Genomic DNA, 115,343 nt, shown 5'->3' on the forward strand with positions numbered 1-115,343 from the left:
AACAGTACGTCGGTCCTGCTGTTTCATCAGCGGCCCGCGTGAACATCCGCATCGAAGTCTGCTGGTAACCGGCTTCCAGCAACTTGTCGCGCCCGGCGCGATAGAGAAGCAAACGCCAGTCGTCCCACTCCTCCAGTCGCGCGAGGCCAGTCAACGGCCGCACGTAGAGCGGATAGAGATAGATTTCTTCAGGCGCGAATGCAACGGCGCGTTCGATTGTCGCCAGCCAGCTGGCCAGCGTCTGCGAACTCGAGCCATAAATCAAATCGAGGTTGGTCACTGGAAAGCGATGCGCCGCGAGGAGCGCTAGGGCTTGTTCCACTTCGGCCCGTTTCTGCGGACGGCCAAGTGTTTGCAAGTCGCGCTCTTCGAAACTTTGAATCCCCAAACTGAAACGCGTGGTGCCGCGTTCGCGCAGCAGCGCGAGTTTTTCCGCCGTGAGGGTGGCGGGCGAACCTTCGCAGCTCAGCGGAACTGCGATCCGCCGCTCGGGCGTGAAGCGCTCGATGATCTGGAACAACCGATCGAGTTCTGCGATCGTCAAAAACGTCGGCGTGCCGCCGCCGATGGCCAGGCGCGAGAACTGCGGCTCGGCGAGCGTTTCTTGATAAGCATCGGCTTCGCGCTCGAGTGCAGCTAGATAACGCGTGGTCAGCGAATCCGCAGGTTGCGACAGCGTGAAGAGATTGCAAAAGCCGCAGCGATATTCGCAAAACGGAATATGCACATACAGGAACAGCGAATCGCTCGGCTCGGCTTGCCACACGCGCTGCAGCGGCAGTGGCTCCGCCAACCGACGATAGGCCGTCTTGTGCGGATAGGCGTACGAGTATCCCACGTACGGTGAGCCCGTCAGCACGTCGGCCAGCTTCGTCGCTCCTGCCATGCTCATCGCTGTTGATCTCACAGGTCGCGGGCCGAGTGGACAAACTCGGCGTACGGAACATTCCACACGCACTCATGGGCCAGGCGATGTCCCCAATAACCAGCCTCGCCATAAGCCGTGCCGTGGTCGCTCGTCAGGATACACAACGACGGTCCGCGCTGCGCGAGTAAATCAAACAGCGGCGGCAGCTGTCTGTCGACATAGGCGAGCGCTGCCGCTTGCGTCGCCGGCGAATCTTCCTGCGCCGGCGGCGCGAAGATGCAGTTCGGCTGATGCAGCGCCGAGATATTAATAAACAAAAAAGCTCGCTGCGAGTTATCGAGCGCTCGCAAACGTTCGCAAGCGAGCGCTACTTGGCGCTCGGTCGAGTGCCGGCTGGTTACTCCTAGTTCTTCGCTCCAATGACTCTCCTGAAATAAATCGGGCAGCACACAACCGAGCGGACTAAGTCGATTAAAGAAACCAACGCCGCCGATGCAAATGGTGTGATAGCCCCGCGCGGCCAAGCCATGCACCAGATTCGCCTCTTCAAAAACAAACGTTTGCTCGCTCGTTGTTTCGCTTCCCGGAAACCGCGCGGCAAAGAGTCGTGCATGCTTGCCAGGTGTTGCTGGCGTCGGCAAAAAACCAGCAAAAAATCCTTGGTGCGCAGCGAAGGTAAAGTTCCCTGGCGAATGCCGTTGTTCCCAATGGCCGCCAGGAAGCAAGCTGGTCAAAAATGGCGTTTTTCCCGCGTTATTTGCCTGTTCGGCAACATCGTAGCGCAGCGTATCGAGCGTGATCAGCACGACATCGTGCGAGGGAATTAATTGACGGACATTGATCATGAAATTTCTCGGCAGCGACATTCTGCCAGCGCGCGATGTACCGAAGCAAGTTCGCCAAAAGTTTTCGCGAAGGAAGTTGAAATGCTAAAAATAGAAGCGATATAATCTCGAACTCTTATCCCTCCTCGCAGGAGTCGTCGCGATGCTTTTTCGGCACGGTGATGTACTGATTCAAAAGGTCAAGGACCTTCCCGAAGAGAAGGAGCGGCTGAAACATCGCACGCTCGCCCACGGCGAACTCACGGGGCACAGCCATCAGATTCGCGAGAAGCACGCGACGATGTGGCAATCAGGCGAGCTCCTCTTTCTGGAGGTCGAAGGACAGCCGGCGACCGTCGTGCATCAGGAACACGGCCCAATCGAACTTCCTCCGGGCTATTACCGAGTCTGGCGGCAGCGCGAATACACGCCCGAACGCATCGTGGTCGTCCGCGATTAAAGAGGAGCAACCTGCGTGGCGACGATGATCGATATCTCACCGGCCGAGGCGGCCAAGTTGATTTTGGCGGGCGAGTCAAAATCGGGGTGGACGCTCGACGGAAAATTGTCGCTGGCTGGCAGCGGCAAAAAACTGAAAAAATTGCCGGCCAAGCTCACTTGCTATGAGCTTGACGCCTCGAACTCCGACCTGGAAACCGTTCCCGCCGATCTGGCCGTCGATTGCGCACTCAATCTGCAAGGCTGTCGCAAACTGAAATCGCTCCCCGCTGACTTGCGCGTCGGCACGTTGAATGTCGCGGAGTGCACCGCGCTCGAGGAATTGCCCGAGGGACTCGACGTTTGGTTTTTGAATATCTCTGGCTGTCCCCAGCTCACTAGCTTTCCGCGCCGCGCGACGATCGCGCGCGGCAACTTGAATATGAACGGCTGCACGGGAATTGCTGAGATTCCGAACTACGTGCAGGATCTGGGCACGCTCGATATCGGTAATTGTCCGCAGATCACCGAGGTGCCTGCCGGGCTGAGCGTTTCGTCGTGGATCGAACTCGCCGGTAGCGGCGTGACGAGTTTGCCAGAGAGACTAAACGGCATCGGTCTTCGTTGGCGCGGCGTGCTCATTGACGAAGTAATTGCCTTTCATCCCGAAAAGCTCACTTCGAAGATCGTTCTCAAAGAACGAAACGCCGAACGACGCCGCGTGATGATCGAGCGGATGGGCTTTGATCGTTTCATTCGCGATGCCGGCGCCGAAAAACTTGATGCCGATCGAGATCCCGGTGGTCCGCGCGAGTTGCTCCGCGTGCCGATGGAGCGCGACGAAGCCATTGTCTGCTTGTCGTGCAATTGTCCTTCCACGGCTCGTCATTATTTGTTGCGAGTTCCGCCAACGATGACGACCTGTCATCAAGCCGCGGCTTGGATGGCCGGTTTTGATGACCCGAAGTTGTATAACCCGCTCCAAGAAACGTAACCAAGACGAAGAGTCAGACTTGAACACTGGGGAGTCCCTGCATGAGCTTTCGTGAGTTTGAGTACGCCGACGGCAAGTCGTTCAAATTTTGGAAGATCGAGCAGCAAGGGAGCGACGTCGTCACTCGCTACGGCCGCATCGGCTCCGACGGCCAGGAAACGAAAAAAGACTTCGGCACGCCTGAGGCCGCCAAGAAGGCGTACGACAAACTCGTCGCCGAAAAGACCGGCAAGGGATATGTCGAGAAGACCGGCGGTGGCGTGGCCAGCAGCGAAGCCGCGCCGGCGGCCAAACCTGCGAAAGGTGCAAAGGGAGCAGCTGCTGCGACCGCTCCAGCAGCCAGCACGCCGATTTCGTCCATGCTGTTTGCGACGACGCGCGATGGCAACTTCGGACATCTGAACAACTTCATCGGCCAGCGTGTAACCGATTACAAGGAAGGAACGCCGCCGAAGGGAAAGACGGTGTTTCGCATCCGTTGCCATTGCGAAGAGGATGAAGAAACCGCCGCGCAATTCAAGGAACGCTTTCACAATTTTTTGAAGAGCGATGCCGCGCTGGAAACGATCGGCTTGGTGACGGGGCTCGAAGAGATGTACCCCGATGAGGACAAGAACATTTCTGTCGCTCTGCTGGCGGAGCACGCTGACCGCTTGCCGAAATTGCAGGCCTTGTTTTTGGGCGACATTTTGCAAGAGGAACAGGAAGTCTCCTGGATCAAACAGACCGATATCTCGCCGGTGCTGGCCGCTTTTCCCCATCTCGAAATGCTGCGCGTGCGCGGCGCCGACGGCCTCGCGATCAGCAAGCCTCAGCATGCGAAACTGCGAGCCCTCGCCATCGAATCGGGCGGCTTGTCGCCCGAGGTGGTCGCGTCGATCTGCCGGGGCAAGTTTCCCGAGCTTGAATACTTGGAACTCTGGTTGGGCACACCCAACTACGGCGGCGAATGCCGGGTCAACGATCTGCAGCCGATTCTCAAAGGCAAGCTCTTTCCGAAATTGAAGTACCTGGGCTTTCGCAATGCCGAAATCGCCGACGACATTGCAGCCGTGATCGTTAAGTCGCCGGTTATCGAGCAGCTGGAGACGCTCGATCTGTCGCTCGGCAATCTCAGCGACGAAGGGGCCAATGCGTTGCTGCAGTTGAAGGATAATACGAGTCTCAAGCGGCTCGACCTGCATCACCACTACATCGGCAAGCCGGTGCAAAAGTCGCTCAAGCAATTGCCTTTCCCGGTGGACCTGGCCGATGCCAAAACGGTTGACGAAAACGACGAATGGGCCGGCCGTTTCATCTCGGTCAGTGAGTAAGCCGGCACGTCGCTGGCTCGTCATCGGCAATCCAGAAAATCGTCGCGTGGGGCTCTTTCAACAAGCGCTCCTCGAACTCGGGCAAAGGCCCGCGGACGTTCTTTCTTATATCGATTTGCTGCAAGATCCCGCGCTGCTGCCGGCAGCGCTCGAGCGTAACGAGTCGAACTTACTGCGCATCGAGTCGCCGGGCGAAAATCCGCTCGTCGAAAAGCTGATAATTGCTCGAGGAGCACGAGCAACCGAGGCCACCGAACTTGTCTCCAAAATCGCTCGGCTGCGCGCGGATCCGGGACGCATTCGCTGGCCGCAACTTTGGTTTGCGGGCTTTTCGGACTTGCTGCAAGATCTCGCTACTGAGCTCGATCGTCATGCTGAATTGCGAGTACAGAATCACCCAACTGCCATTCGCACGCTGTTCGACAAACCGGCCTGCCATCGACTGTTGCAGTCGTGTGGTGTTGCCGTGCCCCGCGTGCTTCCTGCCGTGAAGAACTACGACGAACTGCGCACGGCCATGCAGGATGCAGGGATGACGCGAGTCTTCGTCAAGCTCGCCTGCGGTTCGTCGTCTTCGGGCGTAGTCGCTCTGTCGACCGCGAATACTCGGCCACTGGCGATCACTTCACTCGAACTCGTGCGTCATCGTGGTGAAGCTCGCTTTTACAATAACTTGCAACTGTCGCGCTACAACCGCGAGCAGGACATTCGCACCATCTGCGATTTTCTCTGCGGCGAGGGAGCGCACGTAGAAGAGTGGTTGCCCAAGGCTAGGCAAGATGAACGCGAACTCGACCTGCGCGTTGTCACCATCGGCGGGCGAGCTCGTCACGCGGTTGTGCGGACCAGTCGGTCGCCGATTACGAATCTGCATTTGGGAAACCGCCGCGGCGATTTGTCGAGTTTGAAAACGGCGATGGGTGCACGCTGGAAAATTGTTACCGAGATTTGCGAGCAAGCGGCGGCTGCATTTCCACAAGCCCTCAGCATCGGCTGGGATCTGCTCGTCACTCCCGGATTTCGCCGAGCGTACATTCTCGAAGGGAATGCCTTCGGCGATCTGCTGCCGAACGTGCTGTTTCGTGGCGACTCGACCTACGCCGCCACCATCCGCGTTGCGGCAAGTCAAGGTCAGGCGCGAACTCGCTCTAACGAGACTGGGTGAGGCGAGGGTGCGCGGTGACAAACGTCAATCCGGGCAGTTACACTGGGTGGCGATTCAGGTTCGTTCACCCTTCCGACAGCGAGTTGTCCATGCCTCTCTCTCGACGCGCATTGCTAATCGGCGGCACGGCGGCTGCTGCCGCTCATTTCTTAAATCGCAATGCCTCCGCCAGCGCGGCCAAAATTGAGGACAAAAAGATGCTTCCGCTGATCGACACGCACCAGCACCTGTGGGACGTCACCAAGTTCAAGCTCCCCTGGCTGCCGAAAGAGGGCGTGCTGTCGCGGAGCTACGTGATGGACGACTACCGCGCTGCCATTGCTGGCACCGGCATCGAACGCTCGGTGTACATGGAGGTCGACGTCGCGCCGGAGCAGCAAGTGGCCGAAGCGGAACACCTGATTGCCATTTGCAAGTCAGGCACGGCGCCGACGATTGGCGCGGTCATCAGCGGCCGGCCTGCCGAAGAGGCGGCGTTCAAGGAATACATCAGCAAGTGGAAAGACTCGCCGCAGATCAAAGGTGTGCGCCAGGTGCTGCATGCCGATATGACGCCAGCGGGAACTTGCCTGGGCGAAGCTTATGTTCGCAGTGTGCAGTTGCTTGGAGAAAAGGGGCTCAGCTTTGATCTGTGCCTCCGTCCCACCGATCTGGCCGATGCTTCGAAGCTCGCCGACAAATGCCCGGGGACTCGGTTGATCGTCGATCACTGCGGCAATGCTGATCCCAAGGCTTGGCTGACGGCGTCCCGCCGTGGCGATCAAAAGCCCGATCACGAAGTGGCCGCCTGGAAAAAAGAGATGGAGGAAATCGGCAAGCGGAAGAACACGCTGTGCAAAATCAGCGGCATCATCGCTCGCGTGACGAAAGAATGGGGCGTCGACGACCTGGCCCCGATCGTTAACCACTGCCTCGATAGCTTCGGCCCGGACCGCGTCATCTTTGGCAGCGACTGGCCTGTCTGCCTCCTCGGTGCCCCGCTCAAGGCCTGGACCGACGCCCTCCGCCAAATTGTGGCTAGCCGCCCGGCAGCGGAGCAGGAAAAGCTCTTCAGCGGCAACGCGACGCGGTATTATCGCCTGTAGTCGCGCCGCGGATAGCGCCGCTCGTTGACGTAAGTCCCCAAAACCTTAGCCCTGCCGGAAGTGAAGAAGCGGGTACAACCGTGCCAGCGTGAATGGTTACCTTGGCGCGATTGCGACTGACCGGAGTTGTCCACGCGGGCGTGTCTAGCGGATTCTGGAGGTTGGGTGACGACGTGACGCGCGAGGAGGGGAGTGCCATGGGCCAGAGTAAATTGGAGCGACCTGCTCAAGCGAATTTCGAACCACCCGTTTTAGCTAGAATAAATCGCGATATTGGACCCTCGATATTGCCCTGTATTTTCGGCGTAAGTCGTTTTGATGTAATTCTTTACAAGGAATACAAAAAGTTGCATCACCTGTTATATTCTGGGAGTATGAAAGGGGGGTGTTCAAGTCGCTCCAGAATGGCTGGCCATTCCACCGCACGGCTTGGCGGGAGCCTCGCCCTCCCGTCGCTCGCTGCGACAGCGTCGCTGGCGTGAATGGCTACGAGGTTTGGATATGGCGAAAAACTTCTCGGCCAACCGCAATTTGAGGCCCGCTGCGACGTTAGTGAATGCAGCGATGGACACCCCCAGCCCAAACCTCTCCCCGGACGAACTCCTGGCGAGCTGGGTGCGCGAGCACTCTGCAGCCATCCGTGGTTACGCGCTGGCCCTGGTACGGCGGCCCGACGTCGCCGACGACGTGCTGCAGGAAGTCTTTCGCCGGGCCTGGCAGGTGCGCGATAGTTTTCGTCAGCAAGGTCAGGACCGGGCTTTTTTGATCCGCATTGCCGATCACCTGGTTTGCGACCGGGCTCGGCGATTGGGTCGCGAGTTGAACCTGGACGATGCCGGCTGGCAGGCTCGTGAGCCGGCCGCGGGCTCAGCGGCTGGTTTGCCGGGAATCGCCGGCGAAGAGACAGATCCCGCCGCCCTCGCCCAATGGCGCGAAGCCGAGCAGGATCTGGCCGTCGCGCTCGATCAGCTTAGTCCCGGACAGCGCCGGGTGTTGCTGATGCGATATTTCGGCAACCTGGAATTTGCCGAAATTGCCGAACAGCTCGGATGCCCTTTGAATACTGCCCTCAGTCATTGCCGCCGCGGTTTGCAAACGCTCCGCCGCTTGATGGTGAGTCACCAACCATGAACGAACATTTGCCCGATCAACGAGAACTCGAAGGCGCCACTTCGAAGAAGCCCCGCTCCAGCACCGGCAGCAGCATGCACGACGTTGCCACGCGGCAGGCCTGGCTGAAGCTCGGCGCCGCCGTCGAAGCGAACGGCCGCGATGGTCTCGATCAAGACGCGCTGCTCGCGTCGCTGCAAGCCGAACTGATCACGCAGCCGGCCACGCCCGTCGAAGAAAAGCCGCAAGTCGATTGGTCGTGGGCCGCGGTGGTGATTGCAGCGACGGTGCTGATTGTCGCCACGGCAATCGGCGTCATCAGTCAGCAGGCGGAAAAAATTCCGAACGTCGCGCCCGCGCCGCAAATCGCGCAGCCGAGTCCGCAGCCTGCTCGGATCGAACAACCAGCCGCTCCCGCGGTTGTTGTGTCTCCACCAGAAACGTCTTCGCCAGATATTAATCCGTGGACCGATTTGGATGAGGCGATCAACACCACTTACACTGCGATTCAACAGATGAGCTCGCAGCCGAGTAGCTTCGATCGCTCGCTGACCGACTTCGATTCGCAACTCAAACAACTGTCGGCTGACATCGCTGGCGAATCACTTTAAGAAACTGAGCTAAAAACCTGGCCTGCCACCACGGGAGATTTCATCATGCCCAATACACTTCGTTACTTGCTCGCCGCTGCCGTTGTTTGTGGTGGCCTGTCCTGGGTCACGGCTCAAGAGAAAGGCGACAATCCGCCTCCACCGCCGCGCGGCGAACCTCGCAGTGGCGATGCCCCGCCACCGCGCCGGCCAAACGACAATCCGCCGCCGCGCCGTGATGACGATCGTGGTCCTGGTGGCCCGAATGCAAATGGTCCGGGTCCAGGTGGGCCCGGTGGACCTGGTCCTGGTGGTCCGCGATTCAATCCGCCGCCGCGTGGTGATGGTCCTGGTGATCGTGGTCCTGGCCCAGGTGGCCCAGGTGATCGTCCGCCGCCGCCTCCTGGTGGACCGGGCGGTCCTGGAGGCCCAGGTGGTTATGGCGAGCGACCGGGCATGGGGCCGCATCGTGGTCCCGGTGGACCTGGTGGTCCAGGCATGATGGGTCCTCCGCTCGATTGGCAACGTCTGGAGCAAGACGATCCCGAGATGTATGCGCTGCTGAAGTCGGATCACGAGCTCGAGCGAAAATCTCTGGAAATCTCGAATCAGCTACGACAACTTCCGCGCGATCAGCGGGTTAAATTGAAAGATGAGTTGACGACAACTCTCAATGAACACTTCGATGTTCGTCAGAAACGTCGTGAGCTACAAATCAAACGGATGGAAGAAGATCTAAAGAAACTTCGCGAAGGTATTACCAAACGCAACGAGTCCCGCAAGGAAATCGTGGGCAAGCGTTTGAATGAATTGACTGGCGACGAGAACGACAAGGACTTTTAGGCGAACGGAATCGACTGCTGACGCGGCGCTGCCTGTTTGCAGCGCTGCCACATCACGAACAATCCGGCGGCGATTGATTTTTGCAATCGCTATGTCGGCTGGGATCGAGCTGCGCCCACACATAACGCAGCAGTAGACAAGCAACGGGCACCTTTTATTGTCGGACTGGTAAGGAGTGAGAACATGCAACGTTTTTGGCGGACTGCAGCGCTGCTGGCGTGCTTCGGCGGGGCGATGATCGTCTCAGCAAGCCTGCGGGCGGAAGATGAAGTTACTGTGGAATCAACGGCCACGGAACAAACCGTTTCGGAAGAATCCGCTACGGACGATGTTGCCGAAGTGGAAGCCTTTACCAATTTCCAAGGCCCCGGCCGTGGCCCTGGTCCAGGACGCCCCGGCCCCGGTCGGCCTGCTGATCGCGGCCCAGAGCACCGCGGCCCAGAACACCGCGGCCCAGAGCATCGCGCTCCAGAACATCGTGGCCCGGGTGGATTTGATCATCGCGGTCCAGAACACCGCGCTCCCGAACATCACAGTGCTGATCGTCGTGGCCCCGGCGGCTTCGATCATCGTGGTCCTGAGCATCGTGGCCCAGAGCACCGCGCTCCAGAACATCACAGCGCCGATCGTCGTGGTCCTGCTGGTCCGCCGTCGCGTGGTGGTGAAGATCGGCGGATTGCCGAGCTCGAACGGAAAGTTGCCGAACTCACTCGTGAGTTGCACGCGTTGAAGTCGCACGGTTCGCATGGCGACGCTCATCGTGGCCCAGCCCCGCGTGATGATCACCGCAGCCAAGCCAACCGTGGACCCGATCGTCGCGGCCCGAGTGGTCCTTCGTTCCGCGGCCCACCGTCGCGTGGTCCGGCACCGCAGTTCGGTCGTGGTCCTTCCACCAATCGTGGCCCGCAATTTGGCCGTGGCCCCGCGCCGCAATTCGGTCGGCCGGGCGGCTTTGGTGGATTCGCTCGCCGCGCCCCCGAAGGCAATCGCCCTGGCTCGGAAGGTTTCCGTCCCCCGGCCCGCCGTGAAGACGATCGTCGTCCCGAAGGTGACCGCCGCCCCGAAGGCCGCGGTGACGATCGCCGACCCGAAGCTCGTGGCCCTGGTGGTCCGCCGCCGCGCCGCGAAGATGACCGTCGCCCTGAAGGTCGCGCTCCAGAAGCTCGTCGTCCGGAAGGACGTCCCGCAGCTGGCCCGCCGCCGCGTGGCCCCGAAGGCCGCGGTGAAGATCGTCGGCCTGAAGGTCGTGGTCCGGAAGCCCGTCGCCCTGAAGGACGCCCTGAAGCTGGTCCGCCGCGTGGACCGGAAGGTCGTGGCCCAGAAGCACGTGGACCTGAAGGCCGCGGTGGTGATCGCCGACCAGAAGGTCGGCCCGAGGGTCGCGGTCCAGAAGCAGGCCGAGGCCCCGAAGGTCGTGGCCCTGGCGCCGGTGGCCCGCCGCCGCGTGGTGAAGGTTCCGGCCGCGAAGGTGGCCGTCGTCCTCCGCCACCCCGCGATGAAGACGTGACGTTCTAAGGTTCAGCCTCGCGTACCCACTTCGTGATGGACCAATGGTCCGTCGTACGAATCTCTCTAAGGCTTCGCTGATTTGATGATCAACGAAGCCTCATTTATTTCGTAGGCGAGCCCGAGCGGCGTGAGAACTTTATTGAGAAGCTCCTCGAGCTTCGCATCCTTCACTTGAAAGCTGACGTTGGTCTTCAGTTTGTCGACGAGCGACGGATCGTAGACCATCTCTTTGCCGAGTTCTTTGGCAACCGTTTTCACCACCGCGCCAGCCGACTGATTGTCGACGCGCAGCGTGTAGACCTTCTCACCCGGAACGACCTTCGTCGTGCGCACCGTCTCGCCATTTAGGATTCGTTCGATCAACTCGTGCGATTCATACTTGCCGACGGCGACGACCTTGTCGTCGGCGACGCTGATCTTGAGTTCGGGAAATTTCTTCTGCAACTGACTGGCCAGCGTCTGCGCTTTGCCTTTTCCCCACGAATACGTCTGTTCGTATTCGACGCTGTCCGGAATCTTGACGATGGTGAGCGTCGAACCATCGGCGCTCAAATCAAAGGTGAGATCGAAACCGGCGAGCACCAGCGTCAAGCGATCGGCGAGCGTGAGTTGCGGCATCGAGAGCGCGGGCCAGAGATCGTGCGGCACGGCATCGGGATTTTGTAGCGTCGCGCCGGATTCGCGCGCTAGTTCGCGCACGAGTTCTCGCGGCTCGGTGAGTTGCGGCACATTCAAGACGGCTGGTCGCAACCAGCGAGCGCGCTGTTCCGGTGAATGCGAGCCCGCTTGTTGTCGCTTCACGGCAGCGAGTGTCGCCAGCTTTTCTGTCATGGCTGGAGGGCCGATGTAGACAACCGGCCCAACGACGGCACGACCTAATTTGCTCTTTGCGCACAATTGATCGAGCATCAGCCCGAGCGGAACATCGTCAAGTTCGAACTGCAACTTGGTGCTCGGATCGACGCGTCGATCGAGCCAGATGGCGACCTGTTGATTGTTCGAAAGATTACGGAGTGCGTCGCGAATCGGATTCTCGGCCCACTTCAAGCCCAAGGGCTGATCGAGCGCTTTGCGAAACTCAGCGCCGGTCTTCCAAGCCGTTTCGGCGGCGCCGGCGTGATGCGCGCGACCGTCAAAATCGTTGCCAAACCAACTGACGATCACGAGCGTAGGGAAAGCGACCCACACCGATTTGCGGGCGAACCACGCCGCCCGTCGCACTGATGGCGCTGGCAATGCTGGCAAAAAACGTTGCGGTGTTGGCGACAAAGCTTGTCTCCTCTTCCTATCTCAACACATCCAGACAGAAATCGCTGCAGAAAACGGACGCCCGCACAGGCATTCGGTTGTTGATTGCGGAAGCTCTAATTAGACTCAAAGCTCAGCTTGATCGCGACACCTTTCCGCAGTGGTCGCGGTTGAGCTCCATGCACGGCACCACGATGAAGAAACCCGTATCCACTCCCCGGCTCGATCAGCTGTACCATCGGTATCTCGATACCGAAGAGTCGGCTGCGTATATCCGCGGCGTGTCTGAACATTATCTGCTCACCACGCTCGAACGGCTCGCTGGTGCGGGACAACACGTTTCGCGGCGGGCAGCCGTACTGGCCATTGGTTTTCTCGGCGATTACTCGCACACGCCGATTCTCGGCCGAGCGCTGCACGATCGCGATCGCGCGGTCCGCTTGATCGCCGACAACGGCATTCGCAATTTGTGGCGGCGCGATGGCAATCAGCGGCAGCAAGAAAAGCTGAACGTCATCGTGCGACTCAACGATTCGCAGCATCACAACGAAGCCATTGCGGCTGCGAACGAACTGCTGGAAGAAGCGGCCTGGTTTGCCGAAGTGTGGAATCAACGGGCCATCGGCCACTTCGCCACGAATCGCTGGGAAGATGCGGCCAACGATTGCCATCAAACGCTCGAGCTCAATGCCTATCACTTCGGCGCTGCCGTCGGCATGGGGCACTGCTATCTCGAAATGGATGATCCTTTTGCCGCGCTCGAATGTTTTCGCCGCGCGGTGAAGCTCAATCCGGATCTGGAAGATGTGCGGGCGCAGATCGACTATCTGCAGCGCACACTCGAAGGTAAGTAATCGCCGCCGCAAGAGCAGTGGCGTTTGACTCTTACTTTACCTGTTGCAGCCAGGTGTACATCACGTAGCCCACCTTGGCCATGGAATCGCCGGAGCAGTTGGCGGGAATGTCTTGCGTGGTGTGCCAGTAGTTCGGGCCGTGCGAGGTGGGATACTCAAAGTCGATGAGGTCGCACGTCGGGATCTTGCCGATGTTGCGCAGGGCCAGATGGTCGTCGCGGATCTCGTGCCGCGTGACGTTGACAAACTCTTTCACGCCGAGCGAGCCGGCCGTCTTCCAGATATCGAGCACGAGCGGCCGCGTATCGGGCCATTCCATGCTGTTGACCTCGCGATACATGTTCAGCTGTTTGTCGCCGATCATATCGAACAGCACGCCCCATTTGTATTTGTGGCCCGGCGGTTGCGAAACATACGTGCGCGCAAAGTACTCGCTGCCGAGGAAGTACGGATCGGATCGCGCGTCGTCGTAGACGAGCTCTTCGCCATCGAAGAAGACAAAATCCACGCCGTATTTGCAGCGCAAACCGGCCATGTGATTGCCCAGTTCCATCAGCATGGCCACGCCGCTGCCACCGTCGTTGGCGCCGATGAAGGGATCTTTCCGCTTGTTGGGATTGGGCTCGCGATCAGGAAAGGGTCGCGTGTCGTGGTGGCAACAGAGCAGGATTCGCTCTTTCTTTTCCGGATGCCACTCGACGATTTGATTGGCCATCTTCACCATCATGCCGGTCTGCGGGTGACGGCCTGTGAACTCCTGCAACGAAACTTTGGCGCCGAGTTTTTCGAAGTGCTTGGTAATCAGCTCTTGCTGTTTCGCCATGCCGGGCGTGCCGGCGACGCGCGGGCCGATGTCGCAGATCGCCTGTAAATATTCAAAGGTCCGTTTGGCATCGAGCGGATTGCCGGCGGCTTTGAAGGGTCCCACTTGACGTTGCGACCAGGCCAGTTGGATGGCGTCACCCTTGAAGAGAGCGACGATCGCGATAACGAGCAACAGGCCGCCAGCGATCCGCATCCACGGAATAGACAACGGCGGCGAATGATCGGCGAGACGAGTGGTAGTAGTAGTTTTGCTCATCCCGGCATTGTATCCGCGCCGCCCCGAACGCTGCCAGCGACGTTTCCGTGGCCAGCGACGAGCCGTGGACCCGCTAGCTACTTCGCCTTCAGCAGTTCCGATGCTTGTTCGCGCATTTCCTTCACCACTCCGTTGCGGTAACCGATCCACAAGCTGCGGATCACACCATCGCGATCGAGCAGCACTGTCGTGGGAAAGCCGAAGTTCGGGTCGCTATTTAATTCGCCTAACGCCTGCGCACTGACGAATTGCGGATCGCGATAAATGGGCAAATCGTAGCCGCGCATTTTCAGAAAGGCTGCGGTGCGCGTATCGTGCTGTGGGTCGTTCGGCGCCTGCGGGCAGGAGACCGAAACAAAACGAAAGTCTGCGTTGGTTTTAAGGCTCTTCTGCAATTCGACCAACTCCGGAAACTCTTGGACACATGGTCCACACCAGGGCCCCCAGAAGTTGATCAGCACGACCTGGCCCTGCAGATCGGCAAGTTGCAACGACGTGGCATCGTCAGTCAGCGGTTCGAAGTGGAGCTTTTCAAAACGCTTTCCTACTGCGACCGCAACGGTCGGATTGGGCGGCACCGAGACTGCTTTGAGGACGTAGGCGACTCCCACGATGGCTGCCAGAATCACGAACAGCCCGATCAATCTTCCCCGTCGGCGCGGCGGCCCAATCGCTTGCTGTTCGGCGTCATCACTCCAGTTCGATTCCACGATTTACTTCTTCTCTTTCGCGGCGGCTGGCTTGTCTTTGGGAAACTTCATGTGGGCGGCCAGCGAATAGGCAATGTCGCGGTGCGCGAGCAGCTCTTTTTCATAGTTGATCGGCTTTTGGGCGTCGCCCGGATTGTCTTGCGCGGGTACCGAAAGCTCGATCGAAATGATTCGGCCACCTTTGATGGTCTGCAAGGACTGCACCGCCGTGGGACCGTCGAGCAGACCGACCTTCCGCACGTGGCGGATCCAGACGTTCTCGCCAAGGATGATCGGCTTGCAACTTTCAATCGGCTTTTTGTTGGCGTTGATCAACGAAGTTTGCAGCTTGCCGGCCAACGTTTGGGCGTACTTGGCCGTGGTGCTCGCCTTGGAATCGGCGGGGGTGTCGCTAGCCGAGATGGTGATCCGCGGCAGGTTCGTCATGTTGTCTTTGGGGCCGCAGGCAAACAGATATTTCTGGCTCGGTCGCAGCGGCTCCCAACCAGTGGGCATGGCGAACTGAATCCGTCCCTCGTCGAGCGCCGGATAGGGCCGATCGTCGACGGCGGGCAAGTCTTCGATTGCATAGGTCTTGATTTCGGCCGGCGGAGGTGGCGCCGTGGCCCCTTCACCCGAACTGGCAGCCGGCGATGCCCCGCCGCAACCCAAGCCGCCGCTCAGCACGAGCAGTGCTCCGAACATCATCCAGCGCATGAAAAGCCACTCCGCGAGAAAATCATGGCCGGTGAACGAGATCGGCCTGTGTCTATCTTACTAGCAAGCCGCGCGGTGGAAGCAAGCGAATCCCGCACCTTGCCCAATTTCTCTACCGCCCGCAGCCCGGTTCGTCGTAGAATCCTCGGCCCGTCGTTCATCACAGGAGGGACCCAAACGATGAAAACTGCGTTGAAATTTGCCAGCTGGTTGCTGATGGTCGGCATGCTGGTGATTACTAGCCAAGCCGAAGAAAAGGGATTGGAAGAAAAGATTCAGGAAGAAGAACGGGTTGAGATCGTTACCGATTCTCGCCTGCCGCTGCCATTGCCGCTCGATGGCTCGCGCTGGCTGCGCTATGCGCGCTTGACGCCGGCGATCAAACAATTCTTTGCTCCGGCAGCGCAGCCCCAGCAGCCTGAAGAATCTGTGGAAGTGCGCGAGTTGACCGAAGCTCAGCGCCGCATTGGCAGTGTAGTGAAAGGAACGATCTTCGACGGCATAGGTGGCAGCACCGACGCCGAACGACGGCAAATTTGGCAGCGAATGGCTCAGGATGCGAAAGCCGCCGATGCAGCGTTGGAGAAGCAAATTGTCAGCCAAATCCAGCAGCAACCTGTGCAGCGCGTCGCCAGCGAATCGGGCCCGTTCAATTTGCTGCAAAGCTACAGCCAGCCAGTGAATCCCACGCATGTAGCCATCGCTCAACTCCGCTTGAGCGCTCGCAACCTCGATCAGGCCGCTGCCGATCTCGAGGATGCCGGCAAGTATGACGAAGCCGATCGCATTCGCGCCTCGGCCAATCGTTTGCGGCGTGAAGCCCGTGATTTTGCTAGCGAACCAGAGTAGCTAGCACCAGCATTTCGCTGTAGTTGGTTTCGGGCCTGCTGGCCTATACTGGCGACTTGTGCGCACGGAAGCGCGCAAACAGAATCTCAATTTTTCAGGAGACATTCCGCCGCGCGATCCTTCGCGCGCGGAAGCGAACGATGTTCGGACAAGGAAGTCCGCATTTCGAATCGTCTCAACTGCTGCGCAGCGCGCAGCGGTGGTTCTGGCCCTGCGCCCTTTTGTTCGCCCTCATTATCGGCAACGCTTCGCAGATTCTTGCGAATGAATTGGACCTGCGACTCAGAATTGCTTGGGGCGGCGGCGAAGCCTGCTCCTGGCAAGGCTCGATCGAGTTGAGCGAAGGAACGCTCAGCGATGTTCAGCCGCTGGGGCTCGAAGCCGATTCGCCTGGTGCGCTGCAAATGGTCAGTGCGCAGTCGCTGCGAGTTTTTCCGCGCATGCCGCGGACTTACGACGGTTGCGATCTGCACGTCGTCGCGCCGGGTACGGCGGTTCTGCGCGTGAACCTGTTTCCCGCCGGCGGCGCTGCTGGCGAAGTGATCGAGCTGCCGCTGGATAAACTGAAGCAAGGTTTTCACAGTTTGAATCTCGATGAGCATCGCAATCGCCTGCTCGTGCAACGCTCGCCGGGCGATACCTTGCGGGTAAACATCGAGCGCGAGCATTTGATCTATTCGCCCGGCGAAAAGTTCAGCTGCGAAGTGCTGCCGAATGCTTTTCCGCTGACACCGAACACGGCTTACATCCTGAGTGCCGCACTGGTTGAAGCTCGCGGTGGTCGCGAACGCAATCGCCTCGATCTCGAAATCAAGTCCGACGATCAAGGCGCGGCCTCGGCTGTCGCCGCCACGGAGTTTGCATTGCCGCTCGACGAAGGCGTGTACGACGTGGTCTTCTCGCTCTACGTCAAGCGTCTCACGACGCCACTCCTGCGTGGCAAGCCCGTACTCGAACGCCGCGTGCAACTCGTCGTTGTCGATCCTGTTCTCCGTCCACCGCTGGGAACCAGCGAATGGAAGACGACCTGGGAAATCGATCCCGCCAATCCGAAGTGGTGGGAGCGCATGACGCGCATTCCCACGCTGCCGAAGTTGCCGGGCCTGACCACGCAAGCGCTGACCAACGGCGAATCGCAAACGCACTCGCACCTCGGCCGCACGTGGGTGCAACTGCCGGCGAATGTGTGGCAAGCGTATCCGCTGAGCGTCGAAGAGATCGGTCGGCCGCACGTGCTGCAGGTGGAATATCCCAGCGATCTGCCGCAAAGCCTGGGCATCAGCATTGTTGAACCAAACGCCGCCGGCCAGGTCGTGCCGATCGGTCTCGATACCGGCGTCGATGTTTCGCCCCCAGCGGCCGGCGTCGAAGCCAAGGTCACGCGGCATCGCGTCATCTTCTGGCCGCAAACGAAGGCGCCAGTCGTGCTCCTCACCAATCGTCGCCCAGGACAGGCGGCGTGGTTTGGCAAGATTAGTCTGCAAGCCGGGCCGATTACCTTGCCGCCGATTCGCTTGCCGGCGACGAAAGTCGCGCAGCGGATGCTGGCCACTTGCCTCGAACGGCCACTCATTGCCGAAAACTTTTCCGCCGGCGAAGCGCTCGATCCTACGACGGGCCGCACGCTCGACGATTGGGTGACGTTCTATCTCGCGACCACGCGGCTCGTCGAATATCTACAGCACACCGGCAGCGGCGTGATCATGCTGCCCGTCGTCTGTGAAGGAAGCTCGCTCTATCCGAGTCAATTGCTTGAACCTACGCCGCGGTATGACACCGGCTTGTTCTTCGAGAGTGGTCAGGATCCGCTTCGCAAGGATGTGCTCGAACTGCTGCTGCGACTCTGCGATCGCTCGGGCGTGCAATGCGTGCCGACGTTGCAATTCAACACGCCGATCCCGGAACTCGAACGTCAACGCTTGCTCGATCCCGCCAACGCAACCGGCATCGAACCCCTCGGTATCGACGGCAGGCCGATCCTCGCGCGACGGCCACCGCGCCGCGGCTTGGCTCCGTATTACAATCCGCTCGATGCCCGCGTGCAGCAAGCGATGCAGCGCGTCGTGCATGAGCTCACCGCTCGCTACGCCGAGCACCCGTCCCTCACCGGCATTGGTTTGCAACTCGGTCCCGAGTCGTTCGCGCTGCTGCCCGATGATCAAAGCGGCTGCGATATGCGGACGCTCCTTGCTTTCCAAAAACAAACGGGCGTCTCTCTGAGCGACCTGCAACCGCAGCAACCCAACTGGCGCATCGAAGCCCTGCAGTCGATCCGCACCAACGCGCGCACGGCCTGGCTCAACTGGCGGTCGCAACAGATTGCCGGTTTCTATCGCAACTTGCAACGAACCGTCGAACAAAATCATCCCGGCGGTAAGCTATTCGTTCTCCCCGGCGAACTCCTCGCCGCGCGGCCGATTCAGTTCGCGCTACGACCAACACTTCCCGCCCAAGATCAGGCCGCCGCTGCATTCGCCGCGTTCGGCTTTGACCCGCGGCAGTTCGCTGCCGATCAGTCAATCATCCTGCCGTTTCCGCAGCGGATCGCGCCGGAGTTTATCGGTCTGTCGACGGCCTATCATGCTTGGGGAAATGGAACCGATCTGCCGGCGCTCTTCACCGGCGCGGCCTACTCGACGCAAGTCTCCTTCGAGCCAGCGCCGCTCGCGCTGCCGTCGTTCGATCAAGTCAGCCCTTTCGGCGCCGAGCAGACTCGCCTCTGGCTAGTGCCGCAGTTCGCTCGTTCCGAAGCTCTGCATCGCGAACGCTTCGTCCATTCGATTTCGACGAGCGACACGCGGCTGCTGATCGAAGGTGGTTGGATGACGCCGCTCGGCCAGGAAGATGCGCTCACCTCGCTCTTGAAGGTCTACCGCCGTTTGCCCGATGAACCATTCCAAACGGCCCAGCCGAAGAACGGCATTGGCTCGCAGCAGCCTGTGGTCCTGCGGACGCTCGTTCGCCGCGGCAAAACGTACTTCTACTGCACGAACGATTCGCCGTGGCCCGTGACCGTCGAAATCGATTGGCAAGCCGCTGGCAAAGTCACCATCGAGCCCTATAGCTCGCTCCGCGATGCGAGCTCGACGACCAACGGCACGCGCACGACTTGGACCGTCAAACTTGAACCATACGACCTGATGGGTGGTGAGATCGCCAACGCCAACACGACGGTCGAAACCTGGCGCACCACGCTGCCGACCGCAGCCGCCGATGATTTGCGCGAGCAAGTTCGCCAGCTCCGCTTCCGCGCCAATGCGCTTCGCTCGCCACGGGCCAAGGAAGTCCTCAGCAATCCTTCGTTCGAAAAAATGACCGACGCCGGCGCGCCGACCGGTTGGGTGCATGCTCAAGGTCCGCATGTGAACGCCGAGATCGACATTGATCAACCGCATGACGGCAAGCAATCGCTCCATTTAGAAAGCACGCGCGATCCGCTCGGTCGGCCGGCGCCGGCCTGGGTTCGCAGCGATCCCATTCCCGTGCCGACCACGGGCCGCTTGTCGGTGGTCGCTCATTTGCGCATCGCCGATCCCGCGCGACAGCCACGGCTGCGACTGGCGATCGAAGGCAAGCTCGACGGCCAACCGTACTACCGCTGGTCCAATGTCGGCATCGGCGAAGACGGCAAGCCGCTGAAAGTGCAGCTGCAAAACCAGTGGAACTCCTACCGCTTTCCCCTCACTGATTTGCCTCTCAGCGGACTCACCGATCTCCGCATCGGCTTCGATTTGATGGATGAAGGAGAAGTCTGGATCGACGACATTCAGGTCTACGATCTCTGGTTCGACGATCACGAACGCGACGAACTCCTCAAGGGCATTGCCTCGGCTGACTTTGAATTGACGTCGGGTCAACTCGTCCCCTGTCAGCGGTTCCTCGAGAGCTACTGGCCCTTGTACCTGCGCAACCATGTTGCCGGGCAGGCGACCACGGTCAGCGCGGCAGCGCCGCCGAAGGTGATCGCTGCCAATCCCGTCATGAAGCCCGCGAGCGTAGCCGCCGAAGCAATCAATCACGCCGTGAAACAAGTCACGCCGCCCGCCGTTGGACCTGCTGCCAAAGTCGACCGCAGCAAGCGAGCCGAACGGGTCGAACGCGATCCCGAAGAAGAACCAAAGCCCGGCATGTTCGAACGAATGCGCAACAACTGGTGGCCGAGCCGAGCAGAAAAAGAAAAGACGACGCGTTGATCGCTCAGGTTTCTGCGTAGGACGGATTTGCGCTCACGCTTCCTCGCCAGCTTCGCTGCCATCCGCTTTCGTGCCTACGATCTTGCCGAGGTCGCCCATCGTTTCCGAAAAGACAATCGGTGGGACATCGCCGAAGGCGATTAGTCGTTCGTCCTGTTCGTTGTGCGGCTCGTCGTAGGTGTAGCTGCCGACTTCTACGCTGCCGCTTCTTACGAAGTAGAACTTGCCGAGCTTGATCGAGTCTTCCAGGCCCATGCTGATGCCCATGCCGTCGAGTTCGAGAATGGCATCGGCCCGCGCGCCGGGAAAGCTTTTGCGATAGGACGAAATGCAACCGCCATCGATCACGCTGCCGCGCTGCCAGCCGAGTCGTTCGGCGCGGCTGCGGAAGGTCATGGCGCTCAGCGGAGTGTTTTCGTACTTGCGCGAAATCTTCGTCGCGTGATCCTCTTCGGCGGGAGAAATCACGGGGCGCGCGATCTGCAAGATCGGCGTAGCGATGTTGTAATCGGCCAAGTGCGTCGCCCACGCTTGTCGTGCCGCGGGCGTTAGTTCCAGCGGATGGACGAGTCCGATTTGTCCTTGCTGCGGCAGCGCGACGGCGGTATCGGTCTCATCCGTCAGCGTCCGATCTTCGAGAGCGCGAAAAGGTTTGACGAGCTTATTGCCCTCATCGTAGATCGCCCAAATCATCTGCGTGGCAAACGGGAAGAGGAGCGGATGCTGCAGATAAAGTTCCTGCCAGCGCGCGATGGGCCAGCGGAACTGGCGAACCATCAAGTTCTCGATGCGCGCGAGTTGGCCTTTGATCACTTCGCGAATCGTGGCGTTGAGGTCCTTGAACTCGGCTTTGGTTTCGGCGGGGACGCCGGATGGCAACGAGGCAACCTTTTTGCCTTTGACCAAATCGCGGAACTCAAGCTTGTGATCGAGGCCGACGCGAACTTCGATTTTCTTATCGCCGGCTTCGATCAGCCGCGGCTGACCAGGTTCGAAACCAAGCCAGGGCACAACGCGATCGCCTAGTTCATCGGGCGTCATGCCGAGGCGCTCGGCGGTATCGGCAAAGGCTTCGCTGGCAGCCTTGCCGATGTTTTTCTGTTTGCTGCGATAACGAATCGAGAGGGCATCGACCGCGCACAGCGCTACATCGCCTGCCTGCAGGGCGAGAGCCTGCGCGGCGTATTCGGCGAGCTTGCCCCGATTAGCATCGACCCATTTGCGAATCTGCTGCATCAACGGCGCGACGATTCGATCGTCGCCAAGCAAAGCGGCAGCCGCGAGCAGCCAACGATCTTCGGCGTCCATCTTCGAGCCGAAAAAATGCGCCAGCAGCGACACCGCAAAATCGCCGCTGCTGCTGCGGTCGATCAAAGCATATAGTGGCTTGGCTTCGACATCGGGCCGCATTTCTTTCGCCCGCGATTGGCGATAGAGCAGATAGCGAACCTGCTGCGCGGTCAGCTGCTGTTGATCCTGAGCGAACCGCAGTGGAGGCAGCTTCGTGTCATCAAGCCATTCCAATACCTGCTCCGTCAGCTTGCTCTCGGCGCGCTCGATGCGTTCATTCACATCATCGCGAGTCAGCTTTTTGCCTTGCTTCTCCCACACCGTATCGAGCGCGAGCAGGATTTGATCGCGTACTTCTTCGTCCGTCTCGACATCGACGCGGGCCTCGAGCGCGGCGATGGCGGCTGGCGATTCGATGGTTTGCAACAGCGTGACGGCAGCAGAGCGTACGGCAGACTTTTTCGCCGCCGCGAGCGGAATCGCTCGTTCCACCGCTGGTTCGCCGAGTCGCGCCAGGGCGCGAGCCGCAGCCGAGCGAACTGGCTTCGACTTATGCGCGAGCGTTTCCCAAACGAATTCTTGCATTCCGCTGAAATCGTAGTCAGAAACAACCTTCAAAATCTTTAGTACGTCGGTGCCTTCTTTCTCCGAGAGTCCTTTGTTCACCGCCAGCGCAATGGCTTCACGATCCTCGGGCTGATTCCAGACAACGAGCAGCTTGAGCGCAGCCAGGCGAGTTTCGAAACCTTTGCCTTCCAGTGCCGCGAGCGCAGCGGGCCGCGCCTGTTCTTGCAAAGCGTCGACGGTCAGTTGAAGGATGGGTGCCGTGAAGTGGATGGTGATGCAGTCGCGCAAGTAAGCGCAAATCTCCGGCAAGCCATCGACACCATACTGGGCGAGCAACCAACGGGCGGCTTTGTCGGCATGCTCGATGCGATTTTGGTAGGCGAGGATATGGCCGGCCTCTTGACGAGTGCGCGGCAGGTATTGCGGAAATGTTTCGGCCAGAATCGTGAGCGTTTCGAACACATCGCCACGGTTACCTGATGTCTCGGCGATGGCATCGAGAATGATTGGCTTGTACTTCTCAGCATCCACCTCGAGCAGAATGCGGACCGCGGCAGGATCGAGAATCGGACTGTTGGTCCATTTTCGCATCAAGAAATGCGGCGCGAGCTCGACGCCTCGCGCGGGATCGGAGCGAATGATAAAGGCCAGCGCGTCGGCAACTCGACTGCGCGGTGGGATGTTCGCCACGACTTCGCCCAGATTCGGCGCTGCGAGCACAAACCGTCCCGCCGAGTTCGTCGAGCCACCGTCGCGCGCCAGAGAATCACCGCTGCCAGCGATGAGTGCCGAAACCAACTGCTGCCGCTCGGCTTGATCATCGCCGATGATCGTCAGCAGCGGCGCGAGAAAATCCTGCTCCGGGGCTTCGCCTTCGCGATAAGGCTGCCGTAGCCAACTAAGAACGATCTCGGACCAGGCCTGCATCTTGGCAGCCGCCTGTACCAATCGCAGCACGTCGGCGTCGGCCTCACGTGGCGACGGCGAGAGTCGCAATACATGCCCGATCCAATTGACGAGCCACGGATTGGGTGGCGGCTTGAGCAGCTGCAACGTTTTGAGGTCAGCTTGCTCGACGTACTTCAATGTCTCGGCCGCGCCGTAACTCTGTTGGTTCGTCGCTTGATCCTTCAATCTAGCCAACCAATCCGCCATGAGTTTGCCTTCCGACGAGAGATCAAAGAACAGACCGTCGCCACATTCTCACCGCTGCTGCTGGCGAATTCCACACGCCCGCGCAACTTGCTAAATTCGTGACACTCCTCCGTAGTTTTCTCGCGGCGAATACGCACACTCCTCAGCATGTGAGAACAGATGGCCAGCACCGAAAAGGTCTTAAGACCGCCCGCCGAAATCTTATATGCGGACGAGCTGGCGGCACTCGCCAAAGCAGATAAATCGCCCAAGCCACCGGGTTGGAAGCTCTCGCCGAAGGCGGTGCGCTCGTTCATCTGCGGCAGCAAGACGCCCGCGGTCACTCGTAAATTTTTTGGCGACGACATTCTCGTTGAGCGTGCGATCATTGGCCTCGCCGGCAATCGCGGGCTCCTGATGGTCGGCGAACCAGGCACCGCCAAGTCGATGCTGTCGGAGTTGCTTTCCGCGGCGATCAGTGGCTGTTCGACGAACACCATTCAAGGCAGCTCCGGCACGACTGAAGATCAGATCAAGTATTCGTGGAACTACGCGCTGCTCCTCGCCGAAGGGCCTTCGCCGCGGGCGCTGGTCGCGGGGCCTTTGCATCAAGGAATGTCGACGGGTCAGATCGTGCGGTTCGAAGAAGTCACTCGTTGCCCGCCCGAAATTCAGGACGTGCTGATCAGCATCCTTTCCGAAAAACTGATGATGGTGCCGGAACTGAGCGGTGACGGTCGCGTGCTGCTCGGCAAACCGGGCTTCAACATCATTGCCACGGCGAATATTCGCGATCGCGGCGTGCATGAAATGTCGAGCGCGCTCAAACGGCGATTCAATTTCGAAACGGTCCATCCGATCGGCGAGCTCGCGCAGGAAGTCACGCTCGTTACCGATCAGTGCGAACACCTGCTGAAAGATGCTGCCGCCAAAGTGACCGTCAACCGCGATGTAATCGAAGTGCTTGTCACGACGTTTCATGATCTGCGCGAAGGCGTCACTGCCGATGGCGTGCAGGTCGAAAAACCGGCAACGGTCATGTCGACGGCCGAAGCCGTTTCGGTCGCGTTGCAAGCCTCGCTTGATGCTTATTACTACGGCGATGCGGTGCTCACCTCCGAGCACATCGGCCGGCACTTGGTCGGCGCGGTGATTAAGGACAATCCCGATGATCTGAAAAAACTGAAGCATTATTTCGACGTGGTGGTGCGCGAGCGGAGCAAAAACCAAGGTGGACCATGGGCCGATCTCGGCAAAGCTCGCAAGTGGCTGCGGTAAGCGAACCGGCAGAGGAACGGGCCGAGCTAACCGCGCTGGCGAAACAAGCGGCCCATTTCACGCCGCCGGAAATCGACCTCGCCGCTCGCGTGGTTTATTTCCCCGTGCGCCACCACAGCCCGGCCTGCGCCTGGCACGTCGACCGTCTGATTCGCGAGCTCAAACCAGCCGCAGTGCTGATCGAAGCCCCGCGCGATGCCACGCCGTTGATCCCGTTGCTCGTGAGCGAGCAAACGCAAATGCCGGTCGCGGTCTACGCGACGTATGTGAAACGCGAAAAAGATCTGCCGCCTGAACGGCACGCGGCGTACTATCCACTGTGTGATTTTTCGCCCGAACTCGCGGCGATCAAAGCGGGGCTCGCGGTCGCAGCCACCGTTTCATTCGTTGATCTGACCTTCCCGGAAAAAATCGCTGCCCGCGCGCTCGGCGGTGATGATCTAGAGCCCGACGATGAGCCAAAAAAATCAGGCCCCACCAGTTTGCAGGACGAAGGCTGGCTCAGTCACAGTCGATTGCTCAAAGCTGCCTGCATTCGCACCGGCGCGCGAGATCCCGATGATCTGTGGGATCATCTCTACGAAGTCGATTACCACACGCTCGATACTGCGACGTTCATGCGAAATGTGCTCACGTATTGTGCTCTGGCTCGCCACGATCATTCTCAGCAAGCGCTGATCGCTGACGGAACCATCGCCCGCGAACAAGCCATGGCGGCCGGTGTCGCGGCTCATCCGCAAGGGCGAGTTGTTGTCGTCACCGGCGGCTTTCACACCGTCGCGCTCGCGAAGACAACAGCGGCTCTTCCCAAGCCGATGAAAATCGCGCCCGATGATCACCAAGTCGTGCTGATGCGCTACACCTTCGAGCAACTCGATCGACTCAACGGTTACGCCAGCGGCATGCCGAGCCCGGAGTTCTATCAACGTTCGTGGGCCGATCAAGGGAACAACGCGGCAGAGCGATCCGCGTCGCAGTTGCTGGTCGAAATCGCCCGGCAATGCCGCAAAAAGAACCTGGGAACCTCGACGGCCGATGCCATCGCCGCCGTTGCCCATGCTCATCGATTAGCTGATCTCCGAGGTCATGTGATTCCCTCACGCGAAGATGTGCTCGATGGCGTGCGGAGCCTGTTCATCAAAGGAACCGATGATGCCGAAGGAGTTGCCGTGCTCGCCATCGCGCGAAAGTTGCTCGCCGGCGATCGCATCGGCAATGTGCCGCCGGATGCGGGTCAGCCGCCGATCGTGCATGACTTTCGCAATCAGGCCGCGGCGCTGAAACTGAAAATCGACAAGCTCGAAGAAACCACGGCGACACTCGACATCTACCGTAAGGTTGCCCATCGCGAAACGAGTCGCTTGTTTTATCGCCTGGCCTTTCTCGAAGTGCCGTTCGCGACGTTTGTTCGTGGACCCGATTTCGTCGCTGGCGCCAATCTCGAACGGATTCAGGAAGTCTGGAAATATCACTGGGCGCCGCAGACGGAGTCGACGCTCATCGAGCGTTCGCTCTACGGATCGACCGTCGAAGAAGCGGCTTCGAGCGTGCTCCTCGAACGATTTTCGGCTGCCACTGCAACGGGGCAGGCGAGTCCTGCCGCTGTCGCCACGAGTTTGATTCTGCACGCCTGCCGGATGGGCTTGCACGAGCACACACAAGATCTACTTGGCAAAGTAAATGAATTACTGGCGCACGACAGCTCGTTTCCCTCGCTCGCGCAGGCTCTCGAAAATCTTCTCGTGTTACAAGTTTCGCGCGAGCCACTCGAAGCCCATCATTTGCACGGCCTGACGGAACTCGCAACGGCTGCCTATCGCCGCGGCTGTTTTTTGCTTCCTTCACTCGTCAGCACGGCGAGCGAAGAAGAAGCGACGATGCTTGACGCGCTCAATTCGTTCCTGCAAGGCGTACGCACGCTCGGCGACAATCCTGATCCGCTGCAACTACGCTGCGAGGGCCTACGCGGGCTGCTCAACTCCACTGGCGGCAGTTCGGCGTTGCGCGGCGGTGCAGCTGGCTTGCTCTATGCCGACGGGCAACTTCCTGCAGAGGATTTGGTTCAACACTTGCGCGGTCATTTGCTCAGCTCGCGCGACGAAGGTGTTGATGGCCCAAACTTTTTACGCGGGCTGCTAAAAACGGCGCGGAATGTGATCTGGCAAACGCCCGAGTGCCTCGCTTGTTTGCAAACGGTAGTACACGACTGGGACGAATCGCGGTTCGTGAAAATGTTGCCGCTCTTGCGGCTCGCTCTCGCCGATCTCACGCCGCGTGAAACCGATCAGGTCGGCAAACAAGTTGCGGTGATGCCCGGCGCCGATAATCTGCAAGCCGCGTATCTCCCCGACGTCGACGCCGGCGAAATGCTCCGCGCCGTGGAAGTAAATCGGCTGATCAAAGAATCGCTCGCCCGCGATGGATTGGAGGCTTGGCTTGAGTAACACGCCCAACAGCGATAACGAAAATGATCTGCTCCGCTGGCGACTCATCCTCGGCCGCTTCGCCGAAAACACGCTCGGTGGTTGTGGTGGCGGCGGACAGCAGAATAAACAGGGTGGCGGCGGGAGTCGTTCGCGCTACGGCAAGATGGACCGTGTGCTCGACTACCTTTATGGCCGCGAGTACAGCGGCCGCGGCGTGCGCGGCCAAGGCAACGGCAAAGACGGCCAGGGAAATCGCGGCGATGGCCGCGGTGGCGGTCAGGAAGAAAGCGTGCTGACGGTTCCCGAGTGGCTACAGGAAGTACGCGAGCTATTTCCGAACGACACCGTCGACATCATTCAGCGTCACGCGCTCGATCGCTACGGCATGACCGAGCTCGTGACCGATCCCGAGGTCCTCGGCAAAATGGAGCCGAGCTATGAGCTGCTCAAAGCAATCCTCACGTTCAAAGGGATGATGAAAGGGGAAGTGCTCGAGATCGCTCGCAAAATCGTACGCCAAGTTGTCGAAGATCTCCGCCGCAAACTGGCCAAGGAAGTAAGGCAAGCGTTGTGGGGCCGTTTGAATAAGCAGCGCCGCAGCCGCTTGAAAGTGCTGCGCAATCTCGATTGGCAGCGAACGATCAAATCGAACCTGAAGAATTACAGTCCCGAGCGAAAACAGCTCGTCCTCGGCGCGCTCCACTTTTTTTCGCGAGTCGATCACCACATGCCCTGGCACATCATCATGGCCGTTGATTGCAGCGGCTCGATGATGGATAGCGTCATCTATAGCGCGGTGATGGCAGGTATCTTCAAAGGCTTGCCGACCGTGCGCGTCAGCCTGACGGCGTTCGACACCGCCATCGTCGACCTTTCGGATCAGATCGACGATCCCACGGAACTGCTGATGTCGGTGCAACTCGGCGGCGGCACGAACATCGGCGGCGCGCTCGAATATTGCGAAACGCTGGTTCGCACACCGACAAGGACGATCGTCGTCCTCGTGACCGATTTTTTTGAAGGCTACGATCCGCGCAACATGCTCGCATCGATCAAACGCTTGTGCGAAGCAGGCGTACGCGTGATCGGTCTGGCCGCCCTCGATGCAGTGGCACAACCTAGTTACGATCGCGGCATGGCCGAGCAGTGCGTCGCGGCGGGCGCACACGTGGCAGCACTCACTCCTCAACGATTGGCACAATGGCTGGGCACCATCCTTTCCTGACTCGCGTGCGCGCGATCGTTCGCACGCTCGATGACGACGCGCTAGCCGCGCTCGCCAACAAGGGGCTGCTGCGCCGCGCTCAAAAGGATTTGGAGACGAGCAAGCCGGAGATCAGCGGCTGCGATGATACGTGCGTGCGATTGAAATTCGCCGATGCTGCGGTCGAAGTGCCGGAGTTGCCGAGCAAAAGCAGATGCAATTGCCCGGCGACAGGCGTTTGCCGGCATATTCTCTCTGCGCTCCTCTATTTGCGCGATGATCCGCAGTTGGCGGCGCTCGATGCTCCCGTGCAAGGAGAGTTGTTTGCCGATGACGTGGCGGCAACCGCAACTGCCGCAACCCTTCTTTCCCCTGCCGAAGTGATCGGCGTCGCCACGGACGAAGAGATCCAGAAATGGGCAGGCAAGCCGACACTGAAGAAGGCTCAGAAGTTTCTTGCCGGGAGTCCGCCCTTCGAAATTGAAACCGAAGCCGCGCTCGTCATCCGCTTTCCCACACGCAATCTCACCTGCCGTTGGCTGGCGAGCGGCGGATTGCTCGGCATGGTCTGTTCCTGCCAGGCCGAGACGGTTTGCGAGCACGTCGTCGCGGCGGTCCTGGTGTATCAGGCGTCGCTCGGCAAACGAACGATTGTGGTTGAGCAGACTTTGCTTGAAGAATCTTCCGGCGCGCCGCGCACGCGGGCCGAAGTGCTCGCCAGCGTCGGCGCGGTGCTGCACGAGACGGTGGCGAATGGCATCGCGCGATTATCGGCGGCGACAGCGCAACGACTGGTGACTCTCGCCGTTTCTGCACATGGTGTCGATTTGCCGAGGCTCGAACGAATGCTGGCTGGACTTGCGCAAGAGATGCAACTGGTCGTGCGTCGCGATGCGCAGGCCAGCACCGCGCAGGTGTTGCTCGGGCTGTGCCGGCTAGAAGCGCTGCGAGCGGGACTCGAGAAGAATCCACTCCCCGTGCTCGTGGGCCAACATCGCTCGACATATTACGAAGTGGGCCAGCTCAACTTGACCGGCGTCGGTGCGCAGTGGTGGCGATCAAAGGGTGGCTATCACGGCGTGACGGTTTATTTTTGGGACGAGTCGGCCAAGGATTGGGCAAGTTGGAGTGAATCGCGCCCGATCGGCCAGACCGGCTTCGATCCCATCGGTCGTTTTCGCGCCGATGGCCCCTGGGCGGGTTGCGGCGCGCCGAGCGAAGCAGCGCGGAGCACAGTGAGATTGACGAACGCTTACCGAAATCTGACTGGCCGACTATCCGGCCGATCGGCGACTCAGGCCATTGTGACCGGACCGACACCGCTCAAAACACTCGCCGAAAAACTGCCGGTGATGAAGAATTGGAATGAGCTGTCGCCGCGCGTACACAAGATTTATGGCGGCGGCCTGACTGGCGCCACTGCCAATCAGGAACTCGTGCTGATTCAACCGACGAACTGGGGGCCGGCGAATTTCGATTCGCTGCGGCAGGAACTTTATCGACCGTTACTCGATGAACGAGGCCATCCGCTTTCGCTTTGGTTGCCGTTCACGCCAGAGTTGCGGGGCGCTGTCGAACTGCTGGAGAAGTTCACCGAGACTGACGGCTGCAGTATCTTCGGCGCGATTCGAATGGTCGCCGGAACGATCGTCGTGCAGCCGATTTCGCTGCTCACGCCCGACAAAATCATTCATTTAAATCTGGCACAGGCAAATGCAGTTCCCGCCGCAAAAACCAAGGCGGATCCAGCCGCGGCGGAAGAAGGTGTGCTGGATGTCGAAGAAGACGAATCGCCTGGGCTTGAACGGCAAGGAGTTGGCTCGGCCCTTTCGCGGCTGATCGTCACCGCTCAGGCGGAGCTCGAAGGACTTGTCGAGAACGGCCTCGTCGCGCGGCGAGGTCATGAAACGCTAGAGCGAATAGCGCAACGGTTCACGGCCCTCGGTTTGGGATCTTGCGCCGGCACATTGAAACTCCTGCATGGGCAACTAACTTCGACTTCGCGATTGGCCGAGCCGGAGTTTCAACATGCGGCCGCGGCGACGCTGTTGCGGGCGTACTTTATTTTGCAACTCGCGGCCGAGCAGGAATCGGTGGCGCTGGCAGCGGGGCAAGTAGCGTGACCGCCTACAAGCTAGCAGCACCTTCCGTCCCGAAATTGTGAAGAACCCGACAAGTTGTCGCCGATACATGAGCTAGGTGTCCCCGAGGGCGCACGGATTGCGCAAGATGGGCTCGCATGCCAGCATGACATGACGTCATGACCGTAGTGTCAACTACGAGCAAGCACAGCCGTCGCGGTGGCCACCAACTCCCCCTGAACGGATTCACGACAAGGAAGGACTTTCGCATGGCACGGAACCGCCTGCGCATCTATTACGGGCCCGAAGAAGCGGAAACGATCTCGATCGCGACCGAAACACTTCCCGCCGCCCGGCATTCCGTCACGGTCCCCCTCGAGGAAGTGCTGCCACTCCTCGTCGACGCCGTCCGGACCAATCGCACGTGGCTGAATGATTTCTCCGACGAAGAAATCACGCTCAGCAGCGATCTGTATGAAGTGCTGATGGCTTATCAACATTTCCGCCGCCCCTCGGCATAACTGGTGCTCGATCGCCGGCTGTTCTCACGCAGCTGAGCGTCAGCGACGTTCACTCCTTCGCCCCGAACCTTCGGGGAGAGGGCCGGGGTGATGGCCCGATGGGGCACCCGTATCACCACCGTTCTGGAAGCTTCTCTTCCAACCTCGAGCGATCATTTTCTCTGATCGGAATCTTAGGATCATCTCCTCCTCACGCCGATAAAGGGCGTGTAACGCGCCACGCTGTAGCGTGCTGACGAAACTCATCGGGAGGCTCACATGATCGACACGGATGTAAATGAATCGTTGACCCTCGCCGATGTGGTCGATGCCTGGCGGTATGAGTCGCGTGTCTCCGCGCTCGTCACTTGGCCCGAAGTGCGCGAAGCTGTTGCGCTGGCCGAGCGACAAGCTACGAAGCCGGTGAGCGCCGAAAAGATTCTCTCCATCGCCGATAAGTTGCTGCCGCAAGTCGTCTCGATGGAAGGTGTCGCCCAACTCGCGCAGCTGATTTGGACGCGGGCCGGTGTGAAAACCGATCGCCGCCGCGAAGGCTTTGTCGCCGCGCCGATTGGCGAAACCATCTTGCGAACGATTTGTTCGCTGGCCCGCCGCAGCCAGGTCGTTCAAGGTGTATCGCAAGCGAGCGACGGCTGTGTGCTCGAAGCGACTCAGCCTTCCGACATGTGGTCGCTCGCCGGCACGCTGGTCATCACCATTCGCCAGCACACGGCAAACATCTCCGAAGTGACCGCTGTCGCCACCGTCACTGGCCAGATGTTCGACTGGGGGAAAAACGGCCGCTGCCTGCAAGCGCTCTTCGACGATCTGACCGCCGTGAGTCCGCAATCGCGCGCGGCGTAGTCCGCTGCCGAGGGCCCTGTGTTAAAATCGCGGAGAGCCGATTCGCGAGGGATCGGCACATCTCTAAGTTTAGCGCAGAATCGCCCATGCCCACCCGCCGCGAACGCATCGAATCGATGCTGGCCAACGAACCCGAAGATCAGTTCCTGCGCTACGGCCTGGCGATTGAGTTTGAAAACGAAGGGCTGTTCGAAGAATCGGCCAAGGTCTTCAAATCGCTGATGAACGACCCCCGCCCGCACGTGCCATCGTTCCTCCGCGGCGCGCAGCTCTTTGTGCGGATGGATGAAATCGAAGAAGCCCGCACCGCCCTCCGCACCGGCATCGAAATCGCTCGCTCCCGCGGCGAAATGCACCCCGCCGGAGAAATGGCCGAGCTGCTGATGACGTTGGGCTCGATGGGGGAGTGAATTCCTAAGCAAGATCTTTAGCTTGCGGCTGGCGTCTTGTGCAGGGCGGGACAGCGCGGGGTACCGTTTGTTCCAGCCTACATGCTACATGCACTAAGATGAGGCTTCATCAAAAGCCGCGTACCTCGCGAGGTCTCTCTATGTATCTGCGCATCCTCTTGGTCGTCCTTTGCCTCGGCTGCTATTCGCCGGCCTTCGCGGGCCGCTCCACCGTACTGCTCGAAGACGTGCGAACCGCCAACGCGACCGTCGTTGCCGCCACGCTGCACGCGCCGCAAGAAGTCGAGTTGCCGAACGAACAAGATCCAAAGCAACCGGAGCGGGGCTTCAAGTTCAAGCTGAAGATCACCGACGTCGTGCGCCGCGGCAAACTAGCCGATGACGTACGCGAAATCGACGTCCCTTTTTCCTCGCGCAGCTACGGTGGCAACTGGGAGTTTGAAGCTTCACCGAAGGACGGCATGGAGGTACTGGCCTACTTCGCGCCCGACAAGGAGGGCAAGCTGTAGCTGTTTCAAAATGCGGGAGGGATCACGCGTTTGCCTTCGCGCGCATCCGTCGAAGCGATCCAGCTGGTCGACAAGATCTGGGAGATCAAAGACCCCAAGGCTCGCCTGCAAGCCACGCTCCTCGGCACGGAAAGTGAGAACGCAGTCTTCCGCAGCATTTGCCTGTCAGCCATCGCCTGGCCAGACTGGAATCCGGTCGGCATCGATTTGAAGGGAGTCCTCACCCCTGCCGAAGCGCGGCTGCGGATGTGGGAATATTACCTGCATCCAACAGCCAACTGGCAAGCCGTTAGCGAGGCAAACAATCTTTTTTGGAATTCCTATCGAGGCATCGGCTGGGATACTCACGAGCCGCGCTACGCGGTGTTGGTACGACTCACGCGACAAGCCGCCCGCGATCAAGAGCCGATTCAATACAACGCCTTCGATGCGATGGCGATCGCCTTCTGCAAATATCCCAACCACGCCCGAGAATCGCACGACCATCTGCTTGAGATCTTGGCCGGACCACCCGCGCTCTATAAAGCCGGAATCGCCTCCCGCTTTTCTCTCCTCTATCAACCCTTTGCCACGAGCGCCGAAACGCAAGAGACCAATCGCCTGATCGTGGGAAGCCTGACCAAACTTCTCACCGACAAAGACGAAAGCACTGCACAGGGAGCCGCCTGGGCCCTCGGCAACATCGCGCGGAGTTGTGCACAACTGGGACCCATTCCCACAGACATCGAGCGGTTGCTCGCGAACAAAGACGACTTGAACTTGATCACGTACGTTTCGGATTCACTGCGTATGGCCCGCCGTGACTGCGAAAAAGTCCCGCCGCGCGAACTGCCCAAAAACGCAAAAGCGCTCGCCTATCCCTGGTCGGAATTCATTGATCAGCAAGTGGTGCTGGTCGCACATTCCGACTTCAAAGACAGCAAGCTAGGTCCCAGCGTCACGGTGGGCGGCAGCACTCGACTGTGGGTGCCCGATCTACCTGAGTCGCTCAGGAATGGCAGAGACTTGCGACTGACAGGCAAGCTGGTGCGGAAGTTCGATTTGCCCCGCTTCGTCTACCAGCGCGGCGGCGCTTGGGGCGATGGCTTGCCCGTGATGCAGGAAGCCGATCTCGAAAAATCTCGCGAACGATTCCTGCTGCTGGATGCCAAGATCGAAGAAATCCAGGCGGCGCGATGATCGTCGCGGCCCTATTGTCGCCGATCACTCAACGCTCTCGGTGAATCGAGGTAAGAAAACGACGACAATTAAACAGGCCGTTGGCCCCAGGGGATTGGCATCGTCGGGGGCGTGCGATGGCGGTCGCGGCGGACGTCCTTCGGGCGGTCTTTGAACCAGCTGACGAAGCGGACGAGTTGTTTGACGGCTTCTTCGTAGGCCTGACGGCCTTTCTCGGGAGTGGCGAGTTCGGCTTCGCCGAGGACGCCGGTTTCGCTGTAGCTGCTGGTCCAGGAAACGACCGTGGCGGGGCCGGCGCCGAAGAGATCGACCCAAGTGAACGGGCTGTTGTCGGTATTGAAGCTGATCTCGCCGTTCTTGATCAGGTCGCGGCGCACGTTGTCGCCATCGAGGTACATGTAGAGAGACGTTTCGAGCTCGCAGGCATGGGCACAGCCGCCGGGGAATTTGCTCTGTCGCCAGCGGGGCAGAAATTCCTTGTCGACGGTCAGCAGGTTCCACCAAGCCGTGCAAACGCATTCGGCGTCGGTTTCGAGATTGGTGCGGCGGGCGACCAAGTCGAGGTTCGGCATGTTCGAACCATGGCCGTTCAGCAGGATGATCTTTTTGAAGCCGTGATAGGCAAGGCTCTTCGTGATATCGAGCACGTGATGCATGAAGTGCTCGAAGTCGTTATTGATGGTCCCCGGAAAATCCATCACATGGCCGGTGTAGCCATAGGCCACAATTGGCAGCACCTTCAGCTTGCTGGGGATCTCGAGGCCGGCTCCTTTTGCAATCCCGCCGGGGCAAACCAAGTCGACATCGAGCGGCAAGTGCGGGCCGTGTTGCTCGACCGCGCCGCAAGGGAGGATGCAAACCTGCCCTTCGTCGACGGCATCGTTGATCTCTGGCCAAGTGAGCTTTTCGTAACGATATTCGGTGAGGGCACGGGACATTGGGGGCTCGGGGGAGAGAGACGGGGGACGAGAGGCGAGAGGGATGCGGGATGCGGGATGCGAGGAAAAAGACTGCTGGGAGTGTATCAGTGCTGCTATCGCCAGCAAACAAATTCGGAATTGGATTGCTGCTGTACTTCTCTCGCATCTCGCATCCCGCCTCCCGCACCTCACCTCCCTCTCTGGATTGCGGTAACCCGAAATCGGCCCTCGCGAACCTTAGGGGGTTTTGCAGCGTCGGAATAATATCGCGAGGGTTGGTACGAATAACCGGTAGAGTTCGGTCTCGTTATTCGGCCTGACTCCGTTTTTGCCGCAGGGAGGTTTGCTCGAGAACAGCGAGCAAAGCGGCCCCGTTTGTTTCGCAAATTGAGGCAAAGGTTTCCGCCCATGAAAACTGGCCCAGAGCCGGAACTGCACTTGGTGTTGTGCCACAATTCGGCCCGCGGCCGAATTGCCGTGGATCTGAACGCGTTCGTCGAATTCGACCTCGCGCTCACCCGCTCGCTCCGCGAGCTCGTCGCCAAATCGCCCTACACCCGCCCCATCCAGCCCGCCCTCGGCCGCATCTCGAGCAAGCCGAAGCCGAAGTAGTCTGCCCAGCTTAAGCTATCGTAGCGGCCAGCTGCCGCTACGAAATTCCGCAAGCCTTCTTGGCCCGATCGAGAACCTCTCGGGCCTTCTTCCGAGCACGAGCCGCGCCCTCGCGGAGAATCTCCGCAACCTGAGCCGGATTGGCCGCCAGCGCTTCGCGCTTGGCGCGAGCCTCGGCAAAGAACTTCTCGGCGGCATCGGCGAGGGCTTTTTTCACCGTGCCATAGCCGAAGTTGCCGCGGAGATAGAGGGCGGCCATCTCTTGCCGCTCGGCTTCCGTCGCAAAGAGCGAAAAGAGCTGGTAGAGGTGGTCGTTTTCGTAGTCCGGCTTGGGATCTTCCATCGGCCGGCTGTCGGTGGTGATCCGCATGATCTTTTTGCGAGCGGGGCCGACCGGTTCGAAGAGCTCGATCGTATTGCTGTAGCTCTTCGACATCTTTTCGCCGTCGAGGCCGGGGACCTTGGCCGACGACTCGAGGACTTTGTACTTCGGCAGAACGAAGGTTTCGCCGAAGAGATGATTGAAGCTTCCGGCGATATCACGAGCCACTTCGATGTGCTGGATCTGATCGGCGCCGACCGGCACGACTTCGGAGTCGTAGATCAAAATGTCGGCCGACATCAGCACGGGATACGTAAACAGGCCGGCATCGGCAGCGATGCCGCGGGCGGCCTTGTCTTTGTAGGAATGGCAGCGCTCGAGCAAGCCCATCGGCGTGATCGACATGAGGAGCCAGGTGAGCTCGGTCACTTCCGGCACGTCCGACTGCACGAAGAGCGCGGCTTTCGCTGGATCGAGACCGAGCGCCAGAAGATCGAGCGCAGCATCGAGCGTGTTTTGCTGCAGGACCTTCGGATCGCGGACCGTCGTGAGCGCGTGGAGGTTGGCGATGAAGTAATAGGCTTCGTTGCCGTGCTGGAGGTCGATGTACTGGCGGATGGCGCCGAAGTAATTACCCCAGTGAAAGCGACCAGTCGGTTGGATTCCGGAGAGAACGCGCATGGGAATTTACTGTAGCTGAATTCGCCAGAATTCAGACGCGGTTTGAAGTGGCCGAGATCGGAATTCTGGCGAATCCCGCTACGGTTTTGTTACTTGGTTTGCAAAGTGCCGACGATTTCGCGAACGCTACTGGCTCCGAGTTCCGCCAGGGCGGCAGGGAGCGCGGCGGCCAGTTTTTGCGAAACGGTCGGATCGTAATAGTTCGCCGTGCCGATTTGGACCGCAGTCGCGCCGGTAACAAGGAACTCCATCACGTCATCGATGGTCGCGATGCCGCCGATGCCGATGATCGGCGTCTTCACGGCACTGGCGACTTGGTAGACGCAGCGGAGGGCGATCGGTTTGATCGCCGGGCCGCTGAGACCACCGACGATGTTGCCGAGCATCGGCCGGCGTTTCTTCCAATTGACAGCCATCCCCAGCACCGTGTTCACGAGGCACAGGGCATCGGCGCCGCCGTCGCTGGCTGCTTTGGCAATGTCGACGATCCGCGTCACGTTCGGAGTGAGCTTGGCGAGGATCGGCAGCGAGCAGCGTTCGCGCACGGCAGAGACCAGCTTGTAACAGGTCTCGCCATTGGCGGCGAAGTCGGTGCCGTGGGCGACGTTCGGGCAGCTGATGTTGAGCTCAACGGCGGCGACGTTGGGTTGCTGAGCAAGGCGCTCGGCCATCTCGACGAACTCATCCTGCGAAGCGCCGGCGATGCTCACCACCACGGCGGTCGGCAGCGTTTGCAGGTACGGCCAGTGATTGGCAAGGAACGCATCGAAGCCATCATTATCGAGGCCGATGGAATTGAGCAGGCCGGCGGCGGTTTCGACGGTGCGCCAGGGTTTGTTTCCCTCGCGAGCAGCCATCGTGATGGTCTTGGGCAGAATGCCGCCGAGCTGATTGAAGTCGACGAGCGATGCCATTTCGCGGGCGTAGCCGAACGTGCCCGAGGCAGTCAGGATGGGGTTGCGGAGCGAAAGTCGCCCCAGCGAAACGGTCAAATCAGGTAAAGACACGGCGGCGCTAACAAATCAAGAAACGACGTCACCCCGCGAACAAAACGCGGGGACTACTTTTTGCTGCGAGTACGCAGATAGTTGCTGCGAAGCCGCAGACTGCGAGTCTATAGCTACCCGCCGCTCCGTGAAAGGGACCGGCGGTCTGCCGCTGACAGCAGAGGGCTTAGATCACGCCGCCGTGAACGCGGTGGGGCGTGAGGTGGCTCGGCTGATCGGTAAACCAGATCCGCTCCCATTCCTCAGTGATCTGTCGGAAGTTTTCCGACGTGAAGATCAACTGGCGGGTACGGACGGCCGGGTCACCCGAATAGATCGGCAGAAAGCAGCCGACGTTGCCGGCCAGGCTCACTGTGATGATCGCTCCCAGAATCCATTTCCGCATGACAACTCCTCCGTGAGTGTGACCGCAATCCCTTGCGTGATTTGATTTTGCGTAACAAGTCGGGATTAGCGACCGCGCTCGTTCTTAGGATCCACCACCTGGGTCAGGACCAGCCGCACCCGGATTGGGCGGGGCCGGCGAGTCAGAAGTTGGCGTACCGTTGCTCCCTTCGCGGGCGGCTTCGCGTTCTTCCAGCAGCCTGACCTTTTCTTCCATCTCCTTACCGGGCTTGAAGGTTACGACGAACTTGGTGGGAACGTCGACCCGCGTACCGGTGCGAGGATTACGTGCTTTGCGAGCGGCCCGCTTCTTGACCTCAAAGACCCCGAAGTTGCGGAGTTCAATCCGCCGTTCCTCGACCAGAGCTTCAACGATCGCGTCGAACGTCTTTTGGACGATCTCTTTCGTCTTCAGCTGAGTCAGGCCAATCTCTTCGGAAATCGTCTTCACGATCTCTTTTTTGGTCACGACAGGCACTCCTCCCACGTGGGGCAGCGAAACATCTTGCGGCAACCTGATGTTGCTTGAGAACGTTCCAAGTGTAGGTGGCGTAAGTACTAGAGTCAAGCGTCCGGAATCTCGCAGCAGCCGTAACCTCTATTATAAGGTGTCGCTAAAACCGCTTGTTCCGTCCGTTTGGCCCTCGTTTTTACTGGTACGCTAGCCCGACACACACTTCCCACACGAAAGGCGCACGCAGCGCGTTTTCCTGTGCCACCAGTTATCGGAATCCAGGGGCGGCAAACTCCAATGCAATCGGAAAAAATCTCGCAAGCAGAATAGGCTCTGCAGGCGGAAAAGTCGTAAGTGGTTGCAGATACGGGTTTAACGGGAGGGCGAGGCTCCCGCCGAGCCGTTGAGGTGACAAGCAATGGCAGATGGCGATCGCCTTCGACCGGCGCGGCTCGGCGAGAGCCTCGCCCACCCGAGCACATCCGTCCTACGAAAGACTTGTCTTCCGCCGCTGATGCGTCATGATTACCACTCCTCCAAGGAGCCCGCCGTGCGCAATTCCCTCTACTTTGTCACTCCGTGCCTGTTAGTCGTCGTTCTTCTCTTTACCGGCTGCGAAGCAGAGGTGGTGAAGGTGCCGCCGCGCGTGCGGAATGCTTCGCTGCCAGGAGCGCCAGCTAGCACCAGTTCGGCGGCCGCAACCTTTGAGCCAGCGACGATCGCGGTGAAAGTCGGCGACGAAACGGAACTGGCAGCCATGATTGCCGCGCACAAGGGAAAGGTGGTCTTCGTCGATTACTGGGCGACCTGGTGCGAGCCGTGCGTCGAGTTCTTTCCGCACACGGTCGAGACCCATGACAAATATCAGGGCCAGGGGCTGACGACGATCGCCGTGTCGTTCGATGCCGCGAGCGAAGAAGAGAAGGTCCGCCGCTTTCTCGCCAAGGAGCGGGTCGGCTTCGAGAATTTGATCTGCTCTTATGATCCCGGCACCGAAGCGTTTGAAAAGTTCGGCATCGACCTGGTTCCTCACTTCCGCCTCTACGACAAGCAGGGAAAACTGCGGGCGAAGTGGGATGCGGCGCCCAAAGATCTCGATGCCAAGGTGAAAGAGCTGCTGGCAGAGAAGTAGGCGGCACTGCGAAGTAGTGCAAAAGCCGGTGAACCCCGCCGCAGGGACGGTGGTGAGAGGTCAATGGCGATGCTAGCAGAATCGTCACACGCGCTCGAGTCGGTGGTTCTCGCGCGTTCCTGACTGGTTTGTAAGAGACCGCTGCTCGACTGATGTGAGACTGTAACGATCGTGCCGCCGGCATGCGCGGAACATGCGGCAAGGTTTCGCAGATTGCCGTTCAATTCGCGGTTTCTACCACGTTTATCGCGTGAATGTCTTGCACGTTACGGCGCGACGGTACCGATATCAACAGTGCTGGGATTAGGCGACGGTTTGCCCTTCCAATTCCTTGCCAAGGATTCTCAGCACCCGCCTGTTGGCCCTACCTGTTTGGCGTGATGGACTGCGCCGTTCATCGCGCTCTTTGCAACCGTTTCCTCATGGACTGGGGAGTCTCAAAATGAAATTGTCGAAGCTGGCTTTCGCGATGGCGATTGCTTGGGGCATTTACACTGGTAATGCCTCTGCCCAAACGTATGGGCAACAACCCGTTCGTCAAGTGTCGAACGATTACTTCTATCAACCCGAACAGTCGCCCAGCGACAAGCCGCCGCCGGCCCCCATGGTGGAAACACCCATGGCTCCGGCTGCTGCCGCTGTTGCTGAAGCGCCTGCCGAAGAAGAAGCCACCTGCGATCCTTGGCACTTGTTCTGCCAAAAGGAATGCGGTTGGAACCTGTATGGGTTCGTCAACGGTGGTATCACCGGCAACCCCGACAGCCCGCCGAGCCGCTACAACGGCCCAGTGACGTTCAACGATCGCAACGAAGCGATGTTGAATCAGTTCTACGCGATCGGCGAAAAGAAAATCGATCGCGAGAGCTGCTGCTGGAACTGGGGTGGCCGCATCGACGTGCTGTACGGCACGGACTACATCTTCACGCAATCGAACGGTTGGGAAACCGACCTCGCCGGTGCGCCGAAGTGGAACGGCAGCCCGTTCTATGGTCTGGCCATTCCGCAGTTGTATGCTGAAGTGGGCAACGTCAATAACTCGATCAAGATCGGCCACTTCTACACGCCGATCGGATACGAAGTGGTGCCTGCGAACGGCAACTTCTTCTACTCGCACGCTTACACGATGCAGTACGGCGAACCCTTCACCCACTGGGGTGCTTTGGGCGCCTACAAGTGGAGCGACGAGATCACGCTGAACTACGGTCTCGTGAACGGTTGGGATGCTTTCAACCGCGTTCGTGACGATGCGTCGGTGATCGCCGGCTTCGTCTGGACTGGCGAGCAAGACACGCTGGCCTTCAACATCATCTATGGCAACGAACCTGTTGCTGACGATGTGACGGTTTACACCAAGCGGTACATGCACAGCTTGGTTTATACCTACAACATCAACACTTGCTGGCAGTACATCTTCCAGCACGACTATGCCTCGCAACTCAACGCCAACCGGGGTCAAGCCCTGTCGGCCGAGTGGTACGGCATCAACCAGTACTTGTTCTACAAGATCAACGATTGCTGGAAGGCCGGTATCCGTGGCGAATGGTTCCGCGATGACGATGGCGTCCGCGTGACCGGTCTTCGTCCCGATGCGGGCAACCCGATCCTGGGCCAAGGCTTCGCTGGCAACTTCTACGATGTTGCTGTGGGCCTGAACTGGACCCCGTCGGCAAACCTGACGGTTCGTGGCGAAATTCGCTACGACAAGTTCGATGGCGTGTCGCCGACGACCCCGGGTCTCGAACCCTACGGCGATGGCACTCGCTCGGATCAAACGTTGTTCGCTCTCGACTTCATCTACCTGTGGTAGTCGAAACGTTCGCTGCGGAAACGCAGGCTGAAGGCGGCCCGATTTAAAAATTGGGGGGCCGGCAGCTGAGCAGCCAACATCAGCTGCCGGATACCTGGAAAACAACCGCCCGCCGTGGAACCCTTGGGTTCTGCGGCGAGCGGCGTTTCTTGGCAGCCTCAAGGGTCGAGAGTATTTTCCGGCCGCGGACATCGTTTTGGTTCACTGCGGTCGACCGGGAAATTCTCCCGAGCCTCTGAAGCAAACCGCCGACAGATTCTGCCCAAGCGTCGGGCCGCGCTTGCCCAGGCTTTAGGCATCGCGAACTGGCAATTCCTAACCAGCCGCTGCTAATGCACTTCGCAGCAAATCGCTAACTGCTGCTGCGGCAATAGCTTAACGATCCCGTCAGCAATTGCCCGAAATGACTGCAGGGTGCTGGCACGGCCCTTGCTTTATGCCGTCCGGTCTTGTGGGCGGACAAGGGCGAAATCATATCGCCGGCGTTGTCGCTCGCATTCACACCAGGCGAGCGCGATGAACTTCAGTCACTCTTTTTGGCCCGGCATGCTGCCAGCCCTAGCCCTGTGCGGAGCTTTGCTCTGCTGCACGGTTGCGGTTGGACAAGTCGCTGCCCCAGAGACAGTGAAACCAGAGGTCCTGAAGATTGAATCGCCGACGGCTGCCGAAGGCCGAGTGAGTCTGACGGAAGTTACCTACGCCGTCGACAACATCACGCTCTTCTTCTGTGCGGTCCTGGTGATCTTCATGCAGGCCGGTTTTGCCCTGGTCGAGACCGGGCTCAACGCCAGCAAGAACGCCACGAACATCATGTTCAAGAACTACATGGACTTTGTAGTGGGTGCGTTGCTGTTCTTCCTTGTCGGTTACGGCATTATGTATCCCGGGCCGGACGCGACGACGCACATCATTCCCAATGTCTTCGGCTTTGCTCAGGTCGGCATTGGTCCTCAAGATCCCAACCAGGCGCCCACGGCCGAAACGCCGCATCCGCTCGACTCCAACATCGACTTCCTGTTTCAGGTGGCCTTCGCTGCGACAGCTGCGACCATCGTGTCGGGCTCGGTCGCTGGCCGCATTCAGTTTCCCGCTTACCTGATCTACACCGCCGCCATCTCGGGTTTCATCTATCCGGTCTGCGGTATGTGGCATTGGGGCAAGGGCTGGCTGAATGATCTCGGCTTCATTGATTTCGCTGGTTCGCTCGTCGTACACACGGTAGGTGGTTTTGCAGGCCTCGCGGGTGCGATTGCCTTGGGACCGCGCTTAGGCCGGTATGTCGATGGCAAGCCGGTCGCCATGCCGGGACACAATCTGCCTTACGTCGCCCTCGGCGTGTTCATCCTGATGATTGGCTGGTACGGATTTAATCCTGGCAGCCAGGTGGCCTTCACCGGCACCTCGAACACTCAGATGCTGGCCTTGATCGCCGTGAACACAACTCTCGCTGGCTGTGCGGGTGCACTGATCGCGATGCTGGTCGGCTGGTCGCTGTTCGGCAAATCCGATCTCACGTTTGCTTTGAATGGTGGCTTGGCCGGCTTGGTCGGCATAACGGCGAGCTGCAACATCGTAACTCATTTCGAATCGCTGGCCATCGGCGGCGTCGCTGGTGTAGTGGTGATTGCGGGTGTGTTGCTTCTCGACAAACTGCAAATCGATGATCCGGTCGGCGCCTTTCCGGTGCACGGCCTGTGTGGTGTGTGGGCCGGCATTGCCACGGGACTGTTTGGCGAAGGCGCCAACCTGACCACGCAATTGGCTGGCACAGCAGTCTTCGCCATTTGGGCGCTGACAACTTCGCTCGCACTCTTCTCAATCTTGAAAGCCGTCGGTCTTCTCCGTGTCGACGCGGACGAAGAACTGGCCGGTCTCGATATGTGTGAACACGGCATGTACGCCTACCCGGCGAATGTCGTGGCCCTCGATTCGGTGAACAGCAGTTTTGGCAGCAGCCAGGCTCGCTTGCCGCGCTACGGCGCGGTGACGGTCCGGCCGAGAACGGAGCCGATCACGGAATCAAGTTAGTACCCTACCCGGTTGTCCGAGGGCTGCCACGTCTCCGCGCAGGCAGGCCCTCGGACAACGGTCGGGTCTAAATCAAACGATCAAGTTGAATGCACTTCGGCCTTGCCTGGGCCAGAAGGATACCCCGCATGGCTCGGGTAAGCGTCCGCCTCGCTTGCCCGAGCCGGGGTGTTTTTTCTGGCCCACTTTTCGTGAACAGCCCGAAGTGCGCAGCGAATCAAGAGCGGAGTTCTGCAGCACTCTTGCTGCCCGGGCAACGCCAAACTAGATTCCATTGTCGCCTTTCGCTCCGCGAAAGAACACGTCTTTGCCGGCAACCACTTGAAGGTATGTCAAAGGCGCTGTGTTACCATCCATTGAAGACGCGCCCTTTCGCGGAGCGAAAGGCGACAATGAATCATGAAACTCATCATCGCCATCATTCAGCCGAGCAAGCTCGAAGAAGTCAAAGCCGCCCTCACCGAGGTCGAAGTCTTTCGCCTCACCGTGCTCGACTGCCAAGGCTTCGGTCGCCAGAAGGGACAGACCGAACTCTACCGCGGCCATGAATACAAAGTGAACTTGCTCCGCAAAGTGCAACTGCAAATCGCCGTCAACGACGACTTCGTGCAGCCCACGATCGATGCCATCATCAAGGGTGGCCGCACCGGCGAAAAAGGAGAAATCGGCGACGGTAAGATCTTCGTCGTGCCCATGGACGACTGCGTCCGCATCCGCACCGGCGAACGGGGCAAAGAAGCGATCTAGTCGTCGATCACTCCGTGCTCGATGGGTTAAGGCAAACCAACCGCGCGCCGCCGAAAGAGCCCCGCGACTTTCGGCTGTTTGGCGAGTCGAGGTAGCAGCGGAAAATTTACGTTTGAAGCAAGAGCGAACCTAACCTCAATCCGCCAAAGCCGGAACTTCGCGGAGCTATTTTCTCGGCCTGCGGCAATTCAACCTCAACCCATCGTTTTCGGAGATAACGATGACAGCGGCCCCTCACACTGGGTGCTTTGGGTAAAAAGGGACAGGTTTCACGCAACTTTGACGTGTTGTGAGCAGAGCGCAACCGAGATCAAATCTTAGTCGGCGTGAAGTTGCTCTCTCTCTTCTTAACTTCTCTGTAGAATTCGAGTTAAGACTTTTCTAAAATTCGGTTTTCTCCTGCCCCAATCGGGCTAGTGGCCTCGATTGCGTGATCTCGATTGGCTGAATCCTGCCCGTTTAGACGATGTAAAGCAGATGACTGCCCTGCGGGAGCATCCCAGGCAGGCGTTGATTTGTTAAGGTGCAGTTGCCCGCTGGCGAATTTTCGGCGGAGTTCATCGGTCAGCTGCTGCGTTCTCGGGGAAATTCGGAGGTTGCTGTGGATCTGGAACGTTCTTTCAAGCCTTTCAATCCCCCCACGACGTCCCTGATCGACTCGTTGCAGTATTGGACCGAGAAGCAACCCGACGACACGGCATACACCTTCACCGATGGTGAGACGTCGGAGACGCGGATCACGTTCGGGCAGTTCAATCAGCGGGTCCGCTCGCTGGCCCGCCGCCTGGTCGAAGAGAAACTGAGCGGCGAACGGGTGCTGCTCCTTTATCCGCCAGGCCTCGAGTATGTCGTGGCTTACTTCGCCTGCCTCGCTGCCGGCGCAGTCGCGGTGCCGGCTTATCCGCCGCGGAAGAATCGCAACATGCTCCGCATCGCAGCGATTGCTGCCGATGCCCAGGCCAAGGCCGCGCTCATCACCAGCGACATCGCCGATCGCAGCGGCGACATGCTCGACGAAGCGCCGCTCCTCAAACAGTTGCTATGGCTCGCGACGGATGAGATCCCCAGCGACTCGCATGGCGGCTGGCAGTTCAAAACGATCAATCCCAAAACCCTGGCGATGCTGCAATACACCAGCGGCTCGACCGGCACGCCGAAGGGGGTGATGCTCTCGCACTCGAACCTGATGGCCAACGTGCAGATCATTACTTATGGCTTTGAGCCGACGCGCCAAGGGAGCGGCCTGTCGTGGTTGCCCACCTATCACGACATGGGTCTGGTCGGCGGTGTGCTCAACTCGATGTTCTTCGGCCGGCCCAGCGTCCTCATGTCGCCGATGACATTTTTGCAGAAGCCGATTCGCTGGCTGCGCGGGATCAGCAAGTATCGCGTCTCGATCAGCGGCGGCCCGAACTTCGCTTACGACCTGTGCACGAGCAAGATTACCGACGAACAACTCGCGGGTATTGACCTCAGCTGCTGGGAACTCGCCTTCAACGGCGCTGAGCCGGTGCGCGCCGATACGCTGCACAAGTTTGCCGAACGCTTTGGACCTTATGGCTTCAATCTGCGGGCGTTTTATCCTTGCTACGGCATGGCCGAAACCACGCTAATCGTCACCGGCGGTTACAAAGATCGCTTGCCGCTGCTGCGGACATTTGACGGCAAACAAATCGACCAGCGCCGTGTCGTGCCCGTCAGCGAAAAGCATCCTTCCGCGCGAGAGCTCACCGGCTGCGGCCGCGTGCTGCCCGAAGAGCGCGTTGCCATTGTCGATGCCGACATGCTCAACGAATGCCCGCCCGGCCGCATCGGCGAAATCTGGGTTCAAGGCGGCAGCGTCGCGCAAGGCTATTGGAACAAGCCCGAAGCCACGCACTCCACCTTCCACGCCTACATCGCTGGCACCAACGAAGGCCCGTTTCTCCGCACCGGCGATCTCGGCTTCTTCCACGACGGCGAACTCTTCGTCACCGGCCGGTTGAAGGACTTGATCATCGTCCGCGGCGTGAATCGTTATCCGCAGGACATCGAACAAACGGTCGAACGCGCCAGCCCACGCATCAACGCCGGCGAAGTTGCGGCCTTTGCTGTCGATCTGCATGACCGCGAACGCTTGATCGTCGTCGCCGAAGTCGAACGGACGCGCCGCAGCGATTGGAGCGATGTCGTCGCCGCCATTCGCCGCGATGTGACCGCCGAGCACGAGCTACCTCCTGATGCGGTCATCCTCGTCCGCTTCGGCTCGATTCCCAAGACCTCCAGCGGCAAGATTCAGCGCCACGCTTGCCGCGAAGACTTTTTGAACGACCAATTGCAAGTCATCGAAAAATGGCTCGGCTGGGAGAAAAAAGAAGTCGAGGCGACGGCGCCCGATCAGGAAGACGAGACTGCGGAATCGTCAGCGGCCGCTGATGACGGCAAGCAGCCCAATCCGCTCATCGTGCAAGCCGTGATCGAGCACGTCAAAGCGATCGCCAAAGAGCGGGCCAAAGTCGTTGCGCTCGATAGCAACATCGTCACGGATCTGGGGCTCGATTCGCTCGAACGCCTGCAAATCGCCAACTCGCTGGAAGAAGCCTTTGGCGGCCGCTTCCCCGAGCATGTGCTCGCCGAGATCGAAACGGTTCGCCAGGTCGCCGATGCGATCGAGACACACATCGGCACGGTTCCGGTCGCGCTCAAGCCCGCCGCGGCCGCCGTTGAAACGCAAGCCAAGAAATCGCTCGATGAAATTGGTCCCGAGTGCTACGACTTCAAGCAGATGCCCGAGTATCGCCGCCTGCGGCAGTTGATCGAAGGGCTCGAAAGTCTCGGCGCCGGCAATCCGTATTTCTGCGTGCACGAAGGCGTGACGCGCGACACTGCCAAGATCAACGGCAAAGATCTGATCAGCTTCACGACGTACAACTACCTCGGCATGTCGGGCGATCCGATCGTCGCCGCAGCCGCCAAGGACGCCATCGATCGCTACGGCACGAGCGTCTCTGCGAGCCGTTTGGTCTCGGGCGAAAAGCCCGTCCATCGCGAACTCGAAATGGAGATTGCGAAGTTCGTCGATCAAGAAGACGCGATCTGCTTCGTCAGCGGACACGCCACGAATGAAACGACGGTCGGCCATCTCTTCGGCGCTGGCGACTTGATCCTGCACGACTCGCTCGATCACAACAGCATCATTCAAGGCGCGATCATGTCGGGTGCGCGACGTCGCCCGTTCCCGCACAACGATTGGCAAGCCGCCGACGAAATTCTCTCGGAGATCCGCACGCTCTATCGCAAGGTGCTGCTGGTCATCGAAGGGACTTACAGCATGGACGGTGACTTCCCCGACCTGCCGAAGTTCATCGAGGTGAAGAAGAAGCACAAAGCCTTCCTCATGGTCGACGAAGCCCACTCCAGCGGCGTGCTCGGCGCGACGGGCCGCGGCATTACGGAACACTTCGGCTGCAACCCGCGCGACGTCGATCTCTCGATGGCCACGCTCAGCAAATCCTTCGGCAGTTGCGGCGGTTACATCGCCGGCCCGAAGGAACTGATCGAGTACATGAAGTACACGACTCCCGGCTTCGTCTTCAGCTGCGGTTTGCCACCCAGCGCCGCGGCCGGTTCGCTCGCGGCTTTGCGTTTGCTGCAAAAAGAGCCGCAACGTGTGACAAAACTTCGCGCCAACGCGGCTCTCTTTTTGGAACTCGCCAAAGAGCGCGGCATTAACACTGGTTGGTCAGGCGGCACTGCCGTCGTGCCGGTCATCACCGGCAACTCGCAGCACGCGCTCATCCTCTCGCGAGCGATGTTCGAGCGCGGCGTCAACGTGCAGCCGATCCTGCATCCCGCCGTGGAAGAAGAAAAGGCCCGCCTGCGATTCTTCATCACCTGCTTGCACTCGGAAGAGCAGATCCGCTACACGGTCAACGCTGTGGCCGAAGAACTCAGCAAACTCGATCCAAAGTACCTGCAGAAGAAGAGCAAAGCCGTCCCACCGCTCAACGCCCTGGCGAAAGCCTGAAAAGGTAGCCCGACGCGTTAGCGAGGGAGAGCTGCGAGTTAACTTGGCTATCAGCAACGTGCGGTAGCACCAAGAGAAGCTCGCGCGAGTTCGGTTGGCGAGTGACACCGCCGTTTTTGTGCTTCCGCACGTTGCCACGAAATAAGTCCGCGTGCCCAACTCCCTCGCTAACGCGTCGGGCTTCCTATGAGCGCGACTTGCCTTCGAGGTAGGTGAGAACGAGGGCGAGATCCGCTGGGGTAATGCCGCTGATGCGGCCGGCCTGCGCGAGCGTGATCGGGCGGATCTTGAGGAGCTTTTCGCGGGCTTCGGTGCGAAGGTGCCGGACCATGCCGTAGTCGAAGTGCTCGGGAATTTTCTTGTCCGAGAGGCGCTTCTGCCGATCGACTTGCTGTTCCTGGCGCGTGACGTAGCCGGCGTACTTCACGTCATATTCGATTTGAATCGACGACTCGCGCGAGATCGATGCGAGTGGCGGACATCGCTCGACGATCTCTTTCCAAGTGACCTCCGGGCGCTTGAGCATTTGTTCGAGCGACACTTCGCCAACGCGCGTCGAGTGCAAGACCTTGAGCGCATGCGCGATCTCGGCTTCCTTCTCCTCGAGTCGCTTCCAGCGCACATCATCGACGAGCCCCGCGCGGCGTCCGATGGCGGTAAGTCGCCGATCGGCGTTGTCGTGACGCAGCAGCAGGCGATATTCCGCGCGGCTCGTGAACATACGATACGGCTCATCCACGCCGCAGGTGACGAGGTCGTCTGTGAGCACGCCGAGATAGGCTTGCTCACGGCCGATCACGAGCGGTTCTTTGTTTTGCAATTTCAGCGCTGCCGATGCGCCGGCGATCAAGCCTTGGCCTGCCGCTTCTTCGTAGCCCGTCGTACCGTTGATCTGACCGGCGAAAAACAAACCGGCGACGCGCTTCGTTTCGAGCCACGGCCAAAGTTGATCGGGCGGGCAATAGTCGTATTCCACCGCATAGCCGTAGCGCATGATCTGCACGCGCTCGAGGCCGGGGATCATCCGCAACATCTGATCCTGCACGTCGCGCGGCAGGCTCGTCGAAATGCCGTTGACGTATACCTCGTGCGTGCGACGGCCTTCGGGTTCGAGGAACAGTTGATGGCCATCTTTCTCGGCGAAGCGAACCACCTTGTCTTCGATGCTCGGGCAATAGCGCGGTCCGCGACTATTGATCTGTCCGCTGTACATCGGCGCGCGATGCAAATTGGCGCGGATGAGGGCATGCACCTGCTCGTTGGTGTGCGTGATGTAGCAAGGTATCTGCTCGCGAGCCATCCGCTGCCGTTCGTCTTCACTGGTCAAAAACGAAAACGGCTCCGGATCGTCATCGCCGGGCTGCAACTCGGTGCGAGTGTAGTCGATGGTCCGACCATTCAACCGGCAAGGCGTGCCGGTCTTGAACCGCTGCACGCGAAAGCCGAGTCGCGCGAGCGCGCCGCTGATTCCCGCCGTCGTTCCTTCTCCCGCGCGGCCGCCGGGCGTTTGCACCTCGCCGGTGTGCATGATGGCTTGCAGAAACGTGCCGGTCGTCAGCACCACGGCAGCAGCCCGATATTCCACGCCGCCGCGAACACGCACGCCGACTACCTTAAAGTGAGCTTCTCCCTCGCCGCTTGTTTCTTCGTACAGCAGATCCTCGACCACTTCCTGCCGCAGCGCCAGATTCTCTTGCTCCTCGACCAGCCGCTTCACTTCAAACTGATAACCCTTCTTATCGGCCTGTGCGCGCGGGCTGTGCATCGCGGGGCCTTTGCGGCGATTGAGCAAGCGAAACTGAATGCCTGTGGCATCGATCGCGCGGCCCATCACACCGCCGAGGGCATCGATCTCGCGGACGATCTGTCCCTTGGCGACACCGCCGATGGCGGGATTGCAACTCATCTGCGCGACGGTATCGCAATTGGTTGTCAGCAGGCAAGTCGACGCCCCCATTCGCGCAGCGGCCATCGCCGCTTCGGTGCCGGCATGACCAGCGCCGATGACGAGGACGTCGTAGTGGTAATCGGAGGACATGGGGGGAGGGGCTGGGAGTTAAGGGTTGGGGGTTGGGGGCTAGGAACTGGGGGCTGGGGAAATGCAATTTTATTTGCGAACTCCCTCTCCTCGGTACTCCGGGGAGAGGGCTGGGGTGAGGGGCCGGGCAGCGAATCAAACTTCAAACTCAGAACTACCCCCGCCACTCGAGTTTCTTCTTCTTCCCATGCGTCTCATGCGCCGGACCCACGCCATGCAGCGTCAGTTCCATGCCTGTCGCGCCGAGGGCCGCTTCGACCCAGCCGCTGGGTTTCTCTTTGTTGAAGACGTAGGCGACGGGGGGCAGGTTCACCAGGTGGATCCCGTCGTGCTGTTGGATATTCCAGTTGTGCGTATGGCCGAAGAAGACGGCCTTCACGTGCTTGCGCGGCGTGAGGATTTCGAAGAACTCTTTGGTGTCGGTGATACCGGGGACCTTGTCGGTTTCCCACTGCGGATGATGGTGCACCGAGATGATCGCCGGTTTGTCCTTCTTCGCGTCGAGCGCCGCGGTCAGCCACTTCAGCTGAGCCTCGCCGAGTTTGCCCGGCGTCTTGTTGGTGAACTCGAGCGAGTCGAGCATCAGCCAGGTGGCTTGCGGCGTGTCGAGGATCGCCACTTGATGCGACTCCAGCGGCGAAGCCGCCGCGGCTCTCAGCACCTCGCGAAAATTGCCGCGGTCATCGTGATTGCCCATCATGAAATGGAGCGGCACGACGGCTTTGCCGGCGGGAATGAGCAGCTGCGCAACCTGCCGATAATCGCCGGCTTCGCCCACCAGGTGAGCGACGTCGCCATGCACGATGGCTGCCGACAACCGCGAGGCCGCCGCCGTCACTCCTTCCCAGGCCTTGGCCAGATGATCTGCCATGACCACGTTGCTGATGACTTTCGCCTTGTCGGCATTGATGTGCGTATCCGACAGCAGCGCGATGGTGGTCGGTTTGCTCGCGTCCTTACCCCAAGCCGATCCCGCCGCGATCGTCACGCCGGCCAAACCAGCCCAAGCGAAAAACTGGCGACGACTGGCGAGCGCAGTTTCAGACGGCAAGACATGCAGTGTCATCGGCGGGCTCCAGGGAGGCGAGAAAGGGACGCTCTATTCTAATAGAAGGGCGGCGATTTCGGAGTCTGGGCACCGCATCGCGTTCGCATTGTCGTTTTTCCCCCCTCCCGATATAATCGGCCGCGTAATTTGTGCAGCTTGCCTGTGTTCTATCGGCAAGCCTTGTTAGATCACATCGAAAAACTCCGGAGAAGGATTTCCGTAGCATGCGCGTGGGCTTGGGGCACGATACGCATCGACTGGGCGAGGGTGGCCCGTTGCGGCTCGGAGGAATTGCGATTCCTCACGACCGCCACCTGATTGGCCATAGCGATGCCGATGCGCTGCTGCATGCCATCACCGATGCGATTCTCGGCGCTGCCTGCCTCGGCGATATCGGCGAATTTTTTCCCGATACGGCCGCGGAAAACAAAGGCCGCGACTCTGCCGACATGCTCCGCCTGGCGCACGAGCGCGTGCAATCGGCTGGCTACCGCATCGGCAATCTCGACTGCGTGGTCTTTGCCCAGAAACCCAAAATCCTGCCGCACCGCGAAGCCATTCGCGCGCGCATCGCCGAGATCTTGTCCGTCACGATCGATCAGGTCGGCGTGAAAGCGAAGACTGGCGAAAGCGTCGGCCCGATCGGCCGCGAAGAGGCGATCAGTGCGGAGTGTGTTTGTTTGCTGGTACCAACAACCTAACCAAGGAATGAAAACATCCTGCGACCACTGGGCTCGCCCCAGTGGAGCACTCACTAGTCGGCTACCAAAACCGATCCTGATTTTTCCGGCGACCATCGGCCTTGTGCCGATGGGGCCATCACTGCTCAGCTTCCCAGCCGTTCAGTGAGCGCTCCACGGGGGCTAGCCCCGTGGTCGCGAGAACAGGGTTTTGGCGACGTAGCTGGCCAGTGATCGCCCCACCGGCACAAGGCCGGTGGTCGCGAAGTCGAAACCGTATAACTCGATTAAGCTTCAACCCTCTCCCCGGAGTACCGAGGAGAGGGAGTAATCAATTCAAATTCAAATTCAAATTCAAATTCTCAATCTGCAATCTTCGATCTGAAATCTGCAATCATGACAATCCGCGTCTACAACACTCTGACTCAGAACAAAGAAGTCTTCGAAACCGTCAAGCCGGGCCGCGTCGGCATCTATCTGTGCGGGCCGACGGTTTACAAGGAGAGTCACATCGGCCACATGGTCGGGCCGGTGATTTTTGACACGATCAAACGCTATCTCAACTACAACGGCTACATCGTGACTTGGGTGGTGAATATCACCGATGTCGACGACAAACTGATCCAGCAGCAGCATGAGCGGGGCATTCCGATGGCCCAGATCGCCGATGAGATGGTCATCGACTATCTGAACAACCTCGCGGGCCTCGGCGTCGATCAGATCGACATCATGCCGAAGGCGACCGAGCACATGCAGGGGATCATCGACTTCAATCAGTCGCTCATCAAGAAGGGCTTTGCCTACGAGAGCGACGGCGACGTGCTGTTTGATGTCGCGAAGGATCCGAACTACGGCAAGCTGAACAACCGAAGTATCGATGATCAGCAGGGCGAAGGTGGCGGCCATGCCGGTAAGAAACGCAACCCCGGCGACTTTGCCTTGTGGAAGAGCGCCAAGCCAGGCGAACCAGCGTGGGACAGCCCGTGGGGCAAGGGTCGGCCGGGCTGGCATATCGAGTGCTCGGCCATGTGCAAAGCCATTCTCGGCGAGACGTTTGACATTCACGGCGGCGGCCTCGATCTGAAGTTTCCGCATCACGAAAACGAACTGGCCCAAAGCCAATGCTGCCACGGGAAGCCGATGGTGAAGTACTGGATGCACAACGGCCTGCTGCGGAAGGCAGCGTCGGCGGGAAAGATCGGCGGCAAGGGCGAACGCGCTGCCGAAGCGGCTGACGATGGCGGCAAGGTGAGTCGTTCGAAGGGCGCCGGCGGCCTGGCCGACGACATTGCCCGCCTCGGCGGTGAACGGATTCGCTTTTTCCTCCTCAGCACGCATTACCGCAGCACAGTCATGTTCGGCGAAGAGCCGCTGGCCGAAACCGCGAAGTCGCTCGAAGGTTTCTATCGCTTCTTCGAACGCTTTCAAAAAGTCACGAAGCAGCGCTACTTCAATCTGCCGTTCGCCGCCACACGCAAGGAAGGCGACGAGATCGATACGAGCGTGCCGCTGCTGAAGACGCTCGCCGAGCAGCGGAAGAATTTCCTCGACAAGATGGACGACGATTTCAACACCGGCGGCGCGATTGCTGAGTTGTTCGACATGCTCCGCGAACTCAACAAGTTTGCCGACCAGAAGAATCTCGACCGCTTTGCCGCGACGGCGCCCGGCCCGGAAGTTTTTGCCGATGCCGATGTGCAAACATTGGTGAAGGGAACTCGCATCCTTCGCGAGCTGACCGCCATCCTCGGTGTCTTCAAGACCGTACAACCGAAGCGTGGTGGCGGCGGCGATGGCGTGGCCGAAAAGGTCATGCCGCTGCTGATCGAGCTGCGGGCCAACGCTCGCGCAAACAAAGATTTCGCCACCGGCGACCTCATTCGCAACAAGCTCGCCGAAGCAGGGATCACGCTGGAAGACAAAAAGGGCGGCCCCACTGAATGGCGCATCGGCGGTGCGTAACGCTCCCAGTAGCTGAATTCGCCAGAATTCAGATCGCGGAGTCCAATCGCGCATACGAAAATTACCACTGGACAAATTAGTGTACCAATGTACAATATCACTAGCACCGCGGTCCGCCGTGTTCCTTGGCAAGTTGGTTGTCGTAAAAGCTAGAGACGCGGTGCGCGCCGAAAGAGTTTGATTCGGCTGCGAAGGTGATCGTGGGTGGAGCGGTGTTGTGCGAGCGTTATTTCGTTGTTGTGGGCAATTCGCGGAGCATAAGGGTTACAGCCAAGTCGATCACGCCAAGTGATGGCCTGCTAGTGAGTTCCGCGAATGCCAAAATGCGCAGCAGGTAAAAACAGACTTATTGTGAAGTGTTGTGAAACAACCGAGGTAAAACAGTCGATTTTGTGCGTAAGGTTTGTGCTGTGTAGGCTTTGAGCAAATTGCAAAAAGCGCGCACAAGTGTTGTACCTTCGCTGGCGAAATGGATTTAAGGGAAGTGGACCGGAGCCAGCATGAGCAAACTCACACCGCTTCGCATCGTCGGCATTGATCCGGGCCTTAACATCACTGGCTACGCCGTGATCGAAAGCTTTGGCCAACAAGTGAAGTTGGTCGAAGCGGGTGTCGTCCGCGGCAAGACGAAGGGAAGTCTTGCGGCCCGGCTGCAGGAGATTCACGAAGGTGTGCGCGACGTCGTCGCCGAGCTCAAGCCAAACGTGATGGCCCTCGAGCAACTCTATTCGCACTACGAGCGGCCGACGACGGCCATTCTGATGGGCCATGCCCGCGGCGTGATTGTGCTGGCCGCACAGCTGGCGGGCATCGAAGTGCAAAGTTACGCGGCAACGAAGATTAAGAAGATGCTAACCGGCAACGGTAGAGCTCCGAAGAGCCAGGTGCAGCAAGCCGTGGTGCAGCCCTTTCAGCTAGCCAAGGCGCCAGAACCGCCCGATGTCGCCGATGCGCTGGCGATCGCCCTCTGCCATCACTTCCACCGCCGCGAAACATCGCTACCGAGTGCGCTGCTGAAGCGGAAGTAGTTCGCCATTGTCGTCGTTCACTCTGTGAACGATGGGCTGAGGTAAACCAACCGCGCGCCGCCGAAAGAGCTCCGCGACTTTCGGCACTTCGGCGAGTAGAGCTTGCAGCGCACAATCAACGTTCGAAGCGACAGCGAACGCTAGATTCTGTTCGCCAAACCCGGAACTTCGCAGAGCTCGTTCCTTTGCACGCTTCAGGTCAGCCTCAACCCATCGTTTTCGGAGAAAACGACGACAATGTCGGCGACTATCGGCAGCGCCGCGGCCGGCAGCGAAAGCGGCGAGCACATTGCGTTTGCACTGCGCAGCATGGTTGAGCGACCGAAGTTTGCGTTGCACTTTTCGCAGCCGCTGGCGGCGACAGGGGCATGTTGAACTGGGCTTCGAAAAAGATCTGTAGCGACTCGTACATTCCCTTGGCAAACTTGGCTCGCGAGACATCGTTGTCGCGCACGCCGCGGCTGTTGGTTTCGATCTGCAAGCCGGCAATCGGGCCGCCATCGTGACCGTAGCGACTGGTGTTGTAGCCGCCGCGAAAGTACGGCGTGGTCGGTTCGGGGCGTTGCTTGCTCGGGGTGGCGGGAAAACCGCGCTCGGCCAGCAGCGTGCCGAGGGCGAAGTCGCCGCGGATCAGTTCGGAATACGGCCGGCGGTTCAGCGCGATGAGTCCTTGCAAACTGCTCGCCGCGAGAAACTGCGCGCCGTTCAGCTCTTTGTCGGCGACTTGATAATCCTCGGCCGAGTGGAGATAGCCCATCTCGAGCTGGCCGACCTTGTGACCATGGCCATGCAGATCGATGTAGAGCCCGCGGCCGCGACTCTTCAGCACTTGTTCGCGAGCAGCACCGATGAAGCGATGCCAGTCATGCCAGACGACTTCGGCTTCTTTGTTGCCGGCGCAGGCTTCGACGATTTCGCGATTGCAATCAATCTTCCGCCGCGTGATGCGACAGATGATCACATGCGGATAGTGACCGGTCTGCTTGAAAATCTCAGCATGAATCGCGCGAGCCAATTCCTGCGTGCCGATGTCGAAGGCAAACGTTCCTTCCTTGCGATCGGGAATATCGTCGGGCTTTTCGCGGCCACCATGCGGGGCCGAGAGAATGAACGGCAGATCGCCGGCGAGATATTCGATGTGCTTGTCCTTGCCATAGTAAGTCTGGCCGGGAACAAAGGTCTCGACTTGTTGAGCGTGCGACACGCCAGCAGCGGCAACGATCAGCAGCAGAGACAGAAAACGAGCAGTGATGCGCACGGCGGGGTCCTCGGCGAAGGCGGGAAGCGAGCAGGCATCTCCATGTTAATCTCGCTGCGGCGGTCTGTTGCGTGCTGGCAGCAAACCTTAACCAAAATCAAGGGTGCTCAGAAATTTCACCGCAAAGGAGAAAAACGCCTCTTGAAAAACCGGCCCAGCGAACGATAATCACCGGCATGAGCAAATTGGTGCGCAATTATCGCTGGCGGTTTTATTTTACCGGGTTCATCCCCGGGGCCGCGGAGATTGCGTAGTCGCTCGTAACCACAGCACAACAATCCAAAGCCCTGAGGGACCAACTGGTCGCTCGGGGCTTTTTTTGTTGGCCGCGGCGGTATTTTCCGGTTGGAACTTTGGGTGCAAACCTGAAAGCCGGCTGGAGAACCGCCATGAACGCCGTCGTCGCTCGCACGCGAAATCGTACTTTGCCCGAACAACTTCCCGACTTAAACCCGTATCACATTCCTTCTCTGCCGGAGCTGTTTTCAATGATCATCGTCATGGAACAAGGGGCCACCCCCGAACAAATCAAACACATGATCGAGCGGGTCGAAGCCTTCGGCTTGAAGGCTCATCCGATTCAAGGAACGGAGCGGACCGTCATCGCCGCCATCGGCGAAAAGCGATCGGAAACGAAGGAAGCCCTGGCGAGTGGCCCGGGTGTGGAATCGGTCATGCCGATTCTGGCCCCTTACAAAGTGGCCAGCCGCGAAGTGAAGAAAGAGCCAACGCAGGTTGTTGTCCGCGACCTGAAGGTCGGCGCCGGTTCGATCGGCATCATGGCCGGGCCTTGCTCGGTCGAAAGCAAAGATCAAATCCTGGCTTGTGCTCATGCGGTGAAAAAGGCCGGAGCCACGGCACTACGCGGTGGTGCGTTCAAGCCACGGACCAGCCCGTACGCGTTCCAAGGGATGAAGGAAGAAGGCTTGAAGTTGCTGGCCCTCGCTCGCGAACAAACGGGGCTGGCCATCGTCACCGAAGTGATGTCGACCGAAGAAGTGCCGCTGGTCGCCGCCTACGCCGACGTGCTACAAGTCGGCGCTCGCAACATGCAGAACTACCGCCTGCTCGAAGCCGTCGGCAAGACCGACCGCGCCGTGCTGCTGAAGCGAGGCCCTTCGGCCACGATGGAAGAGTTGCTCCTCGCGGCGGAATACATTCTCAACGAAGGCAACCCAAACGTGATGCTGTGCGAACGCGGCATCCGCACCTTCGAAGCCCACACGCGGTTCACGCTGCCGCTCGCTTCGGTGCCGTACCTGCATCACAAGACGCACCTGCCCGTCGTCATCGACCCCAGCCACGGCACGGGGCACACCTACCTCGTTCCCGATATGGCCGCTGCCGCCGTCGCCGCGGGTGCCGATGGTCTCATCCTGGAAGTGCATCCCGATCCGGAAAAAGCCCTGAGCGACGGTTACCAATCGCTCAACTTCCCGCAGTTCGAAGAGACGATGACGAAGTGCCGGGCCGTGGCCACGGCGCTCGGGAAGAAGCTGTAAGTTCTGCACTGCTGTTATCGGAATGTGTTTGCGCGGCGGCCCGTGACGCCGCGCGATCGCTCACGAACTCGGCACTTATCTCGCGCTCGCCACGCCGCTAAAATGAGCCTCTCTTAAATCTTCACCGAGGCTCAGCGATGACGAAGCATCCCTTCACGGGCGTTTTTCCAGCCATCACCACACAGTTCCGCCAGGACTTGTCTCTCGATCTCGAGGGGACGGCTCGGCACATCGAAGCCCTCGTCGCATCGGGCATTCAGGGCCTGATCGTGTGCGGTTCACTCGGCGAAAATCAAACGCTCGACGCCGAAGAGAAACGTCGCGTTGTCGATCTAGCCGTGCAAGTCGCGGGCAAAAAAATCCCGGTCCTCAGCGGCGTCGCCGAGACGAGTACCAACGCGGCTTGCCGATATGTGAAGGACTGCGAAGCCCTCGGCGCGAACGGCTTCATGGTGATGCCCGCCATGGTCTACAAAGCCGACGAACCCGAAGTGATGAACCACTTCCGCCGTGTGGCGGCGGCCACCAAGCTGCCCTGGATGCTCTACAACAATCCGGTCGGCTACTACACCGATGTCACGCCGCGGCAATTTGCCGAGCTGGCCGATGTGCCGAATCTGGTTGCGCTCAAAGAGAGTTCGGCCAACACTCGTCGCGTGACAGAACTGCGTATCGAATGCGGCGATCGTTTTGCGATCTTCACTGGTGTCGACGATCTCGTGCTCGAGTCCGCCGTTCTCGGCATCGACGGCTGGGTCGCTGGCAGCGGCATCGCGTTTCCAAACGAGAATCAATACTTCTGGGAACTAACCCGCGCGAATAAATGGCACGAAGCCCGCGCGATGTATCAATGGTTCTATCCGCTGCTGAAGCTCGACACGCATCTCAAGTTTGTCCAGTACATCAAGCTCGCGGTGCAAGAGACCGGCCTCGGCGCCGAATGGGTGCGCGAGCCGCGGTTGCCGCTCGTGGGACAAGAGCGTGAGCGCGTGCTCGAGATTATTCACAAGGGAATCGCAGCCCGGCCGAAGTTGAAGTAACTCGCCATGCGTGAAATCCATGTCATCGATTCCCACACCGCCGGCGAGCCCACGCGGATCGTCATCGTCGGCGGCCCTGATCTCGGCAACGGTCCACTCGCCGAGCGCGTCGAGATTTTCAAAAACCAGCACGATCGCTTCCGCTCTGCCATCGTCAACGAGCCGCGCGGCAGCGATGTGATCGTCGGCGGCTTGCTCGTACAACCAATCGATCCCACTTGCATCGCCGGCGTGATCTTCTTCAACAACGTCGGCTACCTCGGCATGTGCGGCCACGGCACGATGGGACTGGTGCAAACGCTCGCTTACCAAGGCTTGCTACAACCCGGAGTGCATCGCATCGAAACACCGGTGGGCGTGGTGACCACGACGTTGCATGACGATGGGCGAGTGAGTGTCGAGAACGTGCCGAGCTGGCGGGAGAAGAAGGGAATTGAACTGGTTGACTGGAATCCGAGCATGTTACCGGTGAAGGGTGACATTGCCTGGGGCGGAAATTGGTTTTACTTGACTCAACTACCGCCACACCCGGATTTACCTCTCGATCACAGAATTACAAACATCCTCTCGGGTTTTGCGAACGGCATTCGCCACCGTTTGAATCGTGAGCATCAAAGCGTCGATCACATCGAACTCTTCGGCCCACCTCAAAATCCCGGCAGCCACAGCCGCAATTTCGTCCTCTGCCCTGGCGGTGCGTACGATCGCTCTCCCTGCGGCACTGGCACAAGTGCCAAGCTCGCCTGCCTCGCCGCCGATGGCAAACTCGCCGAAGGGGAAGAGTGGGTGCAAGAGAGTATCATCGGCACGACATTCACCGGCACCTTTCGCTGGCTAGATCGCGCCGCGGGGAAGATCATCCCGACAATCACCGGCCGAGCTTACATCACCGGTGAGAACAAGCTGCTGCTCGATGAAAACGACCCGTTTTGCTGGGGGATCAGATAGTCGTCTTTCACTCCGTGAAAGAACGCGTCTTAGAGAGTCTCCATGATATCGACGTCGAACATTTTGCCACCGCTTGAAGACGCGTCCTTTCGCGGAGCGAAAGGCGACTGTGAGTAAGCACATCCTCATCATCGGCGGCGGCGTGATCGGCCTTTCAGTCGCCGAAGCCTGCACTGCCGCCGGTCACGAAGTAACCGTCCTCGAGCGCCAACCCGAAGAGCGTGATGGTTGTTCGTACGGCAACGCCGGCATGGTCGTGCCGAGCCATTTCATTCCACTCGCGGCGCCGGGCATGGTCGCGCTCGGTTTGAAGTGGATGTGGAACCCCGAATCGCCGTTCTACATCAAGCCGCGACTGTCTTGGGAATTGTTGACCTGGGGAATGCAGTTCTGGCGAAGTGCCACAGCGGCGCGAGTGGCCAAAGCGAGCCCGATTCTGCGCGACCTTGGCTTCGCTAGTCGCGCCCGCTTCGATGAACTCGCCGGCGACGCCAACGAATTCGGCCTGGTTCGCCGCGGTCTGCTCATGCTCTGTCAGCAGCAGAAGACGCTCGATGAAGAAGCCCACGTCGCCGAACAGGCCCGCGCGCTGGGCATTCCCGCCGAAGTGCATGATGCAGCTGGAACGGCGGCGCTCGATCCAGCCATCAAGATGAATGTCTGTGGTTCGGTTTATTTCCCACGCGATGCACATCTCTCGCCCTGGCTGTTCATGCAGTTCCTGCAGCAGCGAGTTCGCGCGCGCGGCGGCTTACTGAAATTCAGTGCCGAGGTTACCAGCTTCGTGCGCAAAGGAAACCGAATCGCCGCGGTGAAAACTTCGCAGGGCGAATTCACCGCCGACGAAATCGTGATCGCCGGCGGTTCCTGGTCGCCGCTGGTCGCGCGCGAGCTCGGCTTGAAGATTCCGCTGCAACCCGGCAAGGGCTACAGCCTCACGCTGCCGAATCCGAAACAGCTGCCGCAGCTTTGTTCCATTTGCACCGAAGCCCGCCTCGCCGTAACGCCGATGGGAAACTCGCTCCGTTTCGGCGGCACGATGGAAATGAGCGGCCTGAATGAAACGATCGACCCTCGCCGCGTGAAAGGTGTGATTCGCGGCGCGACTACTTTCTTTCCCGAGTTCGCCGAGAGTGATTTCGCCGACATCAAACCCTGGTGCGGCCTGCGGCCTTGCTCCCCCGATGGTTTGCCCTACATCGGCCGAACGGCGAAGCAGAGCAACCTGATTGTCGCGACAGGCCACGCCATGATGGGCCTCAGCCTCGCGCCCATCACGGGCCGGTTGGTCGCTGAAGTAATCGAGGGAACAAAGCCCTGTGTCGACCTGAAGCTGCTATCGCCTGATCGATTTTGATAGTCGCCTTTCACCGAGTGAAACGCGACTCTCTCCTGGCTACAATGCACGCTCTGCTAGAGTTCATCCCGCCATTGAAAAAGGAAATCGTCATGCGATTCACGCGCTCGTTGTTCGCCGCTTCGGCTCTCGCGGTTGCTCTGTTCGTCACTTCGTTTGCCTGGTCTGCCGATGACGAAGGCTTTACGAGCTTGTTCGATGGCAAGACCCTCACCGGTTGGCAGGGCGCGGTGACTGGCTACCTGGTCGAAGACGGCGCGATTGTGTGCGACCCGAAGAAGGGCGGCTTCCTCTACACCGACAAAGAATACGGCGACTTCGTGCTGCGTCTGGAATTTCAGCTGACCCCCGGCGCAAACAACGGCATCGGCATTCGCACGCCGATCGGCGGCGATCCAGCGTACGTCGGCATGGAGTTGCAAGTGCTCGACGATACCGCGGCGCAGTACAAGAACCTCAAGGAGTATCAGTACCACGGCTCAGTTTATGGTGTCGTGCCGAGCAAGCGAGGCCATCAAAAGCCGGTCGGTGAATGGAACACGCAGGAAATCACCGTGAAGGGGAAGCAAGTCAAGATCGTGCTCAACGGCGAAACGATCGTCGACGCCGACATCGAAAAGGCCAGTACGCCGAAGACGCTCGACGGCAACAAGCACCCCGGCCTGGAACGCGAAAAGGGCTACATCTGCTTCTGCGGCCACGGCGCGAAAGTGTCGTTCAAGAACATCAAGATCAAAGAGCTGAAGTAACACCAACTCCTCACTCCCTCTCCTCGGTACTCCGGGGAGAGGGTTGGGGTGAGGGGCTGAATTGCTAACAGCCTTTGCGGTTCAGAGCGACCGATCGTTTAGAACAACTCATCGCTGCCCATTCCGTTGCCATTGAAGTCTTGGGCTTCTCCCGCTGAGACGCTGAAGTCGTCGTTGCCGGTGTAGCCCCAGACCTGGTCGAAGATCGCGTCGCTGGTGATCGCGGCCAGGCTGCTGCGGTCGTTGGTGGATGACCACTGATTGAGCAGGATCAGCAGCGCGGCGTCGTTGTCGGTCGAACGGCTGTAGAGCGCGGCGCCGAAGGTTGCGTTCACGGCCTGCGATGTCCAGCTGCTCGATTCGTTGGCGAGGCGGCCGCTGATCAAGAGGTCGTCGCCGGCGTTGCCGTTCATGTTGTCGGCACCGCCGCCGCCAATCAGCACGTCGTTGCCGTCGCCGCCGATCAGCAGGTCGTTCCCTTCGCCGCCGCTGAGCAAGTCGTTGCCGACCGCGCCGCTCAGTATGTCGTTGCCGCCACCGCCGTAGAGGCGGTCGTCGCCGGTGCTGCCGTCGACAGTGTCGTCACCCTCGCCGCCGTAGACATAATCGTTGCCGCCGCCGGCGCTCACCTGGTCGTTGCCGCCGCCACCGTAGAAGACATCGTTGCCGCCGAGCGCGCTGAGAATGTCGTTGCCGCCGATTGCGGAATCTTGCGCGAGGGGCAACGTGCCGGTGAGTTCTTCATCGCCGATGACGATGTTGTCGCCGCCGCTGGCGTTGATCTGATCGTTACCGAGGCCGCCGACGATGAAGTCGTTCCCCATGCCGCCCGAGATGTAATCGTCGCCATTTTCGCCGTGGATCTCCATCGGGAACGTGACGTTCGAGTGCGTCACATAATCGTTCGCATCGCCGGCGTACGTCAGCGTTTTGCCGTTCATCGGGAAGTCGACGAACGTCGTGTTCAAGCGCACGCGCACGCCGTTCGGCTGCGTCGGCGACGGGTTCAGCGAGAAAATGATCGTGTCGGGCCCGCTCGAACCACGCACCAGCGTGTCGCCGAGTTGCAGGTTCAGCAGCTGATGATTGGTGATGAAGTTGAGGTCTTCGATCTGCGTGTAATTCAGCGGTTGCAAGCCGGGGCTCGCGATCACGCCCGACAAGGTTGCGAGGACGAACGACGAACCGAGCGGCACGCCGCTGAGATCGAGATTGAGCACATCGCCCACGCTGTCGCCGATCGTGCCGACCGGCGCGGTCGGTTGACCGCCGTCGATCGTGATCGCCGTGCTCGCGCTCGGACGAATGCCGCGCACGCTATCGGCAACCGTGAGTCCTGCGTTGCCAGAGCCGGTGCCGACGATGCCCGGCGCAGTCGCGCCGAACACATCGTTGCCGTCGCCGGCATTCGGATTCCCCGGCGCGTCGCCATAGAGCGCGATCGTCGAAACGCTGCTCGCCGTCGCGGTCGGCGTCGGGCCGGTGCCGCCCTGTTGATCGGAAGTGAACAGCAGGAACTGATCGGCGCCAAGCCAACCACTGAGCGAAACGATCGACAGATCGTGCGCCGGATTCGTGTTCACGAACTGCGCGTCGATCGTGTCGTTGCCGGTCGTGCCCGTGTAATTCAGCGTGTCGATGTTGCGGAAGATCACATCGTCGCCCGCGGCTGCGTTCACACCTTCGATGCGATAATCAGCCGATGCGGTTGGATTCACCGCGTTGATGAAGACCGTGTCGCCCGTCGCGTCGGCAGTATCGATGATCGTCAGCGTGTCGTTGTTCGCGGCGAGCGAACCATCGGTGCCATCGACGATGACCGGCCCGACGATGTCGTCATCGGGACCGCCGGCGGCGCTCTGCAGCACGAACGAATCGTTGCCCGTGCCGCCGATCAGCGTCACCGTGCCCGTGTTGCCACTCGTGCTGAAGACGCGAATCGTGTCGTTGCCCGTGTTGCCGATGAGAGTCACGCTCGGGTTGTTCGTCTGACCGCTGCCGAAGCTCGCGAGGTCAATCGTGTCGGCATTCGCCAAGCCGTCGATCGCAATCGAACCGAAGTTATTGCCGCTGAACGTGAGCGGCGTGTAGCCGGTGGCGCTCACGATGGTGTTCGCGCCGCTGCCGTTGATGCCGATCACATTCGCGGCCGAATCGCCGATGATCTGCAGCGCGCCAGGAGTCGCGCCCGTGCCGGTTCGCTCGGCAGATTCCGTCCGCACGAAGTAGGCTTGCAGTGAAGCCGCGCCGGAAGCCACCAGCACTTCGCCTTCGTTGCCAGTCGCGCCAGTGCCGTTGCCGATCGCATACGACAGCGCCGCATTCGCGCCGGTCAGATTGAAGAGCAACTTGTCAGCACCGCCGTTGCCATCGAGCAACACCGAGCCGACTCCCGCGAGATTCAAGTTATCAGGAATGCTCGGCGCGCTGCCGGCGAACGTCGGCAAGCCGCCCACGTCGCTCACGGTCAGCGTGTCATCGTCGCTCGAACCGAGATAAGTGAACGACTGAATCTGCGCGCTGGCGCCTTGGAAGATCACACCGACGTCGTCGTTGTCCGGCACTGCTGCCGAGCCCGTCCGCTCGACCACCAGGTTCGCGCCGTTGCGGCGCACCGTGATCAGATCGGGCACGCCGGTGTTGCCCCACGCTGCCAGGTTCGCATCGAGCGACAGATGGAACGGCGCGTTGGCGTTCATCTCTTCGATGCTCGTGTACGTCACACTCTTCAGCGGCGAATTCAGCGTCCACACGCCGCTGCCGATGCTGCCGAGCGTCAGCTGCCGGCTCGTCGTCGCCGACAGATCGAGATTCAGAATATCGCCCGTCAGCGTCATGTGCGGCGCGAGACCATTCACCGTCACTGCAGCATTCGCTTGCGGCGCGAGATTAAACGTATCGTTGTCGCCGTTGCCATTGAGCACGGCTCCACTCGGCGCCGTGATGGTTCCCGTCAGCGCGAACACACCACCGACTCCGGCGTCCGCAGCACCGACGTCGATGTTCACCGTCGTCGTGGTCGCGCTCACCAGATTGCCATTCAGCGTCGCGTTATCACCCGCATTCAGCGTGATCGCGCCAGCCGAATTCACATTCACAGCTGCCGTCAGCACAATGTCTTGCCCCACACCCGCCGCATCGATGGTCGACAACGTCACGTTGCCGCTTGTCGTGGTGCTCACCGTTTCGTTCACGGTCAGACTGCCGGTCGCACTCACATTCACATCGCTGGCCGTCGCGCTCACACCCACCAGCGCGCTCACGCCACCGATGATCAAGTTGCCAGTGTTCGCCAAAAACACCCCACCGCTGCCGCCGGCGGCTTCGACATTCGCCAGCGTCGTCTCAATCGGATCCGCGCTCGTTCCCACACCGGTCGCGGCTTGCAGCACGATGCTCGTGCCCGTCACATTATTATCATCATCCGCATCCGTGATGCTCGTGCCGGCGACAATCGAACCACCACTCGTCGTCACATTGGCAATCGCCGCGCCAGCCGTCGTCGTCAGCGTGAACGCGCCAAGCGCCAACGTCGAATCATTCGTGCCAACATTGTCACCCGCACCCGCATAACTCGACACCGTCTCATTCGCGAGCAGCTGCACGGTGCCGCCAAGTCCCACATTCACCGCACCAGCAGTATCAAACACCGCAGCACCACCGCTGAGCTGCAACACCCCCGCGTTGGCATTCGTCGTGCCGCTGTAAGTATTCACGCCGCTCTGCACCAGCGTTCCCGCACCGGTCTTCGTCAACGAACCCGGAGTCGCCGCCCCATTCACAATCGGCGCGCTCACGGTCAGCGTCCCCGTGACATTGAACGAACGATTCGCCGCGCCGGCAGTACCGCTCAGTTCGACGTTGCTCGCGCCGATCGTACCGCTGACCGTTTCGACAATAATTGACGACGTACCGGTCGACGTCACGTTGCCGTTGAGCACCAGTCGCGAACCAGCATCGCCCGCCGTGAGGCTCTTTCGCAGGTTGAGCACGCTGTCGTTGAGCGTGAGCGAACCAACGGTAGCCGTGCCGATCGTCGGGCTCGCGCCGTAGATCGCAAAGCTGTTGTTCGCCTGCGGCGTCGAACCGGGCGAAGCGTTCATGTTCGTCAGCACCAGGTTGCCGAACGCAATCGTCGTGCTGCTGTTGGCGAGGAAGATCGTGTTCCCCGCGCCGCCGGTGAACGTGCCGGTGCCGGTGATGTTCCAATTCGAATTCGCGCCGGTCGAGAACGAACCGCCGGTCATCGTCAGGTTGGCAAACGTCTCTTGAATATTCGGCAGCGTGCCGGTGTTGAACGACGTGCCGTTGAACACGCTCGCCGCGCCACTCACATTCACACTCGCCGTATCGGCGATCTGATTGTTCGCACTAAACGTCACCGCGCCGCCGTTGATATCGAGCTGACCCGGAATCGCATTCACGCCCGCCGTCTTGTTCAGATTCAGCACGCCGGCCGAAACCGTCGTGGTGCCCGTCTGCGTGTTCGCCGTGGCGCCAGCCAGCGACAGCGTTCCCGCGCCACTCTTCGTCAAGCTCACCGCGCCGCTGATCACGCCCGTGTAGATGTCGGTGCCGCTCGCCAGGTTCACCGTCAGCGTCGCCGCCAGCGTGCTCGTAACCTGCATCGTCACGTTCGCACCCGTCACCGAGTACAACCCGGCCACCGTTTGATTCTGACCGTTGAGATCGACAATCGCCGGCGAAACACTCGCGTTGTTGCCAAGGGCCAGCTTCGTTCCCACCGGCAACCGATCGGCGCCACCGGCAAGTCGCAGCGTACCAACCACCACCGTCGTATCGCCGAGATACGTGTTCGCGCCGCCGCTGACCACGACGACACCCGTCGTGTCGCTGCGCACCGTCAGACCACCCATCGCGCCGGCTTGTCCACCGCTGATCGCACCACTCAACGTCAGCGTCGCGGTGTTCGCCGCGCCCACGCGATTGTTGGTCGCCGCGTTGCCGACGATCACCGGGCCAGCCCAAGTGCTCGAGCCCGCAAAGCCGTGCAGCGCGCCCTGACTGTTCGTGCCACCCGTACCATTGATCGTGATCGTCTCGCCCGTCACCGTCACGGCATTGAGTTGCAACTGCGCATTACTCGCCACCTGCGTCGCGCCCGCCGTCGTACCGAGCGCGCTCGCATTCGAAATCTGCAGCGTCCCGGCCTGCACATCGGTCAAACCGCTGAACGTATTCGTGCCGCTGAGCGTCACCGCGCCGGTGCCACTCTTCACCACGTTGCCCGTGCCGCTGATCACGCCCGGGAACGACCCACTCGTCAAAATCAAATTCGCATTCGCCGAGTTAAAGAACCGCGTCACGATCTGATCACCGGCGCTACCTGTCAGCGCGCCCAGCGTCACGTTGAGCTCATTCAACGTCAGATCCTGCACAAGTCGCAGCGTCACATCGCCACCACCGGCCAGCGCCGCAGGAGTCGCCGAATAGTCACCACCATTCACAATGATCACACCGCTGTAACTCGGCAGCGCCGTAAACAATGCTGCCAACGACTGAAACGCATTCACCCCCATCGTCGCCGACTGCACGCCGGGAGTCTCGCGATCACCATCAACCACCCCCGACGCCGGGAAGTCATCGTCGACATACAATGCCGCCACCGGCGCGAGTGCAACGAGCACCACGTCGTTGCCATCGCCCGCATGATATTGAATCTGCATCGGCCGCCCATCAACGGTCACAGTGGCCCCTTCAGCGAGACCAGTAAACGTCCCCGTCGTGTCGGCTGCAGCCGAACCGTCGTTGTCGATGATTCGATAAATCGAACCCACCGTCGGATTGAATGTTCCTGCCGCGCCGGTGTAGTTCACCGTCAGCGTGCCTGTTGCGCCAATGGTCAAGCTGCCGCTGCCCGTAATCCGCAGCTGATCAAAATCCGTCCCCGCCGTCGTCCCCGCAATCGAGCTGATCTCAATCGTCAGCCCACCGTTCTGCACGTAATTCCCCTGCACATTCCCAAACCCAACGGCTGTGCCCACGCCAGGCTGATGCACGCCGCCCGCATTCACCGTCACCGGCCCAGTCGTCCCCGCGCCCGTGAGAATCGCACCAGTCTGCACCGTCGTCGCGCTCGGAATGTTCGACCCGGTCACACGCAGCGTGCCACCACTCACCGTCGTCGCGCCGGTATACGTATTCACTCCGAGCAAATCCAAAACCCCCGCCGTCGTCTTCGTCACGCTTCCCGTGCCCGAGATCACTCCGTTGAAGGTTCCTTGCGCGACAATCAGATTTGCATTCGCGGCGTTGTTGAACCGCGTCACGATCGCATCGCCGGCATCGCCCGAGAGGTCGTTGAACTGCACATTCAAATCAGCCCCGCCGGTCACCAGATCCTGCACCAACCGCAATGTCACATTGCCACCGCCAGCCAGTAGCGCCGAAGCATACACGCCGCCGTTAACCACGATGGTGCCTGTAAAGCCGACGTTGGCTGCAAGCGCCGCGGCGATCGAGGCAAACGCGTCCACGCCAACCGTTGCCGTTTGCGTGCCGGCCGTTTCCAAGTCGCCGTCGACCGTTCCAGAGACGAATTGATCGTTGACATACAAAATCGTTGGCACGGCTACGAGGACCACGTTGTTGCCATCGCCGCCGTGGTATTGCAAACGGAGCGGCTTGCCATCGACGGTGATGATGGCTCCCTCGGCCAGGCCGAGGAACGTGCCGGTCGTGTCGGCAGCAGCCGTGCCGTCGTTATCGATGATCGTGTACGTCGTGCCGGCCAGTGGAGCAAAGGTTCCCGCTGCGCCGGTGTAGGTAACGTTCAGCACCGCAGCGGCTCCGATGGCAACGCTGCCGCTCGAGAGAATGCGGACCTGATCGTAGTCAGTTCCCGCCGTGCTTCCTGCCGGCGATCCAATCTGAATATTGAGCGCGCCGTTTTCGACATAGTTGCCGTTGACGGTTGCCAGACCCACAGCATTGCCGGGCGAGTGCGTGCCGCCGGCGTTGATCGTCAGTGGGCCGCTGGTGCTCGTGCCGGTGAAGGTCGCACCCGTTTGCACGGTGGGCGTGCTGGTCGCGATCGAACCATTCACGGCGAGCGTACCTGTCGTGACCGTCGTCGGGCCGGTGTAGGTGTGCGTGCCGGTCAGCGTGAGCGTGCCAGCGCCGATCTTGGTGAGTCCCGCGCCGCTGATCTGACCGCTGATCGTAAAGTCGCCGCCCGCGCCGCTGGTATCAAAGCTGGCCACGCCACTGACGATGTTCAAATCGCTGGCATACGTCACGCCGGCGATGGTCGAGGTTACGACGCTGCCGTTGCTCACCTGCAAGCCGTCGTAGTTCGCGCCCACGGCAGTGTTGTTGATTTCCAAGTTGCCGAGAATCGCCCCGGCTGGCAGCGTGGCGCCACTGCCAGTGTCCATCGCACTGCTCAACCGCAGAATGCCGCCAGCCGCGATTGTCACGTTCGAGATCTTGGCGTTAGCGGCTGCTACATCAAAGCGACCTCCGCCGCTCACATTGACACCGGTGCTGGTAAAAGTGGAATTGGCATTGGCAATGCGCAGCGTGCCGGTGCCGGAGACGTTGATCGCGCCGGTGCCGGTTCCTGCCGCTTGCAGAGTGGTCGTGCCGGCAGTGAAATTTTCGGTCGTGCCCGTGCCGAACGTGTGTGCCGCGACATCGGCTGTGCCGCTGCCGCCCGAACGCGTGAACGTGCCGACGGGGATATTGAGATTGGCAACAGTAACGGCGTTGTTGGCGCCGAAATCGAGCGCACCTGCCGGATTGATGCCGGTGACATTCACCGCCCCGAGCGCGCTGGTCGTGGCTGCAGCGCTATTCAGCACGAGCTTGCCTGCGCCGGTGCCTGGTTGCGACCAGATGCCGGCCTGCGTGGCGGCATTCGTGTCGATGAAGGTCGGCGTGAGAGCATAAGTGGCGAAAGTCCCCGAGCCGAACTTGATGTTGAAGCGATCGCCACCAGCCGTTTCTTGAAAGCCGGCCAGGAAGCGATAAGTGCCCGCCGCCAAAGTGCGGGTGCCGACGGCGTTGGTATTGTTCGTGTTGACAACGCGATTGGCTGCTTCAAAAACACCGTTGCCATCGTCGTCGATCCAGAGTGAACCTTGATCGTCGGAATCGAGACCAAACGTGATCGTGCCGGCGGCAAGATTCGGGCCGCCGACGGTGATGTAGCCTTGGATGATGCTGCCGTAGTTATCCTGATTGTTGCCCAGAATGCTGTAGGTGTTTTGATTGAAGGCGGCGCCGGTGGTGCCGCGATTGGTAGTCCCTAGCATCGGGAAAACCGCCATCGGGACTTGATTGAGCAAGCTGTTGACGTTGTCAGCCGCTTCGATGGTGGCGTTGTTATTGGGCGAAGCCGCAGCCGTGCCGTTGCCGAGCGTGTTGTTGTTGTATGTCGTGCCGATGGGAGTGCGATAAACCCGTTCTTGCAGACCGGCGTTGTTCATGTTGACATCTGGACTGCCGGTGACGGAGCCGGTGCTGAGCGTCGCGCCGGGATAGATATTGATCACCGGCGAAGTGGGCGTGGCATTGAAACGGCCGGGCTGCGCCGTGGGATTGATGTCCTGCAGCGTGGCGTACGTTTGGCCGGCGGGTTCGGCAAAGCGAGCGATCACGCTGCTGCCACCGCCAGTGTCTTCCTGGAAAATCGCGATCCGATAGGTGCCGGCTGCGGGAATGTTGAAGGCCGCGTTGGTGGTCGCCGCCGTGCCGACACCATTCACCGCCAGTTCGCCGTTGCCAGTTTCGAATACGCCGTTGTTGTTCAGGTCGATCCAGATCGTCGTACCATCGTCGTGCGTTGGCAGGGCAAAGGTATACACGCCGCCGACCGGCGCGGTGTAGGTGCCCAAGAACAACGAGGAGAAGAGGACCGAGTTAGCGCCGACAGGAGTATCGCCAAACAGTGTGCCGAAGGCCGCGTCGTTGGCAATGTTGACTGCACCCGTTTGATAGATGCGACTCGTCGGCAGCGTATTGAGCGCGGCGAGAATGCCCGCATCCGTGGTAACCGGGAAGCCCGTGCGGCTTGCGAACATGCGACCTTCCAGGCGATTGGTATTCGCCGAGACGCTATTGGCAATCACCGAGTTATTGCCGAAATCGAGCGTGCCGCTGAAGACCTCGATGGTTCCGCCGTTGTTCGTGACATTGGCAGTGTTCCAAGTCGTGGTGCGTCCCGCGCCGGCGTCGCCCGTCAGCGTGCCGAGTGCATTGATGGTGACTGCGCCCGTCGTGAGCGTGCCCGAGGTCGGAACTAACAGGCGACCGCCAGCATTGATTGTCACCGTTCCCAGGGTTTGACTCGCGGAATTGAGCGTGTTGACTCGGCCCAGCGCCAAGCTGCCGCCGTTGACCGTCAAGTTCGGCGTTCCTGCGAGAATATTTGGGATGACGATATTGGCCCCTTCGGTCGTTTCCTTGGTCACGCCGCCCGTGGGAGTGATGGTGCCCGTGGTGCCGGTCAAATAACCGCTGATCATCCGCAGCGAAGCCACGGTGTCGGTGAAGGTTGTGATGTCATATGTGCCAGCGCCGCCGATTTGCAGCAACGAAGCATCGGGGATCACGTTGTTTTGCAAGGGACGCAAAATGCCGCCCGAAACACTCGTCGTGCCGGTGTAGCTATTGGCGGTGGTATTCAGCAACCAGGTTCCCGCGCCGGCTTTGTTAAACGAAGTCGCGCCGCCGTTGTCGGCTAGCGGCGTGATGAACGTATTGTTCCCCGTATTCGAGCCACTCAGGTTGAAGGTCCGCGCACCATTGCCGACCAATTGCGGCGTCGTGGTCGTCGTGAACGACAGCGTCGATGCCGCTGCCGCAGCGCTGTTGTCGAGCGTGCCGCCGTTCAGCGTGATGGTGAAGTTGCGGTCGGTGGTGACTGCGGTGGCGCCGTTGTATTGCAGCGTGCCGCCGTCGAACACGAGATTGCCGGCCGCGTTCGAAGTGTTGCCAATGGCAGAGTTGGTTCCGGCATTACCGAGTTGCGACACCTGCAAAATACCGGCGCGCATGACCGTCGGACCGGTATAAGTATTCGCGTTGTTGGAAAGAATGACCGTGCTGCCGCCGGTCTTGGTCAGACCGCCGTTGAGTCCCAAAAACGTCGATGGTGTGCTGATCGTGCCGGTGATCGTCAAGTTGCCGCCAGCGTTAATACCGCCTTGGGCATTCATGATGAAATTGCGGGCCGTGGTAAAGGCAGCCGTGGGATTGAGGTAACCAGTCGGGAGCGGTGCTTGGTTCAGCAAGCCCGGAAACGTGCCGATATCGTCGGCATACGTAGTGATCGGCGCGCCTGCATAAACTCGCTCTTCCAATGTTCCCGCGCCGTACACACTGCTCCACACGGTTGGTTGTGCGGCTGGGTTCACGACATTGGGGATCGTGAGATAAGTCGCGAAGGTCCCCGCGCCCCACTTCGCCTCGAGCGCGCCACCACCGGTCCCTTGGTAGTGTGCAATGGCAATGCGATAGGTGGTGGCTGCCGTCAGCGTTGCGGTGCCGATCGGCGGAGTGGCCACAACACCACCGTTGGCCTTACTGACAATCCGCTCACCGGGAGCCGTAAATACGCCGTTGTTGTCGAGATCGATGAAGATCGAGCTGCCATCATCGCTTTCGAGGCCGAACGTATAAACACCGGCGACCGTCGTCGTGAACGTGCCGACATACATATCGGAGAAATTTGTGTTGCCGGTTGCCAGATCGAACTGCTTGTTTTCGATGTTCTCGCCGCCCGTGATCTGGGCCACGCCGTTCACGCCAACGCTGATGGCCCCGGTTCGCGGGTTCGAATACGTGATGCTATTGGCCACATCGCCCAGCTGGCCATCGTTGGCGACGCTCAGGTTGCCGCCCAAAATCGTGATGGTCTTGCCCGCACCACCAAAGGTGTTAGCCGCGGCAGTCAACGATAACTGCCCCCCTGCCGCCTTGGTGAGATTGGCGTTGCCGCTGATGACGTGATTAAGAATAACCTGGCCGATGCCGGTGGCGTTGGTCTGCACAAAATTCGTTTCATAACCCGACAAACCGACCTGGATGGTCAAGTCGCCGGTCAATGCTACTGCATTCGCGGCGTTGTTCATGGTGATCACGCCGGTAGTGGCATCGTCCATGTTGAACATCACGGTGCCGCTGGTCGGCAGCGTGATGATGCCCGACGCGGTCATGGCGACGCGACTGGCCAGGTTGCCACCACTTTGCAACGTAATTGGATTGGCAATGGTCGTCGCCGTGGCGAGATCCAAGGTGCCGCCACTTTGAATCGTGACCGGCACCGCAGCACCGCCCAAGTTCGTTTGGCTGTTGTAGAAGAGTCGGCCGTTCGCGATCGTCAGCGCGTTAAAGCCATGAGTCACCGCTGCCGTGCCAAAGACAAGATCGCCTGCCCCAGCCTTTGTGAAGGGAAACGCGCCAGTAATGATGCCGTTGTAGGTCACGTTCGCGCCACTCGCGGTCGCGACATTCAGCGTGCCGCCCGTTCCCGCCAACGTGATGCCGCGGTTGGCATTCATCGTCACGCCGCCAGCCGTAAAGGTGAGCGTGCCGCCGTTGAGCGTAACCGCATTCGCCACCGCCGCGCCCGGCGCAGTACCCAGGCCCGTGTCAGCAGCCACGCTAATGGCCCCGCCATTGATTGTCGTGGTGCCGGTGAACGTATTCACGCCCGAGAGCGTTTGCGTGCCAGTTCCTTGCTTGATGATGCCGCCAGCGCCCGAGATGACGCCAGAGAACGCCGTATTGGTAGCATTGCCCAGCGTTAGCGCTTGGCCTGCAGTGGTCAGCGCCACCGTCGGCGTGGCGTTGGTCGAAGCCAACGAACCAATCGTTTCGCCGTTGGCGGCGTTCAGGACGAGCGCAGCGTTGCCCGTCAGATTCAGATTGGTCGCATCGGGAATAACGTTGCCCGCACCGAGGTTATACGTATTGGTGCTCGTCGTTCCTTCAAGCGAAATGAGCGGCGTATTGAAGGCGGCATCGAAGCCGTTGATGTTGACGGTGTCGCCGCCATTGGTGATCACCGTCAGCGAGGTCGTCGGCGCGGTGAAAGCTACCGATTCGCCCAGTGTGCTGTTGATCGTCGTCACCCCGTCGGCGCCACCGGTGTCGCTGATCAATACCGTTTCGGCAGCACCGGTAAATGTAAAGCTACGAGTGGCTGCGGAAAGGTTATCGATAACAGGTTCAAGTCCCACGTAGGTCAGCAAGTGGCCATCAACCGCGATCGAGCCGTCGTTATCGTTGACGAACGAGTAATCGACGCTGTCGACCTCGCCGTTCTCCAAAATGATCTGATCGCCCGGGTCCAGGCTGTTCTGGCCGCCGCCATAGAAGAACAAACCGTTCTCGAGGATCGCGTTCCCCTTCGACATATCGACGCGCAGCGTGTCGTCGCCGTTGCCGCCAAAGATATGCAACTGCTGCGTCGGAATCGCGGCCAGCGGAATCTTCAGTGTGTGCTGATCTTCCAGCAACTCCGCGCCGGGAATCGTCGTAGCATCAAACGGCAAGAGCACGTCGGTAACGAGAATGTTCCCTTCGCCATCCTGCTTCACGATGATTTCGTTGTTGTATTCCGATCCAGTCGCCGACCGCACAACCAGCTTGCCCTGATTGATAAATGCCACCGGCGTCAACACGTCGGTGGGGGCATTCGGAGGCAACACTTCCTGCGAAGTATCGCCGTGCAGCACCATCCGCGGTTCGAGCGATTCCAAAAACGCTCGACGTTTCCTCGCTGCCGAACCTTGTTGACCACGACGATTGTTACGCGAACGTGCCAAGAAACGAGCGTACAGAGACCGGGAGAGGCTCAGCATGGGAGAAATACCGGAGATGGGAGAGGAAGCGCGAGAGTACTGCCACCGACCAGCGCACGCAGCCTTGGTTCTCCGTTCCCACGAAACCAAGCCGTTCCGATTGCACCGCTGGCGGAATCTGCAGTAGTTGTGAGGAGTATAGCGATCGTCTAGTTAAAAATCCAACCTTCGACAGTATTTTTCGCTGGCGAACATTTCACCCCGAATAAGACCCCTCGCCAATTCACCTTTGCCTGCCCAACCGAAGCTCCGCGTATTGGCCAAAGCAATTCCGACACACAGCTTCCGCCCTCATAGTGCCGAGGGGGTTATATATAACAGGTTATCAACATTCTCTAAGTGCATTAAGTGTTTTGCAGATAATGACTTGCGAAGAATTAGGCTACTGGGGCTATAACCTTTTATAACCCCGGTTCGGCGGCCCATCGCCTCGCTGATGACCCAGTTGACCTGTGAGAATTTCCGGCGAATTTTTATTCCAGGGTCGATCTGCCGTTGGCTGAATCGACTATCACAGGAGTTTCGAATTCCTGTTTGCTGTTCCGGAGCCACCGCCATGTCCAAGCCCGCCACCAAGCGCGTTCCCGAGGGTTCGCACACCGTCACGCCGCACATCGTCGTCAATGGCGCTGCCGAAGCCATCGAGTTCTATAAGAAAGCCTTTGGCGCGGTCGAGCAGATGCGTTTGCCGGCGCCCGACGGCAAGCTGATGCATGCCTGCGTCAAGATCGGCGATTCGAACGTGATGATGGTCGACGAAAATCTGCAGTGGGGCTGCAAAGGCCCGAAGGTGCTCGGCGGCACGCCGGTCACACTACACCTGATGGTCGAAGACGCCGACAAAATGTTCAACCAGGCCGTCGCTGCCGGTTGCACCGTAATGATGCCGATCGCCGACATGTTCTGGGGCGATCGCTACGGCATCGTGACCGATCCCTACGGCCATTCCTGGTCAATCGCCCATCATCAGTTCGACTACACGCCCGCAGAGATGGCCGAGAACATGAAGAAGATGTGCCCACCGGCGTAGTCAGGGCCTCAGCAGTGCCAACGCGACCACTGGCCTCGTGCCAGTGGGGCCATCACTGAATGGCTACCTTGTCGCAGTTTCGTTTTGATCGCTCACGAGAAACCAGGACCATCTCCATGACCAAGCCGATCTTCATCAACTTGCCTGTCGCCAACATCGCCAAGTCGATCGCCTTCTACGAAGCCATCGGCTGCACCCGCGACGCGCGCTTTGGCGAAGGCTCCGGCGCGATGGTGTGGAACGACAGCGTCACCTTCATGCTCGGCAGCCGCGAATTTTTCGCCAGCCTCACCCCGAAGGCGATTGCCGACACCAAGACTACCGCCCAAGTGCTCTTCGCCCTCGCGCTCGACAGCCGCGAAGCCGTCGATGCCATCGCCGCCGCCGCGCTAGCCGCCGGCGGCAGCGAAGCCCACGGCGCCGAAGACGAAGGCTTCATGTACAGCCGCGGCTTCTACGATCCCGACGGCCACGGCTTCGGCCCGTTCTACATGGACATGTCCGCGATGCCCGCGTAGCACGAAGATCAGTGGTCCTAGTACCTAACTAGCAACTCTCCCTCGCGTTGTTCCACGCGCAGGTGGTTTGCCCACAGCATCGAGCCCAACAGATCGCGGCGCGATCGCCTGATGCGCGGCAGGCCGCTGGGTATGATCAGCGACAGGTCATCACGGTCCGCTTCACCGATGTGGAAGGGATTTACTTTGCTGACGTTGATGCGGACCGGCGTCTTTTGAAACAGTCCGGGAATCGTGCGCTGATACATCTGATCGCCGATCGTCGGCTCGATCTCTTCCAGCCAGGCCCGTTCTTCAGCGGAACCGGCGGGGAATTGGATCGCCAGCACGCCGCTCGGATCCAGTGGAGTTTGCACTTTGCTGATCGGCACGACCACCAACACGCCGTAGCGCGCGAGCAGTGTGTAATCTTCGGCGGCCAGACGCTGTAGCAGCACGAAGAGGAACGGTTGATTCTTTTCTGCCGTCGTAGCGCCCGCTTGCAGCAGTCGCGATGATCGACCAATCAGCGTTCGATAGCTACAATACATCTGTTCGGAGTCGTGCATCTCGAGCACGAGTGGCGAGTGGCCATTGCCAATGTCGCGCACATAGGTAGTTTCGTGAAACTCCAATATGCCATCGGCGAGACTTAGCCCCAACAACTGGCGCACGATTCTTTCTTTCGTCGTCTTCGGCGGCGGTAACTCCAGCGGCGGCGGGTTCCAATCGCTGCTCTTCGCCAGCCAAGCCGAGCGCGCAGCGGGAGGCAGATCGGCGAGCAAGCGCTCGGCTTCTTCGAGTGCGGGGCGGCCGTTCCAGCGCGAGACCTGCGACTGCTCTCGATCGATCACCAGCGATTGCAGATAGTTGCCCGCGCGATTCTGCCATTCCAAAAAGATGCGATCGTCGTGCAGCGGATCACCAACGCGCTCCCACTCGATGACGACGTTTCCACCGCCGGCATACGATTGTCGCTGCGCTTGAGCAGCCGCAGCAGCCAGATCGCTCACCGATTCAAGCAACGTGCCAGAGTCGCTGTAACGCCGAAAACCAACGTATTGGTCGTCGACATAATCCCCCTCATAAATCACAAGGCCTTGAGCGTTGTACCAACTCTCCACGCCATGCTTGACCGGCTTCCCTTGCCAGTCTTTGCGATAGCTGACTGTTCGGCCGTGGTAGCCACTGGCCCGGCTGAAGCCGGAGCGCTCGCGTTCCTGCCACGGCTGACGATAGATCCTCAGCCCCACGCCCACCACTAAGAACAGCAACAACAGGGCTCGCAAGCTGAACTGCGGTCGAAGCCAGCCGATTGCAGTTGCCATGTTGTTGCCCCATGCGTTTGGCGGGAGAACTAACTCCTCATACGTGTTCGCGGCGGCGATTTATTCCCGGATGATTGTGGCCGGATACTATTTGTCGCCGGATACTATGTATCCGGTGGGTTGAGGTAATTCACCACGTGCGCAGGAATGAGCTCCGCGAAATTCCGCGTTTGGCGAGCGGCGGTGAACGCAGAGTCGAATGCCCCGCCGTTCGGAGCGACGAGCGCTGAGGTTACCCTCGCCGAACTTGCTGAAATATCGCTAGCGCTCATTCCAGCAGCCCTCCTTCCACCGCCACCACCGAATATGGAATATTCGGCGACGATGTTACTAGTCGACGGTTTATGATGAGTGCAACTGCGCACGCTCCCAGCTCCCCAGGTGAGCCATGAAAAAGAAGTCGGCTAAATCAGCGGCGAGTGTGCCCGCTAGCGAAACAGCAACGCTGATTCGCTGGCATGAACCGGCGCTGCTATTTACGGTCGCATTGGCCGACGGCAAGGAGCTGATGTGTCGCTTGGAACCTGGCTACCATCCCTTCGCGGGCTTCGATTTTGATTACAGCCAACAAATTCGCGCTGAGGGCCCGTTCGTTGGAGAGCAGGTGCTAATCCGCAAATCGGCATCGGGCTATTCTGGGGTGATCTTGCGCCCGTAGAGCACTATTGGAGACGCAAACATGGGACGTTTCTTGCACACGGCATTTCTGATCGTTGCGGCTGGATTGCTCGGCTGGATCAACTCGGGTCGTGCTGAAGAGAAGCCGGTTGGCGGCAAACCAGGGGAGCCCAGCTTTGCCACGCCGCAGCAGGCCTATGAGGCTTTTGCCAAAGCGCATCTCGACCACGATTGGGTCGCGGCCTGGCGGTGCTTCACGCCGAAGCTGCAAGATTCTGTGGCGTTCGAATGCGTCTTCCAATTGGGTTTGCAGAGCGCCGAGACGCGGAAGAGCTTAGGGCTGGATGATCCCAAGAACCAGGAGAAGTACTTCCGGACAGAATCGGAAGTGTCGCCCACGCCCGAGCCGAAGACCGACGAGGAGAGGCGGCAAGCGGTCGCCGCGGCTGTTAGAGACAAACCAGGGCTCTATGGCCTGCTGCAACGCGTCGACAGCGAATCGGAAAGTCCCACCGACTGGAAAACGCCACTGCGGCAGGTGGCAGTAAAAAAGGAGCGGGCGCAGGGCGTTGTCACTCGCTACATTTTCAGCATCGAGGGGAAACCCGGTGAGCCCGCAGTGAAGAAGCTAAGCCCCTACGACTCACCGGTCTACTTTCAATTGACGAAAACGGGTTGGCTGATAGACCTTCCAACGTCGGAAGAATCCCAGGCGTACGCTGATTCGCTTCGAAAGTGACCCCGAGGCGCGTCAGCTAGGGACTGGTCTTTGGCAACTTCGTGGATTCGGTGCGAAGGCGAAGAGCCAGTGCGCTCGCACCAGCGGAAATCACCCAGGACTTGAGTCAAAGTCTGCAGATTTTGTAAATCTTGCCGGCCGAATTGGTAAGATTTTCCGCGCCGCGACGACCGCTCGGCTGCTAGCAGCGGGTGACGGAAAGGTCAGGAAGTTTTGCTCTCGACAGCCAGGGCCGGTATCTACAACAATTCTCTCCGGCGGACTGGATTTTCCTGAAAAGAGTTCGATCGTCCGGCACGCCAATCGCTTTGTTACCCGTTCGGTTTGGCAGACTATTCATGGATGAATGGTCTTCAAGGATGTCCATGGCTGGCGACGCTGGCCATGTCGCGGTGAGTCCCGCAACTGCGTCCTCGCAGTGAAACTCACGGCGTGCAGGGAGTGCACAGATGATCGATTCGATGAACCCGCTGTTGTTTTGGGGCACGTTGGCTTTGCAGTTGATCGGTCTGGCGAGCGTGGTCATCGCCCGCCTGCCGTGCCGCTGCCCGCTGAAGTCGACCGCTTGCCGCGTTCTGTTTGTCGCCTGCCTGCTGAGCCTGGCCGTGGCGACCATGGTGGCGATTCACGCTCAAAATGGCGCCTGGGCTTGGTGCGGCACCACGTTTTCGCTGATGGCCGTCGGCGTGAGTGTCGACCTCCGCAGTTCGATGGCGGTAACGGGTTTTTAGCAGCGAATGCTGACCCGGCGGCAGTGTCCCGCAGACTCGCGTTGACGATTCCGCCAATTCCGCTATGATGAGCGAACCTTCTGCGGCCAATTTGCGTCCCTTCCCTGGGCGCAAAACCTTGCCCCCGCCGCAGAAACCTAAGTATCGGGATGTAGCTCAGCCTGGCTAGAGCGCCACGTTCGGGACGTGGAGGCCGCAGGTTCAAATCCTGTCATCCCGACTTTTTTCAGAAACAAGCCCTTCGGCCAATTGGTCGAAGGGCTTTCTTATTGTCGGGCAAAGACTTGCGCCATCCAGTTGGCAGTTCAATAGAACGATTTCGAGGATTCGGCGCTTTGTAGCGTAATCGGCAGTAAGCCAATGCCGCCGAAGGGTTTGCGAGAGTTCAAAAACTTTTACCGCCAAGTCCGCTGTTTCGTCGTGGGAACGATTCAGCACGTCGCGTTGCAGAGTGATCGCGGCTTGACGGTCTCGCAGTTCGGTTTGCTTGCGGGCGAAGGTTTGCTGGTCGATCTCGTCCGCCATACGCAGGTTTACCAGCCTGTCTTGCTGGTTGACGATCAAGGTCTCTTGGCGTTGTAGCTCCCCACGCTGGGCGAGCGAATCAGCTTGCGAGTCTCGCGTCTGTGCTGTAAGGACGGCGCGGACCCAATCCCGGATTGCTTCGTCTTCAATCCTCATCTTGTCGAAGATGGCGAGCACTTGCCGGTCTAGGTCTGCCTCTGTCACTCGCGTGCGAGGATGGCCTGGGGCGTTGTAGTAGGTGCATCGGTAGTAGACGTACACCCGCTGCCCCTTGGTCTTCCTCTCGCCCGTGATCGGGTGGCCACATTGGCCGCACTGGATCAGGTCGCTGGCATACGTCAGGGCGTGCGACTGGTAGACATGGCCGCCCAGGAGTGCCTGGACACGATTCCACGTTGCACGATCGACAAGCGGTTCGTGCTTGCCTGGATACCACTGGCCCTTGAACTCGATCTCACCGATGTAGGCTCGGTCCTGCAAAATGTTGTGGACAGAGCTACGCGGGAACTTTGGAGTTGACGCGCGGAATTGTCGGGCTTCGGTGTTGAGTTTCGCTACGACCATATCCAACGTGCAATTGCCGTAGGCGAATAGGTCGAAGATTCTGCGGACGTTGTCGGCGGCGGTCGGGTCGATCTCGACAATGCCGCGACCATCCTTGCGAAGATTCCTGTAGCCATAGGGAGCTTTGCCAACGAACCAGCCCTCTTGAACACGTCGGGCCAATCCTTCGCGAACGTCCACGGACTGCTGCTCGGTAAAGAAGCTGGCCATGTTTGCCAACGTCCGGCGCATCATGCGGCCAGCCGGTGTGCATTCGGTCGGTTGGGAAACGGAGATGAACGGAAGGTCGTATTCAGATTCCAGCCGTTCAAGCTCGACATAGTCAAAGAGGTTGCGTGCGGCGCGATCGACTTTGTAGAACAGCAGACCATCGAGTTCCGCACAGTGCTTCTTGGCATACGCAATCAGTTCTCGGAAGGCAGTGCGCTCGTCGCCCTTGCTCGCAGTTTCCGCGATCTTGAACAACTTGACGATCTTGCCGCCGGCCTGGGTTGCGTACCGGCGCAGCGCGTCCTCTTGAACTTCAAGCGAGAAGCCCTCTCGCTCTTGTTCACGACTGCTAACCCGCGCGAGCGCGACAAACTGTTTCATTGGAATCTCTAAGGACGCTGAATAACTGACCGACACTCTGAATCATTGTAATAGCGACCGTTGGCGTTATCACATCTTCGTAGTACGGCTGCCAAGTGCGAATTGTCATCTCGACAAGCTCGGGCGTGATCCACGGAGGCGTTCCGGGCGGCAAAAAACTGGGGTTCTTCATGTTCTCTCTACACTGCGTCGTTTGCCACGGTGCCCGGAACAACCCCTACAGAACGGACAGACGCTTCTTGTCGCAGCGATATTGCCGAGCCTTACCGCATTCCCGCTTTTCTTGGCTGTTTTCTGACACATATTTCAAGCTGTGACCTACTCTAAGACCCTTGGAATTATGAATGACCGACACCGACGAAGAATTGATGGCCTCGCTGCAAGCTGGCGACGAACACTCCCTCACGATTCTGTACGGCCGATGGTATACACCACTGTTGAACTACTTGCGGTCGCAAGTCCAGCAAGACCGTGACGTTGCTGAGGACGTGTTGCAGCAGGTGTTTTTGCGAGTGCATAAACACTCTGCCGAGTTCACACCGGGTAAGTTGTTCCGCCCCTGGTTGTATGCGATCGCTGACCGCCTCGGCAAAAATGCCAAGCGAGATGCCTTCCGGCGAGTCAAGAATTTCCGTCCGAGCACCGACGTTGGCCCCGACGTTGAACGCTTGGAATCTAACGACTGGCTTGGGCATTGTGGCGGCAAGCTGAACGCCGACCGTCAACCGGACCAGGACTCGCAGAAGCAAGCTCGCCTCGCCGCGCTGCCGCAGGCCGTGCTGGAACTACCCTACGAACAGCGGCGGCCCGTGCAATTTGTGCTCGTCACGGGTGCCTCGCTTCGCACAGCTGAACGAATCCTCGTTATCGGCCGGCGGACACTCAGCAAACGCATGAGAGAAGCAAGTGAGACGATTGCTCAGAAGCTCGGGGACTCTGCGTTTGCACCGACAGCAACGTATAACGACCTGCAACTCAGCATGGTAAGCGACATGCTCGACCAACTGTCTGCATCTGACCAGGAAGCTGTCGGGCGGGCCGTCCTGGGCAACAGTCGAGACGAGCGGGACATGTCAGCCTTCCGGTCGCTGCTGTTCGATTTGATGGCGATCTAGTCGCCCGCGATCGTGCTGGCCGCATCCGAGGGATTGACGGCTTCTTCAATGGCAGTGCCGATACGCTCGGCCGCTGCCTCAAACCGTAGCTCCCAGCCGGGAAGGCCTTTGAACTCCGCAGCGACGATCGTTAGGAACGTCTCGAAGATGCCCATAACGACCGAGCGTGCCAGCAGTTCGTTGGCTCGAATCGCCGCGCCTTCGTGAGTGCGTGACAGCTTATTAAGACACGTCAGCAGCGTGCTCGCTGTTTGCAGGTTGCCTTGGTTGGTCGCCTCTTCGATCAGAAAGCGAGTGAGCGCCATTTCTTGTCCAAGACAACTCGGGTTCGGATTTTGGGCAAACTGCCGCACCCTCTCGGCCGCTCGTTTTTCTGCCAGCTGATAGCTCGCTGTACTCGCGAGCGCGGGCAAGTCGTTTCTGTCGTTCTGCATCGGTTGAATCCGGGTCCAAGTAGTAAAGGCAGAAGTCGGTGATGGCGTCTGCCAATCGGGCTTCCGCTTCCTCACGTTGCGTTGTCATTGGTGGTGTCTCCGTTGTCGTCGTCGTCGTCGTCGTCGTCGTCGTCGTCGTCGTCCTCGGCCAGCAGCGTCTCGACGTGATCGGCACACGCTTGCAATGCAATCATGCGTGCCTCGGCACCTCGATACCTGAAGACCCGACCGTCGATCGTTGATGTCCAGCTGACGCCGGCCTGCTGTGTAATCAGGCCGGCATGGTAATGTGCCCAGCTTCTTGTGGTGCTCATCGGAACACCTCCCACCAGCGTTTCGGCTTCGGTGGGGGTAAGGCCGCCAACAGTTCGTCAGCTGCCTTCAGTTCGGCATCGGCTGCTTGTCGTTCCGCACGCAATCGGCTGGCCTCACGCGAAGCGTGCCAGTCCATCCAATACTTGCGGAACCCTTCGCGGACCGACATCTCCTGAAAGAGGCATTCGGGTGGACTGTGAACGGGCGACATAACGCCAAGCGGCTGCTTGACTCCCTGCCACGTTCCTACGCCGTCGTCGATTGCTGCCGGATTGATTCCGGCTTCTCCGCAACCATCGTCAACGACTGGATAGACCAAAAAATACAGGTACCGAATCGGCCGGCCGACGGGGTCGAGGGTGACACCGACAACTTCGGCGTCCATAATTCCATACTGTGATGGAAACCGATGAACGCCAGGGGCCAACCCCAGTTCTTGCCGATGCAATCGCGAGCGTACAAAACGATAATTGGGCGTGAGTGTGCGAAAAAAGTGGACGAACTTTTCTGACTCAAGAGGGTTTTTCTTCATCGTTGGCTACCGTCATCGCTGCAAGTTGGTTGTGTAGTTCGTTAATTCGGCGCTGCAGCTGCTTCGCTGTGGCGTGGCTCGCGCCAGGCATCGCCGCTTCGAGCCGAGCGATCTCGGCTAAGAGATGATTACTCTCCATCGGTTGCCCCCTGTGCTTGGTGCAAACGTAGGGCGGCTTCACCTGCGGCAACGTCGGCGAGTGCTGAGTGGTACTCGGCACGCGCGGCATCTTCGCGGGCCTTGTTCGCCGTCGCTTGCGTTGCGTTGACGCCGATGGTTTCGAGCTTCTCGATCTCGGCCCAGAAGTCGCGGGCAAGCTCGTCCGGCTCGCAGTCGGTACGCTCTGCCAAGGCGATGGCGACTGCAATTTGTTCAGCCGTGCAGCCTGGGATTGGAGAACGGACAAGGGTGGTGGCGTACTCCTTCACCAACTGGGCCGGCCGCGACTGCTGCAAGCGTTCGACACGCTTCTCTTCAGCCTGCTTATCGAGGATGGCCTGCTTCTTGGCCTTCAGTTCGTTGATGAACTCTCGTGCGTTCAACTTCGCTTCCGGGTGAACGAGGTATCTCGCGTCCTCGGTGCGAAGCTCGATCAGCTTGTCGAACGCTCGGATGCTGCGTTCGTCTTCGGTGGGATCACGACGGTTCCGAGCACGCAGTTCGGCCGCCACGCGATCTTTGGCGTACTGGGCTTCGGCGCGGGCGTCACGGACTTCTTGTAGTGACTTTGGTCTGCCGTCCGCATGGAAGTATTCCGGGGCGGTCTGGGGTGTCATTTCTGGCATTGCTGTTGTCTTTCGAGGTGGTTGGGGTCGGGGATTTTAGAACGTGAAGCCACGGCGATACTTGTCGTCAAGCGTGCCGAGTATCTGTGCGATGCGTTCGAGGACGAGCTTGCCAAGGCCGGCGATTTCCAAGCGCCGGAGCACTTCGGTAACGGGGTTGGCATGGACGTCAGAGCCTTCGTAATCGAATCCTCCGAGCTTCAGGACCGAGTACAACCAGCCGTTTTCGCCGTACTGATCGCGGTGTAAACCGGCTTCGTTGATGACTCTCTGGAATGCGTTCATTGTTAGAACCTTCTAGTGATGCGACCTCGCGTGAGGTCATAGGGAGAAACTTCAAGCTCGACATCATCGCCAACGACGACGGTGATGTAGTTCTTGACTAGCCTGCCGCAGAGGCGGGCAAGGACTTGATGATCGGTGGTGCCGTCAATGGCGACGGCGAAACGGCAGTTAGCGAGTGCTGCGAGCACTCTGCCCGTGCAGGGGATAGCTTTCTCGTTCAAAAGAAATACCCCCGCCCCGTGGTCTCGTATAACTTGGCCAGAGTTGCCTTCATTGCGAGGTCATCTTCCTTGAACTTCAAGAAGGAATAGACGAGCGCGTAGAACTCTGGCCGGACGCCTGCCTCGCGAGACAGTCGTAGCGCGAGGGCCTTGTGGTTTGGCCAATTGATCTGGTGACGTGGTATGTCCATGTTTGGAGTCCGTGTGTGTGTGTGTAAGAAAGGGCCGAGTTGGGGCGAAAGATTAACTCCCCAACTCGGCCGACAGCACCTTGCGGTGCCGGAGCAGCCAAATGCCGCTCTGTCTCACCGGCATCGCCTAATCTGCCGGTGGTGTCTTGATGCAGCTGCCGGTCGCCAACTTCGACCGGCAGCTGCCCGCATACCTCGCCGTGTATTTCCAGCCGGCGAGGCTGCTGTCCTCGTCGTGAGCAGGCGTCTCAGGACGGGTGTCTTGGCGTCAGATGGGCGCGGTCCCCGCGAAGGCTGCCGGCTTCGGCTAGGTGCTGGTTTTGTTTGTCGTTGAAAGGGTGATGATACGACCGCGCTTCGTCTTGTCGCCGATCACGAACGTCACGCCACGGGATGCAAGGTAGGCAGTGTGCTCGCCCAGTAGTCGAGCAACCAAGCGACCATCGCGAGGGGCGTCCGGGTACTTCTGAACTTCCTTCAACGCTGTGGCTAGTTCGGCCGCATTCCCATGCCATGAGCCTTGCTCCCAACTGCCGGCCTGAAGCGGTGCTTCAGCTGGCCACCACTGCAAGTTCGCGAACTCGGCCACTTCGGCCGCAAACTCGCAGACGTTGCTGTCAGCGAGGCGTAGTCGAGATGGTGTGTCGATGATCTCCAACGCCAAACGCCCAATCGGTGGCGGCAACTTCACGTTCAATAGCGTGAACGTGAAGTGTGGGGCCTCGGCCTTCAGCAGTTCCAGCAGTACCGGCTTGGGAATTTCTTCTCCGGGCGGCAGGTCGAGAACGTGAAGCGTCTGTATTCGGGTGTCACCATGTTCCACAACACAGCCGTCATTGTCGTTGCTAGTTTGAATCCAGTGGGTCAAGTTGTCGGCCATGAAACTCTCGGTTCGCATTTTGCGGATCGACAGTTTCGGGCTTGTGACCGCCTGCTTGATCTTCGCGAGAGACCCTGAAGCCTTGGTCAGATTCTTTTCTTCGACGACGCAGACGATCGCGCCGTCTAGTTCACCATTGAAGTCAGATTTGTTGGTCAGCGCCCTGTCTGCCTGGACGATACCTTTGGTCATCAGCAGATACAGCATCTCATGCAGGATCGACTTGCCAGAGTTCTGTGGACCGAACAAGAACAAGTAGGGCGTGGGCATTTCAGGCTGCCTGAAGATGCTCGCGAGGAGGATGCGAAGCCAGTCAGCGCCGGTGACGATGCTATGTTCGCGTGCCCACTCATTGTCAGGCAGGACGATGTCCATCTCTCGCCCGCAATGACTGAGAATGCAATCGAACGTTGGGTGTGGTCCGGCAATCGGCGAGCACTTTAGCTGTGGTGCGTCTGGGTTCCAGATACGCTTGCCAGGGACAGGGTATTCAGGCTTGAACGGGCGAGTCACTATTTCCCAAGAGAAACGGATCATTCGACCGATAGCGCAGTCGGCTTCACTGCGTGTTAATCCCTCATCTTGAAGCATCATGCGGATCGACGAGGCGTAGAACTTAGTCCAATGCACATCATCGCCGCTGGCTACTAGGCCGCGAAACAGATCGTCGCTCAACAGCGTACTATCCGTGCGGCGGACGCAGCTGCGGTAGCGGTCGTCATAGTTGTGGTCGGTTTCGTCTTCGACAAGCCCGCCCAGGACTGCTTCATACGAGCGGGGCGCGGTGATCCATCGCAGCAGCGACGGTTCGTCTTTGTGGCGGGCCGGTCGGGCCACTAGCTTGCTATGCTTGTTGACATACAGCAGCACGGTACGATCAGCTGGCAGGTCGAAGGCCGGAAAGGTGAAGCCTAGATTCAAGCAGGCAGCCACGGCAGAAGGCACGTTGCCAAACAGATAGCCCCGTTCAGATTTAGGGCAGGGTGCCGCGCCATGATCGGCGCACACAGAATCGAAAGTCGTCATGTTGTTCTCGTCGTGTTGTTCGGCCGCAGGGGAGCGGCGTGTAGATAAGAGCGGGCAGTGAGGAACAACACCCACTACCCGCAAAGGCGCGGCACCTCTGGCCAGAGGCGACCGAACCACACAGGTCATAGCACTTCCTCGGCCCGTCTCTTGAAGAGCGAACAAAGGCTTTCAATTTGATATTTGCTGACACCAAGATCGCGGGCGATGTCTCGGATGCTTTCGCCTTCGAGCCGTCGTTCCATCACGTCACGCTCGAAGGGTGAGCGGGCAACGTGATCCATCATTTCCTCAAAGTCCGTTGCCATACTGTGTCCACGCATTGATGAAGGAACCGATGGGTTGGCCTCGTTGTCGAGCCAAGTGCTGCCGTCGTCGCCGATAAGAGCGGCATCGCGCCACTCACGCTTCGGTTCATGGATTGGCTTGGCTTCCTTGCCTGCTTTCTTGGCCCGTGATTTACGCGAAGACTTGGTACTAGCCGGCGCGAGAAGGTTGGGTGAGACCTCACGCCGATAGTCGATGTAGGATCGACCGATCTCCGCTCGGAGATACTTCAGCACTTCGGCGGCATCGACGTGATCGTGTGCTCGCAGGCGATCCAGTGCGTCGCCAAGAGCGGCACAAGCTGAGCCGACGTGCTCGGCGTCGTGCGTGTGCTCATAGACGAGCCAACGCAGGCCGCTTAGCAATTCCGGCAGCACATTCAGGTCGCCGGCGCTGTAGAACGTCAGCAGCGTGAGTAGCCGATCATCCGCGAGACGATCGGTGGCTGATCGCTGAATGTCGAGAGTGAGGTTGGGTGCCCAGGGATCGGGTCGCGGATCGTTTCGCATGGCGGGTGTACCGTCATGCTGGGGTCGAGAACGCTCCCGATCTATCCCTGTGCATCTGCCCCAATTGTCTGGTGACTGACGGTAAAAGTCCTTCTATAGCTCCTACACCTGCCAAATTTAGTTGGGCACGTCTGACCCTTTACTATTCTGCAAAATGACCGAAACAAACAAAAAATTTTTGTCCGTTACGCCACCTTCTGGCATGTTGAAGGGTGGAACATATCTATCCCTTGGCATCCTGCGATTTGTCCGAAAGATTTAGGCAGATTGCAGAGCGATCGCGGCGGAGCAGCAAAAGGTGACGATGCGCGGCGAGAGTTAGCCAGGAGTTATGTGTTTGCAGGCGCATCGTCACCGCCATAAGTTCTTTTCAGAAAAGGCTTTAGGTGTTGTTGGTGACGATGTGACGCTATTTTTAAGAGATTAACCCCTATAGGCTATTATGTATTACATGCCCCTATATAAATCGTATATATAGCTGTACCACCCTGAAAATATCGTCACCATCGTCATCAAACGCCCTAAGGTGTTTGCTGAAAAGGGCTTATGGGGTGACGATGTCCTGGCGCATCGTCACCGATCCGATAACTCCCACCTGAAGTCCTAACTTCGCCCGGTCTGCCACGGTTACTAACTATTTGGCCGGTCTGCTAGACACGTCCGCAAAGGCTCGATCCACCGGCCGCCGTCGTGATCGTGACGACCGGTTCTGACGGCGATCGCGATTGCCCGGTTATGTACGCCACGGGCCGCAGCAGCCGCATAGATGCTTCCGTAGTGATCTAGGCTGCCGTCCGGCGCGAGCCGCGCCACGGGCCGCACAGCAACGATACGGTGGTCTGGATAATTGCATATCCACTCGGGCCAGCAGCCTGCCCAGTCGGCAATCTGTCGCAGACGGGACGCGGCGATGGCGATCGCCGCCGGCCGGGGCATCGGGTGGGATGGCAGCCACCGGTCACTGACCTGGGGCGTCAGGCCGCGCGCTTCGAGCGTGCGGAAGTACGCGCCCAGTTTCGAGCCGTCGATCGCTCGCAATTCCCACCTCGGCCACCACAACTTGGTGCCGAAGCCGACGAAGGCCGGCAGGCCGCTGTCGGGCCACGTCAATTCAAAGACTCTCGTTGTTGGTTTCATCTGTGTCTCATTTAGGGTGGTTTGCTAAGTTTTGACGTAAATCCTTACAATTAGATGCCAAAATCGTCGCCAAAGTGTCTTTGCTAGGGTATACTCTAAGTGAGACACCACCAAGGAGACACAATATGACGACGACGGGCATTTACATCCGCGTTTCGACCGCAGGACAGAACGAAGCTGGGCAGCGTGCCGAGATCGAACGATGGTTAGCGAACCACGGCATAAAGGACGTACGCTGGTTCGTGGACAAGAAGAGCGGTGAGAGCCTGAAGCGGCCAGCCTTCGAGAAACTACAGGCCGCAATCTTCGCCGGTGAGATCAAGACCGTCGTTGTGTGGAAGCTCGATCGCCTCAGCCGCAGTCTGCAAGACGGCATCAACACGCTGATCGACTGGTGCAAGGCCGGTGTCCGTGTTGTATCCGTGACGCAACAACTCGACTTCGCCGGTGTGACCGGCCAGCTGGTGGCCTCGGTGCTGTTCGCCATCGCCCAGATGGAAACCGAGACCCGCCGTGAGCGGCAGGCGGCCGGCATCCGTGTTGCCAAGCAGGCCGGCAAGTACACCGGCCGCAAGCCGGGCAGCACCAAGGCAGACCCATCGCGAGCGCTTGCCCTGCGAGCTAAGGGCAACACAATTGACGAGATCAGCAAAGCCTTGGACGTAGGCCGGGCGACCGTATACCGATTGCTGAAGCTGTAGGCCACCTGCCGGGTGACGCTTTGACCCCGTATGCGATCGCGCTTCGACCTCACCCGTGTTCGCGCTATCGGCCGCGCGCGCTAGGGACGTTTCACAATTGGCGGCCCACCACATTCGTAGAACAGCTTCAGCGGGAAGTTGGGCTTGTACCAGTGGCCATGAAATTCCAGCATCTTTACGTCGTATGCGAGGGCTGCCTCTTCTTCAGTGGCGAAGCAGCCTAGCGATCGCCCTTGCCCTTTGAGCTTGTATCTCGCCTGCCAGCGGCCTGTGTCCTTGTGCTGATATACACCTTGGTATTCCGATGCTCGGCTGTGCTGCCGTCTGTTCGCACAGTTTTGTCGGGGCGTTGCCGGACGTAGATTGCATTGTCGATTGTCTGACGGGTCGCCATTCCAGTGATCGACTTCTAGGCCAGTGATGTCATGCCCTGCGAGGATCAAGACCTCCCGGTGCATGTACTGAGTACGACGACCACCCGCCCTCCGGACAGCGTAGCCACAATCTGAGTACCACGAACCCATTGCGACCAGAGCATCGTGCATCCACCTATCGACGACGGCAATCTCGCCTTTTGTCAGCGGGATAAACCGGATCAAGTCGAGGCTCATCAAGTCGTCAATCTCTTTCATACATTTAGTACACCTGCCGTGGCTGGCTGGGCACACGAAGGACGCAACTCGTGTCAGTTGACGACATGCAGTTGGACATCGACCATCGAGCGGTTATTGCACCGTTTAGTTGAGCCACTGTTTCATTGTTGGTAGCTGGTTCAGAAGGAGAGACCGGGGAGGGGGTCAAATGTCGATTGCGGGCCAACTTCGCGGGGCCGCACAGACCGCAGCCCTACGCGCGGCCTGGGTTCAAAAGTAAATCTCAATCACTTCGTTTGAACTTGGGTCGCTCGTATTACCTCGATCTTACCGCGAGGCTTCCAGCGGCCGAACGTGAACGCCACAGCCAGCAAGAGCGTCAGCGCCAGCAGCGAAGATAGTGAGACCCGCCGCTTCGGTTCGTAGATCGCAAGCCAGAACAGCACGGCGGTTGCAGTCCAGAGTGCGAAGCCGAGCCAGCTATGGAATTTGGCCCGGCCGGGTGTCAAGGTTGGTCTTCAGTTCGTAAATCCAGCAGCAGTAATCCGGGAACACCATGAGTGCAGCGTAGGTTTCTTCATGGGACGGTATTGCCGGCGGGTCTTGCGGATGCCCAGCATCGTTCCGCTGGTTGCGGATGAAATCGGCAACTTTGTCAACCGTCCGAAGCCTCTCTTTGCGCTGCCAATCGCCGACTAGCTGCCCGTTGTGGGAATTGCACCAATCGGAAATTGCATTCACCCGTTTGAACATCGTCCCGTCAAGCGCGTCTTTCTTGAATTGCGTTTGTTTCGCTGGAGTCCCTATTGCAGCATGAATTGAATCCGCCAAGTCGCCCAGAATCCGCTCGGACGCACAACCCAGCATCACAGCAGAAGCCAAGTAACATCCCATACGAAACGTCGCCAGGGCTTCTACAACATACGCAACGGCAGTCGGGTGTATCCCAACGGCGACCCTTTGCAAATGAGCCAAGTAGTTGTCCGGGTCATAGGGCACTGGCCTTTGTGCAATCGCAATAGACTTGCCGTGGTCAGTGAGCGATAGAAATGGCCAGCCGGTATTGCCCGCAGTCTCAGGCCCCGGAATTAGCACACGCGAGATAATCAAATCCCAGACGACGTGCTGTAGTTTTTGCGCGTTGTCATCACGCCAATAGTTCTGGTCACGTTCCCACGTTGCTTCTAGGCCAATCCGGATCGCATAACGATGCTTGACTTGCTGAACAAGGTCCGCAAATTGGCGAGTTTGCTGCCTTCCCCGTTGTTCTGCCCACTGCTTCAGGCATTCCAGCACGAGTGACCGTAGTTCTTCAGTGGCTAGTGTCTTCATGGTTGTCACTTTTGCCGGCGGTAGATCGAAAGGCAAGTCGCAATGAACGTAGTGTCGCCTTCAAAATGCGGGAGCAAAAACCCTGCGAATCCATCGCCATAGGCCAACGGAGCATTCGGCACGTTCTCAAAGAATCGGTCTAAGGTACGACATATCTCTGTAGGAACGATTCGCTGTTCAAGCGTGCTCAGAAGCATCTTGCCGTTTATGCCAGCGGTCGTTGTGCAGTCATTGCAGACCAGCCCGAAATCTTTACCAGTGGATGCCAACGGTTTGCTGAAGAACGGGATTTTGATGGCAAGTCCTGTTGGTTGTTCCACAGCAACATGGAGTGTGACTGTGCCACAGCTTGTACAAGGGTATAGGACTGGCGTGATTTGAGAAAGAACCGTAGCCGGAAAACCCACATCGTATTGAAGGTCGCCTCGCAGTATTCCATTCTGGTCTCGTTCAAGAGTCATTGAGCATCCGTTGTAAGGGCTGAGTTGGAATCAGGCGGAATGCGTTCAAGGGTCGGATTTTATCGCGTGAATTTCCAGGTTGCCAGCAGTTTTGCTAATTGTTCAGGCACGGTTCCCAGAATGTCACCTACTATGTCGCGCTCTTTCCTCGATTGCAGTCAAAGCAAAGTGACTGCAAGTTTTCAGCGATCGTTTCGCCACCTTTTGACCATGCAATGACGTGGTCTATTTCGAGGATCAACCCTGCATGGGTCGCAGGTGAGCGACCGCAAGCCGTGCAACGAAAGCAATCTCGCTTCAGCACTAAGAATCTGAGCGAGAGCGACGGATCACGATTCGTGCGCCTGCCGGTTTGTTTTGGCGGCTGACGAGCTTCAGGGGTAGTCAGTAGTTCCTGTTCCTCAGTCACCGTAGCCACGAACTCTTCGAGCGCCTTGCGCCACCCGCCAAAGCGAGCGTTGTAAGTTGAGCCGGTGTACTGGGACGGTGGCCCGTTCATATCGCGGTAAACCGGTTGCTTTCCTTTCGCTATCCAGACAAGCCGCAGATTGTCAAACAGCACATCGACCGGCACGTTTTTCTCTTCAGCCAGGGCGAGACCCGCCTTGCGCAGAGCATTGTTCCAAGAGCCAAAGCGGTCGTTAATTGTTGACGGTCCGTACTTCCCGACTTCCCGGTAGTTGCGAAAGGTCAGAGATTTACCGGCCGCCTTCAGCGTCTCGGCCGCCGTTACTAAATCCGATAGCAAGTCTTCGTCCGACACGCTTCGATTGAATGGTTCAAGTTCAAATCGCATAGTTCATGGTTCGGCGAGCGGCGAATGATCCGCAATCGAGACGCTGGGGTGGCAACTAGCCGCCAAGCCTAGCGAGTATCGCCGCACGGTCAACGTAACTGTTGTAGCCGGACGTACCCCCGTCGCTATCGAGATAATATCCGCTCTCGTTGAACAGTTCATTCCAGAACGGGATGATCGAAGCTAGCTCCCATCGAGAATTACATCGTTGGCAGGCATAGAAATAGTTTTTGGACTTGAACGTCTCTAGCTTAACTTGGCAGCGAGTGCAGATGAGTGGAGGCAATTCGTCAAGCCGGATGCTCTTTGGCACTCCGCATCGTGAACAGTTCTGAGTGACGAAGCCACCCGCACGGCTGCAAACGATGATCGTCGGCTTCTGGCAGCATGATGATTTGTATTGGCCGTTGAGTGTGAGTTTCTTAGGGGCCTCTCGCTCCCGCTTCAGACGCTCTAAATGTTCGATGATTTGCCTTGTCGTTTCTTGAACGCTAATTTCGGACACGGGCGCACCTTCAGTCTTGTGGGTCAACGAATGTCCGCTGATTCTACCTGTTCTATTTTCGGTTGCCAGAAAATTCAGGCCGCCAGCCCGACAAGTTGCCGCCGCAGGCTGCTATCCCACCCCGCCACCGACGCGACGAATAGTTCAATAGCCGTCCTGTCATCCCGACTTGATTGATTAAGAAGCCCTTCCGCGAAAGCGTCGAAGGGCTTTCTTATTGTGGGGACTAGAGCTACTAGTTGCTTCCTGCCACAGACTTCGGCGTCGATCTCATCGGCCATTCGCATCTGCGTCAGCCGTCTCGTCACGGTGAAAGATCTTGAGAACGCCGAGGAACTACTATGGCTTTGACCCTGTGTTGGAGCCAGGGCACGGCACAACTTTACTTACTACGGGCTTTTCCTTCGATGCCGATGCCCGATCGGTTGTGTTTATCACAACGGCAAAGACGTTGAGCCCACCGACGGGAACGCATGGCGGGCCATCCTTGGAAATCGTGGCATCAAACGAGAGCAAATGGTCAGAAGTGTTGAACACAACCAGATAACCGAATGGCTTGCCGTAATCGTGAGCGTACCGCTGTGCTTGCCAAAGGCCCTGGGAGACGTGGCCTAAGTCTCGGTTTTCCCCATCGTAAACCTTAACTTCGATGGGCAGCGGTTCCTCGCCTTGCCACACAACAATATCCGCTCTGCCGGCGGGGCTTTTGGGTGTTGAGAACGGGAAGTCGATACCCTCCCGAAAGAGCCACGCTCGCAGATGGCTGTCGAGTACCTCCTCCAGCTTTCGAGAATCAGCCGATTCGACTAATTGCGATATTGTGCCTGTCTCAAACCACTGGCACTCTCGTCGATAACGAGTGAGCGAGTAAAGCAACAAATCGCCGTCGTCAATTCGCTCGTCGATGTACGAACAAAGGGGGCCAAGGACTTGCTCGAAAAACTCTTCCGACATGTCCTGAAAGCTGCTGGACCCTCTGCCGAATACGGTGAAGAAGTGCGGGAAATCTGCTTCAGGATTTGAGTACAGTTGTAAAATCTGCAGGTAGAGCGACGCACACTCATCGGCCTGCTGAGGCAAACGCAGGCAATGATTCTCAACGTCCACAAGGTCGTTGGAATCGGCATATTTTTGCCAGATGATCGCATCCAATTCCGCGACAATCGGCTGGACAACTGGGTCCTTGCGAACAAAGTCGAGGAAGTACCCCGCAAACTGCACTGAATTAGCGTGATTCGCTTTCAGGCAGGCGTTCCGTCGCTCCTAAAGCTTCACTCTCGCCGCCTTGAGATATGGAAATCGCATCGGCATCAACTGCTTCTCCGAATTATTAGTTCAACGATCTTAGCATCCGCTGCAGGTCGTTGGCTGCGGCGTTGATTCGCCGCTTAGCGGTAGCCATGCTTGCGTCTTTGTCCACCAGGCTGATCGTTGTGTGGCAACCGCGACAATAGATTCGTTCGCCAAGTGTAACTTGCTTCACTCGGCAGCAATTCTCTATACCGCATTGTGGGCAAGAGAACTTGAGCCATGACTTACCGAGAATGCTACCGAGCGACGACATGGAGGTCCTTGCTGGTTCACGAGCGCAAGGCGAGTGAGTAACTCGCTTTGCAAAAAAAATCGCGTGTCCGGTTTTGCAATCAATCGCAGCAAAACTGTCGGCTTGTATATTTTTATTTTTTCGCAGGAATTTTCTCAGGTGGCAACGGCCAGTTCTTTTCGTGTGACTCAACGAAAATTTCCATCGCTTGCGATCTCGTGATTTTGTACTCGCGGCAGATCGCGTCTTTCAACGCTTCAGCTGTGCTCGTGTGAATGCCGGCACTATCCTCAATGAGCACCCACTCCCGGAAGAATGTCTTCCGCCGGTCCTCTGAGAGTCCGAATCGAATATCGGGAACGCTGCTCCGCTTACCCGCAAAAATGTCTGCCATCTCTTGTTCATGCAATCGCTGTTTTTCGCGGGCAATCACTTGCTGCTTTCTCTGCTCCTCTCTTTCCAACCGGGCCCTTGCAGCAGCTTCAGGGTCACCCTTCGGAAAGACTCCAAGTTCTGAAAGCCCCATGCTGACCAGCCCAAGTACGAAAAACCCCAGCACCCACGGCCAGATTGGCCGCTTGCCAGTTTTCAGTTTGGTTGAGTTTCGTGTTGATGCACCACGGGCCGGCACCACTACTGCGAGCATTGGCAATTGAAATTGGCCGTTGCAGCCGGGGCACTGAACAAGTTGGCCAGCTAATGCCGGTTGGTTTAGGACAATCTGACCGCAATGCGGACAAGCAAGTGATTGATCCATCGCAGGCTCCAAGAAACAAGCCCTTCCGCGAAAGCGTCGAAGGGCTTTCTTATTGTGGGACCTTATGTGGGACAATGAGTTGCCCCATCCGCGTTCGAGTACGTCACGCTGTAAGTTGGTACGTCACGCTGCAAGTTGATCGTACCTAACCATGCGGGCCGTGATGGTGGGGGCTGGTCGGTTCACTCCCCCAGCTGGCCCAAAAGCGTTGCGACATTCCCCGCAGCACGACGTAGAACGACGGTGTTAAAAATAGTCCGAAGAAGGTCACGCCCAACATGCCGGCAAACACGGCTGTTCCTAGCGCTTGGCGCATCTCTGCACCCGCACCGGTTGCAGTTGCGAGTGGCAACACGCCGAGGATGAAGGCGAACGAGGTCATCATGATGGGGCGGAGTCGAAGTCGACAGGCTTCGACGGTGGCGTCAAACCGATTTCGCCCTTCCTCTTCGAGCTGTTTCGAAAATTCGACGATCAGCACCGCGTTCTTGGCTGCCAGCCCAATGAGCACGATGAAGCCGATCTGTGTAATCAGGTTGTTATCCATACCACGCCAGGCCACACCTCCAAGCGCGAACGGGAGGCAGATCGGAGCGATCAAAATGATCGCCAGCGGCAAGGTCCAGCTTTCATATTCGGCCGAGTGCACCAAGAAGACGAACAGCACGCACAACGGGAAAATCAGGATCGCCGTGTTGCCAGCGAGTCGTTGCTGATAAGCGATATCGGTCCACTCGATCGACATCCCGGGAGGGAGCGTTTCGCGGGCGAGTCGTTCAATGGCTGCGATTGCTTCGCCCGAACTTCGGCCTGCGGCGGCATCGCCTTGCACTTCTGCCGAGGGATACATGTTGTAACGCACCACGCGATCTGGCCCGCTCCGCCAGTCCACATTCAGCACGGAACCGAGCGGAACCATTTTGCCACTCGCATTGCGAGTCTTTAGGCGGGCGATATCTTCGACGACAGAACGATATTCTCCTTCCGACTGAACTCGCACTTGAAATGTGCGACCGAACAGATTGAGATCGTTGACATAGGCCGAGCCGAGATTGACTTGCAACGTCTCGAAGACGTTGGCAATGGGAACATTCAACATGTTCGCTTTGACACGGTCGACATCTGCGTACAACTGCGGGGTGGTTGCCCGATAGGTCGTGAATACATTCGATAGTGCAGGGTCTTCGGCTGCGGCAGCGATCAATTTCTCCGACGCATCCTGCAAGGCCTTGTACCCGTGCCCGCCACGATCTTGCACGAGAAATTTGAATCCGCCCGCGGTACCCAAACCTCGCACCGGCGGTGGCGGAATCACGAAGATCATCGCATCGCTGGCAGTTCCCAGTTCAGCTTGCAAATCGGTCTGGATCTTCTTGGCGGTGAGACCAGTCTCACCCCGCTCGTGAAACGACTTCGGAATCACGAAGATCGAGCCGTAATTGGGACTATTGCTGCGCGTGGTGCCGGAATAGCCGGCATAGCCGATGGCGTGTTCGACGCCTGGATGCTTGAGAATCGTATCCACGGTACGGCGCACGACCGCCGATGTCCGCTCTACGGATGCACCGTCAGGCAACTGGACCATCGTGATCAAGTAGCCCATGTCCTGCGAAGGAATGAACCCCGTTGGCACTTTTTGAAAACCATAACCGGTGACCAAGATTAGCCCGACATAAACGGCGAGCGGGATGAACGCGCGGCGAACCAACCAATTCACGGACTTGCCATAGGCGTTGCTACTAGCGTCGAAGCCCTTGTTGAAAAGCCGAAAAAACCAGCCGAAGAGGAAGTCCCAGAGGCGTGTGAACCAATCCTTCTTCGCTCCATGAGGCTGCAGTAGCAATGCACAGAGCGCCGGCGCCAGTGTGAGCGAGTTAAATGCTGACAGCAGCGTGGATACCGCAATGGTCAACGCGAACTGCCGATAGAACTGACCGCTGATGCCACCCAAGAAGGCCGTCGGTACGAACACGGCGGACAAGCCGACTGCAATCGCGATTACGGCTGCAGTCACTTCATCCATGGCTTTGTACGACGCCTCGCGCGGCGACAACCCCAGCGCCATGTGGCGTTCGACGTTCTCAACGACGACGATGGCATCGTCCACCACAATGCCAATCGCCAGCACGAGACCGAAAAGCGACAGCATGTTCAGCGAAAAGCCGAAAGCCGACATTGCCACGAACGTTCCCACGAGCGAAACAGGGATCGCCAACAAAGGAATCAAACTGGCTCGCCAGTTCTGCAAAAAAATCAGCACCACGACCACGACGAGGACAATGGCTTCGAAGAGCGTGTGAATTACGGAGTCGATTGACTCGCGCACGAAGATCGTCGGGTTGTAGATGATGCGGTACTCGATGCCCTTCGGAAAATCCTTCGAAAGGCGTTCGATTTCCGTCTCGATCGACTTTGCTGTGGCGAGCGCGTTTGAGCCCGGCCGCTGAGCGAGCGCAATGGATACTGCGGGCTTGTTATCGAGCATGCTTTCCGATGAATAGTCACGAGCACCGAGCTCGATACGGGCAACATCTTTCACCCGGATGACGCGGCCGTCGACGCCGGTGCGTACGATGATGTCTTCAAACTGAGACGGCTCGATCAATCGCCCCAGCGTATTGATCGTCAGCTGAAAATCATTTCCTGTGGGAACGGGAGGTTGTCCGATTGTTCCCGACGCCACTTGAACGTTCTGCTCTTGCAGGCTGTCGACAACGTCTCCGGGAGTCAGAGAAAGGTGCGACAAACGCTCGGGGTCGAGCCAAATGCGCATGCTGTATTCGCGCAACCCATTGATGCTGATGTCGCCCACGCCGTCGATCCGCGCGAGCGCATCGCGCAGCTGAATCAAGCCGTAGTTGCCAACATAGAGCTGATCGTATTCAGCATTGGGAGAAATGAGATGGATCACCAACAGTAAGTCCGGAGATGACTTGATGGTGGTAACGCCAAGCCGGCGCACTTCCTCCGGCAACCGCGGCTGCGCGATGGCCACGCGGTTCTGCACCAACACCTGGGCTTGATTCAGATCCGTTCCCAGTCGAAACGTAATCGTGAGCGCCATGGCGCCGTCGCTCGTGCATTGCGAAGACATGTACATCATGTCTTCGACGCCGTTGACCTCTTGTTCAATTGGAGTGGCGACCGCATCGGCAATCACCTGCGGCGAGGCGCCAGGGTAGCTCGCGCGAACGACGATCGTGGGAGGCACGATGTCCGGATATTGCGCGGCTGGCAAAGTGAGATAGGCGATGCCGCCTAGAATCACTAGCAAAATGGAAATGACCGCGGCGAAGATCGGACGATCGATGAAGAAATGGGCGATCTTCACTGCAATTCCTCTCCCGATGTTTTCGTGTTCTGCGTTTCAACTTTTCGCACTGCTGCACGAGGTTCGTCAGGCGTCGCCACATTTCCCGCCGTCGTGCGTTTAGGGTTCAGCCACTTTTCTTCAGGCACTGCCTCGAAGTCATCCGGCAGGCTTTCCTTGCCAGCGACAATGGTTTCGACCGACAACGTCACTTCGCCTCCCACCTTAGCGCGTTGCTGCCCGGTGAGCACAACCCGTTCGGCGCCGGTCAGGCCGGAGCGAATGACTCGCAAGCCGTGCGAAACCGGTCCCAGGACGACCCCCTTCCGCACCACGCGATTGTCGTCGTCGATGACGAGTACAAATTTCTCGGCTTGATCGGTCGCAATGGCGCGATCGGGAACCAGGATGGCTTCGTGCTTGGGGCTACCAGGAATTCGCACGCGAGCGAAGAGGCCGGGCGTCAGTCCACCATCCTTATTGGGAAAGATGGCCCGGCCACGCATCGTAGCCGTCTCGTTGTCGAGGCGATTCTCGATGAAGTCCATGTGGCCCCAGTGAGGAAAGCCATCGCGCTCGTTCGCGAGCGCGATGTACACCGGGTTGCGTGCTTCGCGACTGCTGGCCAAGACGCCTTCGCGGGCCAGGCGAACATACTTCAAATACGACTGTTCGTCGGTGTCGAAGTAGCAGTGAATGGGATCCACCGAAACAATCGTCGTGAGGAGCGTCGAATCGCTCGTCCCGCCGATCACCAGATTTCCTTCGGTGACCAGGCGATTGCTGATCCGCCCGCCAATCGGAGCCCGAATTTCGGTGTATTGCAGATTCAGCTGAGCTGTTTCCAAACTGGCCTGAGAAACGTTGACCGCGGCCTGCGCGGCGAGGACCGCCGACTTTGCGGATTCAATCTTGGCTAACGAGACTGCCACGCTGGCCTCGGCTTGCGCGAGCTCTGCCGTTCGAATTTCCGCTTCTTCCTTGGCGATGGCAGTTTGCTGCCGGAGATCTTCGGCGCGACGTTGTCGACTGACCGCTAGTTCGCGACTCGCTTGCGTGCGCTTCAATTCAGCTTCGGACTCACCGACTGCCGCGCGGGCTTGCTCAAGTTGAGCATTCGCCGCTGCGATGGCGGCTTCCGCGCGAGTGACTTCCGCGCGAAAGGGGCGCTGATCGATGACCACGAGCAAGTCGCCAACTTTGACGATTTGCCCTTCTTGATAGTGCGTCGTCGCTAAGTAGCCGCTGACCCGCGACCGTATGTTGACGGAATCTAAAGCAGCCAGACGACCGACATATTCGTCCCACTCCACGATCGGCATCTTGACCGGTGTGGCTACGGTAACGGCGGGCAAACGCTTCGCCGCCTTAGGGGCCGCCGTCACGTTCGTCGATCGGCGGATGAAGAGCGCCGCACCGATGATGATGCCGAGAATGACAATTGCCTTGAGAGGCGTCCAATAGTTGAAATTGCGAGTGGGCTGCATAAAGCGTTGCTCGTCAAGCGAGTAATCAGTTCAGTGTTTTATGAAGTTGCGCGCAATCCGGTGATCTCGCGCAACTGCTCGACATGCCGGATCGGCGGTTCGCCAAAACTGCGTTTGTAGTCGCGGCTAAAGTGAGAAGCATCTTCGTAACCAACGCGGTAACCGGCTTGCGCGGCGTCGAGTTTCTCAGTGAGCATCAGCCGCCGCGCTTCTTCCAGGCGAAGTTGCTTCTGGTACTGCAGAGGACTCAACGCGGTTACCGCTTTGAAGTGGGCGTGAAAGCTAGACACGCTCATGCAAAGCTCGCGCGCGATTTCTTCGATCTTTAGCGGCTTATCGAAGTTCTCGCGGATCAACTCCAGGGCCCGCACCATGCGATGGGACTGGCCTCCCAGAGTTGCCAGATGGCGCAGGCGATTTCCCTGCGCGCCGGTCAACAACCGATAAATGATCTCGCGGGTTACGAGCGGAGCCAGGACACGGTACTCGTTCGGCGAATTAACCAGTCGCATCAGTCGCACGGTGGCGTCGAGCAGTTTGTGATCGAGCGGACTCACGTCGACTGCCTTCGCGCTCCCTTCGGTGCGCGGATTGATAAATCCCGACTCGACCATCACCGACGTGACCAGCGCCGAATCGAGCGCAATGCGAAAACTGAGATAGGGATGCTCTGGCGAAACGTCCACCACCTCGCCCACGAACGGCAAAGCCATCGTGGTGATCAGGTACTCGGCCCGTTTCTGCAGAAAAGACTCGTCGCCGAGCGTGATGATCTTGCTGCCCTGCGCGACGACACAGAGTCCCGGATCGCAAACTCCTTGGACCCTCTCGCCGGCCTGGGTCGTGCGACGCAGGAAGACACCTGGCCGCACCTCGCGAACTCCATCGCACAAAATGGTGCTGTCGATGAGTTCAGCGAGTTCCGACAAATTATCAGCCGCTCGGCGAGCTTCTCGTTGATCGGCTGGACTTTCCATTCCTCAAGAATACGTGCGGTTTGCTCTGAAACTAGACCGCTTGGACTAATAGACAATCAAAGACGAGGATCGTCCTATCGCATTTAGATTAAGAACGATTCAGAAACCGCCCGGTTGAGCGGCCTGCTGCGACACTTTGTCCGCTTCGGAAGCCGATGCCCATCGTCGGCTCACTGCCACGCTGGATCGGCGCGGCCACCACGCCGGAAAATCGGCCGGCAGATCGTTGCGGCGCTTGACCAACGCAACTCACAGCGAGAGAAGGTAAGCAATCAGATCGTCGACAATCGGTTTATCGATTTCATTGTTTCCCCAGGAGATCCGCACTTTCTTTCCTTGTCCATCTTGAACAAATGGATCCGCCTGGGAGCCGTGGCCACTGTTCGAGAAGCTGTCTTTGCGTATGTCGTGCAAGGCAATCGCGCTCGAGCCAGCTCCCTTGAATTCCTTTTCTCGAAGCGGCTCCCACTCCCAGCCTCCGTCCTGCCGATTGTAGGTGATGCTTCCGCGGAGGAAGGGCTGATTGGTGCGCAGCTCGGGAACCAAGAGTTGACGCAGCGTTGGAACCGAGCCGTTGTGCAAGTAAGGTGCTTGGGCCCACGTTCCATGCAGTCCATTGGCGACGTAGCCGCGCTTGTTGGTTGGGTCGATCAACGGCTTGTCGCCCAAGCTGAATTCCGTTTCGGTCGGAGGGCAGGCGGCACGAACTACCTTTTCCATCATCTTGACCGTCGTGGCAGAGATCGCGTCAGCCCGCAGCCGATCGGTTCCGATGGCGAAGACAAGAACTTCTCGGCTACGCCCCGGAGTCGCGACATGGCAGCCCGCACAGTTCTTCTTGAAGGTAACTTCTCCACGGGCGCGAGCTTTGTCGTCGATGGGAAACGGGAAAGGGGCGGCTGGCAACTTTCCGATAAATGCCTGAATTGCGGCGTTCGTCTTCAAGTCAATTTTCGCTGGATTTCCCACTACGGCCAGCGATGAGGTCAGCGAGCGCGCAAATCCAAAGATCGTCGCGTCCCAATTTGCATATCCCTTGGGATCGATTTGCCAAACGGCTGGAATATCTGCCATCGCGGGCCCTGGAGGCAGAACGGTGGCGGCTTTATCTTCGCCGACAAGGCTCACCAGACTGGTGCTGCCCAGCCCCGACGTTTCCACAAGCCCTGGCGCTCCGCCGGTGAGGCTCGGAGGATTTGACACGTTCTTGTAACTGTGGCGTTGGAGAAGGCCGACGCCGGCCAGTCGGCGCTCGTTCATCTGACGCATGGTGGCCAGAACCGCGTCTAGATTCTCCTTCACCGTCGCCACTTCGCGCGCCGCTTCTGCTTTGGAAACGAGCTTTGAATCGGCGCCCCAATACCATTCTGGTGCATTGCTTTCCAATGCCTCGGAAATGCGTTTGCGAAAGTCGATATAGGCGGGCACATCTGACGAGTTGCCGAGTCGCGCTTTCAAGAGCTTCGTCAGGCGGCCAATGAACTCATGCAGGTTCATCTCCGTGTTGGTGCTTCCAAACAATAGCTGAATCGTGCCGTCTTCACGCCGCACGCGCCCCGTATGACAACTGCCGCAACTGCGCGTCATGTACCGAATCTGAACACTGCCGTTGGCCGATGCTGGGCGTGTCCAAGTGATGCCGTTCAGACGCGTCGGTGTATCGGTTCGCGCGAAAAAACCAACACTTGCCAACGCGGAATTGCTAAATACTTCGGGTTCGAGTTCTTGCAGCACGCGAAACACAACAAAGGGAATCATCTCCAGCGTGGTGTCACCGAGAGATCCAGTGTCGAAGGCCTCGAAGCTCGCACGGTTCTCACGAATGACCCTATCGACATCTTCTTGCCGCATCCGCGCTGCGGATTCCCAGTCTTTTGGCTGCTGCGCACGTGCCAGGCCAACGGAAGTGAAACATACTGCGATCGCAACGATGAAATGCCATCTCAGATTCATAATCGCACCTTGTAGAGCATCGGCAGTTAATCCCACTCTTGCCTTGCACCCCGACTAAGCGGCGAGTATCTGGCCGCCGCTACTACTTTTTGTAAAGTTCGGCTTCGTCAAAGCCAGCCGACGTACTCGCCGACTCTAGGCCATCAGCAGATTCCGTTGCTCCGCCAAAACCTGGAGGCCTTGTCGTCGGACCGAGATCGGGCCTTGTCGTCGGACCGAGATCGGAACCGAGATCGCGTGGCTCATCTGGCTCGTCGCCCCGCTGCGTAAATCTGATCTCGCCGTCGAAGTCATCGTTTCCGAGGTTGCGCTTCAGCACATCTTGGAGCGTTCGTGTTTGCTGAATGATTTTCCAACCGACGTCGGAAAACGTCTCCGGCTTGAAGCTATTTAATGACAGCAACGGATTGGTCAAGGCTTGTGAAAAAGCATCGACGCCAACCATTCGTCCAATCAAAGGCGACAGAGCGGAATTCTCGCGGACATCCTCCGCAAACAAGCCGACAAAGAACTCCAGGTTGTCAACTTCCTCGTAGAGGTTCTTCAGCTTCTCCTGGACCTCTTCATCGCCGGTAATCTGCGACCAATCGGTTACGCGAGGAAAGCGAAACAATTCACGATAGTCGTTATAGGTGCGAAGATTCGCCTTTCGACCGAGCTCAATCGCCTTCAGCTCTGCTTCACGCACCAGGTGGTTCGTCGTGTTCCGCAAGCCAACTTCGGAGGCCTTCTGTCGGCTGGCTGATTGAAACATGACTCCAAGACCGTTTTCCACCAGCAAGGCATTGTTGAAGAGGCCGTTTGTAACTGGCTCGAACTTATCGCGGACAAGGATTGCGTCCGGGACCATGCTGTGCCAACGGTACAAAAGGTTGAACTCGACCGTCATCCAATTGGTTCGGTACCAGCTCTCGTGTTCGAAGCCCCACGGCTCGGCGGAAAACTTGAAATGATACGGCGTTATATGATTGATGTAGTCTTCGATCACGATCCGCAACAGCACCACGATCATCACATTGCGGGCCGTTTGAAATAATCGCTCGTCATCCCAGGTCGGATAGGCCTTTTGAAGCTCACCGCACACGCGGTTGTGTTCGCGCAGGAAAAGAGTGTTCAACATCGCGTAGCCGACGGTAACGTTGATGCGTTCCACTCCGCCGACGAATATGTATTTCTTTCGCTCTGGGGGCAATCCTTTTGGAACGACTGGCTTGAATGCCAGATGCTTGAATTCATCTTTCTCTTGCAACGAATCGTCGAAGAACAGCGGCGGGTAGACCCCGGTCGCAAGCTTGGAAGTTTTTAGTCGCCCTCCTTGCAACTCGCGCAGCGTTTGAGTTTCCGTTGGATTCAAGCCATAAATCTGACACAGATCGATCTCGTGGTTCGATGTGTTTTGGTTGGAATCTTCTCGATTGGTGCGCAGAAACCCATCGGTGAACCACTGGGCGAAATTGGTGAACAACACCGTTGATTTCTTGGAGATACGATACGTTTCTTTGGTGCGACGAAACAATTCCGCTACGTCTTCAATAGCTGGCAGTTTTTCCGTGTAACCAGCGGCAGCGGGTGGCAGATGCCGGCCCGTATATTTTCGATCTGTTAATGAATCCCACGATGTGTAGGAAGATTTCAAGCTGAACTGATATGGCCGCGTATTCGTCTTGAGAATCGCGCGCTTGATCAGAACACGATTCAGAAACTTCTTCAGAGGAGGAATCGCCTGAGCGAGTCGCCACAGGGGCCCAAACCGAGTGAGCAGAAATGTCTCGAACGAATTTGACCACCCATCCCGCTCGGTACTGCGAGTCATTGTTCTCACCATGGTGCGTCAAGTAGAAGCAGTCAGTGGACGACTGTTGTTCTGCCAAGACAGCCTAGTGTCTTTGGTATTGTGGGTTCGTCTGGCAGGCCTGAACTCAACGAGCGAACGTATTACATTCAGCTATCTCAGCCAAGCGAGGTATAACGTATGTAGCTATAGATAAATTTGCAAGTAAGTACTTGTTGCGATTTACGCCCTTGTATGAGCTGGCTGAATGGAGTACCAGAAAAATCCTGAAGTGTTTGAATCTGTAATCTCAATACTCATCCCGGCGGCATGAGCCATAACGATAGGCCGCTAACAAGAATCTGTGTTCCGCCGCCAACCTTGCAGCCGCTCTAGAGGCCGAAGAACTGAAGCAGCGCGTCGACGTTCAGCACGCCGTAGCCCGAGCCGCGGTCCCAGTGGTTGTTATTTATGTTGCGGAAGGCTTGGCGCACTTCGTTGGCCGAGGGAATTTGAATCCCTTGCTTCTTCGCGGCGGAGAAAACCAGGGCCACAGCGCCGGTTACATGCGGAGCGGCCATGCTCGTCCCGTCGCGCTCGATAAAGCCATTCAGCGTGTTCCCTTCGGCAGCCATGATGTTGACACCAGGGGCCGAAATCTCGGGCTTTTCGAGCCCGTGGCGAGTTTTGCCAAAACAGGAAAACTTGGCCACGCCTTGGGGCGCAATCTGCACAGCCGCCACGGTGATGACACTGTTGGCCGTGCCTGGAATCGTGAGGGTAGTGTCTGCCTGAGCGAACCCTGTGAACTGCGCGGGCTGCCAATCGGTAACTTCGATCCAGGCATGCAACTCTTGAGCGCGAGCGGTATCGCCATTCACCATTTCGAGTTGCCATTTACCATCCAGGATCGCCTTCGCCGTTCCCGCCGCGATTTCAATTCGCAATCGGCCGTGGCCGTTGTCGCGAAAGTGCTTGTCGTAGTCGATGATGTAGGTATTGCCGTTGGGAAAAACGCCGGCGGCATGAGGATTTGTAAAATTCACCGAGATGGATCGATCCGAGTTGGGATTGAAGAGCAAAAAGCCCATCTGCTCCGAGGGATTGAACCAAACTTCAATCACATCCTTCACGCGTCCGGTGCGAAAGTTGACGGTCTTCTGCACGTCAGATACCCATTCCAAGTTTTCTAAAAACTTAGGGGCTATCGTGGCATAGGCATGCCCCGCAGTTGCGCGGCTATTGCCGGCCGACTTCACCACGGCCCGTCCGCGGGCACGGCCGTTCTGACAGAAACTATCGATGGCGGCCTCCAGCGTGGTCGTGCCGTCGTGACCGCCGGATTGATGCCCTTGGCTCATGTTGACAGAGACCGGCAACTTCAGTTCTTCTGCTTTTGCCTGAGCAAATTCCAGCGCAGAGACGAGTGTATTGGAGTAGCCAATTTGATTGGGCGAACCCTCTTCGTACTCGCTACTGCCGACGATGATGGCCAGAATCGGCGCCTCGTGTGCGACTCCGCCCGGAAAAGAGGGGAGATTCGCCGGAGTTGCCGAGCCGGCGGCGATGCTCGCCACATGGCTGCCGTGACCGCCTCGATCGCGCTGCAAGTTGCCACCAAGCACGCCACTGGCCAGATAATTTTCGATCGCTGCCTTAGAATGCCAGGTTCCCCCTGCGGCTTCGAATCCGGCTGGCGGCAACAGCGTTCCAGGAGTATTCAGGCCTGCAGTGTGGTTTTGCTTGCCGGTTGGATCACTCAGATCCCAGATGCCTACCAGGCGAGTTTTCATGGGATCGGCAACCTGGCGAAACGCATGATGCATGACGTCGATCCCACCGTCGATGATCGCAACCAGGCACTGGTCACCCCCTTCGTTCGTGCGGGCCTTGGCATTGGTGGCTCCGACATGCGCCATCGAATATCGGCATTCAGGCAATAGCAGGCCGTGGGGATTGTCGACTGTCAAAACATCTTCGTGATCTTCCAGCGCAGATAGCGAAGCAGCGGTTCCCTCGGCCGCCACAATGTTTCCCACTTTCGAAACGATGGTCAGTCCTGGAATATTCTTGAGGTCGACTTCCGGCGAGCGCAAGCGCAGGGTCATTGGCGACACAACCTCTGGAGTGCCGGTTGGGTCATAGGCTCGTTGTTGAGCGACGGAAATTTGGCGACGCAGACTCCTGCTCACCTTTTTGTCCTTCGCCAAAAAACGCTGCAACAAACCGGCCGAAGGGACAACAAGATTGGCTGTGATGAGCAAGTCTTCCAGACTTTCGCCACGATTCAATTTGTCGTTGACAAGATCCCAGGCAAACTTTTCCTTCGTCGCGTCAGACAGTTCTGGCGGCGTGACGTGTTGCACCTTGGCAAAAACGGCGGCGAGGTCTTCGGAGTGCAACGATGCCAAGGCGGCCGCGACTTTGTCTTCATTAATTAAGAGCTCGGATGTGCGCGGCGAATATCGCGTGGACTCGTCGGCACGGGCCGCCATCTCCGCCGCCGCGCGACTGAGCTCATAGGAAGGCCGAAGAACCTGCACGTTGATTTTGCCATCGGATTCATCGATGTGAATTTGGCTTTGCAATCCAACCAGAACGGCATCGGGTGCGAGGGAAACCGTTCCCTTGACGCCTCTCGAACTCTTGGCCATTTGCGCCAGCGGCTGTTGGCATTTTTCATCCTGCGCCGCGACTTTTAGCGTCAATTTGGCTAACTCGCCATCCGACATTTCGGCCGCTGGTGCGGAAATGATTTCTCTGGCGATCGGCAAAGCCAACCCTACACCTGTTCTGTGCAGTTTTCGCGTCGTATTACTGTCGAGCCAGGACGAGAAGTCGTTTAGTATTTGAATGGCCTCGGAATCGTCCATCCCATCGAGCATGCGGCTCAAATCAGCGTCGCTCACGCGTTCGATCTGCATGCTCTCGAGCCCCGAATCAGGGTCGACTGCCTGTACAAATCCCGCTTTCAAAATGTGTAGGACGCTGGCCAGCGTGACCGGGTCGGTCTGATTGAAATCCATATGCCGGGCCGATTCGGAGCTAAGGCCCGGTCCGCTCTTTGCCACCGACCAGATCAGGCGATCCGGTCCTGCCGCAAAAAACTTCTTCACGGCAGCAACGCTTTGGAACAAACGTCCTTCGTACTGCTTGCCAGGATAGTACCGCTCCATGCCGACGAGCGGCCGGTCGACTTCTGTTTCCAACAAGCCGGACACCAGATAGAGGAGCGACTTTGGATAGACATATTTCAACGTGCTTGAAAACGGCGCGAGCAGTGCGTCCTTGGCTTCCAATTGATCGCGCATGCCGAAGGAACGAACGTTGCCGATCCGCTGTGTTTGAATGGCCTGATTGAAGAGATCAAAATCGACAGCCGGCGCGAGCATGACCACGTCGAATTTGACATCCGGCAGTTGCTTGAATTCGCGGTGGGCATGAATCAAAAAATTACACAGGTAAATCGCGCCGGCGCTATGCCCAACGAGTGTCACCCGCGGCGGGTTTGCAACGTTTTCAAACCGTTTCACCAGTCGGCGCAAGAATGCGGTGCCGCCGTACAGTCGATCGTCGTCGCCGAACGCATCGAGCGTGTCGCGCTTCATTTGATTCCAGAACAATTCCGCGCCGAGCTTGCCAACGTACAGATCGCGCAGCACCTCCTCGACAACGGTCGTGTAGAGTCCATGGTCGCGGCCCTTGGAATAGCGGCGAATGACTCGATAGCCGATGCGGGCGGCTGCCACCGCAACGCGACCGACGGTGATCCCGATGCCGATCAGCGATTCTTCTGCTGACACCGGGGGCGGAACGTGAGGGGTTCTTTCTGGCCGCTCGGCAATACCGCTCAGTTCCTGCAGTGCGCTGGCCGTGAGATGGCCCGGCGTCTTGTAGCCCAGGCCGCTTTCATTGGCCTCGGCGGACGAGGGAGGCGCAAACAACTGCCTGTTCAGCTCATCGATTTCCTTCTGCAGTTCGGCATCGCCGCGCATCGCAGCCGCCAATTCCTGCTCATCGGCTTCGTTCCCCGTTAGGCCTGCGCGAGCTTCTTCATTGCGAATCTCGTCAAAGGGAGCCTGCTGCGGCACTGGGCTGGTGGGAGCCTTTTGCTGGTCGATCCACTCTTCCACTTGTTCCTGCGGCGATTTGCCAACGGCGACCGACTCGAGCGCGAACGACGAAGAATCCACTCCCAGCTTCTTCAAGAGATGGTCAACCAGATAACTCACAATTTTCTTAAAGAGCGTCTCTTGCGCGATCTCCGTCAGGTTATTGCGAAACGTCTCCCATAGGCCTGTCTCCCACACGAAGAAAAAGGGATAGGCGCCCGTTTCGGAAAATGTTTTGAACAACGCTTCGGCCGAGGTCATCGCGGCCTTTTCGTTGACCAAGCCGCCGTGAAAGTGAATCACCAAGCCCGAGCTCGGTTTGCTGGCATCAAAGCTCTCAAACGCAGCGTCGAGATCGCTCAATTGCGTGTTATCAAAACGGCCGCTGGCCAGATTGATGTAATGGTTCTTGCTGAACATGGCAGAATTCCTGAGGCAAGCAGGATGATTAACGACTGAAGAATCTTTACAGCTTAAAGATTCGTACGCCGCAAGCCTAGCAATTCCGCGACTGAATGCAATCATCGCAACGCGATGGTTTTAATGTGAGCTTCACATAAATTAGGAGACCGGTGGCAGTGCTGACAGCGTGTGTCAGACCCTGGACCATTGGAAGCTCATCGGCTCGAACCGCCAGGGATCTATCAAATTGAACTGGAGCGGCCTGGACAGGAGATAATTAATTATGACTTCTGACTACATCATCTGCAGAGCAGTATCAGGTCGACTCTAGCAATCTGTCGACAGGGATCTTGAATTGGCCGCCAGTCAGCTTCGAAGGCGTTCCGCACGCATTTGAAGAACGGCGAATTATTCCCCACAGCGAACTGCCGATCGGCTTACGATTGCGATGATCGCCGAGTATTTGGCGTCGCTGGGAATTGAATGCATCTGCTGCGACTGAATTCAGATACAGCAAGCAATTTTACTGCCCAACTGGCTGGGCTTCATAAGTCGTTGCGGCAAATGCGGCAGTCGGCGGCGCTGTGAGGGCGCACCCAGACCGTTGGTTTACTTGAGCGACGGTCCAGGCAGAGTCGCCGTGTTAGCACCACCACTGATGAGTTTGCCGGTGCCGTCGTAAACCAATCGCTTCCAGCCGTGTGGTGTTTCGACTTGAAAGAATTGCCGGGTAAACAGATTGAGTGGATCGAGCAATGTCTGCGCCACCTTCGCGTCGTTTTCATTGCGGTCGTCGAAGCGATAAGCCGTGCGGTGCGGATTCACCGGGCTCCAGTCCCCTTCGAAAATCTGCATGCGAGTGGGGAGGTACTGTTTCTCGTCAAGAACGATCTGCACCATCTTGAAGTTGGCTGCATCCTGCCGACCTTTCGGAACGGCTTCGAGGCAATACTCGCCGGCTTGTTCGGCTTTCAGCGGGCGGATCCAGTAGCGAGCGCGAATCGTTTCGGCCCGTGCACCAAACATGAACGGCAACGGGCCATCGGCGAGCGACTTTCCTTGCATTTCCGGCGGCAGCTGCGATTCGGTGAGCGTCTTTTGGCTGGCATCAAAGGCGAACACGCGTTTGCCGTCGGTCACCCAATGCTCGCCGTTTTCCTTCGGCTGCGGGTTGAATTTCTGCGTGCCATCGGGGTTCTTCTCGCCGACGGCGATAGTCATCAGCTCTTCGACTTTGAATAGGCCTTTGTCCGGACCGGCGTACTTGATCACGCCGCGGGCATACTTGCTGAAGGGGAGCTCATTCAATTTGCCGAGGGCTTTGAGTTGCTGGAACTGATTGGGAATCGCGCCCGGATCGTATTCCCACTTCTGAAATTTGCACTCGAGCGTCTTGACCTTGTTGCTTCGCTCTTCCCAATAGCGGAGCACGTTATCGACCCACTCTTGCACCTTGGGATCGAGCGGAAACCACTCGGGCTGCTGCGGCATGGGTTGCACGATGGCAGCTCGCGGCACGTTGTTCAGCGCTGCGGGACCAGCGGGGCCGCCAGGCTGACCAACGCCTGGCTGATTGAAACCAGGTTGGCCGACCGCGCCATTCTGCGGCTGGCGAATGGGCTGATCGCCCGAGACGGGACGCACCTGGCCGGCAGCGGCAGGTTGTTGTCCTTGCGCGGGCTGAACCTGATAGTTCTGTCGCGGCGCGGCTTGTGGATTTTGTTGTTGAGGCTGACCTTGCGCAGGTTGGGCCGCAGTGGAACCGAGCGCGGGACCATACACGCTGGTGCGAGCTGGTTGAGCGCCCGGTTGAGCAGCACCCGGCTGCGGTTGTTGCGCTGCTGGGCCGGCCGGTTGATAGTTTTGAGCGACGAGTTCGCGGCCGGTGAGAGCGACGACGAACAAACAACTGGCAGCAAATACAAAGCGGGTCGCGCGAGTCATCCGTGACTTCCTGCGAATGGGTGGGCCTGTAGATTGGTCGGGCAATGATACTGCAACAGGCGTTGATCGAACCAGAGCAAGTCTCAGCTGATTTACACGGCTGCTAGCGGGAATTTGGCTAGCAAGTGCGGCGGAAGTTGCGTGCCACGTCGCAGCCGAACACAATGTCGACGGGCTACTCCAGGAGCAAACCATAATGTCGGCAGCCGTTTATCTGACTCTTCTGCATATGACACTTGGCATCATCGGCACGGGCATCGATGCCCGGCAGGGCCTGTTCATTCAGGAATTTCACCAAGGCGACAAGGTGAAATATCTGCTCGCGAACACCGCCACCAAGCCGGCAGAAATCAGCGTCGTGAAGTTCGATGAGTCATGGCGAATCGGCCAACCGATCGGCAAGGTGATTGCGGGGCCTTGGGAAATTCCGGCCAAGGGCACACTGGAAGTCGACGTCGGTGACCTCGCTGGCGAAGAACTGATTCGCTTCTTCAATGCGGATAAATCACCGCTCGGCGTGCTCAACGCGCCGCGCAAACCGACAGCCAAGACGGACGAGAAGGCGCGAACGGCTGCGGGTGGACTGAATGGCCTGGGTAACTATGTGGATGGCGTGAGCATGCAATTCCCAGCCGCTGCCGTGAAGGCCGGTGAAGAAGTGACGGTTCGCATCACTTTCAGCAGTGAGGTTCGCGGCCTGCTGAAGTTCACACCACTGGCCACACCGAATGCCGCGGCTGGGCCGAAACTGCATCCGGAAAAAGTCACAGCGAACTCGGTTCCCGTGCGCCAGGAAGGAAAGATCTGGGTCATCGACCTCAATAAGCCGACGAAGGCTGAAGACCACGTCATGGAACTCACTTTCAAAGTTCCTGCCGATCACGCCGAGCCGATTTTCGTCTGCAGCGCTTGGCTGGCCAACGATCGCGGGGGCGGCGTGACGCTTGCCCGCGCAGTTGAAGTGAAACCGGCGGCGAAATAGCTTACGTCTTCGACCAGTCGCGCCGTTGACGGCTGCTGGGGATCGACATTTTTTGGCGGTACTTGGTGACCGTGCGGCGGGCGACTTCGAGGCCGAGCTTTTTCAGTTCGTGAACGATGTCGTCATCGCTCAGCGGGCTCGACTTGTCCTCCTTGTCGATGATTTCCTGCAAGCGAATGCGGATGATGTCCCACGCCACATCTTCGCCGTCGTCCGATTGCGTGCCGCCGACGAAGAACCGCCGCAACGGATAAATGCCGCGGGGCGTTTGAATGTACTTGTCGTCAACCGCCCGGCTGACGGTGGTGACGTGCACCTTTACTTTGTCGGCGATCTGCTGCATCTTGAGCGGATGAATGTGCTCGGGGCCTTCCTCGAGAAATTCGTTCTGATGCTCGACGATGGCTTGGGCGACCTTCATCAGCGTGTTGCGGCGTTGCTCGATCGATTCGATGAGCCACTGCGCGGCTTGCACCTTGCGCTTGATGTATTCGCGCTCTTCCGGCGTGGCTTCGCCACTGGCGAGACGCTCGCGATAGTACTTGCTGATGAAGAGCTGCGGCGTGCGACTCTCCTCAACGATCACTTTCCACTTGCCGTCTTCGCCGCGCTCGACTTCCACGTCGGGCTCGACCGAGGGCACGTGGACTTCGGCAAACTGAGCGGCCGGCTTGGGATTGAGTTTCTTCAGCTCTTCCCAGGCTTCCTTGATGCGATCGAAGCTGTAGCCCGTGGCCTTCATGATCTGCGGCATGCGGTTGTCGCGCAGATCTTCCAGGTGGTTGCTGATCAGCGTTTTTTGTTCGTCGTACAAATCGATTTCAGGCCGTAACTGTTTGAGCAAGCACTCGCGCAGATCGCGGGCCGCAATGCCCGGCGGATCAAGACTTTGCACTAGCTCGAGCGCCTTCTCGGCTAACGACAAATCTTCGGGCGGAGCATCGGCAGGGAGCAGATCGCGCAGGCTGCTACGGAGATATCCGCCGTCCTTCGCATCAAGGGCGGAGATGATTCGTTCGCACATGGTCATCGTGCGAGGATCGACATCGAGCTCACCGAGCTGATGCATCAAATAATCTTGCAGCGATTCAGGCCGTTCGGCGACATTCGAAATCGTGTCGTGCGCGCGGTCGGAATCTTCGTCCATCCGGTTAGCGCTGCGACGTGTTGTTTCGTCGAAATAATCCGGCACATCGCGATCGAGCTGCAACAACCGTTCGAAGTCGTCGGCGTTGTTGTGAGCTTCGTCGACAACGAGCGGCTTTTCTTCGATGCTTCGTTCGTTGGCGCCGAGGTCGGGTTCCGAAGTCGATTCTTCGGGCAACGTCGGATCGCGCTCTTGCAACTCGAGGAGTGGATTTTCCGACAGCTCTTGCTCGATCCGTTCTTGCAGCGCCTGCAACGGCAACTGCAGGATTTCCATCGACTGGATCATCCGCGGCGCAAGGATCTGCTTTTGCAGCTGCCGGGCTTCAAGACCAAAGGATAATCGCATGGTTGGGTGGTTGCTTTGTTAAGTGGCGGACAGCAATCGTCTGGTAGCTGAATTCGCCAGAATTCAGACTGCCAACATCATTCGAACGCTCTGAATTCTGGCGAATTCAGCTACTGAAAAATTACAATCGCTGCCGACCTGCAAGGGCGTCGGCGAGGATCTCTTTGTTCGTGTATTCCAAAACGCTGCCGGTTGTGATTCCCCGCGCCAGGCGAGTCATACTTACCGGGAACTCTGCGAGCAAGTTCGAAATGTGGAGCGCCGTGCCGTCGCCTTCGACAGTAGGGTTCGTCGCCATCACGATTTCGCTGAACGTTCCTTGCCGCACCCGTTGCACGAGTTGCGGCAGGGTCAATTGATCGGGGCCGATGCCGTCGAGCGGCGCGATACGGCCAAGCAGCACGTGATACAAGCCGCGAAAGACGCCGGCTTGCTCGAGGGCCATCAGGTCGCGTGGCTGCTCGACGACGCATAGCTGCGTGCGGTCGCGACGCGAGTCCGCACAAATGCTGCACTCTTCGCTCTCGGCCAGGTTGAAGCAAGTCGCGCAGTAGCGGACGTTTTCGCGAACCGCGCGAATGGCGTCGGCCAGGGCGAAGGCTTCGCTCTTGGGAACCCGCAGCACGTGATACGCGAGCCGCTCGGCGCTTTTGCGACCGATGCCGGGGAGTTTGGCAAACTCCTCGATGACTTTGCTCACGGAATCAGTGACTTGGGCCATGCGAGAAGTAAGAGATGGGTGGTTTATGGATCAGGGTTGGGAATGTCGGACGCTGAGGACTCCGGTTCCTCGGCGGCGGGCGGCGCGTCGATGACGTCGACAATCTCGGCATCAAAAACGGCGATCGCCTGCTGGACGAGCAAGTTGCGTTCCAATTCCTTAATTCGTTGCCTGCGGCGCGCTGCCGTGGGCTGTGGTTTCGCCGTCGTAGCCGCCGCTTGGGGCTCATCTGGCAATAAATCGAATTCCACACGAATTTGGCGACCGGCGACTTCAGCCAGCGTTTGTTCCAGCTTCTGCCGCCGCTCGGGACGCTCTAGCTGATCCTTGAAATGACTATACGCTTTTCTAAACGACGCAACTAGTCTGTTTGGCCCGGAAATTGCTATTGCGACGACTTTGCGGGCGTAATCCGCCGTCATATCTTGAATGGCTTCAACGGCTTGCGACCAGATCTGCTGGGCTACCGCATTTGTCCAAGGAATGTCGCTGGGGGCTTCGACTGGGGGCGAAATGTCCCGTTCAGTTACGTCGGCCGTTTTTTTTTGATCGGCGGCGCTTGGAGGCGGATTCGGCAGTGGCTGAGCTCGGGGTTGGCTGACCGGCGGTCCCACTGACTGCGAAACGTGCGCGACTGGCGCGCTGCTTGCACTGGGCACTGGCTGCGCGAAAGCCGGAGGCGGCGGCGAATATGCCGGTCGCGACGGAACTGCGGGGACCGCAAGAGGAGCGCCACTTTGCAATTGGGCGATGAGCGCCGGCAGCGATT

Annotated in this window: 89 protein-coding genes and 1 tRNA gene (2 of these 90 only partly in view); 45 read left to right on the forward strand and 45 right to left on the reverse strand. The window is 58.8% G+C overall.

Features of this window, described 5'->3' with window-relative positions; all coding sequences use genetic code 11:
- Nucleotides 1-892, reverse strand: partial view of an STM4012 family radical SAM protein gene (locus M9Q49_RS27005; RefSeq protein ID WP_254512421.1) — the 5' portion only. 437 nt of this gene lie to the left of the window's left edge; the window shows 892 of its 1,329 coding nt (coding positions 1-892); it begins with the start codon at nt 890-892; its stop codon lies off the left edge, out of view.
- 11 nt (nt 893-903) lie between these two features.
- Nucleotides 904-1,713 carry an STM4013/SEN3800 family hydrolase gene (locus tag M9Q49_RS27010; RefSeq protein ID WP_254512422.1) on the reverse strand — a complete coding sequence of 270 codons (810 nt, stop codon included), beginning with the start codon at nt 1,711-1,713 and terminating at the stop codon, nt 904-906.
- 142 nt (nt 1,714-1,855) lie between these two features.
- Here M9Q49_RS27010 and M9Q49_RS27015 point away from each other — a divergent pair, with 142 nt between their 5' ends.
- From M9Q49_RS27015 to M9Q49_RS27060, 10 genes are all read left to right on the forward strand, one after another.
- On the forward strand, nt 1,856-2,152 hold the full coding sequence (locus M9Q49_RS27015; protein ID WP_254512423.1) for a hypothetical protein: 297 nt from the start codon (nt 1,856-1,858) through the stop codon (nt 2,150-2,152).
- 24 nt (nt 2,153-2,176) lie between these two features.
- Complete coding sequence (locus M9Q49_RS27020) at nt 2,177-3,124, forward strand: DUF6745 domain-containing protein (protein ID WP_315861221.1); 948 nt, start codon at nt 2,177-2,179, stop codon at nt 3,122-3,124.
- 41 nt (nt 3,125-3,165) lie between these two features.
- A complete protein-coding gene (locus tag M9Q49_RS27025; protein ID WP_254512425.1) occupies nt 3,166-4,437 on the forward strand; it encodes an STM4015 family protein in 1,272 nt (423 codons plus the stop codon).
- Nucleotides 4,430-5,602 (forward strand): STM4014 family protein, encoded by a 1,173-nt coding sequence (locus M9Q49_RS27030; protein ID WP_254512426.1) that lies wholly within the window; start codon nt 4,430-4,432, stop codon nt 5,600-5,602. The genes M9Q49_RS27025 and M9Q49_RS27030 overlap by 8 nt, the downstream gene beginning before the upstream one ends.
- An 89-nt stretch (nt 5,603-5,691) precedes the next feature.
- The gene (locus tag M9Q49_RS27035; protein WP_254512427.1) at nt 5,692-6,687 is read left to right on the forward strand and encodes an amidohydrolase family protein; all 996 of its coding nucleotides are present in this window, start codon (nt 5,692-5,694) and stop codon (nt 6,685-6,687) included.
- Between the two features lie 501 nt (nt 6,688-7,188).
- Complete coding sequence (locus tag M9Q49_RS27040; protein WP_254512428.1) at nt 7,189-7,818, forward strand: RNA polymerase sigma factor; 630 nt, start codon at nt 7,189-7,191, stop codon at nt 7,816-7,818.
- Nucleotides 7,815-8,408 (forward strand): hypothetical protein, encoded by a 594-nt coding sequence (locus tag M9Q49_RS27045; RefSeq protein ID WP_254512429.1) that lies wholly within the window; start codon nt 7,815-7,817, stop codon nt 8,406-8,408. Before M9Q49_RS27040 ends, M9Q49_RS27045 begins: the two co-directional genes overlap by 4 nt.
- A gap of 45 nt (nt 8,409-8,453) precedes the next feature.
- Nucleotides 8,454-9,230 (forward strand): hypothetical protein, encoded by a 777-nt coding sequence (locus tag M9Q49_RS27050; protein WP_254512430.1) that lies wholly within the window; start codon nt 8,454-8,456, stop codon nt 9,228-9,230.
- A gap of 265 nt (nt 9,231-9,495) precedes the next feature.
- Nucleotides 9,496-9,960 (forward strand): hypothetical protein, encoded by a 465-nt coding sequence (locus tag M9Q49_RS27055; RefSeq protein ID WP_254512431.1) that lies wholly within the window; start codon nt 9,496-9,498, stop codon nt 9,958-9,960.
- A gap of 15 nt (nt 9,961-9,975) precedes the next feature.
- The gene (locus M9Q49_RS27060; protein ID WP_254512432.1) at nt 9,976-10,737 is read left to right on the forward strand and encodes a hypothetical protein; all 762 of its coding nucleotides are present in this window, start codon (nt 9,976-9,978) and stop codon (nt 10,735-10,737) included.
- A gap of 65 nt (nt 10,738-10,802) precedes the next feature.
- Here the strand turns inward: M9Q49_RS27060 and M9Q49_RS27065 are convergent, their stop codons facing one another.
- Nucleotides 10,803-12,008 carry a hypothetical protein gene (locus M9Q49_RS27065; protein ID WP_254512433.1) on the reverse strand — a complete coding sequence of 402 codons (1,206 nt, stop codon included), beginning with the start codon at nt 12,006-12,008 and terminating at the stop codon, nt 10,803-10,805.
- Between the two features lie 173 nt (nt 12,009-12,181).
- Between M9Q49_RS27065 and M9Q49_RS27070 the strand changes: the two genes are divergently transcribed.
- The gene (locus M9Q49_RS27070; protein WP_254512434.1) at nt 12,182-12,841 is read left to right on the forward strand and encodes a tetratricopeptide repeat protein; all 660 of its coding nucleotides are present in this window, start codon (nt 12,182-12,184) and stop codon (nt 12,839-12,841) included.
- A 31-nt stretch (nt 12,842-12,872) separates the two neighbouring features.
- Here M9Q49_RS27070 and M9Q49_RS27075 read toward each other — a convergent pair whose 3' ends face one another.
- From M9Q49_RS27075 to M9Q49_RS27085, 3 genes are all read right to left on the reverse strand, one after another.
- The gene (locus M9Q49_RS27075) at nt 12,873-13,922 is read right to left on the reverse strand and encodes a M28 family peptidase (RefSeq protein ID WP_254512435.1); all 1,050 of its coding nucleotides are present in this window, start codon (nt 13,920-13,922) and stop codon (nt 12,873-12,875) included.
- Nucleotides 13,923-13,999: 77 nt separating this feature from the next.
- Complete coding sequence (locus M9Q49_RS27080; protein WP_254512436.1) at nt 14,000-14,632, reverse strand: TlpA disulfide reductase family protein; 633 nt, start codon at nt 14,630-14,632, stop codon at nt 14,000-14,002.
- A 3-nt stretch (nt 14,633-14,635) separates the two neighbouring features.
- The gene (locus tag M9Q49_RS27085; RefSeq protein WP_254512437.1) at nt 14,636-15,328 is read right to left on the reverse strand and encodes a hypothetical protein; all 693 of its coding nucleotides are present in this window, start codon (nt 15,326-15,328) and stop codon (nt 14,636-14,638) included.
- 180 nt (nt 15,329-15,508) lie between these two features.
- On the opposite strand from M9Q49_RS27085, the gene M9Q49_RS27090 reads away from it, so the two are divergent.
- Together M9Q49_RS27090 and M9Q49_RS27095 are read left to right on the forward strand one after the other, a co-directional pair.
- A complete protein-coding gene (locus M9Q49_RS27090) occupies nt 15,509-16,177 on the forward strand; it encodes a hypothetical protein (RefSeq protein WP_254512438.1) in 669 nt (222 codons plus the stop codon).
- A 140-nt stretch (nt 16,178-16,317) separates the two neighbouring features.
- Nucleotides 16,318-20,370 (forward strand): hypothetical protein, encoded by a 4,053-nt coding sequence (locus M9Q49_RS27095; protein ID WP_254512439.1) that lies wholly within the window; start codon nt 16,318-16,320, stop codon nt 20,368-20,370.
- Nucleotides 20,371-20,403: 33 nt separating this feature from the next.
- Here M9Q49_RS27095 and M9Q49_RS27100 read toward each other — a convergent pair whose 3' ends face one another.
- Nucleotides 20,404-23,382 (reverse strand): DUF4132 domain-containing protein, encoded by a 2,979-nt coding sequence (locus M9Q49_RS27100; protein ID WP_254512440.1) that lies wholly within the window; start codon nt 23,380-23,382, stop codon nt 20,404-20,406.
- A 159-nt stretch (nt 23,383-23,541) separates the two neighbouring features.
- Here M9Q49_RS27100 and M9Q49_RS27105 point away from each other — a divergent pair, with 159 nt between their 5' ends.
- The 9 genes from M9Q49_RS27105 (at nt 23,542) to M9Q49_RS27145 (ending at nt 33,812) form a co-directional block, all read left to right on the forward strand.
- Nucleotides 23,542-24,639 carry an ATP-binding protein gene (locus M9Q49_RS27105; RefSeq protein WP_254512441.1) on the forward strand — a complete coding sequence of 366 codons (1,098 nt, stop codon included), beginning with the start codon at nt 23,542-23,544 and terminating at the stop codon, nt 24,637-24,639.
- Nucleotides 24,600-27,083 carry a DUF5682 family protein gene (locus tag M9Q49_RS27110; protein ID WP_254512442.1) on the forward strand — a complete coding sequence of 828 codons (2,484 nt, stop codon included), beginning with the start codon at nt 24,600-24,602 and terminating at the stop codon, nt 27,081-27,083. Before M9Q49_RS27105 ends, M9Q49_RS27110 begins: the two co-directional genes overlap by 40 nt.
- The gene (locus M9Q49_RS27115) at nt 27,076-28,290 is read left to right on the forward strand and encodes a VWA domain-containing protein (protein ID WP_254512443.1); all 1,215 of its coding nucleotides are present in this window, start codon (nt 27,076-27,078) and stop codon (nt 28,288-28,290) included. Before M9Q49_RS27110 ends, M9Q49_RS27115 begins: the two co-directional genes overlap by 8 nt.
- The gene (locus M9Q49_RS27120) at nt 28,266-30,392 is read left to right on the forward strand and encodes an SWIM zinc finger family protein (RefSeq protein ID WP_254512444.1); all 2,127 of its coding nucleotides are present in this window, start codon (nt 28,266-28,268) and stop codon (nt 30,390-30,392) included. The genes M9Q49_RS27115 and M9Q49_RS27120 overlap by 25 nt, the downstream gene beginning before the upstream one ends.
- A 227-nt stretch (nt 30,393-30,619) precedes the next feature.
- On the forward strand, nt 30,620-30,871 hold the full coding sequence (locus tag M9Q49_RS27125) for a hypothetical protein (protein WP_254512445.1): 252 nt from the start codon (nt 30,620-30,622) through the stop codon (nt 30,869-30,871).
- Nucleotides 30,872-31,129: 258 nt separating this feature from the next.
- Nucleotides 31,130-31,714, forward strand: coding sequence for a hypothetical protein (locus tag M9Q49_RS27130; protein ID WP_254512446.1), 585 nt, complete (start codon nt 31,130-31,132; stop codon nt 31,712-31,714).
- A gap of 86 nt (nt 31,715-31,800) precedes the next feature.
- Entirely contained in the window at nt 31,801-32,124 is a 324-nt protein-coding gene (locus M9Q49_RS27135; RefSeq protein WP_254512447.1) for a hypothetical protein, read from the forward strand.
- A 140-nt stretch (nt 32,125-32,264) separates the two neighbouring features.
- Complete coding sequence (locus M9Q49_RS27140; RefSeq protein ID WP_254512448.1) at nt 32,265-32,633, forward strand: hypothetical protein; 369 nt, start codon at nt 32,265-32,267, stop codon at nt 32,631-32,633.
- A 30-nt stretch (nt 32,634-32,663) separates the two neighbouring features.
- Complete coding sequence (locus M9Q49_RS27145) at nt 32,664-33,812, forward strand: armadillo/beta-catenin-like repeat-containing protein (protein WP_254512449.1); 1,149 nt, start codon at nt 32,664-32,666, stop codon at nt 33,810-33,812.
- A gap of 68 nt (nt 33,813-33,880) precedes the next feature.
- Here M9Q49_RS27145 and M9Q49_RS27150 read toward each other — a convergent pair whose 3' ends face one another.
- The gene (locus tag M9Q49_RS27150) at nt 33,881-34,750 is read right to left on the reverse strand and encodes a creatininase family protein (protein WP_254512450.1); all 870 of its coding nucleotides are present in this window, start codon (nt 34,748-34,750) and stop codon (nt 33,881-33,883) included.
- A gap of 390 nt (nt 34,751-35,140) precedes the next feature.
- Here M9Q49_RS27150 and M9Q49_RS27155 point away from each other — a divergent pair, with 390 nt between their 5' ends.
- Nucleotides 35,141-35,344 (forward strand): hypothetical protein, encoded by a 204-nt coding sequence (locus M9Q49_RS27155; protein WP_254512451.1) that lies wholly within the window; start codon nt 35,141-35,143, stop codon nt 35,342-35,344.
- A gap of 37 nt (nt 35,345-35,381) precedes the next feature.
- Here the strand turns inward: M9Q49_RS27155 and trpS are convergent, their stop codons facing one another.
- From trpS to M9Q49_RS27175, 4 genes are all read right to left on the reverse strand, one after another.
- The gene (trpS, locus tag M9Q49_RS27160; protein ID WP_254512452.1) at nt 35,382-36,347 is read right to left on the reverse strand and encodes a tryptophan--tRNA ligase; all 966 of its coding nucleotides are present in this window, start codon (nt 36,345-36,347) and stop codon (nt 35,382-35,384) included.
- A gap of 89 nt (nt 36,348-36,436) precedes the next feature.
- Nucleotides 36,437-37,354, reverse strand: a complete 918-nt coding sequence (locus M9Q49_RS27165) for a dihydroorotate dehydrogenase (RefSeq protein ID WP_254512453.1) — start codon at nt 37,352-37,354, stop codon at nt 36,437-36,439.
- A 166-nt stretch (nt 37,355-37,520) separates the two neighbouring features.
- Nucleotides 37,521-37,739 carry a hypothetical protein gene (locus M9Q49_RS27170; RefSeq protein ID WP_254512454.1) on the reverse strand — a complete coding sequence of 73 codons (219 nt, stop codon included), beginning with the start codon at nt 37,737-37,739 and terminating at the stop codon, nt 37,521-37,523.
- An 84-nt stretch (nt 37,740-37,823) separates the two neighbouring features.
- The gene (locus M9Q49_RS27175; RefSeq protein ID WP_254512455.1) at nt 37,824-38,207 is read right to left on the reverse strand and encodes an HU family DNA-binding protein; all 384 of its coding nucleotides are present in this window, start codon (nt 38,205-38,207) and stop codon (nt 37,824-37,826) included.
- A 535-nt stretch (nt 38,208-38,742) separates the two neighbouring features.
- Here M9Q49_RS27175 and M9Q49_RS27180 point away from each other — a divergent pair.
- From M9Q49_RS27180 to M9Q49_RS27200, 5 genes are all read left to right on the forward strand, one after another.
- Nucleotides 38,743-39,324: a TlpA family protein disulfide reductase gene (locus M9Q49_RS27180; protein ID WP_254512456.1), complete on the forward strand. Its 582-nt coding sequence runs from the start codon at nt 38,743-38,745 to the stop codon at nt 39,322-39,324.
- A gap of 442 nt (nt 39,325-39,766) precedes the next feature.
- Nucleotides 39,767-41,131, forward strand: a complete 1,365-nt coding sequence (locus M9Q49_RS27185) for a porin (protein ID WP_254512457.1) — start codon at nt 39,767-39,769, stop codon at nt 41,129-41,131.
- Between the two features lie 516 nt (nt 41,132-41,647).
- On the forward strand, nt 41,648-43,159 hold the full coding sequence (locus tag M9Q49_RS27190) for an ammonium transporter (RefSeq protein ID WP_254512458.1): 1,512 nt from the start codon (nt 41,648-41,650) through the stop codon (nt 43,157-43,159).
- Between the two features lie 399 nt (nt 43,160-43,558).
- On the forward strand, nt 43,559-43,906 hold the full coding sequence (locus M9Q49_RS27195) for a P-II family nitrogen regulator (protein ID WP_254512459.1): 348 nt from the start codon (nt 43,559-43,561) through the stop codon (nt 43,904-43,906).
- Between the two features lie 601 nt (nt 43,907-44,507).
- Nucleotides 44,508-47,912 carry an aminotransferase class I/II-fold pyridoxal phosphate-dependent enzyme gene (locus M9Q49_RS27200; RefSeq protein ID WP_254512460.1) on the forward strand — a complete coding sequence of 1,135 codons (3,405 nt, stop codon included), beginning with the start codon at nt 44,508-44,510 and terminating at the stop codon, nt 47,910-47,912.
- Nucleotides 47,913-48,096: 184 nt separating this feature from the next.
- Here the strand turns inward: M9Q49_RS27200 and mnmG are convergent, their stop codons facing one another.
- Together mnmG and M9Q49_RS27210 are read right to left on the reverse strand one after the other, a co-directional pair.
- Nucleotides 48,097-49,950, reverse strand: coding sequence for a tRNA uridine-5-carboxymethylaminomethyl(34) synthesis enzyme MnmG (gene mnmG / locus M9Q49_RS27205; RefSeq protein ID WP_254512461.1), 1,854 nt, complete (start codon nt 49,948-49,950; stop codon nt 48,097-48,099).
- A gap of 154 nt (nt 49,951-50,104) precedes the next feature.
- Nucleotides 50,105-51,016 carry a metallophosphoesterase family protein gene (locus tag M9Q49_RS27210; protein WP_254512462.1) on the reverse strand — a complete coding sequence of 304 codons (912 nt, stop codon included), beginning with the start codon at nt 51,014-51,016 and terminating at the stop codon, nt 50,105-50,107.
- A 206-nt stretch (nt 51,017-51,222) separates the two neighbouring features.
- Between M9Q49_RS27210 and ispF the strand changes: the two genes are divergently transcribed.
- The 3 genes from ispF (at nt 51,223) to ruvC (ending at nt 54,668) form a co-directional block, all read left to right on the forward strand.
- A complete protein-coding gene (ispF, locus tag M9Q49_RS27215) occupies nt 51,223-51,699 on the forward strand; it encodes a 2-C-methyl-D-erythritol 2,4-cyclodiphosphate synthase (RefSeq protein ID WP_254512463.1) in 477 nt (158 codons plus the stop codon).
- Nucleotides 51,700-52,074: 375 nt separating this feature from the next.
- Nucleotides 52,075-53,640, forward strand: a complete 1,566-nt coding sequence (gene cysS / locus M9Q49_RS27220; protein WP_254512464.1) for a cysteine--tRNA ligase — start codon at nt 52,075-52,077, stop codon at nt 53,638-53,640.
- Between the two features lie 500 nt (nt 53,641-54,140).
- Complete coding sequence (gene ruvC / locus M9Q49_RS27225; protein ID WP_254512465.1) at nt 54,141-54,668, forward strand: crossover junction endodeoxyribonuclease RuvC; 528 nt, start codon at nt 54,141-54,143, stop codon at nt 54,666-54,668.
- 247 nt (nt 54,669-54,915) lie between these two features.
- Here ruvC and M9Q49_RS27230 read toward each other — a convergent pair whose 3' ends face one another.
- On the reverse strand, nt 54,916-55,926 hold the full coding sequence (locus M9Q49_RS27230) for an N-formylglutamate amidohydrolase (protein ID WP_254512466.1): 1,011 nt from the start codon (nt 55,924-55,926) through the stop codon (nt 54,916-54,918).
- Between the two features lie 389 nt (nt 55,927-56,315).
- Between M9Q49_RS27230 and aroF the strand changes: the two genes are divergently transcribed.
- The 5 genes from aroF to M9Q49_RS27255 all read left to right on the forward strand — a co-directional run bounded on the left by aroF (nt 56,316) and on the right by M9Q49_RS27255 (nt 61,522).
- Nucleotides 56,316-57,428: a 3-deoxy-7-phosphoheptulonate synthase gene (aroF, locus tag M9Q49_RS27235; protein ID WP_254512467.1), complete on the forward strand. Its 1,113-nt coding sequence runs from the start codon at nt 56,316-56,318 to the stop codon at nt 57,426-57,428.
- Nucleotides 57,429-57,565: 137 nt separating this feature from the next.
- Nucleotides 57,566-58,468 (forward strand): dihydrodipicolinate synthase family protein, encoded by a 903-nt coding sequence (locus M9Q49_RS27240; protein ID WP_254512468.1) that lies wholly within the window; start codon nt 57,566-57,568, stop codon nt 58,466-58,468.
- A 6-nt stretch (nt 58,469-58,474) separates the two neighbouring features.
- Complete coding sequence (locus M9Q49_RS27245; RefSeq protein WP_254512469.1) at nt 58,475-59,416, forward strand: proline racemase family protein; 942 nt, start codon at nt 58,475-58,477, stop codon at nt 59,414-59,416.
- 109 nt (nt 59,417-59,525) lie between these two features.
- Nucleotides 59,526-60,773, forward strand: a complete 1,248-nt coding sequence (locus M9Q49_RS27250; protein ID WP_254512470.1) for an NAD(P)/FAD-dependent oxidoreductase — start codon at nt 59,526-59,528, stop codon at nt 60,771-60,773.
- 92 nt (nt 60,774-60,865) lie between these two features.
- Nucleotides 60,866-61,522: a 3-keto-disaccharide hydrolase gene (locus M9Q49_RS27255; protein ID WP_254512471.1), complete on the forward strand. Its 657-nt coding sequence runs from the start codon at nt 60,866-60,868 to the stop codon at nt 61,520-61,522.
- Nucleotides 61,523-61,620: 98 nt separating this feature from the next.
- On the opposite strand, the gene M9Q49_RS27260 is transcribed toward M9Q49_RS27255, so the two are convergent.
- Nucleotides 61,621-74,316 carry a beta strand repeat-containing protein gene (locus M9Q49_RS27260; RefSeq protein ID WP_254512472.1) on the reverse strand — a complete coding sequence of 4,232 codons (12,696 nt, stop codon included), beginning with the start codon at nt 74,314-74,316 and terminating at the stop codon, nt 61,621-61,623.
- Between the two features lie 592 nt (nt 74,317-74,908).
- Between M9Q49_RS27260 and M9Q49_RS27265 the strand changes: the two genes are divergently transcribed.
- Both M9Q49_RS27265 and M9Q49_RS27270 read left to right on the forward strand, forming a co-directional pair.
- Nucleotides 74,909-75,382 (forward strand): VOC family protein, encoded by a 474-nt coding sequence (locus M9Q49_RS27265; protein ID WP_254512473.1) that lies wholly within the window; start codon nt 74,909-74,911, stop codon nt 75,380-75,382.
- A 116-nt stretch (nt 75,383-75,498) separates the two neighbouring features.
- Nucleotides 75,499-75,900: a VOC family protein gene (locus tag M9Q49_RS27270; RefSeq protein ID WP_254512474.1), complete on the forward strand. Its 402-nt coding sequence runs from the start codon at nt 75,499-75,501 to the stop codon at nt 75,898-75,900.
- Nucleotides 75,901-75,917: 17 nt separating this feature from the next.
- Here M9Q49_RS27270 and M9Q49_RS27275 read toward each other — a convergent pair whose 3' ends face one another.
- Complete coding sequence (locus M9Q49_RS27275) at nt 75,918-77,207, reverse strand: hypothetical protein (protein ID WP_254512475.1); 1,290 nt, start codon at nt 77,205-77,207, stop codon at nt 75,918-75,920.
- Nucleotides 77,208-77,595: 388 nt separating this feature from the next.
- On the opposite strand from M9Q49_RS27275, the gene M9Q49_RS27280 reads away from it, so the two are divergent.
- From M9Q49_RS27280 to M9Q49_RS27295, 4 genes are all read left to right on the forward strand, one after another.
- Nucleotides 77,596-77,865 (forward strand): hypothetical protein, encoded by a 270-nt coding sequence (locus M9Q49_RS27280; protein WP_254512476.1) that lies wholly within the window; start codon nt 77,596-77,598, stop codon nt 77,863-77,865.
- A 21-nt stretch (nt 77,866-77,886) separates the two neighbouring features.
- Nucleotides 77,887-78,564 carry a hypothetical protein gene (locus M9Q49_RS27285; RefSeq protein ID WP_254512477.1) on the forward strand — a complete coding sequence of 226 codons (678 nt, stop codon included), beginning with the start codon at nt 77,887-77,889 and terminating at the stop codon, nt 78,562-78,564.
- Between the two features lie 449 nt (nt 78,565-79,013).
- Nucleotides 79,014-79,295 (forward strand): hypothetical protein, encoded by a 282-nt coding sequence (locus tag M9Q49_RS27290; protein WP_254512478.1) that lies wholly within the window; start codon nt 79,014-79,016, stop codon nt 79,293-79,295.
- Nucleotides 79,296-79,440: 145 nt separating this feature from the next.
- Nucleotides 79,441-79,515: transfer RNA gene (locus M9Q49_RS27295), tRNA-Pro, on the forward strand.
- Here M9Q49_RS27295 and M9Q49_RS27300 read toward each other — a convergent pair.
- Complete coding sequence (locus tag M9Q49_RS27300; protein WP_254512479.1) at nt 79,497-80,975, reverse strand: recombinase family protein; 1,479 nt, start codon at nt 80,973-80,975, stop codon at nt 79,497-79,499. The genes M9Q49_RS27295 and M9Q49_RS27300 overlap by 19 nt on opposite strands.
- Before the next feature lie 344 nt (nt 80,976-81,319).
- Here M9Q49_RS27300 and M9Q49_RS27305 point away from each other — a divergent pair, with 344 nt between their 5' ends.
- Nucleotides 81,320-82,090 carry an RNA polymerase sigma factor gene (locus tag M9Q49_RS27305; protein ID WP_254512480.1) on the forward strand — a complete coding sequence of 257 codons (771 nt, stop codon included), beginning with the start codon at nt 81,320-81,322 and terminating at the stop codon, nt 82,088-82,090.
- Here the strand turns inward: M9Q49_RS27305 and M9Q49_RS27310 are convergent.
- The 10 genes from M9Q49_RS27310 to M9Q49_RS27350 all read right to left on the reverse strand — a co-directional run bounded on the left by M9Q49_RS27310 (nt 82,087) and on the right by M9Q49_RS27350 (nt 88,732).
- On the reverse strand, nt 82,087-82,524 hold the full coding sequence (locus M9Q49_RS27310) for a hypothetical protein (RefSeq protein WP_254512481.1): 438 nt from the start codon (nt 82,522-82,524) through the stop codon (nt 82,087-82,089). The two genes, M9Q49_RS27305 and M9Q49_RS27310, sit on opposite strands and share 4 nt — an antisense overlap.
- A gap of 71 nt (nt 82,525-82,595) precedes the next feature.
- Nucleotides 82,596-82,718, reverse strand: coding sequence for a hypothetical protein (locus M9Q49_RS35575; RefSeq protein ID WP_261365324.1), 123 nt, complete (start codon nt 82,716-82,718; stop codon nt 82,596-82,598).
- A 116-nt stretch (nt 82,719-82,834) separates the two neighbouring features.
- Complete coding sequence (locus tag M9Q49_RS27315) at nt 82,835-83,224, reverse strand: hypothetical protein (RefSeq protein WP_254512482.1); 390 nt, start codon at nt 83,222-83,224, stop codon at nt 82,835-82,837.
- A gap of 127 nt (nt 83,225-83,351) precedes the next feature.
- Nucleotides 83,352-83,510 (reverse strand): hypothetical protein, encoded by a 159-nt coding sequence (locus M9Q49_RS27320; protein WP_254512483.1) that lies wholly within the window; start codon nt 83,508-83,510, stop codon nt 83,352-83,354.
- Entirely contained in the window at nt 83,500-84,156 is a 657-nt protein-coding gene (locus M9Q49_RS27325; protein ID WP_254512484.1) for a hypothetical protein, read from the reverse strand. The genes M9Q49_RS27320 and M9Q49_RS27325 overlap by 11 nt, the downstream gene beginning before the upstream one ends.
- Before the next feature lie 36 nt (nt 84,157-84,192).
- Nucleotides 84,193-84,441, reverse strand: a complete 249-nt coding sequence (locus M9Q49_RS27330; RefSeq protein WP_254512485.1) for a hypothetical protein — start codon at nt 84,439-84,441, stop codon at nt 84,193-84,195.
- A 2-nt stretch (nt 84,442-84,443) separates the two neighbouring features.
- Nucleotides 84,444-84,662 carry a translation initiation factor IF-1 gene (gene infA / locus M9Q49_RS27335; protein WP_254512486.1) on the reverse strand — a complete coding sequence of 73 codons (219 nt, stop codon included), beginning with the start codon at nt 84,660-84,662 and terminating at the stop codon, nt 84,444-84,446.
- A 498-nt stretch (nt 84,663-85,160) separates the two neighbouring features.
- Nucleotides 85,161-86,759 (reverse strand): primase-helicase family protein, encoded by a 1,599-nt coding sequence (locus M9Q49_RS27340; RefSeq protein WP_254512487.1) that lies wholly within the window; start codon nt 86,757-86,759, stop codon nt 85,161-85,163.
- 125 nt (nt 86,760-86,884) lie between these two features.
- Nucleotides 86,885-87,595, reverse strand: a complete 711-nt coding sequence (locus M9Q49_RS27345) for a hypothetical protein (protein ID WP_254512488.1) — start codon at nt 87,593-87,595, stop codon at nt 86,885-86,887.
- 630 nt (nt 87,596-88,225) lie between these two features.
- Complete coding sequence (locus M9Q49_RS27350; RefSeq protein ID WP_254512489.1) at nt 88,226-88,732, reverse strand: hypothetical protein; 507 nt, start codon at nt 88,730-88,732, stop codon at nt 88,226-88,228.
- 125 nt (nt 88,733-88,857) lie between these two features.
- On the opposite strand from M9Q49_RS27350, the gene M9Q49_RS27355 reads away from it, so the two are divergent.
- Nucleotides 88,858-89,433, forward strand: a complete 576-nt coding sequence (locus M9Q49_RS27355) for a recombinase family protein (protein ID WP_254512490.1) — start codon at nt 88,858-88,860, stop codon at nt 89,431-89,433.
- A gap of 80 nt (nt 89,434-89,513) precedes the next feature.
- On the opposite strand, the gene M9Q49_RS27360 is transcribed toward M9Q49_RS27355, so the two are convergent.
- The 14 genes from M9Q49_RS27360 to M9Q49_RS27430 all read right to left on the reverse strand — a co-directional run bounded on the left by M9Q49_RS27360 (nt 89,514) and on the right by M9Q49_RS27430 (nt 111,376).
- Nucleotides 89,514-90,065 carry an HNH endonuclease gene (locus M9Q49_RS27360; protein ID WP_254512491.1) on the reverse strand — a complete coding sequence of 184 codons (552 nt, stop codon included), beginning with the start codon at nt 90,063-90,065 and terminating at the stop codon, nt 89,514-89,516.
- Between the two features lie 248 nt (nt 90,066-90,313).
- The gene (locus tag M9Q49_RS27365) at nt 90,314-90,472 is read right to left on the reverse strand and encodes a hypothetical protein (protein WP_254512492.1); all 159 of its coding nucleotides are present in this window, start codon (nt 90,470-90,472) and stop codon (nt 90,314-90,316) included.
- Between the two features lie 34 nt (nt 90,473-90,506).
- On the reverse strand, nt 90,507-91,358 hold the full coding sequence (locus M9Q49_RS27370; RefSeq protein WP_254512493.1) for a hypothetical protein: 852 nt from the start codon (nt 91,356-91,358) through the stop codon (nt 90,507-90,509).
- Nucleotides 91,359-91,363: 5 nt separating this feature from the next.
- On the reverse strand, nt 91,364-91,819 hold the full coding sequence (locus M9Q49_RS27375) for a hypothetical protein (protein WP_254512494.1): 456 nt from the start codon (nt 91,817-91,819) through the stop codon (nt 91,364-91,366).
- Between the two features lie 130 nt (nt 91,820-91,949).
- Complete coding sequence (locus M9Q49_RS27380; protein WP_254512495.1) at nt 91,950-92,615, reverse strand: homing endonuclease associated repeat-containing protein; 666 nt, start codon at nt 92,613-92,615, stop codon at nt 91,950-91,952.
- 844 nt (nt 92,616-93,459) lie between these two features.
- Nucleotides 93,460-94,341: a hypothetical protein gene (locus M9Q49_RS27385; RefSeq protein WP_254512496.1), complete on the reverse strand. Its 882-nt coding sequence runs from the start codon at nt 94,339-94,341 to the stop codon at nt 93,460-93,462.
- Between the two features lie 455 nt (nt 94,342-94,796).
- Nucleotides 94,797-95,420: a hypothetical protein gene (locus M9Q49_RS27390; protein WP_254512497.1), complete on the reverse strand. Its 624-nt coding sequence runs from the start codon at nt 95,418-95,420 to the stop codon at nt 94,797-94,799.
- Nucleotides 95,421-95,565: 145 nt separating this feature from the next.
- Nucleotides 95,566-98,751, reverse strand: coding sequence for an efflux RND transporter permease subunit (locus tag M9Q49_RS27395; protein WP_254512498.1), 3,186 nt, complete (start codon nt 98,749-98,751; stop codon nt 95,566-95,568).
- Entirely contained in the window at nt 98,748-100,217 is a 1,470-nt protein-coding gene (locus M9Q49_RS27400; RefSeq protein ID WP_254512499.1) for an efflux RND transporter periplasmic adaptor subunit, read from the reverse strand. Before M9Q49_RS27400 ends, M9Q49_RS27395 begins: the two co-directional genes overlap by 4 nt.
- Before the next feature lie 38 nt (nt 100,218-100,255).
- Nucleotides 100,256-101,194, reverse strand: a complete 939-nt coding sequence (locus M9Q49_RS27405; RefSeq protein WP_254512500.1) for an AraC family transcriptional regulator — start codon at nt 101,192-101,194, stop codon at nt 100,256-100,258.
- A 249-nt stretch (nt 101,195-101,443) separates the two neighbouring features.
- Nucleotides 101,444-103,045 carry a c-type cytochrome gene (locus M9Q49_RS27410; protein WP_254513648.1) on the reverse strand — a complete coding sequence of 534 codons (1,602 nt, stop codon included), beginning with the start codon at nt 103,043-103,045 and terminating at the stop codon, nt 101,444-101,446.
- 184 nt (nt 103,046-103,229) lie between these two features.
- Entirely contained in the window at nt 103,230-104,960 is a 1,731-nt protein-coding gene (locus M9Q49_RS27415) for a peroxidase family protein (RefSeq protein ID WP_254512501.1), read from the reverse strand.
- Between the two features lie 350 nt (nt 104,961-105,310).
- Complete coding sequence (locus M9Q49_RS35830) at nt 105,311-109,450, reverse strand: S8 family serine peptidase (protein ID WP_315861210.1); 4,140 nt, start codon at nt 109,448-109,450, stop codon at nt 105,311-105,313.
- 591 nt (nt 109,451-110,041) lie between these two features.
- Nucleotides 110,042-111,376: a hypothetical protein gene (locus M9Q49_RS27430; RefSeq protein ID WP_254512502.1), complete on the reverse strand. Its 1,335-nt coding sequence runs from the start codon at nt 111,374-111,376 to the stop codon at nt 110,042-110,044.
- A 196-nt stretch (nt 111,377-111,572) separates the two neighbouring features.
- Between M9Q49_RS27430 and M9Q49_RS27435 the strand changes: the two genes are divergently transcribed.
- Nucleotides 111,573-112,358 (forward strand): hypothetical protein, encoded by a 786-nt coding sequence (locus M9Q49_RS27435; protein ID WP_254512503.1) that lies wholly within the window; start codon nt 111,573-111,575, stop codon nt 112,356-112,358.
- A 1-nt stretch (nt 112,359) separates the two neighbouring features.
- On the opposite strand, the gene rpoN is transcribed toward M9Q49_RS27435, so the two are convergent.
- The 3 genes from rpoN to dnaX all read right to left on the reverse strand — a co-directional run.
- Nucleotides 112,360-113,853: an RNA polymerase factor sigma-54 gene (rpoN, locus tag M9Q49_RS27440; protein ID WP_254512504.1), complete on the reverse strand. Its 1,494-nt coding sequence runs from the start codon at nt 113,851-113,853 to the stop codon at nt 112,360-112,362.
- Between the two features lie 121 nt (nt 113,854-113,974).
- On the reverse strand, nt 113,975-114,574 hold the full coding sequence (gene recR, locus M9Q49_RS27445; RefSeq protein ID WP_254512505.1) for a recombination mediator RecR: 600 nt from the start codon (nt 114,572-114,574) through the stop codon (nt 113,975-113,977).
- A gap of 23 nt (nt 114,575-114,597) precedes the next feature.
- Nucleotides 114,598-115,343 carry the final stretch of a DNA polymerase III subunit gamma/tau gene (gene dnaX, locus M9Q49_RS27450; protein ID WP_254512506.1) on the reverse strand. Its footprint extends 1,144 nt past the window's final position, so the window shows 746 of its 1,890 coding nt (coding positions 1,145-1,890); its start codon lies off the right edge, out of view — the gene reads right to left on this strand; it ends in the stop codon at nt 114,598-114,600.

It is taken from the genome of Anatilimnocola floriformis, assembly GCF_024256385.1.
Classification (GTDB): Bacteria; Planctomycetota; Planctomycetia; order Pirellulales; family Pirellulaceae; genus Anatilimnocola; species Anatilimnocola floriformis.

Bases quoted from the DNA above. Each gene is read 5' to 3' on its own strand.
- M9Q49_RS27010 (WP_254512422.1), bottom strand. From the start codon at position 1,713: ATGATCAATGTCCGTCAATTAATTCCCTCGCACGATGTCGTGCTGATC.
- M9Q49_RS27015 (WP_254512423.1), top strand. From the start codon at position 1,856: ATGCTTTTTCGGCACGGTGATGTACTGATTCAAAAGGTCAAGGACCTT.
- M9Q49_RS27020 (WP_315861221.1), top strand. From the start codon at position 2,177: ATGATCGATATCTCACCGGCCGAGGCGGCCAAGTTGATTTTGGCGGGC.
- M9Q49_RS27025 (WP_254512425.1), top strand. From the start codon at position 3,166: ATGAGCTTTCGTGAGTTTGAGTACGCCGACGGCAAGTCGTTCAAATTT.
- M9Q49_RS27035 (WP_254512427.1), top strand. From the start codon at position 5,692: ATGCCTCTCTCTCGACGCGCATTGCTAATCGGCGGCACGGCGGCTGCT.
- M9Q49_RS27040 (WP_254512428.1), top strand. From the start codon at position 7,189: ATGGCGAAAAACTTCTCGGCCAACCGCAATTTGAGGCCCGCTGCGACG.
- M9Q49_RS27045 (WP_254512429.1), top strand. From the start codon at position 7,815: ATGAACGAACATTTGCCCGATCAACGAGAACTCGAAGGCGCCACTTCG.
- M9Q49_RS27050 (WP_254512430.1), top strand. From the start codon at position 8,454: ATGCCCAATACACTTCGTTACTTGCTCGCCGCTGCCGTTGTTTGTGGT.
- M9Q49_RS27055 (WP_254512431.1), top strand. From the start codon at position 9,496: ATGAAGTTACTGTGGAATCAACGGCCACGGAACAAACCGTTTCGGAAG.
- M9Q49_RS27060 (WP_254512432.1), top strand. From the start codon at position 9,976: ATGGCGACGCTCATCGTGGCCCAGCCCCGCGTGATGATCACCGCAGCC.
- M9Q49_RS27070 (WP_254512434.1), top strand. From the start codon at position 12,182: ATGAAGAAACCCGTATCCACTCCCCGGCTCGATCAGCTGTACCATCGG.
- M9Q49_RS27075 (WP_254512435.1), bottom strand. From the start codon at position 13,922: ATGAGCAAAACTACTACTACCACTCGTCTCGCCGATCATTCGCCGCCG.
- M9Q49_RS27085 (WP_254512437.1), bottom strand. From the start codon at position 15,328: ATGCGCTGGATGATGTTCGGAGCACTGCTCGTGCTGAGCGGCGGCTTG.
- M9Q49_RS27090 (WP_254512438.1), top strand. From the start codon at position 15,509: ATGAAAACTGCGTTGAAATTTGCCAGCTGGTTGCTGATGGTCGGCATG.
- M9Q49_RS27095 (WP_254512439.1), top strand. From the start codon at position 16,318: ATGTTCGGACAAGGAAGTCCGCATTTCGAATCGTCTCAACTGCTGCGC.
- M9Q49_RS27100 (WP_254512440.1), bottom strand. From the start codon at position 23,382: ATGGCGGATTGGTTGGCTAGATTGAAGGATCAAGCGACGAACCAACAG.
- M9Q49_RS27105 (WP_254512441.1), top strand. From the start codon at position 23,542: ATGGCCAGCACCGAAAAGGTCTTAAGACCGCCCGCCGAAATCTTATAT.
- M9Q49_RS27110 (WP_254512442.1), top strand. From the start codon at position 24,600: ATGGGCCGATCTCGGCAAAGCTCGCAAGTGGCTGCGGTAAGCGAACCG.
- M9Q49_RS27120 (WP_254512444.1), top strand. From the start codon at position 28,266: ATGGCTGGGCACCATCCTTTCCTGACTCGCGTGCGCGCGATCGTTCGC.
- M9Q49_RS27125 (WP_254512445.1), top strand. From the start codon at position 30,620: ATGGCACGGAACCGCCTGCGCATCTATTACGGGCCCGAAGAAGCGGAA.
- M9Q49_RS27130 (WP_254512446.1), top strand. From the start codon at position 31,130: ATGATCGACACGGATGTAAATGAATCGTTGACCCTCGCCGATGTGGTC.
- M9Q49_RS27135 (WP_254512447.1), top strand. From the start codon at position 31,801: ATGCCCACCCGCCGCGAACGCATCGAATCGATGCTGGCCAACGAACCC.
- M9Q49_RS27140 (WP_254512448.1), top strand. From the start codon at position 32,265: ATGTATCTGCGCATCCTCTTGGTCGTCCTTTGCCTCGGCTGCTATTCG.
- M9Q49_RS27150 (WP_254512450.1), bottom strand. From the start codon at position 34,750: ATGTCCCGTGCCCTCACCGAATATCGTTACGAAAAGCTCACTTGGCCA.
- M9Q49_RS27155 (WP_254512451.1), top strand. From the start codon at position 35,141: ATGAAAACTGGCCCAGAGCCGGAACTGCACTTGGTGTTGTGCCACAAT.
- trpS (WP_254512452.1), bottom strand. From the start codon at position 36,347: ATGCGCGTTCTCTCCGGAATCCAACCGACTGGTCGCTTTCACTGGGGT.
- M9Q49_RS27170 (WP_254512454.1), bottom strand. From the start codon at position 37,739: ATGCGGAAATGGATTCTGGGAGCGATCATCACAGTGAGCCTGGCCGGC.
- M9Q49_RS27185 (WP_254512457.1), top strand. From the start codon at position 39,767: ATGAAATTGTCGAAGCTGGCTTTCGCGATGGCGATTGCTTGGGGCATT.
- M9Q49_RS27190 (WP_254512458.1), top strand. From the start codon at position 41,648: ATGAACTTCAGTCACTCTTTTTGGCCCGGCATGCTGCCAGCCCTAGCC.
- M9Q49_RS27195 (WP_254512459.1), top strand. From the start codon at position 43,559: ATGAAACTCATCATCGCCATCATTCAGCCGAGCAAGCTCGAAGAAGTC.
- mnmG (WP_254512461.1), bottom strand. From the start codon at position 49,950: ATGTCCTCCGATTACCACTACGACGTCCTCGTCATCGGCGCTGGTCAT.
- M9Q49_RS27210 (WP_254512462.1), bottom strand. From the start codon at position 51,016: ATGACACTGCATGTCTTGCCGTCTGAAACTGCGCTCGCCAGTCGTCGC.
- ispF (WP_254512463.1), top strand. From the start codon at position 51,223: ATGCGCGTGGGCTTGGGGCACGATACGCATCGACTGGGCGAGGGTGGC.
- cysS (WP_254512464.1), top strand. From the start codon at position 52,075: ATGACAATCCGCGTCTACAACACTCTGACTCAGAACAAAGAAGTCTTC.
- ruvC (WP_254512465.1), top strand. From the start codon at position 54,141: ATGAGCAAACTCACACCGCTTCGCATCGTCGGCATTGATCCGGGCCTT.
- aroF (WP_254512467.1), top strand. From the start codon at position 56,316: ATGAACGCCGTCGTCGCTCGCACGCGAAATCGTACTTTGCCCGAACAA.
- M9Q49_RS27240 (WP_254512468.1), top strand. From the start codon at position 57,566: ATGACGAAGCATCCCTTCACGGGCGTTTTTCCAGCCATCACCACACAG.
- M9Q49_RS27245 (WP_254512469.1), top strand. From the start codon at position 58,475: ATGCGTGAAATCCATGTCATCGATTCCCACACCGCCGGCGAGCCCACG.
- M9Q49_RS27255 (WP_254512471.1), top strand. From the start codon at position 60,866: ATGCGATTCACGCGCTCGTTGTTCGCCGCTTCGGCTCTCGCGGTTGCT.
- M9Q49_RS27265 (WP_254512473.1), top strand. From the start codon at position 74,909: ATGTCCAAGCCCGCCACCAAGCGCGTTCCCGAGGGTTCGCACACCGTC.
- M9Q49_RS27270 (WP_254512474.1), top strand. From the start codon at position 75,499: ATGACCAAGCCGATCTTCATCAACTTGCCTGTCGCCAACATCGCCAAG.
- M9Q49_RS27275 (WP_254512475.1), bottom strand. From the start codon at position 77,207: ATGGCAACTGCAATCGGCTGGCTTCGACCGCAGTTCAGCTTGCGAGCC.
- M9Q49_RS27280 (WP_254512476.1), top strand. From the start codon at position 77,596: ATGAAAAAGAAGTCGGCTAAATCAGCGGCGAGTGTGCCCGCTAGCGAA.
- M9Q49_RS27285 (WP_254512477.1), top strand. From the start codon at position 77,887: ATGGGACGTTTCTTGCACACGGCATTTCTGATCGTTGCGGCTGGATTG.
- M9Q49_RS27290 (WP_254512478.1), top strand. From the start codon at position 79,014: ATGATCGATTCGATGAACCCGCTGTTGTTTTGGGGCACGTTGGCTTTG.
- M9Q49_RS27300 (WP_254512479.1), bottom strand. From the start codon at position 80,975: ATGAAACAGTTTGTCGCGCTCGCGCGGGTTAGCAGTCGTGAACAAGAG.
- M9Q49_RS27305 (WP_254512480.1), top strand. From the start codon at position 81,320: ATGACCGACACCGACGAAGAATTGATGGCCTCGCTGCAAGCTGGCGAC.
- M9Q49_RS27310 (WP_254512481.1), bottom strand. From the start codon at position 82,524: ATGCAGAACGACAGAAACGACTTGCCCGCGCTCGCGAGTACAGCGAGC.
- M9Q49_RS35575 (WP_261365324.1), bottom strand. From the start codon at position 82,718: ATGATTGCATTGCAAGCGTGTGCCGATCACGTCGAGACGCTGCTGGCC.
- M9Q49_RS27315 (WP_254512482.1), bottom strand. From the start codon at position 83,224: ATGGACGCCGAAGTTGTCGGTGTCACCCTCGACCCCGTCGGCCGGCCG.
- M9Q49_RS27320 (WP_254512483.1), bottom strand. From the start codon at position 83,510: ATGGAGAGTAATCATCTCTTAGCCGAGATCGCTCGGCTCGAAGCGGCG.
- M9Q49_RS27325 (WP_254512484.1), bottom strand. From the start codon at position 84,156: ATGCCAGAAATGACACCCCAGACCGCCCCGGAATACTTCCATGCGGAC.
- M9Q49_RS27330 (WP_254512485.1), bottom strand. From the start codon at position 84,441: ATGAACGCATTCCAGAGAGTCATCAACGAAGCCGGTTTACACCGCGAT.
- M9Q49_RS27340 (WP_254512487.1), bottom strand. From the start codon at position 86,759: ATGACGACTTTCGATTCTGTGTGCGCCGATCATGGCGCGGCACCCTGC.
- M9Q49_RS27345 (WP_254512488.1), bottom strand. From the start codon at position 87,595: ATGCGAAACGATCCGCGACCCGATCCCTGGGCACCCAACCTCACTCTC.
- M9Q49_RS27350 (WP_254512489.1), bottom strand. From the start codon at position 88,732: ATGAAACCAACAACGAGAGTCTTTGAATTGACGTGGCCCGACAGCGGC.
- M9Q49_RS27355 (WP_254512490.1), top strand. From the start codon at position 88,858: ATGACGACGACGGGCATTTACATCCGCGTTTCGACCGCAGGACAGAAC.
- M9Q49_RS27360 (WP_254512491.1), bottom strand. From the start codon at position 90,065: ATGAAAGAGATTGACGACTTGATGAGCCTCGACTTGATCCGGTTTATC.
- M9Q49_RS27370 (WP_254512493.1), bottom strand. From the start codon at position 91,358: ATGAAGACACTAGCCACTGAAGAACTACGGTCACTCGTGCTGGAATGC.
- M9Q49_RS27375 (WP_254512494.1), bottom strand. From the start codon at position 91,819: ATGACTCTTGAACGAGACCAGAATGGAATACTGCGAGGCGACCTTCAA.
- M9Q49_RS27380 (WP_254512495.1), bottom strand. From the start codon at position 92,615: ATGCGATTTGAACTTGAACCATTCAATCGAAGCGTGTCGGACGAAGAC.
- M9Q49_RS27390 (WP_254512497.1), bottom strand. From the start codon at position 95,420: ATGGATCAATCACTTGCTTGTCCGCATTGCGGTCAGATTGTCCTAAAC.
- M9Q49_RS27400 (WP_254512499.1), bottom strand. From the start codon at position 100,217: ATGCAGCCCACTCGCAATTTCAACTATTGGACGCCTCTCAAGGCAATT.
- M9Q49_RS27405 (WP_254512500.1), bottom strand. From the start codon at position 101,194: ATGGAAAGTCCAGCCGATCAACGAGAAGCTCGCCGAGCGGCTGATAAT.
- M9Q49_RS27410 (WP_254513648.1), bottom strand. From the start codon at position 103,045: ATGCGGCAAGAAGATGTCGATAGGGTCATTCGTGAGAACCGTGCGAGC.
- M9Q49_RS27415 (WP_254512501.1), bottom strand. From the start codon at position 104,960: ATGACTCGCAGTACCGAGCGGGATGGGTGGTCAAATTCGTTCGAGACA.
- M9Q49_RS35830 (WP_315861210.1), bottom strand. From the start codon at position 109,450: ATGTTCAGCAAGAACCATTACATCAATCTGGCCAGCGGCCGTTTTGAT.
- M9Q49_RS27430 (WP_254512502.1), bottom strand. From the start codon at position 111,376: ATGACTCGCGCGACCCGCTTTGTATTTGCTGCCAGTTGTTTGTTCGTC.
- M9Q49_RS27435 (WP_254512503.1), top strand. From the start codon at position 111,573: ATGTCGGCAGCCGTTTATCTGACTCTTCTGCATATGACACTTGGCATC.
- rpoN (WP_254512504.1), bottom strand. From the start codon at position 113,853: ATGCGATTATCCTTTGGTCTTGAAGCCCGGCAGCTGCAAAAGCAGATC.
- recR (WP_254512505.1), bottom strand. From the start codon at position 114,574: ATGGCCCAAGTCACTGATTCCGTGAGCAAAGTCATCGAGGAGTTTGCC.